The organism is Paeniglutamicibacter psychrophenolicus (genome assembly GCF_030812255.1).
GTDB classification, from domain to species: Bacteria; Actinomycetota; Actinomycetes; order Actinomycetales; family Micrococcaceae; genus Paeniglutamicibacter; species Paeniglutamicibacter psychrophenolicus_A.
The window spans coordinates 1-115,343 of the sequence record NZ_JAUSSH010000009.1; the positions used below are offsets into that span (position 1 = coordinate 1).

The following is a 115,343-nucleotide window of genomic DNA, read 5'->3' on the forward strand; positions in this document are numbered from 1 at the left end:
CCTACCCCCCCCGCCCATCTCTCCACCATTTGGCACACCGCCCCCACCGCTGGGGGGGCCCAAAAAAAAAAACCCCGGGCCCGGGGGGGGGGGGGGGGGCCCCCCGCCCCCCCCCCGCCTTGGCGGAGAATCCTGCGACTGCGTGGTTAAAGGGTGATTGAACCCTTTGGCGTTTCAAAGGTCACCGAGAGGATTCCCGGTGTCCCGTTGGGAGCCTGCCAATCGACAACGACCTCGCCGACGGGCAGCTGCTCGGGCTGTCCGAGCCAGTCGGCAACACGTTCGCTGGAACCGGCAATGCTGATCGAGGAGATCTTGCCCACCGGTTCCAGGGCCTTTGACGGATGCAGGTCCTCGGTTCCGTCATCCCAGCGCAAAAGGTAGGGAACCTGCGGATCGGCGATCAAGCCATTGATGCCGATCTGGCGCCAGGTCAGTTCCTGTCCATCGGGGAATTTCCGGTTGCCCGGAACCGAACCCCGGCCCAGGCGCTCTTCCGCCGGTGCCAGGTCGTCAACCGCAACGCACCAGCCCATCCATCCGCCACCAAGTTCGGATCGGGCGCGAACGGCCTGGCCAAACGGCGCCTTGTCCGACGACGGGTGGTTCAGGACTTCAACAACTTCCAGGTACTGGCCATTCTTCAGCGGGAAGATGACATTGCGCGTACCAAAACGTGGGTGTACACCGCCCTTTACAGATTCGAGTCCAAGGGCCTCGCCGATCCGAGCGGCAGTAGCCGCGAGGCCGTCGGGTCCACAAGCGTAAGTTACATGGTCCAACCTCATCATGTGCCTATCATGACACTTTGTGATCTGGCTCTCGACTTAGGATCGCCTAACTTGCATCTTGGCTGTCCGTTCGGGGTACGCGCAGGAGCGCTGTGCAGTCCAACCGGTTTGTCACAATTTGAGACGTGGTTGCGGACTTGCGGCGCCGTGGGCCAGACTTATTGCCAAGGTCATGAGTTTCAGCAGAAGGCCCCGGCTTGCTGAACGGCAACCCTCCACCGCGGTGGGGTGCCCCGGGTGAAGACCAGGCCCCGCGTCAAAAAGACGCGGGACAAGCGCGGGAGTGCCCAGCAAACCAACGACTCCATCACGGAGCCGGCCATGGGCATACCCCTGAATCCTTGAAGGGGAAGAAATGTCTAACGACTGGTCCTTTGAAACACGCCAGATCCACGCAGGGCAGGAACCCGACGCCACGACCGGCGCACGTGCACTGCCGATCTACCAGACCACCGCCTTCGTGTTCCCGAGCGCCGAGACCGCCGCGGCACGTTTCGCCCTGGGCGACCTGGGGCCCATCTACACGCGCATCGGCAACCCCACCCAGGACGCCGTCGAGCAGCGCATCGCCAGCCTCGAAGGCGGCGTGGGTGCGCTGCTGCTGGCCTCGGGCCAGGCGGCAACCACCTTCGCGATCCTGAACCTGGCCGAGGCCGGCGACCACATCGTGGCCAGCCCCAGCCTCTACGGCGGAACCCAGAACCTGTTCAAGCACTCGCTGCGCAAGCTCGGCATCGAGGTCACCTTCGTCTCGGAACCCGATGACCTCGAGGGTTGGAAGGCCGCCGTCAAGCCAAACACCAAGGCCTTCTTCGGCGAAGTGGTTTCCAACCCCCGCCAGGACGTGCTCGACATCGAAGCGGTCTCCGCAATTGCCCACGAGGCAGGCGTCCCGCTGATCGTCGACAACACCCTGTCCACCCCGTACCTGATCCGCCCCATCGAATGGGGAGCGGACATCGTCGTGCACTCGGCGACCAAGTACCTCGGCGGGCACGGCACCGCGATGGCCGGGGTCATCGTGGACTCGGGCAACTTCGACTTTGCCGCCGACCCGGAGAAATTCCCGGGTTTCAACACCCCCGACGAGTCGTACAACGGCCTGGTGTACGCCCGGGACCTGGGCGTCAACGGCGCCCTGGGTGCGAACCTGGCCTACGTGCTCAAGGCCCGCGTACAGCTGCTGCGCGACCTTGGCTCGGCAGTTGCCCCCTTCAACGCCTTCCTCATCGCCCAGGGGCTCGAGACCCTCTCGCTGCGCATCGAGCGACACGTCTCCAACGCCGTGGAAGTGGCCGAATGGCTCGAAGCCCAGCCGCAGGTGGAACGCGTCATTTACGCCGGCATTCCCTCCAGCCCGTGGTTCGAGCGCGGACGCAAGTACGGCCCCAAGGGAACCGGCGCCATCGTCTCCTTCGAGATCTCCGGCGGCCTCGAGGCCGGCCAGGGCTTTGTCGATGCGTTGAAGCTGCACTCCCACGTCGCGAACCTGGGTGATGTGCGGTCGCTGGTGGTCCACCCGGCCTCCACCACGCACGCCCAGCTCACCGAGGCCGAGCAGGTCGCCGCGGGTGTTTCCCCGGGCCTGGTCCGGTTGAGCGTGGGCATCGAAAACATTGCAGACATCATCGCCGACCTGCGCGGGGGCTTCGAGGCCGTGGCCTCGCTGGGCGATGTTGAACTGCAGGCCACCCGGTGAGTGTGGAGACCAACGTGGTGCTCCATGACGCAGAAACCGCCGCCGCGCTGGACCTTGCGTCCGATGGCATCCTCAGGCATCTGCACACCGGTCCGTACACCTTCGAAACCGGTGCGACCCTCCCGCAGATCGTGCTCGGGTACGAAACCTGGGGGACGCTGAATGCCGAGGCGACCAACGCCGTCTACATCGCCCATGCGCTGACCGGAGACAGCCACGTGGCCCGTGGCGCATCGACCGAGCCCGGCTGGTGGGACGGTTTCGTGGGCCCCGGCAAGACGGTGGACACCAACCGCTACTTCGTGGTGGCGGCCAACATGGTTGGCGGCTGCTCCGGGTCCACCGGTCCTGCCAGCCTCGACCCGGAGGGCGTGCCCTGGGGATCGCGCTTCCCCTTCACCACGATCAAGGATTCGGTGCGTCTGGAGGCGCGGCTCGCCGATGCCCTGGGCATCAAGGCCTGGCACACCGTGCTGGGCGGTTCCATGGGCGGGGCGCGGGCCCTGGAGTGGGCAGTGGAGTTCCCCGAACGGGTGAAGAACTGCGTGGTGGTGGCGGCCGCCGCCGAGTCCTCGGCCGAGCAGATCGCCTTCGCGCAGGCCCAGTCCGCGGCCATCCGGCTGGATCCGGACTTTGCCGGGGGCGACTACTACGCAAATGAACGCGTTCCTTCCGCAGGACTGGGCATCGCACGGCGCATTGCCCATATCACCTACCGCACGGCAGCCGAGCTGGATGTCCGGTTCGGCCGTGCCCCGCAGGGGTCCGAGCAGCCGGTGGCCGGCGCCGGCCTGGATCGGGGCCGATACCAGGTGGAGAGCTACCTGGACCACCAGGCCGACAAGTTGGTGGGTCGCTTCGACGCCAACAGCTACCTGGTGCTGACCGAGGCCTTGATGAGCCACGACGTCGGCCGCGGGCACGGATCGCTCCGGGATGCCCTGGGCCGGCTCGAAGAAGTGAATTTCCTGGTGGGTGCCGTCGACTCGGACCGCCTGTACTGGCCCGAGCAGTCCGAGCTTCTGGCCAGGATGTTGCCGAACCCGTGCGAGGTCAAGTACATCACCTCGCCGATCGGCCACGACGGGTTCCTGACCGACATCGAGCAGCTCAGCGAACCGCTCAAGCGGGAGATCTTCAGCTGACGCAACCTCGCCCGCACATCCGCGGTGGGGGCAGGCGGCCCGGGGCCCGAAGAAGTGAAACCTTCTTCGGGCCCCGGGCCGCCATTCTTGCCTTCAGTCCTCGGTCAGGATCTTCATCCGTGCCTGTTGGTGCTCCTCGGGCGTGATCACCCGGCGGGCCAGCAGGTCCTCGAGCTCGGCCAGGCGCTGTTCGCGGCTTTGCCTGGGTGCCAGCAGCTGCGACTTCGCGGCGCGGACCGCCAGTTCGGTTTGCAAGGTGAAGGGATCCAGGCCCGCGTTCTTGCTGGCCTTGTAGTTCCGGACGGCCACGAAGACGATGAATCCGATCACCGCCACAAAGGCGATCACGAAAACCACGCCGAAGACACCGAATCCAACCACCAGGTCGTTCATGGGGTTTGAGTCGCCGAAGGGGCCGGGTTGCACCGTGCCAAAGTCGACAAATCCCTGATCGTCCAGGGAATCCTCGGTGAAGTTCATGCGGCAGCCGCTCTTCTCGGGCCGGCCCGTGGGACCGGCGGACATCCTTGCTTTGCACCAGTAGATCACGGAGAAGCGATCCACGGCCCTCAAACCGGGAAACGTTTTCCTACCGTGACCTCACCTTTGACGGTTGGATGCCGTTCTGTTGTCGATCTTTCGGGGCCCTAGACCGCCGGGCCGTTTCCCAGCGAGTCGTTGGGCGGCTGCATGGTGAACGTCGTGGCCAGCGGGCGCTTGGCCGAGATTCCATCGCCCGAGGACTGGTGCCGGATGCGGCGCAGGACCCAGGGGGCCAGGTGCGTGCGTGCCCAGATGAAGTCGTCGCGCCGGGCTTCGCGCCAGTTCTTGACCTCGACCTCGCCGGGCTCGAGGTGCTGCAGGTCGTGTGGCACGTTCAGCGCGTCCAGGGCCATGGCCGCAATCGTGTGGTGGCCCAGGGGGGAGAAGTGCAGGCGGTCGTCGGCCCACATCCGCGTTTCGTGCAATTCGCGCAGGGACCACAAGTCGGCGACCACCGCGTCGTAGCGGGCGGCGATGGTGCGGACGTTTTCGTTGTAGATCGCGACCTTGCCCCGAATGCCCCCGAGCATCGGGGTGTCACGGATATCCGGTCCGGTGAAGAGCAGGATGGTGGCGTTCGAGGTGGCCAGGATGCGCATCAAGGCATCGAGTTTGTCGGCAATGGCATCCGGGTCCCCGCCGGGCCGGATGACGTCGTTGCCGCCGGCGCAGAGGCTGATGAGATCGGGCTTGAGCTCGAGGGCCGGGCCGGCCTGTTCGTCATAGATCTGGTTGATGAGACGGCCGCGGATGGCCAGGTTGGCGTAGGCAAAGTCCTCAATGCCGTGGCTGAGCTGTTCGGCCACGCGGTCCGCCCAGCCGCGGTACCCGCCGGGACTCCGTGGGTCGACATCGCCGATGCCCTCCGTGAAGGAATCGCCCAGGGCCACGTAGCGTCGCCAGGGATGAAGGGCGGAGCCGGGTGCGGTGGTTTCCGTCGAAGGGGTCTCGCTGATGTTGTTCACCATTTATTCCTACCAAAGAATACGTAAGTTACCAAGGCGTAGCTTTCTTCCGGATTCCCCGGGAAGGCGGATTTCTGCTTGACTGGTCGGGTGAGTGAAACAAGTTGGAACCCCACTGTCATTTGGTCCCGCCCGGAAGCCGAACGTGCCGGCACCCCGCTTTTGGTGCTTCTGCACGGTTACCTGTCCAATGAAGAAGACCTGATGGGCCTGGCTCCCATGCTGCCCGAGGAGTTCACCGTCGTATCGGTGAGGGCGCCCCAGGCCTTGGGCCCCGGGTACACCTGGTTCCCGCTGATGCAGGATCTCGACTACTCGTTCGATGCCGTCAAGAAGGCCATCGCCGACCTGTGGGAATGGCTCGAACCGGTCTCCAAGCAGCACTCCTCGGTGAGCCTGCTGGGCTTCTCCATGGGCATGGCCGTGGCCACCTCCCTGCTGCGCCACCAGCCCCAGGCGATTTCCACGGTCATTGGCCTGTCGGGATTCGCCGTGCCGGAGGAGGGTGAAGGCTTCTTCCAGGACGAGGTTCTCAAGGGCATGAAGAAGCCGGTGTTCTGGGGACGCGACCAGGCCGACCCGGTCATCACCCAGGACAAGATCGAATACACCCACGCCTGGGCAACCACCGACGTGCACGTCACCAAGGTTCTCTATGCGAACATGCTCCACTCGGTAAATGCGCAGGAAATGGCGCACGTCCATGAATTCCTGAGCCACGTCGTGCTGAAGGGCGCCTCGATCTAGCGCTTCCGGCGCCTGTCGGGCTGAAGACGTAAACAAAACCTCCTGCTTGCCGTGAACCATTGGTGCAAGCAGGAGGTTTTTGTGTTCGGCCCACGCCGTGGACAGCGCGCTCGATTGACCGATTGCCGTGCTGCCCTCATCGGTTTCGCGTCCGGGGCAACTCGCTGGTGCGTCCGCTGGAACGCCCGGGGCCGTTGGGACGCTGCCAGGGCAGTCAATGAACCCGAGCCCGCCGGACCGCTGTGCGCCGGGCGCACCACCGGAACCCGGGTGAACTCGGGCAAGGGTCTGGTCGCCGCGGCACGGGCGGCCGGCATGGGCCCGGAAGAAATGCAGGGGCCGGTGGCGGTCAGCCGGTAGGGCCGACGGCCGCCGCCGGTTCGATGCGAGGTGTTAGGCCGTCTCGACCGTGATGGATTCGCCGTTGACGCTCACGGTGTCGCCGTTGCGGATCTGGGCGCCGCGGCGGGTTTCGATTTCGCCGTTGACCTTCACCAGGCCGTCTTCGATCATCTGCTTTGCGTGGAATCCGTCTTCGGCGAATGAGGCAAGCTTCAACAGCTGGCCCAGTCGGATCGATTCGTCGCGGATTTGGAGGTGGAATGCTTCGGATTTTGCCATGTATCCATCATTGCGCATGCACGTCCAGGACCGTGCACCAAGGCGGGGTCAATGGCCCGCATTGTGCTGTGAACGACACAATGCCGGGCCCGCGGACGGTTAGACAGTAGGTTTCAGTAGTAGGAATTTTCCCCGTCCCCAAGGAGAATCGTGGCACGCCCGGAACCCCGCCCGCACTCAGCTCCCTTGGCGTTGGCAGGTTCGGCGGGCAAATTGATGCCCCTGCAGGCGCAGATCACCTCCAACGCGGCGGGTTTCCTGGGCGGCTACCTCGCCGCGGCGTTGCTCAGCGCCCTGACCTCCCTGGCCTGCCTGGCGGTGGCCTGCCTTGCGCTTCCCGGGACCCGGGCGGGCCGGCGGAAATTCGGTGCCGTGTGGCGCGAGCGCCCGATCCCGCGCTGGTTCCTGCTGGCCGGGCTGGTGGGGTCTTGCTGCATGGTGGCCCAGGCCATGAGCGTGGGCAGCATCGGTTTGGCACTCTTCGCCGTTGCCGTGGTCGGCGCCCGCACACTGACCAGCATCGTCATCGACGTGATCGGATTCAGCCCGGCCGGAAAGCAGCCCGTGACGCGCATCCGGATCCTCGGGGCGGCGCTGTTGGTGAGCTCCCAGCCATCGATGAACGGCCGCGCCGGACAGGCCCATGGGTCCACGACCACTGCCACGGCCATCAACCACCGGGCATCCACCGCCGGGTTGCCCATCGCCATGGCCGTCTTGGCCTCGCTGAAGATCGAGTCGTCCGGGTTCTCCTCCGCGCCGCTGTGGTGGATGTACTTTGCCGGGCCGCTGGGCATCCTGTTCGTGGTCACCGGGGGCAGCCTGGTGCCGCGGCTTGGCGCCTGGTGCCGGGAATCGGGTTGGTCACCGGACAGCTGGTCGGATCGCTGGCGATGGATTTGATCCCGGCGCCGGAGAAGGCCGGCGAAAGTGAAATCATTGGAACATTGGCAACCCTGCTGGCGGTCCTGGTGGCTTCCTGGCAACCCAATGGCCAGCCACGATGGAAAGCACGAAATACACCATGAGCCCAACAACAGCCACCCGGACCAACCAGCGTTCGCTGATGCCCCTGTACCTGGCGACGGCGGTGTTTGCCGGGCTCGCGATGCCGATCCAGAGCCGCATCAACGGAGCCCTGGGCGCCAAGCTGGGGGACCCGGTCGCCGCCTCGCTGGTCAGCTTCACCACCGGGCTCATCCTGTTGGTGATCGCCTCCCTGGTTCTGCCGGGGCCACGGGCCGGGGCACTGGCCATTCCGCGTGCCCTGCGGGAAAAGCGCTTCCCGCTCTGGTACCTGGCCGCCGGTTGCGTCGGCGCGTTCGTGGTTATTTCCCAGACGCTCACCGTGCCGCTGGTCGGTGTCGCCTTGTTCACGGTCTCCATCGTCACGGGCCAGACCCTGGGCTCCCTGCTGGTCGACAGCCTGGGCTTCGGACCCGGGGGCCGCCGGCGCATCAGCACCATCCGGGCGCTGGGTGCCATATTGACCATTGCCGGGGTCGTCTGGGCGGTCAGCCCGCGGATGGGGTCGGCCGGGGCCATCGCCACGTTGCTGGTGCCCATGGCCGTTCCCCTGGCGGTGGGTTTCCTCATGGGTTTCCAGGCCGCCATGAACGGCGTGCAGGCGCAGGCCTACGGAACGCCGGTGGCAGCGACACTGGTGAACTTCGTGGTCGGCGGGATCCTGCTGGCCATCCTGTTGCTGGTGCGCCTGCCGATCACGGGCCCTGCGGCGGCACTGCCCGGGCAGTGGTGGTACTACCTCGGTGGCCCGCTGGGCTGCGTATTCATCGGGCTTTCGGCGTTCCTGGTCAAGCACCTCGGGGTTCTCTTGACCGGGCTGGGAATGATCTGCGGGCAGCTTCTCGGTTCCCTGCTGATCGATGTGTTGGTGCCGGCCTCCGGCACCGTCATCGATGCCGCGACCATCGCCGGGACGCTGCTCACCCTGGCAGCGGTGTCGCTGGCCTCGATCCCCGGCAGCGCGTTCCGGCGCCTGCGGAAATAGCGTTGCGGCCGGCTTCCCGGCACGGAGGCAGCCTCCGCGCCCCGGCGGCGAAGATGGGGCATCTTCCCCATGCGCCGCGGTGTCCGGCTCTTCTACGCTTTGGATGGAACAGGAACATCCGAAGGACCAAGGAGCAGGACGCCATGGGCATTCTCCAGACCACCAGCGAGGCCGAAGCCGTCGGCGCAACCGCCGCAGCCTACGCCGCGGACCGCGCTGCGCTCGGCTACGTGCCGAGCCACACCAAGGTCCTGGCCCTGAACCCCGAGGCCTTCGAGGCCTGGAAGGCCCTGCAGTCCTCGATCGCCAAGTCCATGGGCATGCGCCGCTACGAACTGGTGACCCTGGCCGCGGCGCTGGGCATCGGGTCCCGGCATTGCCGGCTGGCCCACGGGAACAAGGCCCTGAAATACATCGACGAGCAGGAACTGCTCGGGATCGCCAGGGACTACCGTTCCGCCGCCCTCACCGAAGCAGAGGTCGCGATGATGGATTACGCCGTGAAGCTCAGCGGCGACTCGGCCGCGATGGACGAGTCGGACAGTCGGCGTTTGCGCGACCTGGGATTCCCGGACCGGGAGATCGTTGACATCACGCTCGCGGCGGCGGCCAGGAACTACCTCAGCCGGATCCTGCAGGCCTTGGCCGTGGACATCGACGTGCCCCCGCAACTCAGCGACGACATGCGCGGCGCCCTGCTCGACCCGATCGAGGCCCGGAAGGCAGCGGCCGGCTGACGGGCCCCCGCGGTGGCGCCGGTTGGTCAGTGCGGTCCCTCCGGGGAGGAATGTTCCGTGCCGTGGCGGGTTGCCAGGCGCGAGAGGTCAAGGCGGTTGGCGGTGCCGGTCTTGCGGAGCATGTTTGAGATGTGCGAGCTGACGGTCTTTTCGCTGATGACCAGGGACCGGGCGATTTCCCCGTAGGTGCGCCCGGCCACGACGTAGCCGAGGATCTCCCGTTCGCGCACCGTCAGCCCCGGCAATTCAACGGCTCCGCCCGATGCCTGCCCGATGCCCGGCTGGTAGGTGGCGATCCTGGCGCGGGCGGCGATCTCCAGCAGCGAATCCTGGATCGGACGCGCATTCAGTTCCTGGGCCAGGACGAGCCCGCGGCGAAGGAACGTAGCGGCCTGCCCGTGGCCGGAGTGGCCGTGACGCAGCAGCGCCTGCACCGCCCGCCAGCAGCAATAGGCCTCCTCCCAGCGCAGGGAACCCGATTGGCAGGCATTGGCGGCGGCGATCCACTGCGCCGCGTTTCCGGCCTCCGAGCGGGCCCGCCCGGTCTCCGCCCGGTAGAGCGACTCGAAGGCTTCCACCTGCGCCGAGTAGTACGGGGTGTCGTTGCCCGATTCCCGCAACACGGAGGGGAATCGTGCCTCCAGCTCGTCGGTGGACGCCAGCATGCCGGCCGTGTCGGCGCCCTCGTCGCGGGCACCCTGGATCATGTCCGCCAGGGCGCGGGCTGCCAGCGGAACCAGCCACTCGCACATGGTCGGGGGCTGGCCCTCCTTGCCGGCCCCGGCCATGGCCGCGAGGTAGGCCGCCGCGGGGTTGCCCCCGGCCAGGAGGACCTCCGAGCGGACCGCGTCGAAGTCGAGGTTGTTGTACCCGGACTTGTGAGCAAACAGTTCCTCGGCCCTGGCCAGGTGCGCCCGGGCTTCGTCCTGGCTGCCCTGCAGGGCAGCCAGGCGGGCGGCCGTCAGGCGGGCGGCAACATCGCCCAACGGGCCCGGATCCGCACCCAGGGCCACACGCAGTGCCTGCCCGCATTCGCGCCAGCGTCCGATCGAAAGGTAGCTGCTGGCCTCGTCGGCGGCCATCTTCGACAGGTACACGTGCGGGGCGCCGAGCAGCGCCAGCTGCTGCCTGCCCGAGCGCATCAGGTCGGCAAACACCTGGCTGGTCCAGGCCTCGGTCGCGTTGGCCTGCCAGGTCGTGGCGTGGAGCAGGGCCCAGAAATCCCGGGCCCGCGCGGCCGCCCTGGCCCCCTGGGCGGCCAGCAGGCGTGCCTCGCCGGGACGTTCCCCGAGCAGCGCGGCCATGGAATTGGCCGTCAGGGCGTAGGACAGGGCCTGCGGGTTTCCCGCCTCCCGGGCCACCTCCAGCGCCTGCGCTGCCTGCCTCGGTGCATCGGGATCGTCCTTCCACAGGCGCATATGGGCGAGCTCGGCCAAGGCATAGGCATATTGCCAGCTCTCGGGGGAGACCTGCGCCAACCGGACAGCCTGCAGCAAGGCCTCGGCCGAGAGGAATTCGAGCCCCGAGGAAAAACGAAGCAAGGCACGGCGCACCATCAACTCGGCGACGTCCAGTGACCGCTTGGCGGGGTCCAGCTCCGCCAACAGGGCCTCCAACGCACCGAGTTCATCCTCCATGGCCCCGGACGCCTCGGCAGCGGTGCGCAACCGATGCAATAGTTCCTCGCGGCTTTCATCGACCTGCGGCAGCTGTCCGTGCAGGGCCAGCGCCCGATGCAGCAGGCGAAGGATCTCGTTTGACCCGCCGGCCGAGCCCGCGGCCGCGGCGGCCCGCAGTGTCCAGCGGTATGCCTCGCCGGCGTTCCCGGCATCGTAGTGGTGTTGGGCCAGGGCCGCCATGAATTCGAAGTCCGGGGTGGTTCCCTGGGCCAGCAGCCGCGCCCCGTAGGCGGCGAACAGCGCGTGCCAGTCCCGGCGCTGCCCGCTTTCCAGTCCCTGTTCCAGGACCTCGGAGATCAACGGATGGTGGAACCACCAATGCGTCCCGTCCGGCCAGCACTCCGTGATCCCGGCCTCCGTCGTTTCCCGCAGGATGGCCGCGGCGTCGTGCCGGGTCCCGGCCTGCTGCGACAGGCCGGCCAGGTCCTGGGCGCGGATGGGCCGCCCGCCCACGGCCATGAGCTGGGTCAGCTGCCGCGCGCCAACGGACATGCCGCGCCAGGACCGCAGCACGGCCGACTTGAGGTCCTCGGGCAGCGTCGGGGGCAGATGGCGTGTCTCGGGGCGCAGGCCGCTGACCATGAGCCGGTTGAGATAGGCGTTGCCGGCGGTGTGTGAAAAGACCTCCTGCACCAGCGACTGGTGCGGCGCGGAACCCATGGCCTGGGCAATCTGGGCCCCGGTCGAGGTGCGGTCCAACGGCTCCAATGCCACCCAAGAGATCCGCGGCATGCGCCGGATGTCGGCCAGCCAGCGCTGCAGCGGGTGCAGTTCCCCCAGCTCGCCGCTGCGCAGCGTGGCGAGGATCGCCAGGCGCCGGTCCGCGGGCCCGGCGATGAGGTACATCAGCGCATCCAGGGTGCCCTGGTCCGCCCACTGCAGGTCATCGACGACCAAGACCACCGGCCGTACCAGGCAGAGCTCGGTCAACCAGTCATCGATTGCGACAACCACGTCGTTGGCCGCCCAGCCTCCCGGACCGAGACCGGGGTTCGGGATCCCCTCGAGAACCGGGCCACGCCGGAGGGCCGAGCGCAGCGGCAGGAACGGGACGGTCATCGAGGCCAGCGGCAGCGCGGCCCCGGCCAGGATCCACATCCCGGAGGAGACCGCCGCGCAGGCGTGCTGCACGAGAGCGGTTTTCCCGACACCGGGATCCCCGGAAACCACCAGGGTGCAGGCCGCACCGGATATCGCCGCATCCAAGGACGCGCCGATGTCGTCGAGCTCCGTCGCCCTCCCCATGAGTTCCGGGCCCATCACCCCAAGCTCCAGTGCCACAAAACCAGTTTCCCACCATCGGGCCCCGAGGGAGCCGTAATCTCAGGGTTTTGGCCGGTTTTTTAAGGGGCCGTTCCCGATGCCCCCGAGTGGGTCCAGCGAGCAAGGTTGAGGTATCGGAATCACTGCAAACGAAAGGCAAGTCCCATGTATTCCGCACGCAAGACAACACGGTTCGCCGGCCTGGTCTTCGCCTCGCTGGCAGTGGCCCTCGCTGCTTCCTCCCCGGCCTATGCCCGGCTGGATCCCGGAGGACCAATCGTCGATGAACAAACCACGGTCAGCACCGTCACCACCGACACCTCGGCGTGTTCGCTGACACGGATCGGAACGCAACTGGTCCACTGCGACAGCCTGACCGGGGCCGGCGTCGAGGCCCCGTCCTGGGTCCCCGAGCGTTAGGCATCAACGACACCGGCTTGCCGGCCGGGCTTCGGCCCGGCCGGCAAGCCCATGCCTGGTCCCGGACCCGAGGATGGCCACCCGGAAGGCGTCGCCTGTGGTCAGGTCAGGTCAGGGCTGGCCGGGGCGCGCTGTCGGTTCATCGCGCTGGCGGCTGGCCAATCGGGATAGATCCAGGCGGTTCGCGGTGGCTGTTTTGCGCAACATGTTTGAGACGTGCGTGCTGACGGTCTTCTCGCTGATGACCAAGTTCCGGGCAATCTCCGCATAAGTCAGGCCGGAGACGACATGGCCAAGGATCTCCCGTTCGCGCTCGGTGAGACCGGGCAATTCGACCACGCCGGCGGCAGTGGCCCCCGGGGCCGGGCGGAGTATGGCGATTCGGGCTTGGGCGGCAATTTGCTTCAGCGATGCCTGGATCGGACGAGCCTGGAGTTCCTCGGCAAGTTCGAGGCCGCGGTGAAGGATCTCGGTGGCCGGACCGCGTTGTGTGTTGGCGTGCAACAGCAGGGCTTCCACGGCCCGCCAGCAGCAATAGGCCTCTTCCCAGCGGAGGGTTGCATCCCGGCATTCATCCGCGGCCGCCACCCATTGTCGACCGTTCTCGGAGGAGGAGCGTGCACGGCCGACCTCGGCCCGAAAAAGCCCATTGAGGGCTTGCATCTGCGTTTTGAACAGCTCGGTGTCGAATTCGTCCTGAAGCACGCGGGGAAAAAGTTCCAACAGATCGTCGATGAGCGCGAGCAGATCTGCGGTGGGGTTTCCCTCGTCGCGTGCGCGTTGGATGCGATCTGCCAGCGAACGGGCAGCCAGCGGAACGCTTGCTTCAGTCATGTACTCGGCAGGGAGCTCGGCTTTGGCGTAGCGCATGATGGTCGTGTAGGCAGCCTCGGGGTTTCCGGCAGCCAGATAGACCTCGGCACGGATGTCGTCGAATTTATTATTCATGAACTTGGACGCTTGCGCGGATATTTCCTCGGCGCGGGCAAGATGTGCCTCGGCCTCACTTTGTTTGCCCTGCCGGACCGCCAGCTGGGCGGCCGTCAATCGAGCCAAGACATCACCCATGGCGCCGGGGTCCGAACCAAGAGCCACTCGAAGCGCCACGGCGCAATCCTTCCAACGACCGATGGCCAAGTAGGAGCCTGCCTCAAAACCGGCCAGCGTGGCGATATAAACATGCGGCGATCCCATGCTGGCCATGATGCCCCTCCCGGCGCGCATGAAATCGGCGTAGGTTTGGCTGGCAAATGATTCCGTGAGGTTCGCCTGCCACATGATGGCACCAAACAGCGCCCAGAAATCTCGCGTCCGTTTCGCTGCTTCGACCCCCAGCGCCGCCGCTTCGCGACCTCGGGTCAAATTTCCGCTATTGAGAGAGGCCATGGCATTGGCATAACAGGCATAGGTCAAGGCCCGTGGGTTACCCGCACGCCGGGCAGCGCGCAAGGCCTCCGATGCATGGACTTGCCCGTCGGGCTTCTCTACCCATAGTTCAGCAACCGCGAGTTCGGAAAGCGCCAAGGCGTATTGCCAACTCTGTCTATTCGCACTCGCAAGCTGCACTGCGCGGCGCATCCGGCTGATTGAAAGAAACTCCCGTCCGGTGCTAAACCTCAGTTGGGCTTCCCGCACCATCAGTTCGGAGGCCTCAAGCGGTCGATCAACGGCGTTGATCTCCGAAATCAGGGCCTCCACCGCTTCCAATTCATCTTCCATGGCACCGGCATCTGCGGCGGCGGCACGCATCCTGTTGAGCAGCCCTTCACGTTCCTCCGTCTCATAGCCAAGAATGTCATGCAACTCCAGTGCGCGGCGAAGCAACAGCAACATTTCACCAGTCCCGCTGGCCCCGTTGGTCGCGGTGGCAGCACGCAACGTCCATCGGTAGGCCTCGGCGAAGTTTCCGGCAGCATCATGGTGGTGTGCCAGTGCCGCCAATGACTCGAAATGAGCGGTAGCCCCCTCGCCGAGCCGCCTTTCCTCGTGGGCGGCGAAAACCGCGTGCCAACGGCGCCGTTTCTGCTCATCAAGCCTCTGCTCAAGGACTTCGGCGATGAGCGGATGGTGGAACCACCAAAGTGCCCCGTCAGCGTCGCATTCAGCGATACCTGCCGCCGCCGCCTCACGCAAGATAGCCAGGGCATCACACCGGAACGCGGATTGCTGCACCAATTCGTCCAGGGCCGCTGCCCGCAGGGGGCGACCACCAACGGCCATCAGCTCGGTGAGTTCACGCGCCTCCGCAGTTAGGCTGTGCCAAGACCGCAGGACCGCTGTCCGCAGGTCCGCCGGCAGCCGCGCTGGCAAATGTCGGGTGTCGGCTCGCAGCCCGCTGACGATGAGCCGGTTCAGGTAGGGGTTCCCGGCGGTGTGTGAAAAAACGTCCCCGATCAGCGACTGGTGCGGCTCCGTGCCCAGCACCTGGGCCAGTTGGGCCCCCGTCGCCCGATAGTCCAGTGGCCCCAGCTCCAGCCAGAAGACGCGGGGCATGCGCCGGATGTCCGCCAGCCAGCGCTGCAGCGGATGTCCTTCGCCAACTTCGCCGTTGCGTAGGGTGGCGAGGATGCACAAGGGCCTGTCACCAGGCCCCGCTATGAGATACATCAGGGCGTCGAGGGTGCTCGAGTCGGCCCAGTGCAGGTCATCAATCACGAGCACCACGGGCCTGGCTCGGCTGATCTCCGTCAGCCAGTTGTCGATGGCCACCATGGAATCATCGGATGCCTGGCCGCTGGTTCCGAACACGGGTTTGGGGATCCCCTCCAACGGGGGAGCACCATTGACGGCGGTGCGCAGGGGCAGAAAAGGGAAGCTGACCGAAGCCAAGGGCAGGCACCCGCCGGTGAGGATTAGCGCCGTGGAATCCACGTTCACACAGGCCTGATTGACCAGTGCCGTTTTCCCGACACCGGCGTCCCCGGAAACCACCAAAGTGACCGCAGTGTGGATGAGCCCGCTTTGCATGGTGTCGCCAATCTGACCTAGCTCCATAGTGCGTCCGACGAGATCCGGGCCGCTCCATTCACGATCGTGGGCCATGCAATCCAGTCTCGCACCTTGCTCCTCCATAGGCGAGAGCACCCGGAATCTCAGGTATTTGCGTGGCCTTCTGGGTGGTCACTCCCGATGCAGGGACACGGTGTCGAGAGCAGTGTTGAAGTATCGAATTCAGGAAATATGGAAGGTGGCATCATGTTTTTCCCACACAAGGCGTCGGGGTTCGCCGGCTTGGCCGCCAGCACACTGTTTTTGGCGGGGCTGGGCCCTCTATCCGCGATGGCAACGGAAGATCCGGGACCGACAGTGCCGACGATCCAAGAGACAACCAGTTACTTTTGCGTGTTGCCGGGGGTTGAGGGGCAAGTGGTTCGTTGTGTCTGTCCCGCCGGTGACGGGGCCGGTACTCCGCCGTGGCTGCGTAAGCCTGAACAGGGCCCGGCCCAATTCCCGGTCCTTCCGGGCCAGGGTGGAAAGACCCTGGTGTCCCGGATATGACTCGGTCCCTTGGGCGGGAGTCTGCCGGGTGGCGGCGTCCGAGCCCGGTGTACATTGCGTGCGGTTCCGTGGGCACACTGCTTTGCGGCGAACCGCGTGAACCCCCTGCCACTGTGCCATCCCACACAATTGACTCACCGTTTGTGGACCGGCCCGATCTGCCGCCGACCACGACACGTTTCTTCCCCTTGGACAAGAAGCACTGGGCGCTTGATCTCATGGTCGCCATCACAGTTGTCTCGAGCATTTCGGGGTGCACCGCGGTGGTCAATGACGTGGATGTGGCCACCACCGAGCTGTCGTCCCGCCACGCGCCCCGGCCATCCGTTGCCCTGCTTCCGCCGGCCGTCGCCACCCCCACCATGTCGGCTGCGCCGGACCCACAACAGGCATCGCGCAGCATCGAGGAGTTGCTGCGCTCCGGCGAACACCCGCTGGCTGGTGCCGTCCCGGGTTCCGAGCAGGTTCTGCTCAGTGTCGAGCGAAGCCGCGGCTTCTCCTTCGCCCTCCCTGCCCGGGCCAGGGGCGTGTACCTGTGGATCGCTGTGCGCTGCAGGCGTCCGGTTCCGCTGTCGCTGCTGGCCTTCGACGCCGCCGGCCGCACCACGCTCATGTACACGCCGGACAACTGCCCGGCGACCGACCTGGTGGCCGGGCCGCTGGACACCACGGAAACCAGGGGCATCCTCACCATCCCGAACGGCTCTCCGATGCATTTCACGCTGGTCTCCGGCCAGCTCGCGAACGCCGATGACCGGGCAGGCACCCGCTGGCCGCGAAAATTCCTTCGGTGAGGAACGGACATGAAGGATCACACCCACGAGTCCGGCCCGGCGCGGCGTTCCCGCCCCGGACCGCATCCCTTCCTTGCCCTGGCGGCCCGGCTGTGCTTGGTGTGCCTGGCCACCGGGTGCACCCCGCTCAACGTAGAGCCCCCGCCCCCTGACGAGCCCGGTCCACCGGTTACCGGGCCGTCCTTCATTCCCGAAACCCAGGTCTTCCCCGTGGCCCCTTCCCCGAACGAACCCGGCGTGGGCACCAGGCGCCCGACCCATGCCGAGCTCATTGCCCAAGGCAAGAGCCCGTTGCCCGGTGCACTGCCCGGCAGCGAAAAGGTCCTGATGCACTTCCACGGCAAGGGCGAAGCCAGGATCGTGCTGCCGGCCCAACGATCCGGCGCGCTGCTGTGGATCCTGGCCGGCTGCCGGAGCGAGGCGCCGTTGACCATCCGGTCGCTGAACCTCTACGGCGTCGTGGTTGCCCGCTACGATTTGGAGCCTTGCCGTGCCGCCGAGGGCGGTGGGGGGACCGAGGACGGCACTTCCACACTGGTGGAGATCTGGACCAGTCCAGACGTGGAGTACGACCTGAGTGTCATTTCCTCGGAGCCACGCACCGGCAGGGGCATGCCCGAGCGATGAAAGGGCTGCTGGGGATTCCTTGCGGATTGGCCATGCCCGGTGTGTTGCCGGCTGACGGCGATCGGCGCCCGGAGGGCATGCTGCGGTGGAACGGTCTGGGCGGTGTTCCCCCGTGGCGGATCAACGGCTGTCGCCGGAATGCCCAGGGAGGAGCCGGGCAGCATCCGGGCGCGCCTGCAGTGCAGGATGGTGCGCGGAGCGGCATTGCATTTAGCCGGTTTTTCCCGCTCTGAACCACCTGAAAGGTGCAAACAAGCCTATGATTTAGGCATGGACATGCTATCCATCGTGATCATCGCAGGGATCGTCCTGATCTGCCTGTTGTCCGCAATATTAGGGCTCACCCGGAGCCTGGACAAGCGTGCACGTGACCTACAGGGGAAGGACCCCGAAACGGCGCGGGCGCTGCGTGAAACCCGACGCAACATTGATCGGGGACAGAGCTTCGATCCCCGCCTGTGAATGCTCCTGACGTACGCGATTCTCCGCGGGCATGACGGCTGGAGCCACCATGCCCAGCAGCCCGGCCTGATCGACTGGGAGGATTCGGTGGACTCCACGGTGCACCGTGCCCGCCGGCAAGGCACCAACTTCCTGCGCCGCACAGGGCGACCTGGCGAATGACAAGTATCTTCGCCAAAGGCCTCCTGACCACCCGGTAGGCAAGTCCCGCGGCAAGCTGTCCACCAAGATCCACTCCCTGGCCGGTCGGAAACTGCGCCCCTGGTGATGCCGCCATCGTCGAGGACACGGTCCTGCGGGAGGGGGCCGACACAGTCCCCTCTAACCATTTCTCGCCCGACCTCAGCAGGACACGGCGGTTCGCCCGCTGGGTCGCGTGGAACATCGACGGCGGCAGCATCAAGAAGCTCAGCCGCTCGGGCATGAATTTCACCAAGGATCCCCGGCTTCCCGAGGCCGCACAGACGGGCAACGAGCTCTACGCCGGCAACCGCCTGGACCGCTGACACATCGCCCGCCGTGCCAATTTGCTCTGGGGCCGGCTGCCCGAGGCGAACCAGGCCAACTGGGACTCGTTCCGCTACACCAACACCACCCCGCAAATGGACGACTTCAACCAAAGCAGCCGGGACGGGCTCTGTGGACGACTCGAGGTTGCACTCCACGAGGACATCGACGTCAATGGCCTGCGCGTCAGCGTCTTCGGCGGGCCTGTCTTCCACGGGGATGACCGCATCCACCGCGGCACCGCGCTGCGCCGTGAATACTGGACGCTCGTGGCCTTCACCGATCGCGGCACCCCGAAGGCACGCGTCTTCCTGCCCACCCAGGACCTCGTCCAGCTTCGGGAGCTCCCGGACCTGAACGAGTTCCTGGTCTACCAGGCCACCCTGGCCGAACTCGAGGCACGCACGCGGAATCACTTCCCCGGCGCCCTGCACACCGCGGGCATCCCGGCCACCCGGGCCCCTGGGGAGAGGAAGCCCCAGGAAACGGCCGCCGGCTTCCGCTGGCAGGCCCGCCTGGACCACGGCCGTGCCGTCAGCGGCTTCGTGGCAGCATGGGTCGCGGGTCCGGGTATCCAGTCGGAGGTCGGCTGTTGAGGGGCGCTGTGGCTTGCCCCCGACAGTGTCCAAGGCCTCTCGCGCCTGCCGGTCCACCAAACCGGTGAACAGTTGTTGCGAGGCCCCGAAAATCACGGCCCACGCCAGGATCTGCGGTGAATTGTCCATCGCGGTCAGGCCGGGGATGAAGCCGCCGCGCAAGAGCATCAGACCCAGAACGGCCGTCAAGGCCCCGGCGGCAGCTTCATGACCGCCGGGGGCACGGCCAAGCCATGCGGGGTCGATGTGCCCTTGACCCGGCGAAGCGCGGATGCCTCCGGAAACCGTGGCGGCCACCAGGCCGATGAATTGGACCAGGATGATGTCACTGGGATTGGCCGCACCGTCGATGACATCATCGATCTCCGAACCCGGCGGCCTCCCCGTCGCCGGTGACAATCCAAACGGGCCCGGCAAAGCACAAACCTCCTGCTCGAGGCAGCAATCGGGAGGTTCGGACGCCGCCGGTGCGGCGTGGATGCAGGGTGCCGCGCATCATGCCCCGGGGCCGGGGCGGAAACTCGGACTTCACCTGGCAAACGCGTTAGGCTTGGCGAGTATGTTTTCGCCCAACGGACCGCAACCAGCGGCCTCGTGAACCATTGGAGTTGTTATGGCGCCTCAGTCCAAGCTCGATCAAGTCATCTCCCTCGCCAAACGGCGCGGCTTCGTCTTCCAGGCCGGTGAAATCTACGGTGGCTCCCGCTCGGCATGGGACTACGGACCCCTGGGCACCGAGCTCAAGGAAAACATCAAGCGCGAATGGTGGCAGACCTTTGTCCGCGGACGCGAGGACATGGTGGGACTGGATTCCTCCATCATCCTGCCCAAGGCCGTCTGGGAGGCCTCCGGCCACGTTGAGACATTCACCGACCCGCTGGTCGAGTGCACCTCCTGCCACAAGCGCCACCGCGCGGACCACCTCCTCGAGGCCTTTGAGGCCAAGAAGAAGCGCAAGCCGGTCGACGGCATGAGCGAAATCGCCTGCCCCGACTGCGGCACCAAGGGCCAGTTCACCGAACCGCAGATGTTCTCCGGGCTGATGAAGACCTTCCTGGGCCCGGTCGACACGGCCGCCGGCATGGCCTACATGCGCCCGGAAACCGCCCAGGGCATCTTCGTGAACTTCAACAACGTGCTCACCGCGTCCCGCAAGAAGCCGCCGTTCGGCATCGGCCAGATCGGCAAGGCCTTCCGCAACGAGATCACGCCGGGCAACTTCATCTTCCGCACCCGCGAGTTCGAGCAGATGGAAATCGAGTTCTTCACCGCACCCGAGGATGCCCCGGCCTTCTTCGACAAGTGGGTCGAGGACTGCTGGGCCTGGTTCCTGGATCTGGGCATCAACGAGGAAAACCTGCGCCGCTTCGACGTCCCGGACGGCGAGCGTGCCCACTACTCCGAGGCCACCATCGACTTCGAGTACCGCTTCGGCTTCCAGGGTTCGGAGTGGGGTGAGCTCATGGGCGTCGCCAACCGCACCGACTACGACCTGTCCAGCCACTCCAAGGCCTCGGGCACCGAGCTGTCCTACTTCAACCAGGCCACCGGCGAGCGTTTCACCCCGTACGTGATTGAGCCTTCCTTCGGCCTTACCCGTTCGATGATGGCCTTCCTGGTCGACGCCTACGTCGAGGACGAGGCCCCGAACGCCAAGGGCGGGGTGGACAAGCGCACCGTGCTCAAGCTCGACCCGCGACTGGCCCCGGTCAAGGCCGCGGTGCTGCCGCTCTCGCGCAACGAGGACCTGTCCCCGAAGGCCAAGGCACTGGCCGCCGAGCTGCGGAAGTCCTGGAACATCGACTTCGACGATGCCGGCGCCATCGGCCGCCGCTACCGCCGCCAGGACGAGATCGGCACGCCGTTCTGCATCACCGTGGACTTCGACACCCTCGAGGACCAGGCCGTGACCATCCGCGACCGCGACACCATGACCCAGGAACGCGTGGCACTGGACAAGGTGCGCACCTACCTGTCCGAGCGCCTCAACGGAGCCTAGGGACATGTCGACACTCGAGTACCGGCCCTGGGCGGACGGGGACGATTTGGCGTTGCTGGAGATCTTCGGCGACCCGGCCTCCCCGCACGCCCACCAGGACCGCACGATGTTCCGCAAGGATTCGGATGCGCCCTTCAGCCGCGCGCTGGTGGCCACCGACCAGGGCATCGCCGTGGCGGCCGGCGTGGTGTTCGCCTCGACGCTGCATCCGCAGCGGCTGTGGCTGTATGTGGAAGTTGCGCGGGAGCACCGCCGCACCGGTGTGGGCACCGAGCTGGTGGCGCGCCTTCGGGCGTTGGTCCCGGCCGGGCAAAGCACCGAGCTGAAGGCCCGCTACACCGTGACCGCGGGAACCGATGCAGCAGCGGCCGCGGGGTTCTGCGCGTCACTGGGCATGAAGCAGATCCAGGTCGCCCGCGACGTGGTTGTCGAGCCCGGCGGCCTGGCGCTGCCGCACTTCGACGACGACGGGCTGACCCTGGAGGACATCGGAACCGGCAGCGTCGAGCTGACCCGCCTGGTCATCGAGTTCTACAACTCGATCCACGCGTGGGATCCGGCGAACATGACCCTGGGCAGCGCGCAGAAAATGCTGCTCGATGACGCCACCGGTGCCCAGGGAGTGATCGTGTTCCGCGACAAGCCCAAGGCCCAAGGCGGGAAGATCCTGTCCTTTGCCATCAGCTACACCCCGGCGCGCGCCGATGCGCCCGCCGATGTGCTGCTGGGCTGGAACCCGGAACTCGGCCAGGACGAATCGGCCGAGCCGATCCGCGGGATGCTGGCCATGCTGGCGCACCAGTACCCGGTGAAGCTGGAGGTCGACGGCTCGATGGTCGTGCTCTCCTCGCTGATCGACGTGCTGGTCGCGGCCAAGCACGCAACGGTCACCGCCACCACGCACATCGTGGCGACCGCGTAGGTCCTGCCTGCAACGCCGATGGCGTCGGTCCGTTTCCCCGTGCGGGGGAGTGGACCGGCGCCATCGTTGTTTGATGGTGGTGCCTGCGAGCACGTGAACGTGGCGTCGGAAAGGTCCGCGTGGTCGGTGGCCCAAGTGCGCCCCCATCCATGTGGCCGGCAGGGTGGAATGCGCAGCAAGTCCCATTGGTATGGCTGTCGCCCGGCTTTTGATCAAAGGTGATCGGGTACGGGTAGTCATTTCCCCACCCGAAAGTATCACCGCCGCTGCAAGAAATGGTGCATCAGGATCGGATCCTTTTTCTCGTTTAGATTCTTTAGATTCCATGGCATCTCTCTTCGTGATGCTTGGGAGAACTGTGGCGGCAATTAGCGGACCGCGGCTGATCTCAGTACGCGCGGCGAATCGAGCAAACACCAGCTGGCCCAGGTTTTCGATCCCGGGCTCACCGACCGGAGACGCCAGATCCGGAAGCTCATGGGGCTGGACCCAGCCCGATCCATGTCAGGGGAAAGTGGCCCCGCCAATGGCCGGGATATCCGGCCCGGAAATGCGGAAAACGAGGCAAAAGAGTGTGGCCAAACGGGATACTCCCGGCCCTGTTCCGCCATCGGGGGAGCTGCCAGAGTAGTGCGGCGTCAATCTGCGATCTTGTATCAGACTGTTGACACAAGATCTCAATGGTGCTTGTATTGTTGCACTGGTACAAGTTGGGGAAGGGGGAATCGTGAACGAATCAACGGCGTCCGGCGGTTCTTCCCGTCCACCAGCACACTCGACACCGGAAGCCCTGGGCGCCGGATCGATCATCGTGGACCCGGCGCACCCGTCGGGTCCCGCCGAACAGGTCCGCAGCCAACTCGCCGCACTGATCCACGGCGGTGTGCTGCAGGCCAACGCCAAGCTGCCCACCGTGCGCCAACTCGCCGGGGACCTGCGCCTGGCCGCAGGCACGGTGGCCAAGGCCTACAGGGAACTGGAAGCCGCCGGGTTGGTCCGCACCGGCCGGGCCGCCGGAACCCGGGTCAACCCGGGCAGGGGCCTGGCCGAACCGGCACTTATCGAGGCGCAGGACTTTGCCCGTGCTGCCAAGGCCGCGGGCCTGAACCTCGAACAGGCCCAGGGATTGCTTGCCGTGGGGTGGGACCGCACGGGCACCTGAGAATCGCGCATCATCTCCGCCACCACCTGCCGGCGTCCGCACGCCAGGTGGCGGGGGCATCGACACAGCGTCGAGGTCTGCGGATGTTGGACCCGGCGGGTCCCGGCACAAGGTGGGATGAACGATGGAACTCTCAACGACGACGGTTCTTTTACTGGTCGCGGTAACAATATTGCTGGTGGCCCTTGTCTGGGTCCTGGTCCGGGCGGTGCCGCGCACCCGCGGGAAACTGAGGATCGAAACCTCGTTGCTCGATCCGCCTTCCCGGCGTGCCGCGGCAACGCTGCTGGCCGGATGGGGTGCCGCCGCAGGCTGGTCGCTGGCGGCCGGCGTGGCCGTCTACCTGGTGCTCCGCGTGGCCATGGAAGGGTGGGCCCGTGCGGTGGTCCAGGCGGCGAATGCGCCGTACGACGCGGAAGCAGACACGCACTTCCAGGGATTCATGGCCTGCCAGCTGCTGCCGGAGTCGAGCCCGGGGGCCACCCAGGAAGACGTGGACAGGTGCTACCAGGCCCTGGGGGAGTCGCCCTTGGCACCGCCGCAGGCCAACGACGCGTGGCCGCTCTTGCCGGGACTTCTGGTGCCCTTGGTTGCGGTGGCGGTGGCCCTGGGTTTGCTGGCCCTGTTGGTTGCCCGGCGGAAAAACCCCGCGGAGTCTGGTGCCGCGGTGCTTTCGGCGCAGCTGAAGCCCAGGGGATTCCTGAGCTTCGGACCGCGCTGGGCCCTGGTGATTCCCGCGGTCGCCGCCTTGTTGCTGTGTGGATGGCTGGTGGCCACGGGCCTTGCCTCGAGCAGGGACGCCTACGGCCGCTTTACCCGGCTTGTCGTCGTGCGCAACACGGCCGCGGATGACCCTGCGGTCGGCTATGCGCTGCCGCTGACCCCCGGAACCCAATCGGTGGATATCCACGGCTGGTTCTTCGGCGTTCCGATGATCACCGCGGCGCTGCTTGCGCTGGTGCTTGCCGTGCTGTTGCTGCGCTCGCTGGCCCGGGCCCCGCGGCCCGTGGATCCGGGCCTGCTCGGGGTCGATGACCTGGCCCGGACGCTGAAAGCAAAGTTCGTGGCGGGTGTTGCCGGTGCGGGCATGCTCGCGGCACTGGCCCCGGTGGCCATCCACACCGGCGGCGCGATGCTCACCGTCGCCGGCGACGTGCGCGTGGCCGGGGAGAACGCCGAATTCTTCTACCACGACACGATGCTCAGTGGCGTCTACAGCTATGTCGCCGGGTTGCTGTTCACTGGCCTGGCAATCCTGATGCTGGTGCTGGCCCTTGCCGCTGCCATTGAGTTGGTCGCGGCTCGAAAGCTTGCCGTGGCGGTCGCCCTGGACGAGGAGCGGCAGGGCTCGGGCCAGGATTTCCGGTAGGAGCCCGGGAACAGCAATGCCGTTGGTGTCCCGAGCACCCAAGAACGGGGGACAGGAGGCCAACGGCATGAGGGAAAGCTAGTTCTTCCAGCCGATTTTCCGGGCGATGTTCGCGATTTCCGTCATCACGTGCGCGTTGTAGTCCACGCCGAGCTGGTTCGGCAGGGCGAAGAGCACGTAGTCGGCCTCGCCGATCGCCTCGTCGGCCATGAACTGCGCCGCGACCTCCTCGGGGGAGCCCGAATAGGTGGGTCCCGAGAGGGCCACCGAGCCGTCCAGGATCCCCACAGAGTCCCCGCGTTCGCGGCGCCCGAAGTAGATATCATCCTTGTCGGTGGTGATCGGGAAGGCGCTGCGGGTCACCGCGGTCTTCCCGCCGGTGGTGCGCCCGCTGGCGGCGTATGCAGCCTTGTACCGGCGCAGTTGGTCGGCCTGCAGCACGTGGAAGGGCCGCCCGTCGTCTTCCAGAAGCAGCGTGGAGGAGAGCAGGTTCATGCCGACTTCGCCGGTCCACAAACCGGAACCGATGGTCGCCGCTCCCCACCAGATCCTGTTTTCCAGGCCTGGGGAGATCGGGTTGATCGGCAGCAGCTCGTCTTGCTCGTGGTGGTGGTGTCCGCCGGGTTCCGGGTGGGCGATGCCCGCCCCGGTGATGGCCTTGCGGAACAGGGCCGTGCGCTCGCGGGTCGCGTTGGCCCAGCTGTTGCCCGGTTCCAGGTGGTAGCCGAACTGGTGCTGCCCGTCGCGGGCGGGTTCGGGCGAGCCGCGGCTGACGCCCAGCTGCAACCGGCCGTTGCTGATCGCATCCACGGCCCCGGCCATTTCGGCCATGTAGAGCGGGTTTTCATAGCGCATGTCGATCACCCCGGTGCCGACCTCGAGCGTGGTGGTCTTTGCCGCCATGGCGGCCAGCAACGGGAACGGCGTGGAGAGCGAGTTGCCGAAGTGGTGCACCCGCATCCAGGCTCCGTCGAACCCGGACTCCTCGGCCGCGACCGCCAGGTCCATCATCTGCCGCACGGCGTCGGATCCGGTGGGCACCGGTGAATTGCTGGACCCACCCGAGTGGCCGAAAGTCAGGAACCCGATCTTTTTCACACGTCACCTTTTCCTGCAAGCTTATGTACCTTGGGTACAGCCGCGGCAAAACGTAATTTGTTCCCGGACGCAAGGCAACGGCCGCTCGCGCGCGTTGGGGGCATGGCGGGGGCAACGGATGCGCCCAGCCCAAGCTTTGGCCCGTCTTGCAAAATGGGCGAGTGGACGGTTCAGTCCGCCACGGCATCAATAGTGATAGCGAGCCTGCACGATCGTCACGTAGTGGTCGTTGACAAGGTAAACCAAGCGGTTGGCCTCGTCGATTCGCCTGGACCAAACACCGGCCAACGCATGCTTCAGTGGCTCCGGTTTTCCAATTCCGTCGAAAGGATCATCTCGGAAAATGTCTTCGATGAGGGTGTTGATCCGCTTGAGGGTTTTGCGATCCTGGGTTTGCCAGTACAGGTAGTCTTCCCAGCCTTCTGGCGCCCAAGCCAGGACGCGGCCGCTCAAGGCTCTATGAGCCCATGTTCGACGATGCGCCCTTCACGCGCGGACTCAAGCGCCGAAAGAAGGCGATGCGCGTTCTTGGGGGAGCGCAGCAAATAGCTGGTTTCCACGAGGGCGTCATATTCATCCTTGGACATCAGCACCGCAGATCCACGCTTTGATGTGATCTCAATTTCGGTTTGATCGAGGTTGACGCGCTCGATGAGGCCAAATAGGTCGCGCCGCGCTTCGCTTGTCGTAATTGCCATGAAAATCCTCCTACTTGTACTGGATATGGTACCACTTTGGGTTTGGGACCCTTTGTGGGGAAGCCGTGGTGGAGCCGACGCCAATGACATGGCGATGCAGAACTGACGAGGGTTGACGGCGGAGTGAGGGCCCTATGCACGCTGTACATGTTGCCGCTCATCCACTGCCCGTGAAAATTCCGGATGCCGGGTCCAGGCCGGCCAGGTGGCGCGTTGCCGACGGTGTGATCCACAAGGCTGCCCCGCGGTGACACGGATTTGCATCTATTTGAGAGAATGGGTTAGTGACTGCAATTGCCGATGTAACCGAAAACGCCGCGCCCACCCCGGCGAAGCTTGAGCTGCCCCCGCTGAAACTGGGCAAGCACACCATTGACACCCCGGTGATCCTTGCCCCCATGGCAGGCATCACCAACAAGGCCTTCCGCCGGCTCTGCCGCGAATACGGCGGCGGGGTGTATGTCACCGAGATGGTCACCTCCCGGGCATTGGTGGAACGCAACACCGAGTCGATGCGCATCATCTCCCACGATCCGGACGAGGAACTGCGCTCGGTCCAGCTCTACGGCGTGGATCCCAAGACCGTCGGCGCCGCCGTGCGCCTGATCGTCGAGGAAGACCGCGCCGACCACATCGACCTGAACTTCGGCTGCCCGGTCCCCAAGGTCACCCGCAAGGGCGGGGGAGCGGCGCTTCCGTGGAAGACCGACCTGTTCACCGCCATCATCAAGGCCGCCACCACCGAGGCCGCCCGCGGGGAGGTGCCCCTGACCATCAAGATGCGCAAGGGCATCAACGAGGACCACCTCACCTACATCGAATCGGGCAAGATCGCCCGCGACCACGGCGTCGCGGCCGTCGCGCTGCACGGGCGCACCGCCAGCCAGTACTACTCCGGCAAGGCCGACTGGGATTCGATCGCACGCCTGCGCGAAGCCCTGCCGGACATGCCGGTGCTGGGCAACGGGGACATCTGGAGCGCCGAGGACGCCGTGGCCATGGTCCAGCAGACCGGCGTCGACGGCATCGTCGTGGGGCGCGGCTGCATGGGCCGACCCTGGCTTTTCGGGGACCTGCAGGCGGCCTTCGAGGGGACCGACAAGCGCTACACGCCTGGCCTGGCAAAGGTCGCCGAGACCGTCTACCGCCACGCGGAACTGCTCACCGAGTACTTCGAGGACGAATTCAAGGGCCTGCGTGATATCCGCAAGCACATGGCCTGGTACTTCAAGGGCTATCCGGTCGGCGGGGACATCCGTTCCGCCCTGGCCCAGGTCCCCACCCTGGAAGTCTTGCGCGACCTGCTGGCGCAGCTCGACCTGGACATGCCGTACCCGGGCAAGGATGCCGAGGGCCAGCGCGGGCGCGCCGGATCCCCGAAGAAGACGCACCTGCCCGACGGCTGGCTTTCGACCCGTGAAATGAACGAGAGCCACAAGGCCATGATCGCCGCGGCCGAACTAGACATTTCCGGCGGCTAAGGAGCCCCATGTTGCAGATTCCCGGATACACCGAAGCGGATGCCGAACGCTGGGCCCCCGAACCGCCCAAGAAGGCCTACCGCACCGCGTTCGAACGCGACCGTGCCCGGGTGTTGCACTCCTCGGCGTTGCGCCGCCTGGGCGCCAAGACCCAGGTCGTGGCACCCTCGTCCGACGACTTCGTGCGCACCCGGCTGACCCACTCCCTGGAGGTCGCCCAGGTGGGCCGCGAGCTGGGTGCCACCCTGGGCTGCGACCCCGATGTGGTGGACACCGCTTGCCTGTCCCACGACCTGGGCCACCCGCCCTTCGGGCACAACGGCGAGACCGCCCTGAACGAGTTGGCCCGCGACATCGGCGGGTTCGAGGGCAACGCCCAGACCCTGCGCCTGCTGACCCGCATCGAAACCAAGACCTTCCGGCACAACGGCGCCTCGGCCGGGCTGAACCTCACCCGCGCCTCGCTGGATGCCGCGTGCAAGTACCCCTGGCTGCGCGCCGACGCCCCGGAAAAGAACGGGAAGAAGACTTCCAAGTTCGGCGTCTACGCCGACGACGCCCCGGTCTTCGACTGGCTGCGCTTCGGCTCGGGCGCCGAGGCCCGCCAGACCTGCATCGAGGCCCAGGTCATGGACCTGGCCGACGACATCTCCTACTCGGTGCACGACGTCGAGGACGCGATCAACGCCGGGCGCTTCCAGCTGCGCTGGATCAAGGACCCGGACCAGCGTGCCCGCGTCATCACCTTCACCCGCCAGTGGTACCTGCCGCACGTCGAGGACGCCGTGATCGACGCGGCGTTCAAGCGCCTGGAGGCCACCGCGGAATGGGTTCCGCACACCGACGGCTCGCGCCGCTCCATGGCCGCGCTGAAGGACATGACCAGCCAGTTCATCGGCCGCTTCTGCCAGTCCGCCATCGATGCGACCCGCGAACAGTTCGGCCACGGGGAACTGACCCGCTTCAACGCGGCGCTGATCGTCCCCGAATCCACCGAGCACGAGATCGCCGCCATGAAGGGCCTGGCTACCGCGTACGTGATGACCAGCGACGAGCGCAAGCCCATCTACGCACGGCAACGCGAGACCCTCATGGAACTGGTGACACTGCTCAACGAGACCGGGGACAGGTACCTGGAACCGCTCTTCGCCGCCGACTGGCGCGACGCCGCCGACGACGCCGACCGGTTGCGCACCGTCATCGACCAGGTGGCCTCGCTCACCGACGCCTCTGCCATCGAATGGCACGCCACCCTGGTGCTGGGCAAGAGCTTTTCCGAGCGGCTCTTCTAGGTCCGCCCCGCCCGATCCACAGCCCGGGACCCGGCGGCACCTGCCACCGGTGAATGGTCACTAGACTGGAGGGCATGGCAGGCCTGATTAAGCGTGAAGATATCGACGAAGTCCGCAACCGCACGGACATCAAGGAAGTCATCGACGGATACGTGACGCTGAAATCCGCCGGTGTCGGTTCCTGGAAGGGCCTGTGCCCTTTCCACGACGAGCGTTCCCCGTCCTTCCACGTGCGCCCGCAGGTCGGCTCCTTCCACTGCTTCGGCTGCGGGGAATCGGGCGACGTGATCGCCTTCCTGCAGAAGATCAACCACGGCACCTTCTCCGAGACCGTCGAGCAGCTGGCCGCCCGCGTCGGCATCGAGCTGCACTACGAGGACGGGGGCACCGGCCCGCGCCGCGAGGAGACCGGCCGCCGCCAGCGCCTGCTCGACGCCCACAAGATCTCCGAGGAGTTCTTCCGCGAACAGCTCACCACCCCCGGTGCGGCCGCCGGCCAGAAGTTCCTCTCCGAGCGCGACTTCGATGCAGAGGCCGCAGCGCACTTCGGCGTCGGCTATGCACCCCAGGGCTGGGACGCATTGCTCAAGCACCTGCGCGGCCGCGGCTTCCAGGACGAGGAACTCAAGCTCACCGGCATCTTCTCCGAGGGCAACCGCGGGATCTACGACAGGTTCCGCGGCCGGCTCATCTGGCCCATCCGCGACCTCACCGGGGCCACCATCGGCTTCGGGGCGCGCAAGCTCTACGAGGACGACCAGGGCCCCAAGTACCTGAACACCCCCGAGACCCAGCTCTACAAGAAGTCACAGGTCCTCTACGGGGTCGACCTGGCCAAGCGCGAGATCACCAAGACCCGCCAGCTGGTCGTCGTCGAGGGCTACACCGACGTCATGGCCTGCCATCTCTCGGGCATCGGCACCGCCGTGGCCACCTGCGGCACCGCCTTCGGCACCGACCACATCAAGATCGCCCGCCGGCTGCTGCGCGACGACGGATCCGGCGGCGAAGTGGTCTTCACCTTCGACGGCGACGCCGCCGGCCAGAAGGCCGCGCTGCGCGCCTTCGAGGAAGACCAGAAGTTCATCGCGCAGACCTACGTCGCGGTCGAGCCGACCGGTGCGGACCCGTGCGACCTGCGCCAGACCCGCGGCCCGGAGGCCGTGCGCGAGCTCATCGACTCCAAGCGACCGCTGTTCGAGTTCGCCATCAAGGCCGGGTTGAAGAACTTCAACCTCAACACCGTCGAGGGCCGCGTGCAGGCGCTGCGCGTCAGTGCCCCAATCGTCGCCGGGATCCGCGACTCGGCCATCCGCCCGGCCTACGCCCGCGAACTGGCCGGCTGGCTGGGCATGGACATGGAGGACGTGAACCGCGCCGTGGGCGCCTCGGTGCGGCGCAACCGGATGCCCAAGAACGCCGAGCCCCTCCACGGGAACGCGGGCCATGCGGCGCAGGAGCAACCCGCCGCGCCCGTCTACTCCCGCCCGGACCCGCGCGATCCCGTGTCCCGGATGGAACGCGAGGCCCTGGAAGTGGTGCTGCAGCAGCCGGCGCAGCTGACCCCCGAGCAGTGGCAGGCGTTCTACGACGCCCGGTTCATGGCCCCTGCCCATGCCGCTGTCCACGACGCCGTGCGTGCCGCCGGGCTGGCCGGGGCCACCCCCTCGCAGTGGGTCGAGGCGATCCGTCAGGAAGTTCCCGAACCGCTGCGCTCGTTCGTCTCCGAGCTGGCCGTCACCCCGTTGCCGGCGAGCACCACCGATGCCCTGCTGCGCTATTGCAACGACATCATCAACCGCCTCTTCGAGCTGCAGATCACGCACCTGAAGGCGGAGAAGATGGGCGAGCTCCAGCGCATGGATCCGGAAGGCGATCCGGAGGGATTCCAGCGCATCAACCGCGAGCTTTTGGAGCTGGAATTGCGGCGCCGGGCACTGCGCCAGGAGTAGTCGCCAACGGGCTCGGGAACGATTTTTGTTTTCCTGAAACCTTGTGTAGAGTATTCCTCGTTGCATTCCTCCGTAGCTCAATTGGCAGAGCATCCGACTGTTAATCGGAAGGTTACTGGTTCAAGTCCATTCGGGGGAGCCAGAGAAGGAAATCCCGGACCAATTGGTCCGGGATTTCCTGGTTTAACACCGTTTTCTGGCCGTTTCAGGCATGGCCGGGACCGCCGCGTGAATCTACGCTGGTGCCATGGAATGGCTGGCGGCGTACGACTACGGCATGGCCCGCGAAATCCTGCAACGCGGGGTCGCGCTGATCTACCTCATTGCCTTCGTTTCCACGCTGAACCAGTTCCCGGCACTGGCCGGCGAGCACGGATTGCTTCCGGTGCCCAGGCTGCTTGCCGGACCCGGTGCCCGGCGGCCTACGCTGTTCAGCCGGATCGGTTACTCGGACCGGAAACTGGTGGCCGTGTGCGCCGCCGGGATCGGAATCTCCGCGGTGCTGGTGGCCGGGCTTCCCCAGGCCGGGCCCCCGTGGCTGCCGCTGGCCGCCTTCCTGGCCCTGTGGGGCCTGTACATGTCGATCGTGAACGTGGGGCAGGTCTTCTACGGATTCGGCTGGGAAATGCTGCTGCTCGAGGCCGGGTTCACCGTGGGCCTGCTCGGTTCCCGGCAGGTCCCGCCACCGCTGACCATCCTGCTGCTGGTTGCCTGGCTGGTGTTCCGGCTGGAATTCGGTGCCGGAATGATCAAGTGGCGCCGGGACCCGGCCTGGCGAAACCTCACGGCCATGTACTACCACCACCAGACCCAGCCGATGCCCGGTCCGTTGAGCCGCCGGGCCCACCTGGCCCCGGAATGGTGGCACCGCATCGAGGCGGCGGGCAACCACGGCGCCCAGCTGCTGGTCCCGTTCCTGCTCTTTGCGCCCCAGCCGGTTGCCTCCGTCGCCGCCGGGGTCGTCATCGCCACGCAGTTGTGGCTGGTGCTCACCGGCAACTTCGCCTGGCTGAACTGGCTCACCATCGTGCTGGCCACCTGCCGGATCAGCGATCCGCTGGTGCGGAGGATTCTTCCGTGGCTGCCGCCGGAAACCGGGGTGCGCGCCGGGGCCCCGATCTGGTGGACCGTGCTGGTGCTGGCCGGCACGCTGTTGCTGGTGGTGCTCTCCATCCCGGCACTGCGCAACCTCGCCACCCCGGCCCAGCTCATGAATGCCGCGTTCAACAAGTGGCAGCTGGGCAACGCCTACGGTGCCTTTGGCACGGTCACCCGGGAACGGATCGAGGTCGTGATCGAGGGCACCGAGGACGAAGCGACCACCGCGGCGACCTGGCTGGAATACGGGTTCAAGGGCAAGCCCGGCGATCTGGCCAGGCGGCCGCGCCAGTTCGCGCCCTACCACCTGCGCCTTGACTGGATGATGTGGTTCCTGCCGCTGGGCTCGATCCACCAGCGCTGGTTCTACACGCTGCTGGCCCGGCTGCTGGAGGCCGATGCCAAGACCCTGGCGCTGCTGCGGCACGACCCGTTCTCCGGAAGGAAACCGCGCTTCATCCGGGTGCTGACGTACCGCTACCGTTTTGCCACCGCGGCCCAGCACCGGAGCACCGGTGACCTGTGGGTGCGTGACCGGCGCCGGGTGGCGATCGGTCCGATTGAACGGCAATGACCGGACCTCCGGTAGCTGGCGGATAGCTGCGGGTCCACCGGGCCGGGTGTCAGTAGGATGGGACGGTGGCTCATATCGACGTATCCGACATCCATTATTTCCTTTCCGACGGCACCCAGTTGCTCGGCGGCGTCACCTTCAAGGTGACCAGCGGCAGCAAGACCGCATTGATCGGCCCCAACGGCGCAGGGAAGACGACGCTGTTCAAGATCATCGCCGGCGACCTGAAATCCGATGAGGGCGTGGTCTCCCGCTCCGGCGGCATGGGCATCATGCGCCAGTTCGTGGGCCAGGTCCGCGACGAGTCCACGGTGCGCGACCTGCTGGTCTCCACCGCCTCGGCGGACCTTGCGGCGGCGGCCAAGGCCATCGACGAGACCGAGCTGCTGATGATGGAATCCGATGACGAGAAGGTCCAGATGCGCTACGCGCAGGCCATCATCGACTGGGGAGATGCCGGCGGCTACGAGCTGGAAACTGCGTGGGACAAGGTCTGCATGGCCGCCCTCGGGGTTCCCTTCGACCGCGCATCCCACCGCCTGGCCTCCACGCTCTCGGGCGGCGAGCAAAAGCGCCTCGTGCTCGAAGCGCTCTTCGAGGGCCCCGACGAGCTGTTGCTGCTCGACGAGCCGGACAACTACCTCGATGTCCCGGGCAAGCGGTGGCTCGAGGCAACACTGAACGAATCGCCCAAGACCGTGCTGTTCATCAGCCACGACCGCGAATTGCTCAACAACGCCGCCAACCGCATCGTCACCTTGGAACCGGGCCACTCGGGTGCCACCGCGTGGATCCACGGCGGCGCCTTCGGCTCCTACGTCGATGCGCGCCGGGAACGCAACGAACGCTTCGAGGAGCTGCGCAAGCGCTGGGACGAGGAACACGCCAAGCTCAAGGAGCTGGTGAACATGTACAAGAACAAGGCGGCGTTCCGCTCCGACATGGCCAACCGCTACCACGCGGCCCAAACGCGCCTGGCCAAGTTCCTCGAAGCCGGTCCGCCCCAGGCCATCCCGCTGGAACAAAACGTCAACATGAGGCTCAAGGGCGGGCGCACCGCCAAGCGGGCCATCGTCGCCGAAAAATTGGAGCTCACCGGGCTGATGAAGCCCTTCAGCAACGAGATCTGGTTCGGGGACCGCGTGGCGATCCTGGGCTCGAACGGTTCGGGAAAGTCCCACTTCCTGCGCCTGTTGGCCTCCGGCGGCACGGATCCCGAACGCGAGCACCTGCCGGTGGCCGACTTCGAGATCGCCGAGGTCCCGCACAACGGAACCGTGAAGCTCGGCGCACGGATCCGCCCCGGGTTCTTCGCCCAGACCCACAGCCGCCCGGACCTCATGGGCCGGTCCCTGCTGGACATCCTGCACCGCGGCGACGAACACCGCTCGGGCATGGCCCGGGAAGCGGCCTCGGGCGCGCTGGACGGCTACGGCCTGGCCGGCCAGGCCGAGCAGAAGTACGATTCGCTCTCCGGCGGCCAGCAGGCGCGTTTCCAGATCCTGCTGCTGCAACTTTCCGGCGCGACGCTGCTGCTGCTCGACGAACCGACCGACAACCTCGACCTGCACTCCGGGGAGGCGCTGGAACGGGCCATCGAATCATTCGAGGGAACCGTCCTGGCGGTGACCCACGACCGCTGGTTCGCCAGGTCGTTCGACCGATTCCTGGTGTTCGGTTCCAACGGGAAGGTCTACGAATCCACGGAGCCCGTTTGGGACGAGACCCGCGTGCAGCGGGACCGGTAGGAGCCGCTTTCCCGGCTGTGGCCAAGGACACGGCCGGAAAATCCGGACCCGGATTTGGGTTCCATTTGGGGCTCTGGTAACGTATAACTCGCTTCATTCCCCCGTAGCTCAATTGGCAGAGCGTCCGACTGTTAATCGGAAGGTTACTGGTTCAAGTCCATTCGGGGGAGCGCAATGTGGAATCCCCGCTCTCCTTGGGAGGGCGGGGATTTCTTGTGTCCGGGCAATCTCATACCCTGGGAGTACCCCTTCGGGTTGAGTCGTTTAAGCACGTCCGGGTGGTAGTTTTGGGTTGAGCGGACCGGGCCGGGGCCGCATGAAATGGAGACAGCATGTCTGGATCGGAATCGACTGGAAGCCAGTACCAGTCAGCGCCAACAACTTTAAAGGGACAAGTGAGCGGACTGAGCCGCCTGATCCCGAACCAACTGGCCGACGAAGCCCGCATCGCCGCCAACGTCCTGAAGTCAAAGGGCATCAACGTCGGCATTGCCGCAGGCGCCGGAATCCTGGCCCTCGCCTTGCTCGGGCTCATGGCGATCGCACTGGTCGTCGCGCTGGTCATGGGCATCGGCACCGTCATCTCGCCGTGGCTTGCCGCGCTGCTGGTGGCCGCCGGATTCCTGGTCCTCGCCGTTGTCCTGGGCTTGTTCGCATTCCTGAAGGTCAAGAAGGCCATGCCGTTGCTGCCGGACGAAGCAATCCGCGGATTCCGGCATGATCTGGGCGTGGTGAAGGAAGGCAGCGCCTTCGACGTCTCGACGCTTGACGAGCCACGGCCTTCGAAGAAGAAGGACGAGCATGATGCCGAGCAGGCCGGGGAAAACGAGCCCAAGGCCCCGAAGCCGACCCACAACGAATTGATCATCCGCACCCGCGAGCGCCGCGAGGAAATTGCCTTGCACCGCGACGGGCTGGGGCAGAAACTGGAAGTGCCCCTGCACCTGGGCGAGAAGATCTCCGACGCCGGACAAGCTGCCGGGGATGCCGTGAGCAAGGCCGCCGGCCGGGCCCGCCACCTCGCGGACACCGCATCGGAAAAGGTCACCGAAGGCATGGAGCGGGCCACGGAAAAGCTCGCTTCGCTCAGCGGCCTCGAAGGTGAGAACGCCAAGGAAGCCCTGCGTGAACGCTGGCGCCCGTTGGCCATCATGGCCGGCTCGTTGGCGATGTTCGCCGTCTTCCTGCGCAAGCTGCTGCGCAAGTAGCCAACGCCCCGCCCACCGCTTCCGCTTCACCCCCACCCCGGTGGACAGGAGCAGGAGGGCCGGGGCACCCCAACAACCGGAAAACCTGTCCAAGGATCACGCAGACCCACGAAGGAGGCGAGCATGCGCATCATTGGAGCGGGGACACGCGATAATTTCGAATATCGCTTGCTCACCACCTTCTGGACGGTCCCGAACCTGATCACCGTTGTCAGGTTCCTGCTGGTTCCGCTGTTTGTCTGGCAGACCCTGGACATGCACTACGGCTGGGCGACGCTCACCCTGGTGATCCTGGGTTCCTCGGACTGGATCGACGGCTTTGCGGCCCGCCGCCTGGACCAGATATCAACCGTTGGCAAGTGGCTGGATCCGGTCGCCGACAGGCTGGCCTTGATCGTCATCGCCACGACCTTCGTCGCCACCGGCATCGCCCCGGCCTGGCTGGTGTTCTCGATCGTGATTCCCGATATCGTCCTGATCGTCAACACATGGGTGCTCTTCCGCGGCAGCCCCAACCTCCCGGTGAGCAACCTGGGAAAGATCCGTACCGCATTGTTGTTGGTCGGGACCCCGTTGCTGCTCATGGGAAACACCGATTGGGGCAAGGGGACCATCCTGGGGGACATTGCAACGTGGAGCCTGGCCCTGGCCTGCGTCCTGCATGTCATCGCGGCGGTCCACTACTTCATACTGGCCCACCGCAAAGCCAAGGCACTGAACTCGGGAACTGAATGGTCTGGCTAGCGGTCACCGCCGCGATCGCCGGGGCGTTCTTTCTGGCCTTCGGCACCCAACGGCAATCCAGCGCGGTGCGTGCGAGCGCCGGCGGGTTGAACGTCACGGGTTTGGGACTGCTGCGGCTTTTCCGGACGCCCCGCTGGGTGTTCGGGTTGATCCTGCTGGGGCTGGGCATGAGCCTGAACGTGTATGCCCTGGCCAGTGCACCCCTGACGGTGGTCCAACCCATTGGCGCCATTGCGTTGGTGATCACCACGGTGGTCAACGCCAGGGAACACCACATCAAGATGAACCGACCCACGATCCTGGCGATCACCGCCTGCATGGTGGGCAGCGCGGCATTTGTGTTCCTGGCCATTGAGGTCAGCGCCAAGGAACACCAGATCACCAGCGGCCAGGAGCTGCTGACAATCATGATCCTGGCCATTGCCGTGGCAATCTTCGGCGGTGCCGTGCTGCTGTTCCCGCACCGGCTCAGCGCGTTCTTCTACATCCTCGGGGCCGGGGTCCTCTTTGGATTCGTGGCGGTCCTGGTCAGGACCATTTCGGTGGCTCTGCTAGATCCCAACGGCCGCTTCATCGCGAATGTTTCCTGGTACTCGATCCTGGCCGTGATCGTCGCGGGACTGCTGGGCTCCTATTTCGTGCAGAACGCGTATTCCAAGGGACCGCCCGACCTGGTGATTGCCGGTTTGACCGTGATCGATCCGATCGTGGGCATCTCCATCGGGATTGCGATCTTTGGTGAACTCGATCCCAATGTCCAACCCGCCGTGGCGTTGAGCATGGTCGGCGCCGGATGCATTGCTATCGTGGGGGTGATCGCCTTGTCCCGGCACCATCCTGACGTGCTTGAACGCAAGGCAGAAGCCAAGCGACGAACCAGGATCACCGATGGCAAGTAGCCGGCATCGAATTCCTGCGACAGCCCAACCAAGACAATGAAACGACAACCGTGGCCTCGAGTAGTGGTCATGTCAAGGAGTGAACACACCCCGTGACGGGCGAGAAACCATTGAAGATCCTGATTGCGGCCGATACCTACCATCCGGACGTGAACGGCGCCGCGGTCTTTTGCTATCGCCTGGCCACGGCGATGACCGAGCGTGGGCACGAGGTGCACGTCATGGCCACCCGCCCGGACAAGGGGCCGACGGTCACCGAGGTCCTGCCCGAGGCGACCGTCCACCGGCTGCGCTCGCATGGTGTGCCGACGCACGAGTACTTCCGCATTTGCTTCCCCTGGGAGGTCAACCCGGAGATCAAGGCGCTGATCAACGAGATCAAGCCGGACGTCGTCCACGCCCAATGCCACTACATGATCGGCCAGGGAGCCTTGGCCTACGCGGGCAAGCAGGGCATCCGGACCGTCGCCACCAACCACTTCATGCCGGAAAACCTGGACCCGTTCCTGCCGTTCCCCAAGTGGTTCAAGCGGATCGTCGCACGCAACTCCTGGCGCGACATGGGCAAGATCATGGGGAAGGCACATGTCGTCACCACGCCGACCCCGCTGGCCGCCCGGGCCATGACCCAGTACGCACGCCTGGGCAAGGTCCTCCCGCTGTCCAATGGCATCGAATCCAGCAATTACGAGCTCGGATCCGCCGAAGCGATCGACCTCAACCCGTATCCCACGATCCTGTTCGTGGGCCGGCTGGCGGTGGAGAAGAACGTCAACGAACTCATTGACGCCCTGACCCTGATGAAGCACGTCCCGGACGCGCACCTGGAGGTCATTGGCGGCGGCGAGCAGCGGGGCCCGCTGGAAAAGCTGGCACGCGAAAAAGGCGTGGCCAACCGCGTGCACTTCCTGGGGCACGTCGATGACGAGGAACTGCGCAGCGCCTACCTGCGCTGCGACGTGTTCTGCCAGCCGGGCACCGCGGAACTGCAATCGCTGGTGACGTTGGAGGCGCTCTCCGCTTCCAAGCCCGTGGTGTTGGCCAACGCGATGGCCCTGCCCCACCTGGTCGATGACGGCGTCAACGGCTACCTGTTCGAACCGGGGGACCGCGCAGACTTGGCCAGCAAGCTGGATGCGATCCTGGCCATGGCCCCCGAGGGCCTGGCCGTGATGGGCAAGGCGGGCCATGCCAAGGCCGCCCTGCACAGCCACAGCAAGACCATGGACACCTTCGAGGCGATCTATCGGGGCGCGAGCGCCGAGGACTTCCTGCCCTGATCTTCGCGCTGGCCAAGGGTTTTTGGATGAGGAAGATGAAAACCCCCGACGGAATCCATTAGGATGGCTGGGGATGTTTCAGTGATCGCCGTCCTTGGCGGAATGATTGCTGGTCCACCCGGTATTGGGGCGGTAGCTCAGTTGGTCAGAGCAGAGGACTCATAATCCTTTTGTCGTGGGTTCAAGCCCCACCCGCCCTACACATGGACGGCCTAGTCAGACCCTGCAGACAGGGATTCCGGCTAGGCCGTTTTTCGTACTTTTGGGTCATTTGGCGGGATTCCCGCTGAAACCAACCACCACGGGCAATCGGGCGGGCCGGGGCGCACCCTGCGGCCTTCCGCGGCGGCGGCTGCGGACTCCGTTAGGCTCGAAAGGCCTGGGGGAATCGATCCCGAGGCAGCGATTTCGCCCAGGCCGCGCCCGCAACACGTTAGTTCCAAGCATCACCGCCGAAAGGACGAGACCGGTCCATGCATTGCGTCATGTTCGTCGACCAACACCCCGACACCCTCGGGGGCATGCAAACCTCCGTGAGGCTGCAGCGACGCTTCCTTGAACTGGCCGGACACCGGGTCACCATCGTCTCCCCGCGGTATCGCGGCAAGCACCCATCCGACCCGGCGGTCATCGAGTTGCCCTCGATTCCTTTGGGTCCGGGGGAGTACTCGCTGTGCATCCCCGGGAAACGCAGCGACAAGGCCCTGGCACGGGCGATCTCCGGCCGCGGCCCGGTGGACGTGGTCCACATCCAGGCCGATTTCTGGCAGGCCATCATCGGCTACCGCTTCGCCAAGGAACAGAACCTGCCGGTGGTCCACACCATGCACAACCGCCTCGACGTCGGGATCGCGGCCACCATGCCGTTCCCGGGGCTCGTCCAACGCGGCTTCGGCCTGGCCCAGAAGGCCTTCCTGCGCACCGGCCGGGGCGTGGCGGCCACGGCGTGGACATATCTGGCACGCTTCACCGACCACGCACGGCGCGTGACGGCTCCCTCGGGCCACTTCGCCCGGCTGCTGGAACACGAGGGCGTCTTTGGCGCCGTGGACGTGGTGCCAAACGGCATGGACGATGGGATCGCCGCCGAACTCCTGGCCCAGCCCGCGGCGGCCCGCAATCCGCGCCCGCGCCTGGTGTGGGTGGGCCGGTTCAGCGCCGAAAAACGCCTGCTTCCCTTCCTGGACGCGGTGGCCCTGGCCAATCTCGACGCCGAGGTCCACGTCTTCGGGGACGGCGCGGACCGGGCCAAGGCCGAAGCCAAGGCCAATGCCATGGACAAGCCAACCGTGCTGATCCGCGGAAAGGTTCCCTACAGGCAAATGCTCGCCGAACTGCGCCGGGCCGATGTCCTGGTGCAGACCTCCCAGGGATTCGAGACCCAGGGCATGACGGTCTACGAGGCTGCCGCGCTGGGCACCCCGTCGCTGCTCAGCGACCGGGCCATCGCCGAGGACCTGCCCCCAGGCGTCTACTGGCTCACGGAAGACGACTCGATCGAGGCACTGGCCAGGGCCCTGGGCCAATGCGTTTCCCAGGTGCGGGACGGCAGCGGACCGCAGACGGGATCCTTCGACCCGGAGTCCTTCCTGCAAAGCCGGCAAACCCGGCTCATGGCCACGGTCTACGAAGAGGCCATCGCGGGCTTTGCCGCCGAGTCCCGCCCGGGCGCCTAGCCCGCCGAAGCACCTACCCCAGCGGCAGCAGGATCGAGGGACGGGTGTCACGGATCGTGAGCAGCGGGTCGATGTACTGCCCGTCCAGCCGCAGGCCCCAGTGCAGGCAGCGGGCATCGCAGTGGGCGCCGGTGGCGATCATCCCGATCTCGTCGCCGATCCCGACGATCGCACCGACCCCCAGGGTGCTGCGCACCGGTTCGAAGCTGGTGAGCAGGCCCGCGCCGTGGTCGATGACGATGACCGGCCGGTCCACGATGCGCCCCACGAAGGAAACGATTCCCGCGGCCGGGGCACTGACGGTGTCCCCGGGGGACCCGGCGAGGTCGACCCCGCGGTGTCCGCCGAGCCAGCGCTCGGCCGGCGGGTCGAAGGGCCGGAGCACCTCGGGCACCGGCGGCAGCGGCCAGTTCCAGGAACCGGCCGCTGCCGGCGCCGGGTTTGCACGGACGGGGGACAGCGGGGAGGCCCCGGCCGGGGCCAGCAGCACGGCCGCGCCAACCACGAGGCCGGCGAAGGCGGAAACGGTTTTCATGTCCACGAGCATGGGCCCGAACACGGCGCTTCGCAGCGGGTTGCCGCCGGGCTGTGGAGCGACTGCGGGGATGTGATGCACGTCCCGCTCTTCTGTGCGGATGGGTCAATTTCGCGGTCCTTGGCCTGTAGTACACTGGAACACGCGGTTCTCTGTGCCTTCTTCTCGCCTGCGCGAAAAGCGGAACACATGAAACCGACTTCGCGCATGAATGATCCATGCAGCCAAATTCCAACACATGTGTGGCGGATGGCAGCGTGCGATGGCCAGGCCCACGGTCCGATTCACTTCGGTTGAGGTTTGGCATGACGGTTCTTCCGTTGCCTTCATGCCAGGGGTTGCCTCCAATTCCGGATGCGCACCATCAACCGATAACAATGGCAGTTACCGCGGCCCAGCAATGGGCCGGCCAGCTACTGCCGGAAGGAGTTGCGACATGCCAGTCGTAACCATGCGCCAGCTGCTCGACAGCGGCGTTCACTTTGGACACCAGACCCGTCGTTGGAACCCGAAGATGAAGCGTTTCATCTTCACGGAGCGCAACGGCATCTACATCATTGACTTGCAGCAGTCGCTGTCGTACATCGACCGCGCCTACGAGTTCGTCAAGCAGACCGTTGCCCACGGCGGCTCGGTTCTGTTCGTCGGCACCAAGAAGCAGGCTCAGGAAGCAATTTCGGAGCAGGCAACCCGCGTTGGCCAGCCGTACGTCAACCAGCGCTGGCTCGGTGGCATGCTCACCAACTTCCAGACCGTTTCCAAGCGCATCTCGCGCATGAAGGAACTGGAAGAGATCAACTTCGAGGATGTTGCCGGTTCGGGCCACACCAAGAAGGAGCTGCTGCTGCTCAAGCGCGAGCTCACCAAGCTGCAAACCAACCTTGGCGGCATCCGCAACCTGACCAAGACCCCTTCGGTCATCTGGGTTGTTGACACCAAGAAGGAGCACTTGGCCATCGACGAGGCACACAAGCTGGGCATCCCGGTTGTTGCCATCCTCGACACCAACTGCGACCCGGACGAAGTCCAGTACCCGATCCCGGGCAACGACGACGCCATCCGCTCCGTCAACCTGCTCACCCGCGTTGTTGCAGACGCCGTTGCCGCTGGCCTGATCGCCCGCAACAACAAGGCTGCAGGCAACACCGAAGCCCCGGCCGAGCCGCTGGCCGAGTGGGAGCGCGAACTGCTCGAGGCCTCCAAGGCCGAGGCACCTGCCGCCGAGGCTGCTGTTGAAGCTGCCCCGGCAGCCGAAGAAGCACCTGTCGCAGAAGCTGCCCCGGCAGCCGAAGAGGCACCTGCCGCTGAAGCAGCCCCGGCTGCAGACGAGGCACCGGCCGCTTCGGCCGAGTAGTCACAAAACCAAGATTCCGGATGCCGGTGTTTCCCCGCACGGGGGAACGCCGGCATCGGGGACAAACCGCGGGACGGGCCACATTCGGCCCGTCCTTCGGCGAAAAAGCTCAAAACCACTTATGAATGGGGTTGCACGTGGCAAACTACACCGCTGCTGACATTAAGGCACTGCGCGAGCGCACCGGCGCTGGCATGATGGACGTCAAGAAGGCTCTCGACGAGGCCAACGGCGACGCCGAGAAGGCCATGGAGCTCATCCGCATCAAGGGCCTCAAGGGCGCCACCAAGCGCGAAGGCCGTTCGACCTCGGAAGGCCTCGTTGCCGCCAAGGTCATCGACGGCACCGTCGGCGTCATGATCGAGCTTTCCTGCGAGACCGACTTCGTTGCCAAGAACGACAAGTTCATCGCACTGGCCGCCCAGGTCCTGGACGTTGCAGTCTCCTCCGGCGCAGCCGACCTGGAAACCCTGTTGGCCGTCGACGTCAACGGCAAGGCTCTTGGCGACGTCGTCACCGAAGAGGGCGCAGTGCTGGGCGAGAAGGTCATCGTCCGCCGCCTGTCCCGTGTCGAGGGTGCAACTGTTGATGCATACCTGCACAAGACCTCCAAGGACCTCCCGGCCCAGGTTGGCGTCCTCGTGGCCGTCGACGGCGCCGGCGACGGCGCCTTCACCGTTGCACACGACGTGGCAGTGCACACCGCCGCTATGGCACCGACCGTGCTGTCCCGCGAAGAGATCGACCCGGAGGTCGTCGAGTCCGAGCGCCGCATCGCCATGGAGACCGCCGTGGCCGAGGGCAAGCCCGAAGCCGCACTGACCAAGATCGTTGAAGGACGCCTGACCGGCTTCTTCAAGGAGCAGGTGCTGGTTGACCAGGCATTCGCCAAGGATGCCAAGAAGACCGTGGGCAAGGTGCTGGAAGAAGCCGGCGTCAACGCCACTGCCTTCGCACGTTTCCGCGTTGGTGCATAGGTAGCTCCAACAGCAGGTAAATTGGTTCCCGGGCCATAGGCTCCGATAACCGATTGCTTCACACCAAGGTAAAGGGGGTGGCCACTTCACGGTGGCCGCCCCTTTTTCCTGCCAGCACCCAGGCCCCGCGCACGCGCGGCGGCCGCCCCCCAACAGCAACGACGTGGGCCGGCACCGACCCGCACGCAGGAGGAATCACACCCCCATGGACGCAACCCCTGAACCGATTGAACACACCCACGCCCCGCGTCGCCGCCGGGTCCTGCTGAAGCTTTCCGGAGAGGTCTTCGGCGGCGGCAAGCTGGGCGTCGACCCCATCACGGTGCGCGGAGTGGCCGAGCAGATCGCTGCCACCGTGGGCAAGGTCGAGGTCGCCATCGTCGTTGGCGGCGGCAACTTCTTCCGCGGCGCCGAGCTTTCGGCCTCCGGCATGGACCGCTCCCGCGCGGACTACATGGGCATGCTCGGCACCGTGATGAACTGCCTGGCCCTGCAGGACTTCCTGGAACAGGCCGGGGTCGACACCCGCGTGCAGTCCGCGATCTCCATGGCCCAGGTCGCCGAGACCTACATCCCGCGCCGCGCCATTCGCCACATGGAAAAGGACCGCGTGGTCATCTTCGGCGCCGGCGCCGGCCTGCCGTACTTCTCCACCGACACCGTGGCCGCCCAGCGCGCCCTCGAGGTCGACGCGGATGTGGTGCTGATGGCCAAGAGCGGGGTCGACGGCGTCTACACCGCGGACCCGAAGAAGGACCCCACGGCCACCAAGCTCGAGCACCTCACCTACGACGAGGCCCTCATCAAGGACATCCGCGTGATGGACCAGACCGCGATGACCATGTGCAAGGACAACAAGCTGGAGATGATGGTCTTCGGCATGGAGGGCGACGGAAACGTCACCCGCGCCATCCTTGGCGAAAAGATCGGCACCCGCGTCACCATCTAGGTGCCCCGTGCCACGGCCCTGCGTGGCATAGGATTGTTCACAAGCCCAGAAACTACCGGTCACAGTACGCATACCTGGCCGAACCCAAAGGAGTAGAACGTGATTGAGGAAATCCTCGTCGAGGCAGCCGAGAAGATGGACAGCACCATCGAGAACGCGAAGGAAGACTTCTCCGCAATCCGCACCGGCCGCGCCCACCCGGGAATGTACGCCAAGGTGATGGTCGACTACTACGGCACCCCGACCCCGCTGCAGCAGCTGGCATCGTTCGCGATCCCGGACGCACGGACCATCTTGATCAGCCCCTACGACGTCTCCGCCCTGCGCGAGATCGAAAAGGCCCTGGGCGACTCCGAGGTCGGGGCCAACCCGTCCAACGACGGCAAGACCATCCGCGTGATCATGCCGGTGCTGACCCAGGAACGCCGCAAGGAATACGTCAAGGTCGTGCGCGGCAAGGGCGAGGACGCCAAGGTCGCGCTGCGCAACGTGCGCCGCCGCGCCAAGGACGGCATCGACAAGCTGGTCAAGGACGGCGAGGTCGGCGAGGACGACGGCGCACGCGCCGAGAAGGAACTCGACGCCCTGACCAAGTCCCACACCGACGGCATCGATGATTTGCTCAAGCGCAAGGAAACCGAGCTGCTGGAAGTCTAATGTCCAACCCCACCGAGCCGAGCGAGGGAGCCGCAGGGTCCCTTCCGGAGCCGTCGCCGGATTCCGGCGGGCTTGAACCAAGGACGCGGCGAAGCAGCAAGGCCACCGCCAAGAAGGCCTCGCGGGCCGGCCGGGACCTCCCGGCGGCCATCGTCGTGGGCCTGTTGCTGCTGGCCGTGGTGCTCACCGGGCTGTTCTGGCTGCCGCTGGCATTCGTCGCCACGGTGGCGGCCTTCGGCGTCGTGGGCTGCTGGGAGGTTTCCCGTGCGCTGAACGGCACCGGTATCGACACCCCGCTGGTGCCGCTGGCCGTCGGCGGGATCGCCATGCCGTTCTCCGCATACTACGGGGGGCTCGAGGCCCTGGGCATGGCGTTCACTGCCAGTGCGCTGTTGGTGTTCCTCTGGCGGATCATCGAGGGCCCGGCCAAGTCCGTGGCCTCGATCACCGGCAGCCTGTTCGTGCTCTCCTGGGTTCCGCTGATGCTTTCATTCGCGGTGTTGCTGCTCAACGAACCGCGCGGGCACCTGCTGGTGACCACGATGCTGCTGCTGGTGGTCTCCAACGACACCTTCGGCTACCTCGTGGGCGTGCTCTTCGGCAAGCACCCGATGGCGCCGAAGATCAGCCCGAAGAAGTCCTGGGAGGGCTTCGCCGGCTCGGTCGCCGGTGCCACGATCGTGGGCGTTGCCGCAGCGGTGTTCCTGCTGGACCTTCCCTGGTGGGTCGGGATCCCGCTGGCCGTGGCCACGGTTGCCGCGGCCACGGCGGGGGACCTGGCCGAATCCATGGTCAAGCGCGAACTGGGCATCAAGGACATGAGCAACATCCTGCCCGGGCACGGCGGGGTCATGGACCGGCTCGATTCGGTGGTCTTCGCGATCCCCGTGACGTATATCCTCACCATTTTGCTGATCCCCGGCGCGCTTTAGTCCCGTGGCCGCCCGCGCCTCCCTAAGATGGATGTGCAGGCAGGTGCAGCCCCGTCCGGGGCCGCGCGTCACCCGCAGCACCACAGTGCCGGTTCACCGGTACGCATTACCGAGATCAAGGAAAGAATTGTGAGTCAGGAAAAGGCACAGCCGGTCCCCGCCCCTTTTGAGCGCGTGGGGGAGAAGGAATTCGGTTACAACACCAAACAGGTGGATGTGTTCCTCGCCCGCGCCCGCGCCACGTTCAACGGCGACGGGGACGACGATTCGATTGTCACCAGCCACATGGTGCGCCGCACCGTCTTCCCGGCCCAGCGCGGCGGCTACAGCGCCCGCGAGGTCGACGGCGCCCTGGACCGCCTGGAGGACGTCTTCGCCCAGCGCGAACGCGACGCCCTGATCCAGAGCAACGGAGAGGAAGCCTGGCTGCAGCAGGTCGGGCGGCTCTCGGCGATCCTGCGCGGGCGGCTGCACCGTTCCCCGGGCGAGCGTTTCCGCCGCCCCTCGCGAGCCAACGCGTCGAGCTACAACGTCCAGGACGTCGACAAGCTCTGCAGCCAGCTCATCGACTACTTCGAAAAAGACGTCCCGATGAGCGTGGATGCGGTGCGCCGGGCGGAGTTCCGCCGGGCCGAGGGCGAGCACGGCTACGAGGAGTCGCAGGTCGATGCGTTCCTGGACCGCGTCGTGGAGCTCATGGCTTCGATCGACTAGCCTCGGCGGACGCCGAAGGATTCAATGCGGTTGGCTTGGTGTCGAACACCGGGCCAGCCGCATTTTTTGTGCCCAGGGGAGCGCCGCACCGACTGGAACGGCATGCTGCGGTGGCAGCTGGTCTCCTGGGCGGCTTGCCGGCGCGCCCGTGGCGGGACTGGTGTCCGGCTTCGTGCTGCCCGGCGTTGCCTTCGCCACCAACGTCGCCGTCGTCCTGTGCTTCCCGGCGGCGGCATATGCGCATATCAGGTCACGGTTCCCCAAGCGGGAATTCTGGCTGGACTGCCTCGGAATGCTCGCGTTGTCGCGTGCCGCCTTGCTGCTTTCGCACGCCTGGCGGGCCCAACGGGCCCGGTTTCCAGGTTCGTGGCGCGGGCATGGAGCTGCGCCCGGGAGAACCGGATGCGTTCAGGGAAGCGGTTCCCCCAGCGCCTCGGGAACATGCAGCCGGGCCATGACCGCATTGATGCGCCCGGGCGCGCGGTGCCGGGTGAACAGGGACACCGTGATCATCACCAGGAAGGCCAGGGGCACGCACCAGGCGGCCGGCTGGGAGACCAGGGCGTGGAAGGAATCCGGTTCGTTGGGCAGCGCGGCCGCCAGCATCAGGGCCGACCCGCAGCCCAGGGCCCCGGCCACCATCCCGGAGATTGCCCCGGCCACGGTGAGGCCGCGCCACCAGATGCCCAGCAGCAGCAGCGGGCAGATGGTCGAGGCGGTGAACGCGAAGACCGACCCGATGGCCCCGGCCAGCGCGAAGCTGGAAGTGCCCAGGGCCAACAGCAGCGGGACCGCGGTGGCGATCAGCGTGGAGATCCTGAAACCCCGCACCGTGCCGCGGAACAGGTCCTGGGAGATGGTCCCGGCCAGCGAGACCACCAGCCCCGAGGAGGTGGAGAGGAACGCGGCGAACGCCCCGCCGATGATGATCGCGGTCAGTGCGTCCCCGGCCACCCCGCCCAGGATCCGACCGGGCAGCAGCAGCACCGTGGCGTCGGCGTTCCCGCTGGTGGCCAGCTCCGGGGTGTAGGCCCGGCCCAGGATGCCCAGCACCGTGGGGAAGAGGTAGAACATCGCCAGCAGGCCCAGCACGATCGCGGTGGTCTTGCGGGCCGAGGGCCCGTCGGGGTTGGTATAGAAGCGCACCAGCACGTGCGGCAGGCCCAGGGTGCCAAAGAGCAGGGCCACCAGCAACGAGATGTTGTAGTACAGCCCCCGGTTGGAGGAAGGGCCGGTGGCCGTATCGAAGACCGCCCCGTTGAGTGTGGCCGATTCCCCGTTCAGCCCCAGGTGCAGCAGCAGGAACACCGCCGGGATCGCCAGGGCGGCGAGCTTGAGCCAGTACTGGAAGGCCTGGACGAAGGTGATCGAGCGCATCCCGCCGGCCAGCACCGTGAGGCACACGATCCCCATGACCAGCAACGAGCCCAGCCAGCCCGGCAGCCCGGTGCTGATGCCCAGGGTCAGCGAGGCGCCGTGCAGCTGCGGGACGATGTAGAGCCAGCAAATGACCACCACCAGGAAGCTGGTGAGCCGGCGCAGCTTCATCGAGCCGAAGCGGATCTGCGCGAAATCGGGGATCGTGTAGGCGCGCGAGCGGCGCAGCGGGGCGGCCACGAAGAGCAGCAGCATCAGGTACCCGGCGGTGTACCCGATGGGGAACCAGAGCCCGTCCTGCCCGGAGACCACGATCAGCCCGGCAATGCCCAAAAACGATGCGGCCGAGAGGTATTCCCCGCCGATGGCGCTGGCGTTCCACCAGGGCTTGACTGTGCGCGAGGCCACGTAGAAGTCCCCGGTGGTCCGGGAGAGCCGCAGCCCGTTGACGGCGATGAGCACGGTGGCCAGTGACACGAGCAGCACCGAGAGCAGGGCGACGGCGGGATTGATCATGGCTTGGCGATGCTCCGGTACTTGGCCTCGTTGCGTGCGGCGGCCTTGTTGTAGAGGAACGCCGAGATCAGGATCAGCGGGTAGACGCCCACGCCCAGGATCCACCAGGGCAGCGGGATGGTGGCCAGCCGGATGTTGTTGATTTCGGGCCAGGTGAACACCATCACGGCCAGGCCCACGAGCAGCAGCAGGAAGCCCAGGGCCACGGAGACCGCCAGGCGCAATTGCGAGCGGATCAGCGAATGGACGTAGAAGGTGTCGGCCGCATCGGGCGCCGAGCGGCGGGCGATGTTCAGCATGGTTCCGGCCGGGGCGCTGACCCGCACGCGGGTCCCGGTGGGCGGGGGCAGCATCCCGTCCGTCGGCGCCGGGACCGGCCCGCCGGCGGGCGGGGGAGGGGCGCCGGGGCCCGGCGAGGTCACAGCGGCCGGACGCGGTTCGCGGCCAGGCGCTCGCGCAGGTAGGGCAGGGCGCGGCGGGAGACCGGAAGCTCGATCCCGCCGATGAGCACCGCGGCCTTGCCGGTGGCCAGCTTCACGGTGTCGATCTTGTCCATGGACACCAGATAGGAGCGGTGGATGCGGACGTACCCGGCCGAGGCCCATTGCTGTTCGAGGTCGTTGAGCGGGACCCGGATCAGGTAGCTGGCGTCCTTGGTGTGCAGCCGGGCGTAGTCGCCCTGGGCCTGCACATAGCGGATTTCGTCGCGGCGGATCATCTTGGTGATCCCGCCCTGGTCCACGGTGACCACCTCGGGCTTGGCGGTGTCCTCCTCGACCAGCTCGCAGATGCGGCGGATCGATTCGGCCAAGCGCTCGGGGCGCACGGGCTTGAGCACGTAGTCCAGGGCGGCCAGCTCGAACGCCTCCAGGGCCTGGTCCTCGTCGGCTGTGACGAAGACGACCGCCGGGGGACGGGTGAAGCGGGAGATGACCCGGGCGATGTCCAGGCCGGACAGGGCGGGCATGTGGATGTCCAGGAAGAGCGCGTCGACCTCGAACTCCTCCAGGGCCTTCAGTGCCTCGGCACCGGAGCTGGCGCGGTGGATGGTGCCCACCCTCGAGTCGAGCGACAGCAGATACGCCAGCTCCGCAACGGCAGGCAATTCGTCGTCGGCCACGACCACATTAATCATGGATGACATTTTACCCGGCCACGTGGACAAAGTGCTCTGGTGGCGCGCTAATGCGGGCTGAGGGCCGGGGCGCTGGGCTCCACGCCGGGACGGAACTTGGGGATGCGCATGGTGATCAACGTGCCGGCGCCCGGGGCGGTGTCGATGACCAGCCCGTGGGCGTCCCCGTAGACCTGGCGCAGCCGCACGTCCACGTTGCGCAGCCCCACGTGGATGGATTCGGTGGTCCCGGCCAGCACGGAGGCGAGCGCCTCGGGGTCGATGCCGACCCCGTCGTCCTCCACGGTGATCAGCGCGTACTCCCCGGAATCGGAGGCGCTGATGGTGATGCGCCCGCCGCCGGGCTTGGATTCCAGCCCGTGGCGCACCGCGTTTTCCACCAGCGGCTGCAGGGACAGGAACGGGATGGCGGTGGAAAGCACCTCCGGGGCAATGGCCAGGGAGACCTTGATGCGTTCGCCGAAGCGCGCCTTTTCCAGCAGCAGGTACCTGTCGATGGCGGTCAGTTCCTCGGCCAGCGTGGTGAAGTCCCCGTGCCGGCGGAAGGAGTAGCGGGTGAAGTCGGCGAACTCCACCACCAGCTCCCGGGCCCGGGCCGGATCGGTGATGATGAACGAGGCGATGGCGTTCAGCGAGTTGTAGATGAAGTGCGGGGAGATCTGGGCGCGCAGCGCGCGGACCTCGGCCTCCATGAGCAGCGCGCGGGAGGCATCCAGCTCGGCCAGGCCCACCTGGGCCGCGACCCAGGCGGCGACCTCGGCGACCGCGCGCACGAACCCGGCCCCGGCCCGCGGGATGTACGCGCACACCGTGCCCACCGGGGTTTCCCCGACCATGATCGGGGCGCAGACCATGTCGAAGCCCTCGCAGCGCTTGACCTGGGTGCGGGTGGCGGACAATGCCGCGGCGGCAAGTTCCAGTGCCGCGGCGCTGCCGCGCTCCTCGGTGTCCGGAAGCGTGCCGTCCAGCGCGAGCACCGCGGAGGTGTCGGTGATGACCAGCGCCCGGGCGGCCAGCAGCGCGCGCAGGTGCCTGGAAGCGGTGGCCGCGCCCTCCGGGGTCAAGCCCTGCGCCAGGTGCGGGGCGGCGACCGAGACCCGGTGCAGCGTCTCGAAGGTGGCTTTTTCCGCATCCGTGCCCAGGTCGCGGGTGGAGCGGGCGATCTTGAATCCCAGGTAGCCCACCAGGGCGGCGCCGACCACGACGGTGGCGACAATCAGGGTCATCTGCAGTGCGGTGGAGAGCATGGGCACAAGCCTACGCGGGCAGGAAACGGGCATGCCGCTCGTCGCTGCGCGGCACCGCTTGGCGCATCCGGATGACCGCTTGGCGGTAGTTCCAGCCAACCCCCTTCCCGCGCGGTGTCCGCATGGCACACAGTGATCTCAGTCACCATGCCAGGTGACGCGCCTCTCAGGCCGGGATGAGCCGGTCCACCAAGCAGAAGGTTCCGCGCCTGGCGTCTGGATCCCTTTGAGAAGGAGGAATCATGAGCACCACCGAAGAGTCTGATCTTGGAACCGGCATCGATTTCATGGCGGAACAGGACTCGCAAGAGTTCAGGGAGCTGCGCAAGACCCATCGCAGCTTTGTTTTCCCGATGGCCGTTGTCTTCCTGTTGTGGTACTTCGCCTACGTGCTGTTGGCGGACTACGCACACGAATTCATGTCCATCAAGGTGTGGGGCAACGTCAACGTCGGCATCCTGCTGGGCCTGCTGCAGTTCGTCTCCACCTTTGGCATCACCGCCGCCTACGTGTCCTACAGCAACAGGAAGCTCGACCCGAAGGCCACGGCGATCCGCCAGCGCCTCGAAGAACAGGAAGGGGAGTAGGCCATGAACATCCTTTCCTCAACGCTCCTCGCCGCTGCCGGCGAATCGACCAAGGTCGGCAACCCGTGGGTCAACATCGGGATCTTCGGCCTCTTCGTGGGCATTACCCTGGTGGTGGTGCTCAAGGCCTCGAGCAACAACAAGACCGCCGCGGACTACTACGCCGGCGGCAGGTCCTTCACCGGCACCCAGAACGGCACCGCGATCGCCGGTGACTACCTCTCGGCCGCATCGTTCCTGGGCATTGTCGGGGCCATCGCCATCAACGGATACGACGGCTTCCTCTACTCCATCGGCTTCCTGGTCGCCTGGCTGGTGGCCCTGCTGCTGGTCGCCGAGCTGCTGCGCAACACCGGCAAGTTCACCATGGCCGACGTGCTCTCCTTCCGCCTGAAGCAGCGCCCGGTGCGCATCGCCGCGGCGATCTCCACCCTCGCGGTCTGCGTCTTCTACCTGCTCGCGCAGATGGCCGGCGCCGGTGCACTGGTTTCCCTGCTCCTGGGCATCGACGGCAAGCTGGGGCAGTCCCTGGTCATCGTCGTGGTCGGCGCGCTGATGATCGTCTACGTGCTGATCGGCGGCATGAAGGGCACCACCTGGGTGCAGATCATCAAGGCCTGCCTGCTGATCGCCGGCGCCTTCATCATGACCATCATGGTGCTGGCCGCCTATGGCTTCAACTTCTCCACCCTGCTCGGTGCGGCGGTCGAGTCGGCCGGAACCCCTGACATCCTGAACCCGGGCCTGCAGTACGGCAAGTCCGAAACCTCGAAGATCGACTTCATCTCCCTGGCCCTGGCCCTGGTGCTCGGCACCGCCGGCCTGCCGCACGTGTTGATGCGCTTCTACACCGTTCCCACCGCCAAGGAGGCCCGCCGCTCGGTGGTCTGGGCGATCTGGCTCATCGGCGGCTTCTACCTCTTCACCCTGGTGCTGGGCTACGGCGCAGGTGCCATGATCGGTGCCGAGAAGATCAAGGCCGCCCCGGGCGGCGTGAACTCCGCGGCCCCGCTGCTGGCCTTCGAACTCGGTGGCCCGCTGCTGCTGGGGTTGATCTCCGCGGTCGCCTTCGCCACGATCCTTGCGGTGGTGGCCGGGTTGACCATCACCGCCGCGGCATCCTTCGCCCACGACGTGTACTCCTCGGTCATCGCCAAGGGCAAGAGCACCCCGGCGAAGGAAATGAAGGTGGCCCGCCGCACGGTGGTTGTCATCGGCATCTTCGCGATCGTCGGCGGCATCGGCGCCCAGGGGCAGAACGTCGCCTTCCTGGTGGCGCTGGCCTTCGCGGTCGCCGCCTCGGCCAACCTGCCCACCATCCTGTACTCGCTGTTCTGGAAGAAGTTCACCACCCAGGGCGCTGTCTGGTCCATGGTCGGCGGACTGGCCTCGGCCATCGTGCTGATCGTCTTCTCCCCGGTCATGTCGGGCCAGCCGACCTCCATGATCCCGGGTGCGGACTTCGCGCTCTTCCCGCTGGCCAACCCGGGCATCGTATCGATCCCGCTGGCCTTCGCACTGGGCTGGCTCGGCTCGGTCCTGGACAAGAACACCGAGGACCCGATCAAGTCCGCGGAAATGGAAGTACGCTCGCTCACCGGTGTCGGCGCCGAAAAGGCCGTCGACCACTAGCAGGCAGGCATTCCCCCGGGCGGGGGCGGGCAGCGGCCCGCCCCCGCCGAACCGCACAGGCGGTGTCGTTTCCTTCCACCATGGGGAACCGGCACCGCCTGTGTCGTGCCCGGGGACTGTGCCGGGGAAACCTGCCCGAAGGTCCTTGGCGGAAAGGTTCAGCCGGCCGCGGGGGATCCGGAGGCGGGGCCGGTGGCCCTGGAACCGTTGCCTGGGCCACTGGCCAGGCGCAGGTCCATCAGCGAGGTGGTGCGGTGCGGGATGAGCTCGGCCATCGACAGCGAGGTGTCCGCACGCTCGACCCCCTCGATGGCCAGGATCTGCCCGTTGACCCGGAAGAGTTCCTCGGCGCCGCCGGCGACCACGCGGGCGAGGATGTCCGCGGAGCCGGTCACCCCGTGCGCCTCGATGATCTCCGGGATCGCCTTGAGCTGCTCGACGATCTGACCCAGCAGCCGCTGCTGGAGGTGGATGTGCACGAAGCTGACCAGCCCGAAGCCGAGGGCGGCCGGGTTCACCCGTTGTTCGAAGGGCAGCAGGGCACCGTTGGATTCCAGGCGGACCAGGCGCGCCTGGACCGTGTTGCGGCTCAGCCCCAGGTCGGTGGCCAGCGCCACGGCGCTGGCCTTGGGGCGTTGGCACAGTGCGGAGAGGATCCGCAAGTCTGTCGCGTCAAGTTGTTGCATAATGCGCAAGATTAGCACCCTCTCCCCGCTCCGGATAGTGCAAGTTGCCCAGTTTTTAGACCAAGGATTGTGCGCACTGCATTGAGTGAGTAGCATCACATATAGGTGGGGCGATGAGGCCGCACCCGCAGGCACGGCACGTCCCACCGGAATGCCGGACCTGAATCCGCAATCGACGCAAAGGATGCTGACCGTGTCCATCACGTTTGACTCTTCGACCCCCGAGGGCGCCGAGGACTACCTCCAGATCCTGGCACCCGACGGCACCCGCCACCCCTGCCCCGAGCTTGACCATTGGGTGGAGGAGATCGATATCCCGGCCCTGGAAAACCTCTACATCGACATGGCCTGCATCCGCCGCCTCGACACGGAGGGCACCGCCCTGCAGCGCCAGGGCGAACTGGGACTCTGGGCACCGCTGCTCGGGCAGGAAGCCGCACAGATCGGCTCCGGCCGGGCGCTGGAACACGACGACTTCATCTTCCCCTCCTACCGCGAACACGGCGTGGCCTATTGCCGCGGCATCGACCCGCACGATTTGCTGCGCATGTGGCGCGGCGCGGCACCCAGTGGCTGGAACCCCTACGAGGTCAACATGGCCAACCAGCAGATCGTCATCGGGGCCCAGACCCTGCATGCCGCCGGCTACGCCATGGGACTGAAATTCGACGGCTCGGCCGCCGCTGCCATCACCTACTTCGGCGACGGGGCCACCAGCCAGGGGGATGTCAGCGAGGCGATGGTCTTCGCCGCCAGCTACCAGGCGCCGGTGGTGTTCTTCTGCCAGAACAACCACTGGGCCATCTCCGAACCGGTGACACGGCAAACCGCCGGCTACATCGCCGACCGGGCCAAGGGCTTCGGCCTGGCCACCTGGCGGGTGGACGGCAACGACGTCGTCGCCGTGCTGGCCGCCACCCGTGCGGCCCTGGCCCACGTGCGCACCGGCAGCGGCCCGGCATTCATCGAGGCCGTCACCTACCGGATGGGCGCACACACCACGGCGGACGACCCCACGCGCTACCGCGACGCCCTCGAACTCGAGGAATGGGCCGCGAAGGACCCGCTGGACCGGGTTGCCGCGCACCTGGACACCCTGGGTGCCGACCTGGCAGCACTAAGGGAACGGGCCAAGCAGGCCACCGACGACATGGCCGCCGGGCTGCGCGAGGCCATCACCACGATGCCCGACCCCGAGGTCGATGACCTCTTCGCCCACGTGTACAGCCATCCGCATCCCTGGCTTGAGGAACAACGCGAGAACTACGCCAACTACCTAGCCGGCTTTGCCGAGAATGTGCAGGCCTCCAAATGAAAACCCTCACCTTCTCCCAGGCCCTGAACACCTCGCTGCGCGATTCCATGGAACACGATGCGAAGGTCGTGCTCATGGGCGAGGACATCGGCAAGCTCGGCGGCGTCTTCCGCATCACCGACGGGCTGCAAAAGGACTTCGGCGAGCACCGGGTCATCGACACCCCGCTGGCGGAGTCCGGCATCGTGGGAGCAGCGATCGGGCTGGCCTTCCGCGGGTACCGCCCGGTGGTCGAGATCCAGTTCGACGGATTCGTCTACCCGGCCTTTGACCAGATCGTCTCGCAGTTGGCCAAGATGCACTTTCGCTCCCGCGGCAACGTCAAGCTCCCGGTGACCATCCGCATCCCCTTCGGCGGGGGCATCGGCTCCCCGGAGCACCACTCCGAATCGCCCGAGGCCTACTTCGCCCACACCGCCGGCTTGCGCGTGGTCTCCCCGTCGAACCCGCAGGACGCCTACACGATGTTGCAGCAAGCCATCGCGGACGACGACCCGGTGATCTTCCTGGAGCCCAAGCGTCGCTACCACGTGCGCGGGGAGGTGGACACGGACCTGGTTCCGGAGCCCGGGTCCCTCTACCGGGCCAAGGTGGCGCGCGAGGGTGCCGACCTTACCCTGATCGCCTACGGACCGCTGGTGAAGACCGCCCTGGATGCGGCCGACGCCGCCGCGGACGAGGGCATCGACATTGAGGTCATCGACCTGCGCAGCATCGAACCGGTGGACTTCGCCACGCTGAGCACCTCGGTGCGCAAGACCGGGCGGGTGGTCATCACCCACGAGGCCGGGAAATTCGCCGGCATCGGGGCCGAGCTTGCCGCAAGCCTCACCGAGCGCTGCTTCGACCACCTGGACCACGCCCCGGTGCGGGTCACGGGATTCGACATCCCCTACCCGCCGGCGAAGCTGGAGAACCACCACCTGCCCGATCTTGACCGGATCCTTGACGGGGTCGACCGGGCCATGAGGCGCAATGCGCCCCTGCTGGGAGAGGACGGATGAGCAACACCATGGAGAAACTATTCAACCTGCCGGACCTCGGCGAGGGCCTGACCGAATCCGAGATCCTGTCCTGGCACGTGGCCGAGGGCGACACCGTTGCGCTGAACCAGGTGATTGCCGAGGTGGAGACGGCCAAGGCCGTCGTGGAACTTCCTTCCCCGTTTTCGGGCGTGGTGAAAAAGCTCTACGAGCCGGTGGGTGCCGTGGTGAATGTCGGCAGCCCACTGATTTCCTTTGACGTGCCGGATCACTCCGGTGCCACCGCCGGTGACCCCAAGGAACCTGCGGGGGGCGCGGCCCGGGAACCATCCGGAGGCGCGGCCCAGCGCCAGCCGACCCTGGTCGGCTATGGAGCTGCGGCGGAACCCGGAGGACGTCCGGCCCGCCGGGCACGCGTGGGCGCCACGGCGCCCGTAGCGCCGGCGCCCGTGGCCGCGGCGGCACCCGATCCGGTGCCGGCCGGCCGGGATTCACAGGCGGGTGCCCCGGTTTCCGCTGATTCCGGCCCGGGCCTGCGCCTGGTCGAGCCGCACGACCCGGCCTCGCAAGGCATTGGCTACCTGCGGGCCACCCCTCCGGTGCGCAAGCTCGCCCGGGACCACAACATCGATCTGCGTTCGCTGCGTGGCACCGGCACCAATGGCTTGATCACCCGCCAGGATGTGGTGCAAGCACTCGAGGCAACGGCGCTCACGGAGGCATTGCCGCAGGGACCCGTCCCGCCTGCAGCGGCCGCAGGGGAGACGCGCACCCCGATCAGGGGCGTGCGCAAGGCCACCGCCGCGGCCATGGTCGCAAGCGCCTTCACCGCCCCGCACGTCACCGAGTTCCTGAGCGTGGACGTCACCGAGACCATGGCGCTGCTCGAGCGGCTGCGTGCCTCGAGGCGTTTTGCCGACGTGAAGATCACCGTGACCACCCTGGTGGCCAAGGTGGTCACCCTCGCCCTGGCCAAGCACCGCATGCTGAACTCCCATTGGGATGAGGAGCATGGCGAAATCGTCGAGTTCGGGCACGTGAACCTCGGCATCGCAGCGGCCACCGGGCGCGGGTTGATGGTCCCGGTCATCCACAACGCCCAGGACCTTGATCTGGCCCAGCTTGCCGCTGCCTCCGGGGAGTTGACCCGGGCGGCCCGCGAGGGGACGATCACCCCGGCCCAACTGGGCGGCGGGACCTTCACCATCAGCAACGTGGGTGTCTTTGGCATCGATGGCGGAACCCCGATCCTGTCGCCGGGCCAGGCCGGAATCCTGGCCGTGGGCCAGGTGCGGAAGATGCCGTGGGAACACCTTGACGAGATCGCGCTGCGGCAAGTCATGGTGCTTTCACTGTCCTTTGACCATCGGTTGGTTGACGGCGAACAGGGCGCCAGGTTCCTCTCGGAAGTCGGAGCGATCCTTGAGGATCCGGCCCTGGTCATGGGTTTGATTTAAGTGATGCGGACCGGGAGTCTCCCGGTCCGCATGTGCTTGTTGACAATGCACGATGTGGAATGTTGTCTGGTCATAAGTTGCAGGTTCATAAAGATTCTGCATCCGGGTAGTCGTTCATTAGTTGTTTCAGAGATTTATGAGTAGTCTCACCTATGAGTGATGAGACTCACCATGGTCCGGCGAGGTTGCAAAACCCGTTCCCGCCGGCCAACAAACTCGTTGAGGAGAAAGAATGCGTTACAACCGCACCTCGAAGGCACTTGTGCTTTCCGCAGCTCTGGCCCTGACACTGACTGCCTGTGGCGGCGGCGGCGGAGAAAACCCCAGCGCAAGCTCCGGTGGAGACGCGTCGAAAGTCATCACCGCGAACTCGACCGAACCGCAGAACGGACTGCTGCCGGCAAACACCAACGAAGTTGGTGGCGGACGCGTGATGGACCTGATCTTCACCGGTTTGGTCAGCTATGACGCCACCGGCAAGCCGGTCAACGAGCTGGCCGAGTCGATCGAGACCACCGACGCCAAGAACTACACCATCAAGATCAAGTCCGGCCAGAAGTTCACCAACGGCGAGCCCGTCACGGCCAAGTCCTTTGTGGATGCCTGGAACTTCGGTGCCGCGGCCAAGAACGCGCAGCTGAACTCGTACTTCTTCGAATCCATCAAGGGCTACGACAAGGTCAGCGCGGAGAAATCCACCCTGGACACCATGGAAGGCCTGAAGGTCGTCGACGACACCACCTTCACCGTCGAACTCAGCCGACCGGAGTCCGACTTCCCGCTGCGCCTGGGCTACACCGCCTTCTACCCGCTGCCGGAAGCCGCCTTCAAGGATCCGAAGTCATTCGGCGAGAACCCCGCAGGCAACGGCCCGTACAAGCTGGCCGAGAACGGCTGGAAGCACAACGTCGAGCTCGACCTCGTGCCGAACGCCGACTACTCCGGCCCACGCAAGCCGGCCAACGGTGGCGTGACGTTCAAGATCTACAACTCTTTCGATGCCGCCTACACCGACCTGCTGGCCAACAACCTGGACGTGCTGGACCAGGTTCCGCCAAGCGCCCTGCAGAACTACAAGACCGACCTGGGTGACCGCTGGGTCAACCAGGCCTATGCGGGCAACGCCACCATGACGATCCCGAGCTACCTGCCGGAGTTCAAGGGCGAGGCCGGCCAGCTGCGCCGCCAGGCGATCTCCATGGCGATCGACCGCCAGCAGATCATCGACAACATCTTCTTCGGTGCCAAGCAGGTTGCCAAGGACTTCACCTCTCCGGTCCTGGACGGCTACTCGGATTCCCTTCCGGGCAACGAGGTCCTGACCTTCAACGCCGACAAGGCCAAGGAACTCTGGGCCCAGGCCGACAAGATCGATCCATGGCCGGCCGACAAGGTCTTCACCATCACCTCGAACATCGATGGCGCGGGCAACAAGGAATACATCACGGCCATGGCCAACCAGATTTCCAACACCCTGGGAATCAAGGCCGAGCTGAACCCGATTCCGACGTTCAAGGAAATGCGTACGCTGGTCGGCGAGAAGAAGCTCACCGGCGCCTCGCGTGCCGGCTGGCAGGCCGACTACCCGTCGCTGTACAACTTCCTTGGCCCGCTGTACGGAACCGGTGCCGGATCCAACGACGGCGACTATTCGAACCCCGCGTTCGACCAGAAGCTGGCAGACGGTCTTGCCGCCACCTCCGTCGAGGAAGGCAACAAGATCTTCAACGAGTCCCAGGAAATCCTCCTCAAGGACCTGCCGGTCGTGCCCCTGTGGTACCAGGCAGTCCAGGGTGGTTGGAGCGAAAATGTCACCGACGTGAAGTTCGGTTGGAACGGTGTTCCGATCTACAACGCCATCACCGGCAAGTAGCCCAGACCACCGCTTGAACTGACACGTGAGAAAGGGGGGCCCGACCCGGGTCCCCCTTACTTGCGTGGAACCGCAAGCCAACGTTCCCCATCTCCCACAAAAACTTCCTTACAAGGAGTAGTTCCTTGATCGACTCGATCACAACCACAACACCCACGGTGGCAGCTCCATGATCACGTTCACCCTCAAACGGATCCTGCAGCTGATCCCGGTGTTCTTCGGGGCCACCCTGCTCGTCTATTTCCTCGTGTTTGCCACGCCGGGCGACCCCATCGCGGCATTGTCCGGCGGCAAGCCGATGAGCCCGGCCGTCGAGGCCGCCCTGCGTGCCCAGTACAACTTGGACCAACCCTTCTGGGTGCAGTACTTCCTGTACCTGAAGAACCTGGTCTCATTCGACCTCGGCCAGACCTTCTCCGGCCAGCCAGTATCCGATGTCATTGCCCGGGCCATGCCGGTGACCGCGCGCCTGGCCGTGATGGCCCTGGCAATTGAAGCCGTCTTCGGTGTCATCTTCGGCGTCTTCGCAGGGCTGAAGAAGGGCAAGATCTTCGATTCGACCGTGCTGGTCGCCTCGCTGCTGGTCATCGCCGTTCCCACCTTCGTGCTGGGCTTCGTGCTCCAGTTCGTCGTGGGCGTGAAGCTTTCCTGGGCCAAGCCAACGGTCAGTTCCGGCGCCCCCTGGGGGGATTTGATATTGCCGGCCGTGGTGCTGGGGCTTGTGTCCCTGGCCTACGTGCTGAGACTGACCCGCACCTCGATCATCGAGAACAAGAGTGCCGACTACGTGCGCACGGCAACGGCCAAGGGCCTGAGCCGCCGTCGCGTCGTGGTGGTCCACATCCTGCGCAACTCACTGATCCCCGTGGTCACCTTCCTGGGCGCCGACCTGGGTTCCTTGATGGGCGGCGCGATCGTCACCGAGGGCATCTTCAACGTCCCCGGCATCGGCAACCTGTTGTACCAAGCCATCCTGAAGGGCGAGAGCGCCACCGTGGTGGCCGTCGTCAGCGTGCTTGTGCTTGTATTTGTTATCGCCAACCTCGTCGTTGATTTGCTCTACGCGTGGCTCGACCCAAGGATCCGCCTTGTCTGAGAACCCAACACCCGAAATCATTGAACCGGTCGCACCCGCACCGAAGGTACGCGCCGGAAAGATCTCCAGCCGCCACATCGAGCACTACGTGGCCCCGCTGGCGGAAACCCCGCTGCAGTCCGTGGACAAGGTCGACGAGACAGCCGAACCGCTGAGCATGTGGGCACAGGCCTGGCGTTCCCTGCGGACCCAGCCGCTGTTCATCATTTCCACGCTGCTCATCATCCTGGTGGTCCTTGTGGCGGTCTTCCCCGGGTTGTTCTCGCGGACCAGCCCGACAGTGTGTGACTTGGCCTTTGCACGCCAGGGTCCTGCGCCGGGTCACCCACTGGGATTCACCTTCCAGGGCTGCGATATCTACTCGCGCATCATCCACGGCGCACAAGCCTCGGTGCTGGTCGGCCTGTTGACGACGATCGCGGTGCTCATTATCGGCGGCACCTTCGGTGCGCTGGCCGGCTACTACGGCGGCTGGCTTGACGCCATCCTGGCTCGCCTCACCGACATCTTCTTTGCCCTGCCGCTGATCCTTGGTGCGATCATCATCATGCAGCTGCCGGCATTCAGGGATTCAAAGACCATCTGGACGGTCGTCATCACCCTGGCGATATTCGGCTGGCCGCAGATGGCCCGCATCACCCGCGGTGCGGTCATCGAAGCCAAGAACTCGGACTACGTCATGGCATCGCGCTCACTGGGCCTGTCCAAGTTCAAGACGCTGGTCAAGCACGTGGTGCCCAACTCGCTGGCTCCGATCATCGTGATCGCCACGATTTCGCTGGGCATCTACATCGTCGCCGAGGCGACGCTCTCGTTCCTGGGCCTGGGCCTGCCGCAAGGGGTCATGAGCTGGGGCCGCGATATCTCGGACGCGCAGATCTCCGTGCGCAACAATCCGGCAATCCTGATGTGGCCGGCACTCGCGCTGTCCATCACGGTGTTGAGCTTCATCATGCTCGGCGATGCGGTCCGCGATGCGCTCGACCCGAAATCACGCAAGGGATAGCACCATGAGCCAACTATTGAAGGGACCATCCGTGAATCGGTCATCCGACGAAGACCGTCCACTGCTTGAAATCAGGGACCTGGCCATCACCTTCTCGACCCCCGAGGGGCCCGTCCATGCAGTGCGCAACGGCCGGCTGACCGTCATGCCCGGGGAAACCGTGGCGATCGTGGGGGAGTCGGGTTCCGGCAAATCCACCACGGCGCTTGCCGCCATCGGGCTGCTGCCGGGCAACGGCAAGGTCACCGGCGGGCAGATCATCTTTGACGGCGAAGACATCACCCATCCCACCGAGGCAAGGATCGTCGCGCTGCGCGGCAGCTCCATCGGCATGGTTCCGCAGGACCCCATGTCCAACCTCAACCCGGTGTGGAAGATCGGGTTCCAGGTCAAGGAGACGCTGAAGGCCAACGGCCTGGCGGGAAACAACTCCAAGGAACGTGTCGCCCAGGTCCTGGCCGAGGCGGGGCTTCCGGATGCCGCAACGCGTGCCGGGCAGTACCCGCACGAGTTCTCCGGCGGCATGCGCCAGCGTGCGCTCATCGCCATCGGACTGGCCTGCCGGCCGCGCCTGCTTATCGCCGACGAACCGACCAGCGCCCTGGACGTGACGGTGCAGCAGCAGATCCTGGACCACCTGGACACCATGACCAGCGAACTGGGCACCGCGGTGGTGCTGATCACCCACGACCTTGGTCTTGCGGCCGAGCGCGCCGAGAAGATCGTGGTGATGTACAAGGGGCAGGTGGTGGAATCCGGCCCGGCACTGGAGATCCTGCGCAACCCGGTCCACCCCTACACCCAGCGGCTCGTCGCCGCGGCGCCTTCGCTGGCCTCGAAGCGCCTGCAATCCCAGCCGACCGAGGTCGCCGAGGAAATCAACGCCGTGGTGAAGGTCGAGCATGAGATCGCCGACGAGGACATCTTGCAGATCAAGGACCTGACCAAGGTCTTCAAGATCCGTAGGGGCCTGGGCCGAAGCGACGACTTCACCGCGGTGGACAACGTGTCCTTCTCGGTCAAGCGCGGCACCACCACGGCCATCGTGGGGGAGTCCGGTTCGGGCAAATCCACCGTCGCACAGATGGTCTTGAGCCTGCTCAAGCCGACCAGTGGGACCATCACCTTCGACGGACAGGTAATGACCGACCGCACCGAGAACCAGTTGTTCAAGTTCCGCCGCCGCGTGCAGCCGATCTTCCAGGACCCCTACGGGTCGCTGGACCCGATGTACAGCATCTACCGCACCATCGAGGAGCCGCTGCGGATCCACGGCATCGGGGATGCCAAGTCCCGGCAGAACCGGGTCAAGGAGCTGCTCGAGCACGTTTCGATGCCATCCTCCACGATGCACCGGTTCCCCAACGAGCTCTCCGGCGGGCAGCGCCAGCGCATTGCGATAGCCAGGGCGTTGGCGCTCAAGCCCGAGGTGATCATTTGTGACGAGGCGGTATCCGCGCTGGATGTGTTGGTGCAGGCACAGATCCTTAACCTGCTCAACAAGTTGCAGGAAGAGCTCAACCTGACGTACCTGTTCATCACTCACGACCTTGCGGTGGTGCGCCAGATTGCAGACGATGTTTGCGTGATGGAGCATGGGCGGATCGTGGAGCATTCCACGACCGACGAGGTCTTCAACAACCCCCAGAGCGAGTACACCAAGAACCTGCTTCGGGCGATTCCCGGAGCCACGTTGATGCTTTAGGAAAGATCCGATCTCAATGACAATTGCGAATTGAGATGAAGTAAGTGGAGGGGGATGGCAAAAGGCTTGCCCCTCCACTTGCTTATCACAAATGATTTATTGGAAGGCAATCAGTGCCGGGTCGAACGTCATGTTGGGCGATGTTTCCAAACTGTTATAAATCCAGCCACGTCAGCCGAGCCTACTTGCGAGTAGTAATTGGCGAAGTTCAATGTGAAGCAGATCCTTGAGTTTTCGCGGCTGTAGCGTCCATCACGTTTGCGGGCGCCCCCGGGGTGGCGTCGGTCACCACGCCGTCACCCGAATGACACGCCAAATATGAAGCGGTGTTTTTATATCCAACCGGAGGAATCGCGGCTATGGTTCTAGATTGTGGGGCATCGCACACTGCATGGACCGCATTCGAGCGAAAGCTCGGTTACATGAAGCTCAAGCTAATTAGGAGGAGAAATGCGTGTTCAGCGTATTTCCAAGGCTGTTGCAGTTGGTGCTGCGCTCGCACTGGCACTGACTGCGTGCGCGCCGGGTGGCGGAAACGCCCCCAGCGAATCGGCAACGACGTCGGCATCCGGCAGCGGAACCAACACCGTCGAACCGGCGAACTCGGGTCGCGCCGATCTTGGCGAGGTCACGACCAAGGACGATGAAATCAAGGTCACTGTAGGTGCCCCCGAATTCATCGGCTACAACTCTTACACCCCACAGACCTACTCCACCTACAACTCGGCCATCACCGAGCGCGTGCTCTCAGGGTTCTCCTACTTCGGCACCGACGGCAAGATCTACGCGAACGACGACATGGTCACCTACGAGAAGGTCAGCGACGATCCGCTGACCATCAAGTACACGATCAACCCGGATGCCAAGTGGTCCGACGGAACCCAGATCACCACGGCCGACGCCGTCCTGGCCTGGTCCTTCCAGAACGCCAACCTGAAGAACGCCAAGGGCAAGCAGCTCTTCGACTCGGTCTCCGCCGACCTGGGAGACACCGTCCCCAAGGGCCCCGAGGGCGCCGCGGATTCCAAGGAATTCACCGTCACCTTCAAGAACCCCGACCCGGACTGGCAGATCCAGACCTGGATCGATACCCCCGCACATATCGTCGCCAAGCAAGGCGGGATGTCCACGGCGGAGTTCGTTGACGCGGCTCGCGCCGGCGACGCCGAGGCGCTCACGAAGGCCGCCGAGTTCTGGAACACCGGCTGGACCACGAAGCCTGGAACCCTTCCGGACGCCGAGCTGATCCCGTCCTCGGGACCGTACAAGCTCAAGAGCTGGGCAGCCGGGCAGTCGGTGACCCTGGAGGCCAACGAGAACTACTACGGCACTCCGCCCGCCACCAAGACGCTGACCTTCCGGTTCGTCGACGACGGAGCGATGGTCCAGGCCCTGCAGAACAAGGATCTCGACGTCATCAACCCGCAGCCGACGGTTGACACCCTGGCACAGCTCAAGGCTCTCGGCGACGCGGTGAACATCCAGCAGGGTGACACCATGACCTGGGAGCACCTGGACTTCAACTTCCGCGACAAGGCCGCCTTCAAGGATTCCCTGGAACTGCGCCAGGCATTCGCGATGTGCGTTCCGCGCCAGGAAATCGTTGACAACCTGATCGTGCCGCTGAACCCGGAGGCCAAGGTGCTCAACGCACGCGAGGTCTTCCCGTTCCAGGACTCCTATGACGAGGTCGTGGGTGCGTCCTATGACGGACGCTACGACGCCGTAGACATCGCCGGCGCCAAGAAGATCCTTGAGGAGCAGGACGCCGTGGGCACCAAGGTGCGCATCGGCTACTCGGCACCCAACCCGCGCCGCACCGACGAAGTCGCCATGATTAAGTCCTCCTGCGACCAGGCAGGCTTCGAAGTCGTCGACGCCGGCGACCCGAAGTTCTTCGCACCCGGCGGCACCCAGGAACGCGGCGACTACGACGTGGCCCTGTTCGCCTGGGCCGGTTCCGGCCAGATCACCTCGGGCCAGAACATCTACGCCTCGGGCAAGCCGCAGAACTACGGCCAGTACTCCAACAAGGACGTCGACGCCGCGTGGGAGCGCCTGGCAACCTCGATGGATCCGGCCGTGCACCTGACCGAGACCAAGAACATCGAGAAGCTGCTGTGGGATGACCTGTTCGGCATCCCGGTGTTCGCACACCCGGGTCTGTCCGCCTCCTCGGCTGACATCAAGAACGTGCGCCACACCGCCACCCAGTCGCAGATCGTCTGGAACGCCGAGCAGTGGGTCCGCGCTGAATAATTGCCCACCGGCAATATCAGCGTCTTAGTGTGGGGTCCGGCAATTCAGCCGGGCCCCACACGCCCTTGTTAGCACCACTTCCAAGGGCGGGCCAAGACGGAAAGGTTAGAACCCGCAGTGCTGAAATTTATTCTCAAGAGGCTTGGAGCCTCGATTGGCATCCTCTTTGCCGCGTCCCTCCTGCTGTACGTGCTGGTGATCAACTCCGGGGACCCCCTGTGGGACCTGCGCGAGTCCATCGCCGACAACCGCGACTACCTGATGCAGCAACGCAGCGATTACATGAACTTGGACATGCCCTGGTACCAGCGGTATTGGACCTGGCTGGTGGGCGTGGGCGGATGCTTTGCACTCAAATGCGACCTGGGCACCAATATCCAGGGCATTGAGGTTTCGGGCATATTGGCCTCGGCCGCCACCTCCACACTGCGCCTGGTTGTCTTGGCTACCGTGTTGGCTGCAGTGGTCGGCATCGCCATCGGCGTGCTGACCGCCATCCGCCAGTATTCGGGCCTTGACTACGGAGTCACCTTCCTGACCTTCTTGTTCTTCTCGCTGCCGGTTTTCTGGGCCGCGGTGATGCTCAAGGAATACATGGCCATCGGCTACAACGACTGGATGAAGGACCCTGCCTTCTCCACCACACAAATCATCATCGTGGCGCTGCTCTTCGGCTTCCTCATGCAGGTCTTCCTGGCCGGAAACATGCGCCGGCGCCTCATCACCTTCGCCGTCTCGGCGGCCTTTGTCGCCGTGGTGATCCCGTACCTGCTGTGGCTGAACTTCTTCCGCTATCCGCAGCTGGGCCCTGCCGCCATCGTCGTCTTGTCCCTGGCCGTCGCCCTGAGCGCCACGGCCATGAGCGTGGGCGTGCGCAACAAGCATGTGCTCTACCCGGCACTGATCACCGTCGGTCTGGGCCTGGTCATGTACTACGCGACCTTCTCGCTGCTCAGTGAACCGAACACCTGGATCCTGATCATCGGCGCCATCCTGGCCGTGCTCATCCCCGGCGCCATCGGCCACTTCATGGGCGGGCGCCAGCGCAAAGTCGCCGCAACAGTCAGCGCCGTCACCGGCTTGGTCTTTGCCGGCCTGACGGTCGTTGACCACATTTTCCGCGCTTGGCCGGGATTCCTGGCCCTGAAGCCGCGGCCTATCGGCACCATCGGTTCGCAGACCCCGAACTTCACCGGTGACTTCTGGGAGATCTTCCTGGACCGTGGTGCGCAGCTCTTGCTGCCAACCATCCTGTTGGCGGTCATCTCCCTGGCCTCATACTCCAGGTACACGCGTGCCTCAATGCTGGAAGTCGGGCAGCAGGACTACATCCGCACGGCCCGCTCCAAGGGCCTTTCCGAGCGCACCGTGATCTTCCGCCACGCCTTCCGCAACGCGCTGATCCCGATCGCCACCATTGCGGCCTTCGACTTCGCCGGCCTGATCGGCGGAGCGGTGATCACCGAGTCCGTGTTCGGTTGGAAGGGAATGGGAGACATGTTCATCGTCGGCCTCCGAAGCATCGACCCGGCACCAGTGATGGCCTTCTTCCTGATCACCGGGACCGCGGCCGTGCTGTTCAACATGCTGGCCGACATCTTCTACGCACTGCTTGACCCGAGGATCCGGGTATGAGCGGGGTCAAGGACAACGAGGAACTGCGAGGTCCCAGCAACATGAAATCCGATATCGAACCCGGCGAGCAGCAACTCGTCTCCCTGGTCGAGGTCGAGGATGCGGAGCTCGCCCGCAAGCAAGGCGAGTCCAGGTCCCAGGGCCAGCTGGTCCGCCGGCGCTTCTTCAACCACAAGGCCGCGATGATCTCCACGGTGATCTTGGTGTTCATTACGCTCATGGCCTTCAGCTCCATCGGTTTCGCCGGGATCCCCGGCTGGTGGGGCAAGAACTACATGATGTCCGGCACCGTCATCAACGGTGGTGCTCCCACGTTCAGCCTGTGGCCTGCCTGGCTTGGCGGCCCCGGATTCTCGATCGGCGAGCACCCGTTTGGCCAGGACAACACCGGCAAGGACTATTTCGCACTGGTGATGCGCGGGACGCAGAAATCCATCATCATTGCGGTGACCGTCGGTGCCGTGGCCACGTTCATCGGCGCCATCGTCGGTGCCCTGGCCGGATACTTCCGTGGCTGGGTCGACGAAGTGCTGATGCGCGTGACCGACCTGTTCATCGTCATCCCGCTGCTGGTGCTGGCCGCCGTGCTGGGCCAGATGGCCGGAGCCAAGTTGGGCAACTCCATCTTCGCGCTGGCCCTGGTGTTGGGACTGGTGACCTGGACGGGCCTGGCCCGGCTGGTGCGCGGGGAGATCCTGTCGCTGCGCGAACGCGAATACGTCGCCGCGGCCCAGGCCATGGGCTCAAGGACTTCCCGGGTGATCTTCAAGCACCTGCTGCCCAACACCATCGGGGTGATCGTGGTCAACGCGACCTTCGCAATCGCCGGGGCGATCCTTTTGGAGACCTCGTTGTCCTTCCTGGGCTTCGGTGTCAGGGCGCCCGAATCCTCATTGGGCTTGTTGATCAGCCAATACCAGAACGCCTTCACCAACAGGCCCTGGCTCTTCTGGTGGCCGGGCATGATCATCGTGACCATCGCGCTGAGCGTGAACTTCCTCGGTGACGGGCTGCGCGACGCGTTTGACCCGCGCCAGACCAAGAAGACAAGGCGCCGCACCAAGAAGGAAGAGGTATCCGAATGAGCATCCCCACGGCGCATGACGGCGAGACCGCCACGGCCCTGAGCTTCCAGAACCTTTCCGTTTCCTTTGAGACCGAATTCGCCGACGTGCACGCGGTCAAGGGCCTGTCCCTGGAGGTGTACCCCGGGGAGGTCGTGGCCCTGGTGGGCGAGTCGGGTTCCGGCAAGTCCGTGACCTCCACCGCGGCCATCGGACTGCTGCCGCCCAACGCCTACATCACCGGCAAGGCCACGGTTGGCGGAGTCAACGTGGTGGGCCTGGCCGAATCCAGGATGCGCAAGATGCGTGCCACGGACATCGCCATGGTCTTCCAGGAACCGATGACGGCACTGAACCCGGTGCTCACCATCGAACGCCAGCTCACCGAGTCCCTGGAACTGCACGGCCTGGCCTATGGCAAGGATGCCACGGCACGCGCCATCGAGCTCTTGGAAATGGTCGGCATCCCCGACCCGGCCAAGCGCATCAAGCAGTACCCGCACCAGTTCTCCGGTGGCCAGCGCCAGCGCATCGTGATCGCCATGGCGATCTCCTGCGACCCGAAGGTCATCATCGCCGACGAGCCGACCACGGCGCTGGACGTGACGGTGCAGGCCGAGATCCTCGATTTGCTGCGCGAGCTGAAGGACAAGCTGAACACCGGCATCCTGCTGATCACCCACAACATGGGCGTGGTCGCCGACCTGGCCGACCGCGTCGCGGTGATGTTCCGCGGCTCGCTGGTGGAAACCGGCACCGTGGACCAGGTGCTCAACCACCCCGAGCACCCCTACACGCAGAAGCTGCTGGCCTCCGTGCCGCGGCTCGAGGCCGTGGACGTCACCGGAACCTGGGAACCGGAGCCGGCGGACGTGCTGGACCCGGAGCGCAAGCTGGTGCTCGAGGCCAGGAACCTGGTGCTCGAATACGACATGCGCGGCTCCAAGTTCCGTGCCGTGGACGATGTTTCCTTCGAGCTGGCCCGCGGGGAGATCCTGGGCATCGTGGGCGAATCGGGATCCGGCAAGTCGACCGTTGCCAAGGCTGTTCTCGGGTTGTTGCCGGTGGCCTCCGGAGTGCTGGCGGTCCAGGGCACCAACCTAGCCGCGCTGCGGCCGAAGGCCGCCCGAGCGATCCGTGCCAAGATCGGGGTCATCTTCCAGGACCCCGCCGCGTCGCTGAACCCGCGCTTCCCGATCGGCGACTGCATCACCGAGCCGATGGTGGTGCACAAGGTCGGCAACCGGGGCGAGCGGATCAAGCGTGCCCAGGAATTGCTCGACGCGGTGCACCTGCCGCGCACCGTGATCAACCGCTACCCGCACGAGCTCTCCGGCGGCCAGCGCCAGCGCATCTGCATCGCCCGGGCGCTGACCCTTGACCCGGAACTGCTGATCGCCGACGAGCCGACCAGTGCGCTGGATGTCTCGGTGCAGGCCGCGGTGCTGGAAATGATCCAGGAGCTGCAGGAACGCTATGCGTTCGCTTGCCTGTTCGTCAGCCACGACCTGGCCGTGGTGGACCTGCTGGCGCACAGCGTGGTGGTCATGAAGGACGGCAAGTCGGTCGAGCAGGGGCGGGTCTCGGACGTGCTGCACGCCCCGCAGCACGACTACACCCGCCGGCTGCTGGCCGCCGCCCCGGTGCCCGAGCCGCGGGAACAGGCGGTGCGCCGCGAGGCACGCCGCCTGCTGATGGAACTGGAAAACCCGGACAGCTGATATCCGGCACACGACAAAGGCCGGGAAACCAAGCAACTTGGTTTCCCGGCCTTTGCCGTGCCCGCGAGGCGGGGCTTGGAATGAAACTTCGGGAGCCTAGGCAAGCTCCATGATGAATTCCTTCACGACCGCGGCGCGGGCGTTGGAGAAATCGGCTGCCTCGTCAATGACCTTGAAACCACGTCGTTCCAGGACCTTGATGGAGCCGATGTTGTCCTGCGGGACGCGGGCGCGCAAGGGCCGGGTCGTGTACTCGGCCAGGAACGCATCCACGGCGGAGGTGGTGATGCCCTGGCCCCAGAAGCGGCTTGCCGTCCAGAAGCTGATCTCCGGGATCGCTTCGTTCTCGAACACCAGGATGGAGCCGGCAACCTCGCCGTTGTGCTCGATGGTGCGCACGATGACCTTGGGGTCGCTGGTGATCAATCCCCAGTGGTGGTTGAAAACCCCGCGGTCGGCCGGGTTCCGGGCGGTGAAGGCGGCCATGAGGTTGGCTTCGGGGTCCTGCTGGTGTTCGAAGAACTGATCCAGGTCTTCGGGCTGCAAAGGCCGTAGATGCACGGTCACTGCCTCTCTAGTTGTGATGGTCGTCTATGTCCTAGCCTACCCGGGTGAACAAGGCGGATGCCGCCATCTGGTTCAGCAGTTTGCGCAAGCCCGCCTTGGAAGTGCGCGGGGAGTGCGCCGAATGTGCGGTGGAGTTCAGCAAGCCGAAGGCCGCGTGGGCGCGGAAGCGGATCACGGCGTTGGTTTCCTCGGGGTGGATCTGGTGCAGTTGGTCGGTCCACAGGGCGATGTAGGAGCGCTGGAGCTTGCGCACCAACTGCAGCTCCGCGGCCGGCAGTGTCACCAGGTGGCGGTCCTGGACCTGGATGATGTCGGGTCGGGCCAGGGCGAAATCGGTGTGGAAGGCGATCAGCCGCCTCAGGATGGCCTCGGCGCCTCCTCCGGCCGCGGTGACCTTCCGGCCGCCCTCAAGCATGTCCTCGCTGACGCCCACCAGCAGGGCGATGAGGACAGCGGGTTTGCCGGAGAAGTGCCGGTAGACCGCCGGGCCGCTGATTCCGCAGGCCGCCCCGAGGTCCTCGAGCGACACCCCGGCATAGCCGTGGATGGCAAAGAGCCGGGTGGCCTCGGCCAAAAGGTCTTCGCGTCGCTGTGCCTTGGCGCGGTCGCGGTCGGTCGCGGCCAGGTCCTTGCCGTTTGCCTTCAACTCTTCACCGCTCCTTCCTGCCAAGGTCCCGCAAGCCGGCGAATGCCGGGCGGTTCTTGGTGCTCCTGGGACACTGGACAAGTGTGCCGTACGCCACTAGCCTCGAACTCAGTTAATGATCACTAACAATACGTGGTCACCGGACAAAGCCCAAGCGGCCCGCAATCGCGGACCGGACGGGCCCGCAGGACCGGCCGGCCGGCACCCGCAACACGCGGTTCCGGACGGACAACCGGCAATCCCGCATCCATGCCTACCAGCGAAAGGGGCACCGGGGAAGATGATCAACCTGGAACTCAACGAGGACTACAAGGAACTGGCCAAGACGGTGCGCGAGTTCGCCACCGAGGTCGTCGCCCCGGTGTCGGCCAAGCACGACGCAGCCCATTCCTTCCCCTACGACGTCATGGCCCAGATGGGCCAGATGGGCCTGTTCGGGCTGCCGTTTTCCGAGGAATACGGCGGGATGGGCGGAGACTACTTCGCCCTGTCCCTGGCCATCGAGGAACTGGCGCGGGTTGACCAGTCGGTCGCGATCACCCTGGAGGCCGGGGTGAGCCTCGGTGCCATGCCGATCCACCGCTTCGGGACCGAGGCGCAGAAGGAACGCTGGCTCCCGGCACTGTGCTCCGGGTCCGAGCTGGCCGGGTTCGGCCTGACCGAATCCGGGGCGGGCTCCGATGCCGGCGGCACCGCGACCACCGCGGCCCTGGCGGACGGCACCTGGACGATCAACGGCTCCAAGGAATTCATCACCAACTCCGGCACCGACATCTCTACCCTGGTCACCGTCACCGCCGTCACCGGGACCCGGCGGAAATCCGACGGAACCACAGCCAAGGAAATCTCCACCATCTTGGTCCCGCGCGACACCCCCGGCTACACCGTGGAGAAGGCTTACGACAAGGTCGGCTGGCGCGCCTCGGACACCCACCCGCTGCGGTTCGATGACGCGCAGGTCCCCGAGGAGAACCTGCTGGGGGAACGCGGGCGCGGCTACGCGAACTTCCTGTCCATCCTCGACGAGGGGCGCATCGCCATTGCGGCGCTGGGCACCGGGGCCGCCCAGGGCTGCCTGGACGAGGCCACCGCCTATGCCAAGACCCGGACCACTTTCGGGAAGCCCATCGGATCGAACCAGGGCATCTCCTTCAAGATCGCCCGCATGGCCGCCCGGGTGCACACCTCGCGGCTCACCTACTATGCGGCGGCGGCCAAGATGCTTGCGGGCCAGGATTTCAAGACCGAGGCCGCGATCGCCAAGCTGGTGGCCGGGGAAGCGGCCATGGACAACGCCCGCGATGCCACGCAGATCTTCGGCGGCTACGGATTCATGAACGAGTCCCTGGTGGCCAGGCACTACCGGGACTCGAAGATCCTGGAAATCGGCGAGGGAACCACCGAGGTCCAACTGCTGCTGATCGCCCGGTCCCTGGGACTCTGAGGCGGGTCCGGGGCGCACGGGGTGAAAAGTTTGTAGGATACGAGAACAAGAGTCCTCCAGGGGTTGCCTCGGTCGGCCGGCGCAGCGGCGCGGTGCAGGCCGAAGTGAACCGCAATGAACCGATGGGATGCGTGATGGCCATGGCCGAGCAGGGCGATGTACACGAAATCCACCAGCGTGGCCTGTACTTCGAGGAACTGGAAGCCGACGCGGTTTACGTGCACTCGCCGGGGCGCACCATGACGGAGGCGGACAACGTCCTGTTCACCACCATGAGCATGAACACCCAGGCCCTGCACCTGGACGCCGCCTACGCGGCCACCCAGCCCTTCGGCAGGCGCGTCATGAACTCGATGTTCACCCTGGCCACCATGGTCGGCCAGTCGGTGGCACAGCTGACCCAGGGGACCCTGATGGGCCAGCTGGGGCTCACCGACGTGCGCTTCCCGCACCCGCTGTTCCCCGGGGACACCCTCTACACCCAGACGCATATCGTGGATTTGCGCCCCTCGAACTCCCGGCCCGGGCTCGGGGTGGCGACGTTCGCCCACGTCGGCAGGAACCAGGACGGCATCACTGTGGCCGAGGCCACCCGGGTGTGCCTGATGTTCACCCGCGAGGCCCACGAGAAGCTCCGCAACGGGTCCTTCGGCGCGGACGACTGGCTGTAGCGAGGACTCTGCTCGGCGCCCCGTGACCGGGTCAGGAAGCCGGGTTCAGGGTGTAGCGGTTTTCCGGCCTGCCGGCGTTCCCGTAGCGGGGCGTGCAGCGGGCCAGCCCGTCGGCGACCAGGAACTCGAGGTAGCGCCTGGCGCTGACCCGCGCCAGGCCCAGCTCCGCGGCGAGCTCGGAGGCCGAGTAGTCCCGGTTCGAGTTCCTCAGCTGCACCATGACGGCCTCAAGGGTCGCCCGCGAAAGCCCCTTGGGTGGTTCGGCCACGCGCGTGGACTCCGCCGAGCCCGCCCGCGTGGCGTCCGCTGCCGTGGGTTGTCCCTGGTCCGTGGCCTGCGGCAACCCGGAGCGCAGCAGGTCGATGCTGTGCTGGTCCAGGCCTTCCTCGGTGGCATGGTGGCCAAGAACGGCGGCCCGGTGGGCCACGTAGTGGTCCAGCCGGGCCTTGAATTCCGCCGAACCAAAGGGCTTGACGAGGTATTCGATGACCCCGCCGGCAAGGGCGCCGCGCACCGTGGAAAGTTCCCGGGCAGCAGTGATGGCAAAGACGTCAAGCAGACGGCCCTCGAGCCGGGCGCGCAACGCGGCGAGCACTTCCAGCCCGCCGATGTCTGGCAGGTGGATGTCCAGCAGCAGTAGTTCCGGGCGCAGCGAGGAGACAAGTTCGAGCCCCTGGGTGCCGGAGTGCGCGATGCCCACGACCTCGAAGGCGCCGTGGGCCATCAGAAAGCCGTGGTGCACCCCGGCCACGGAGGGGTCGTCGTCGATGATGACGGTGCGGATCGGGTTCATGATCTTCCTGCAGCTTGCTTCGTGGCGTTCGCGGGTGTGATGGCCGGGGGCGGGAGCAGGACCGTGAAGGCGGCCCCGCCCAGGTCCGATGCGGCCACGGAAATCGTGCCGCGGCGGCGGGTGACCACCCGGTGGACCAAGGCTAGCCCAATGCCGCGGGCCCCGTCATGATTGTTTCCCGCCTTGGTGCTGGTGCCAAGCTCCCACAGCGAATCGCGCATCGCCGGATCGATGCCGGGCCCGTCGTCGTGGATCTCGATCAGCACGCTGGAATCCGCCTCCTCGCAGACCAGCAGCTCGATGCGCCCCTGGTGGACCACCGCCTCGATGGCATTGTCGATGAGGTTGCCCAGGATCGTGATCAGGTCCCGGCCCAGCGAGGGTTCCGAAGGTGCCAGCACCGAGTCGCTGTCGATGACCAGCTCGATGCCCTTCTCCCGGCAGATGGCGCCCTTGGCTAGCAGCAGCGCGCCCAGCTCGGGGTCGGTGACCGAAGCAAGGGCCGAGGCCCCCGTGGGGGAGCCGGAGGTATCGATGGATCCGATGAACGCCGATGCGGCCTGGGCCTGTCCAAGCTCCAGCAGGCCGGAAATCACGTGCAGGCGGTTGGAGAATTCGTGGGCCTGGGCCCGCAGGGCCTGGGTCATGTCCCGCGCGCCGCTGAGGTCGCGCAGCACCGCATGAAGCTCGGTGCGGTCGCGCAGCACCAGCATGGCCCCGACGCTGGACCCGCCCACGGTGGCGCCGGAGACCTTTGCCAGCAGGATGCGCTCGCCGGCCAGGACCAGGCGCTCGTCCGCGGGCCGTTCCAGCAGCAATTGGGCGATCGGCTGTTCCAGCGCCTCAGCCGCGGGCAGGCCCAGGACGTCCTCGCGGATGCCCAGCAAGCGCTTGGCCTCGTCGTTGGCCAGTGTGATGTTCCCGAGGCGGTCGGTGGCCAGCAGGCCCTCGCCGACGCCATGCAGCAGGGCCTCGCGGGATTGCAGCAGCTCGGCGATCTGTTCCGGTTCCTGCCGGTGGATCCGCCTCCAGACCAAGCGCGAAATGCTGAATGCCCCGATGCTTCCCACGACCGCGGCGGCGATGAGCCATCCCACCAGGATGGGCAGTCGCTCGAGCAGGTCCGCGGTCAGTTCGCTTTCCAGCACTCCCACCGAGGCGGTGCCGATGACGTCCCCATTGCTCCACACCGGAACCTTGACCCGCCAGGAGGTGCCCAGGGTGCCCTGCTCGGTGCCCACGAAGGTCTCCCCGGACAGCGGCACCGAGGGGTCGGTGGAGACCTTTTCTCCGATGCGCTCGGGGTTGGGGTGGGAATAGCGGATCCCCTCGGCATCCGTCACCACCACGTAGGTCACGTCCGAGGCCTGCCGGATCAGCTCGGCAATGGGATCGATGGTCGCGGCGGGGTTTTCCTCGGCGAAGGCCTCGATGACCGAGGGCAGCCGGGCCACGGATTCGGCCACGCCCACCATCCGGGCCTGGTGGGCATCGCGGATGGAATCGGCCTGCAGGTACGCCGCCACCACGCCGGTCACCGAAATCACCAGGAACACAATGCCGACCTGAAGCAACAACAGGTGCGTTCGAAGCGAGGGGGTGCGGAACATCCAACCATTTTTGCACGATTCCCCGCGCCAGGGCGGGCCCGTGACCATAAAGACCAATACCACCACTACCACCACATGCTTCACGGGAACCGGGGGGCTTTGTAGTGTCGATCACGCACCCTGGTGATCGACAGCACATGCCGCGGTGCCCACTCATTCGCACATCCGGACAAGGAAGTTCCACTCGTGAAGATCAATCGCTCGTTGACCCGCCGCACCGCCCTGCTGGCCGCGGCCGCCGCCACCGCACTGACCATCACCGCCTGCGGCGGAGGCGGGGGCACCGACGCCGGGGCCGCAGACGAAATCAAGAAGCTGAACATCATCGTCCCGGCCAACCCGGGCGGCGGCTGGGACCAGACCGGTCGCTCCATGCAGGCGGACCTCACCGCCAACAAGCAGGTCGGCTCCGCCAGCGTGCAGAACATCGGCGGCGCCGGCGGCACCAACGGCCTGGCCAAGCTGGCCACCGAAAAGGACGCCAACACCCTGATGGTCATGGGCTACGTGATGGTCGGTTCGGTGGAGACCAACAAGTCCGCCTCGCGCATCGAAGACACCACCCCGATCGCCCGCCTCACCGAAGAGCCGCTGGTGCTCGTCGTCCCGGCCTCCAGCCCCTACCAGAGCACCGATGACCTGATCGCGGACATCAAGGCCAAGGGCAAGGGCGTTGCCATCACCGGCGGCTCGGCCGGCGGCGCCGACCACATCCTGATCGGCCAGATCCTCAAGGCCAAGGGCATCGCCCCCGACTCGCTGAACTACATCGGCTACTCCGGCGGCGGCGAATCCCTCGCCGCCCTGCTGGGCAACAAGGTCCAGGCCGGCATCTCGGGCGTGGGCGAATACGCCGAGCAGGTCAAGGCCGGCAAGGTCCGTGCCCTGGCGGTCTCCGGTCCCGCCGAGGCTCCGGCACTGCCGGGCGTCAAGCCGTTGAAGGACCAGGGCATCGACGTGGTGCTGACCAACTGGCGCGGCGTGGTCGCCCCGGGCTCCATCGACGAAGCCCAGGCCGCCAAGCTCACCGACTTGGTCACCAAGCTCAACGAGTCCGAGGCCTGGGCCAAGACGCTCAAGGACAACAACTGGGACAACGCGTTCCTGGCCGGGGATGAGTTCAAGACCTTCCTCGACGAGGACATCACCAAGGTCAAGACCACGCTGACCGAGATCGGCCTGGTCAAGTAACCATGCAGACCGCGCAGAAGAACCTCGGAGAAGTTCTCTTTGCGTTGGTCTTCGTAGTACTGGGTGTGGCGGGAGTGATCTTCGCCGGAACCATCGAGGTTCCGGACCTGGAGTTCGGCATGGGTCCCCGGGCCTTCCCCTACATCGTGAGCACACTGATGCTGGTCATCGGGGCGGGCCTGGTCTTCCAGGCGCTCCGGGGCCGGCTCGGTGCTGCCGAGGACGGCGAAGACATTGACGCAGAGGCCAGCACCGACTGGATCACCATCGGCAAGATCGCCCTCTTTGTCATCATCCACATCCTGCTCATCGAGCCCGCAGGCTGGCCGGTAGCCGCCGCGGCGCTGTTCACCGGCGCCTCCTGGTCCTTGGGGGCCAAGCCCCTGTGGCGCTCCATCATGATCTCGGTGATCCTGGCCCTGGTGCTGCAATACCTCTTCGGCGGGCTCCTGGGCGTATCCCTGCCGCGCGGACCGCTGCTGGAAGGCGTTGAGTTCCTCAATGGATAATTTCAATATGCTCATGGAGGGCTTCGCCACCGCGGCGCAACCCATCTACCTGCTTTACGCGCTCTTCGGGGTGTTCATCGGCACCGCCGTCGGCGTGCTGCCGGGCATCGGCCCGGCCATGACCGTGGCACTGCTGATGCCCATCACCTACTCGCTGGAACCCACCGCGGCCATGATCGTGTTTGCCGGCATCTACTACGGGGGCATGTACGGCGGCTCGACCACCTCGATCCTGCTGAACACCCCCGGGGAGTCGGCTTCCATCGTCACGGCGCTGGAGGGCAACAAGATGGCCAAGGCCGGGCGCGGGGCCGCGGCCCTGGCGACCGCGGCCATCGGCTCCTTTATCGCCGGCACCATCGCCACGGTGCTGTTGACCTTCCTGGCCCCGGTCATCGTGGATTTCGCGATCAACCTGGGACCGGTGGACTTCGTGGCCCTGATGGTGGTCGCGTTCCTGACCATCGGCGCCCTGCTGGGCGGCTCGATCCTGAGGGGCATGGCCTCCCTGGTGCTGGGCCTGTTCATTGGCCTGATCGGCGTGGACGACACCACTGCCCAGCAGCGCTACACCTTCGGATTCCCCGGTCTGACCGACGGCATCGACGTGGTGCTGGTGGCCGTGGGACTCTTCGCCGTGGGCGAGGCCCTCTACGTCGCGGCCCGCATGCGCAAGGGCCCGGTCGAGGTCATGTCCATGGGATCTTCCTCGGGCAACAGCGCCAAGTGGATGAGCAAGGACGACTGGAAGCGCTCCTGGAAGCCCTGGCTGCGCGGAACCTTCATCGGATTCCCGATCGGCACCGTCCCGGCCGGCGGCGCGGACGTTTCCACGTTCCTGTCCTACGCCACCGAACGCAAGCTGGCCAAGGGAAAGAACAAGAAGCAGTTCGGCCACGGCGCCATCGAGGGCGTTGCCGGCCCGGAGGCCGCCAACAACGCGGCGGCCGCCGGAGTGCTGGTCCCGCTGCTGACCCTGGGCATCCCCACGACCGCGACAGCGGCCATGATGCTCACGGCCTTCCAGCGCTACCAGATCCAGCCCGGCCCGCTGCTGATGGAAACCAACGGTGCACTGGTCTGGGCGTTGATCGCCAGCCTGTACATCGGCAACCTGATGCTGCTGATCCTGAACCTGCCGCTGGTGGGGCTCTGGGTGAAGATCCTGCAGATCCCGCGACCCTACCTGTACTCCGGGATCTTGGTCTTCGGTGCCCTGGGTGCCTACTCGCTGAACTTCGCCACGCTGGACGTGGTGATCCTGCTGGTCATCGGCATCCTGGGCTTCTTCATGCGGCAATACGGCTACCCCGTGGCTCCCATGGTGGTGGCCATGATCCTGGGCCCCATGTTCGAGGTGCAATTGCGCCGCGGCCTGCAGATCTCGCAAAACGACGTCTCGGCCCTGGTCTCCACCCCGTTCACCTGGGTGGTCTACGGTGCACTGGTCCTGATGTTCGTGGCCTCCTTCTTCATCAAGCGGGCACAGAAAAAGATGGAATCCGCACCCCTGGAACAGATCGAGGAAAACAGCCAATGAGCGAGGCAACCACCCGTCCGGTGATCGTGCTCGGATACGTGCCCGGAGCCCTGGGCGATGCGGCCCTGGCCGCGGCCGTGGACGAATGCGGCCGCCGCGACGCGAAGCTGCTGGTCATCAACTCCACCCGTGCCGATCGCACGGTGGATGTGCACTACGCCTTCGAGCCCGACATGGAGCGCTTGCGCACCTATCTGGAGGCCGGCGGGGTGGAACACGAGATCCGCCAGTTCACCTCGGACCAGCTGGCCAGCGACGACGTGCTTGAAGCCGCAGAGAAGGCGGATGCCGAACTCATCGTCATCGGGGTGCGCCGGCGCTCGCCGGTGGGCAAGATGCTGATGGGCTCCGACGCCCAGCGCATCTTGCTGCAGGCCGAATGCAACGTGCTGGCGGTCAAGGCGTAGTCAAAAGCATTAGTCATTGTTGCCAACGAAATGCGGCTCCTCGTTATGACCCACGGAAGAGGGCACAACGTGGAGCCGTGATTTTGCTGCAGCTATGGCGGCGTTGAACGGTGTCTATTGTGATGACACGCAGCGCGATTTTCCCTGAAACCTGGAATCTTGGTTGCTTGAAATGCAATCCATCCCAACTTTGATAGATTCAAGGTGGGTTCTTCGGTACAGAGCTGCGTTTGATGCTGGCCGAATCAATTGTGGAGAGAAGGTGGCGAACTGCTCAAGTCTAAGCGTGGGAAAGTTGGTGCACTGGCATTCGCGGCGTTCGCTTGCTCAGTATTGCTCGCCCTTCAAGCACAAGAGGTTTTCGCATCAGTGCTGTTAGTTTTACTTGGAACTGTTCTGCAGGTCGGGGCGCTACTCCTCGCGTCTTCAGACGGGAAGGCAGACCCGACGCTTGCAAGATCGCACGTACGGCACCTTTCAGCTGCAAGAAATCGGGTAAACCGCGCAAAGTCATTAGCTGAGCAAGCACGAGAATCCGAACTGGACATCCACGCCTGGCGCGATACCGTCGGAATGCTGAGTGTTCATTTGAGCTATGTTGAAGAAGACATGGTGCTAGCAATCGAAGATTGGTTTGATTTTTCTTCGGAGGCATTAAAAGAAGCGGTAGAAGAATCTAAAGAGGGAAAAGATGAGCAGAATTGAGGGCCGTGTTGCAACAGTTTTAAGTGACCGGCAGATAGCAATAAATCGTGGTTCCCAACATGGGGTCGAGATCGGGATGAAATTTGCTGTTCTAACTGACGAAGTGCCAGTTGTGACAGATCCTGAAACTGGAGAAGAAATTGGGAATGTAGAAGTTGCCAAAACTCTAGTCAAGATCGTAAGCATCCAAGAAAAAATGTCGATTGCGCGGACCTTTAGGACGAAAACTGTTGGCGGTGGCTCAATTTGGTCTTTAACGGGCGTCGGATCGACCCCAAAAAAGGTTGAAGAGAGTTTACGAAAAACAGAGTCTTCTGAAGTTTTCGAACTGGATGATGTTGAGAGAATCGTTGACAAAGGCGACAGAGTAGTACAGTTTGCCGGCGAAACTTTCGAAGGCGTCGTGGCGCACTTCTAGAAGTTGCAAACTTCTTGTGAATGCGAAGGTCATTAATCGTGACCGTGGAACGGCTTGCCGCGAGAACGAGTCATTGGTCAGATTTTTCTCGGATGTTATAGAAGCCGCACTGATGAGTGGATCCTGTTTTACTTGAAAAAGACAGCGGTAGCCCCAGCAATAAAGTTCTGCGAATGCCCGGTCTGTCTCAAATGCAGGCGCCCGATTGCAACTAGGAGTGTTCATTGGGTCGGCACAGGAACAGCGGCCATAATGGACAAGTGAACAACCTGCAGCCTTCCGCCTTCTTTGCCCAACCGGTGCCCGGAGCGATCCGGCGCATCACGCTGATCGGCTCCACCGGGTCCATCGGCACCCAGGGCCTTGAGGTCATTGCCTCGGCCCCCGACCGCTTCGCCGTCGCCGCGCTTTCGGGCGGGTACAACCTCGCGCTGCTGGCCGCCCAGGCCGTGGCCACCGGTGCCCCGGCGGTGGGCTGCGCACATCCCGAGATCGACGCGCTGGCCGCGGCCATCGCCGGGGCGTCCGCCGCCGCGGGCATGCACGGGTACGCCCCGCAGCTTTTCGCCGGCGAGCACGCGGCCACCGAGATCGCCCGCTTCCCCGACGCCGACGTGGTGCTCAACGGCATCACCGGGTCCATCGGGCTGGCCCCCACGCTGGCCGCACTGAAGGCCGGGCACCTGCTGGCCCTGGCCAACAAGGAATCGCTGATCGTCGGCGGGCAGCTGGTCAAGGCCGCGGCCGCACCCGGGCAGCTGGTCCCGGTGGACTCCGAGCATTCCGCGCTGGCCCAGGCGCTGCGCGCCGGCACCCCGGAGGAGGTCCACAAGCTCATCGTCACGGCCTCCGGAGGGCCCTTCCGCGGCTGGTCAGCCGAGGCACTGCGCTCGGTGACCCCGGCCCAGGCGCTGGCCCACCCCACCTGGGACATGGGCAAGGTGATCACCACCAACTCCGCGACCATGGTCAACAAGGCCCTGGAAGTCATCGAGGCGCACCTGCTCTTCGATGTGCCGCTGGAGCGCATCGAGGCCGTGGTGCACCCGCAGTCCATCGTGCACTCCATGGTCGAGTTCATCGACGGTTCCACCATCGCCCAGGCCTCCCCGCCGGACATGGCCCTGCCCATCGCCCTGGGCATCGGCTGGCCGCACCGGGTGCCGGGCTCGGCCACCGCCTGCGACTGGTCAACCGCCGCGTCCTGGACCTTCGAGCCGCTCGACGAGGAGGCCTTCGGCGCGATCCGCCTGGCCAAGGCCGCCGCCGCCGCCTCGCCCACGCACATGGCCGTCTACAACGCGGTGAACGAGGAGGCCGTCGAGGCCTTCCACGCCGGGGCCATCCGCTTCACCGACATCGTCGAGACCATCGAGGCGATCCTGCAGGGCTACACCCCCGAGGCCGGGGAGCCGGCACTCCAGACGGTGCTGGCCGCCGAGACCTGGGCACGAAAAGCCGCCGCCAAACGTTTGGAATCACTGTGAGCATCCTCCTTTTCATCCTCGGCGTGCTGGTCATGGTCGTCGCCGTCGGCGTGTCCATCGGCCTGCACGAGGTCGGGCACCTGATCCCGGCCAAGCGCTTCGGCGTGCGCGTGCCCCAGTACATGATCGGTTTCGGCAAGACGCTGTTCTCCGTCAAGCGCGGGGACACCGAATACGGGTTCAAGGCCATCCCGCTGGGCGGCTACATCTCCATGATCGGGATGTACCCGCCGGCCAGGAACAAGGGGGTGGTGGGGGCCACCGACGCCCCGATCCTGCGCAAGTCCTCCACCGGAATGTTCCAGCAGATGGCCGACGAGGCCAGGCACGCGGCGGCCGAGCAGCTGCAGCCCGGCGACGAGAACCGGCTGTTCTACAAGTTGCCGGTCTACAAGCGCATCATCATCATGCTCGGCGGCCCGGTGATGAACCTGCTGATCGGCATCGCGATGGTCGGCATCGTCACCGTCGGTTTCGGCATGCCCACCCAGACCAGCACCGTCGGCGAGGTCTTCCAATGCGTGGTGCCCCTGGGCCAGGAAACCACCCGGGACGCCGCGGTCAACAACGGCTGCCTGCCCGCCGACGCACCCGGCCCGGCCTACGCCGCGGGCCTGCGCCCGGGGGACAAGATCACCTCCTTCGACGGCAAGGCGGTCGGCAACACCGACTGGGTCCCGCTGACCCAGGCCATCCGCGGCCACGCGGGGGAGTCGGTCCCGCTGACCTACGAGCGCGACGGGGTGGAACACTCCTCCAGCATCAAGCCCTACAAGACCGAGCGCCCGCTGATCAACGACGAGGGCCAGATCGTCACCGACGCCTCGGGCAAGCCCGAGATCGTCGAGGTCGGGTACATCGGGATGGGCTCGAAGGTGCAAAACATTTCCCAGCCGATCTCCGCGGTGCTGCCCGCGGTGGGCACCCAGCTCAAGGGCGTGACCGCCGTGGTGCTCGATCTGCCGGCGCGGGTTGCCGCGGTCGGGAAGGCCGCCTTCTCCGATGCACCGCGCGACCCCAACGGCCCGATCTCCGTGGTCGGCGTGGGACGCATCGCCGGGGAAATCAGCGCCATGGAGCAGATCGGCGTGGCGGACAAGGTCGCCTCGTTGTTCTCGTTGATCGGCGGGCTGAACATCGCATTGTTCGTCTTCAACCTGATCCCGCTGCTGCCGCTGGACGGCGGGCACGTGGTCGGTGCGCTCTTCGAATCGGTGCGCCGGTTCTTCGCCAAGCTCTTCAAGCGCCCGGACCCGGGGCCGGTGGACATCGCCAAGATGCTACCGCTGACCTACGTGGTCGCGGTCGGCATGATGATCATGGGTGCCGTGCTGATCTACGCCGACATCGTCAAACCGGTGTCCATCTTCGGCTGACCCGACTGGCGTTGAAGCTGCCCCTTGGCCATCCCGAAAATGACGGCCAAGGGGCAGCTTCAGGTAGGCGCTGCCGCACGCATCGCCGACGGACGAGGAAGCCGCATAAGGAAACCACAGGATCACGACGTATGGTTGCGGCGATGACATGCACGACGGCACCTAGAGGTGGGCGTGGCCATGGGCCGACGTCGGCCGCCGAGCATCCGGTCGCAGGCGGATCTCCCTTGCAGCTCACTGTGCTCCGGCAAACGCCCCGGGAACCTTTCAAACCATCTCGCAAGCCTCAGGCAAGAGAACTCCGGCTCGGCCCTGGCCAAGCCGTTCGACTCCCTGGGCCCCGACACCATTAGCCCGTAAGGATTACTTCCCCATGCCACGTACTGAATCGTTCCTGAAGAAGCGCAAGCCGCTGGCCGCATACCTGGTGGCACCGCTCGCAGTTGGGGCCTTGGTGCTCACCGGGTGCACCGGCAACGCACCGGAAACCCAAACCGCCTCGACGCCTCCCGCGGCCGATTCCGCGGCATTCATGTCCGACCACAGACTCGCAGGACTCGATGCGCGCCAGGTGATCGACCGGCTGGACGCTCTGCCCGTGGCACAGCGCCCGCAGAACCTGATGGCCTCGGTGCGGCCCGACCAACTGCTGCTGGCCGACGACCAGCAACGCCAAGCAGTCCTGCCGCTCCCGGAGGACCAGTTCTACCTCTCGTTCGCCCCCTTCCGCACACAAACCCACGACTGCCACTTCCACAGCCTCACCACGTGCCTGGGGGAAATGCAGAACGAGGAGGTGAATGTGACCGTCACCGATGCCAAGAGCGGCGAGACCCTGGTTGACAAGACCATGGGCACCTTCGACAACGGTTTTGTGGGGCTGTGGCTGCCGCGGGGGATCGAGGCAACGTTGACCGTGGAATCCCGGGGCAAGAAGGCCAGCACGCCGATTTCAACGTCCTCGAGCGAGGACGCAACCTGCCTGACCACGCTTCAGCTCACCTGATACCCGGGTGTTCATGGCCGCGACCTCGATCCGAACCCATCCTTGGCAGGGTTGAGGCGCCGGCCATGCGGCCGCGGAGCGACGGTCCCGGACACCTACGCCGCGGCAACGGGCTGGCGCAGGATGGTGCGCAGCTTTTCTGGGGCGGCCTTGCGGAAATCACCGAGGTAGATCTCGTGGTGCTTGCCCTCGAGCCGGAGCCCCTGGCGGGGGATGAACTCGTGGTGCATCCGTTCCAGGACCGGCCCCTCGTCGTCGAAGGAGCCAACGTGCAGGATCTGCACGCAACGGCCCTCGGCCAGGGACCTGAGGCGGACATCGCCCAGGCGCACCGGCGGATTCTTCGCGCCCACCTTCCCGCAGGCGGCCTCGACCATGTCCAGCTCGATCCATTCGGGCACCATCAGCATCATCGTCCAGTCCCACCGCGACTTGTCGCGGGACACCGTGAACGAGTCCATGTCCCCGGCCCACCACAGGCCCTCCAGGGGCGGGACGACGTAGTCGCGGTCGAGCTCCAGCTTGCTGGCGAACTTCAGCTTGTACGCCACCGGGTACAGGGCTTCGAGCGCCTGGGCAAAGGCCGGGGAGGAGTTCGGGTCGCCGTGCCCGTCAACCATCAGGTACTGCATCTTGGGAATGTCCACAATCCGGAATTCACCGTGTTTCGCCCGGTAGCCGTCAAGCGTCTTCTTGAAGTCGATTTTCGCTGCCAAATGGATCCTAGTGTTCGGGAGACGGGCCTGGACCTATCCTTGGCTCAGGGACGCGGGGCCGAGATGAGCCAGCGGTGGCCATCGGGGTCGGTGATCGTGGCCGATCCCTGGTCCAGGGCGTTCCCCTGTCCGGCCTGCGTGCCTCCGCCGGCCACTGCGGCCGAAACGATCCGCTCCGCTTCGGCATGCGAGTCGGCATGGTGCGTGAGCGTTACCGATGAGGTGCCGACGTGCGGGTCTCCGGCGCCCACGTCCTTGGCGAGAACGGGCTCCTGCATCAGGCAGAGCCGGGAGGCGCCGTTGGCGGGCACGAAGTCGATGTACTTGTTGCCATAGTCCCTGTCCACGCTCATCCCCAGCGCGGTGTAGAAGGCCTTCGAGGCCTTGGGCTCCCTGACGCCGAGGATCACCGTGGTCTCGGTGGGCCGCGCGACACCTTCCGGGGAGGCGGTGTCCTTTCCTGCGGCTGCAAGTTTCCAGACGGTCCCGTCCGGTGCCATGAATGAGCCGGAGAAGGAGCCGAACAGTGCCTTCCGGGCGGGCTTGAAGATGTCGGCGCCGTGGGTGGCGGCGGCATCCATTCCGGCCCGGACATCGCTGGGCCCGGGAAGGATGTAGGTCAGCACGGAACGCTGGTAGGCGGCACCGGGAATGCCGGAGGCGGCGGACGGTTCGGCGGGTTGGGCCGGAATGAGCTCGAGGCGCCCGGTCCCGTGCAGGTCAATGGCGATGGATTCGCCGTCAGCCGTGGTCGGAGCGGAGAAAACGTTTCGGTAGAAGTCGGCGGCCGCGGGCACGTCGAGGCAGGAAACGGAGAGGGAATCCAGGGAGAAGGACATTGATGTTCCTTAGGAATCGGAGGGGCCGGTTGCCGCGCGAGCGATGAGTTCGGCCAGCTGGTCCCAGGCTTTCTCGGTGGCGTTGTGCAGTGCGTAGGAGGTCGGCCACAGTCCGTCGCTGGTATCCAGCTCGGCATGGGGACTGAATCCGAAGGTGGAGTAGCGCTGCTTGTCCATCTGCCCGCTGCGGAAGAAGCACACGACCTTCCCGTCCCTGGCATACCCCGGCTGGCCGTAGTAGAGCTTCGGGGCCAGGTCCGGGGCCACCTCGGCGACGAGCGAGTGGAGGCGCTCGGCCATCTGCCTGTCGCCCTCGGGCATCGCGGCGATCTTGGCCGACACGTCGGCGGCATCCGCTGCGGCCTTCTGGGCGGCACTGGCCCGCTTGGCCTCGGTCTTCAGTTCCTTGGCGCGGTCCTTCATGGCCTCGCGTTCCTGGGCGGAGAAGCTTCCGTCGGCGGCGCTCGAATCTGGGTCGGGCATGGTCTTGTTCCTCCGTGGGGTTGCCTGGATGTTCCTGCAACCCATCCTACGGAGGATGTGTCCCGGTGGCTTCTCGAATCCTGACCGGTTCGGATCCCACCCGTTCTGCCCGCCAGGGGGCGGGCCCCGGGACCCGGAAGGACACGTTTGGCGGCGCCACGGTTTAGGCTGGACCCCATGAGTGTTTTCGCAGTTGAATACGTGTACGCCGTCGGTTCCGAAGCCACGCGCGATGAGCATCGCCCCAAGCACCGTGAATTCCTGGCCGGTCTTGGCGCCAACGGAGACGGCCCCTCCATGATCGCCTCCGGCCCCTACGTCGATGGTTCCGGTGCCCTGTTGCTGATTTCCTCCCCGACCCAGGCCGCCCTGGCCGAGACCCTGGCCAACGACCCCTTCGCGATCCATGGCGCCATTGCGGTGCTGCGGATCACCGAATGGAGCCCCGTGACCGGTGAGCTCGCTCACCACGCCTGATCCTCCAAACCCCGCGTGATCACGGCCGTTTGGTGCCGTGCCGGCGCCGGGGGCTTCGCCCTGCGAGATTTGGGCCGCGCAAGCGGGCATGCAGGGGGATAATGGAAAAACCTTCCACACTCAACATCTCGGAGGAAATCTTGACCTCGATCCCGGTCAGCCTCGGCATGCCATCGGCACCGCCACCGATCCTTGCCCCGCGACGCAAGACCCGCCAAATCAAGGTGGGCTCCGTCGGCGTAGGCTCGGACAGCCCCATTTCCATCCAGTCGATGACCACGACTCCCACCACCGACATCAACGCCACGCTGCAGCAGATCGCCGAACTCACCGCAACCGGCTGTGACATCGTGCGCGTTGCCTGCCCCTCGGCCGACGACGCCCTGGCGCTGCCGATCATTGCGAAGAAGTCGCAGATCCCGGTGATCGCCGACATCCACTTCCAGCCCAAGTACGTCTTCGCCGCGATCGACGCCGGCTGCGCCGCCGTCCGCGTGAACCCGGGCAACATCCGCAAGTTCGACGACCAGGTCAAGGAGATCGCCGCCGCCGCCAAGGCCGCCGGCACCTCCATCCGCATCGGCGTCAACGCCGGCTCGCTGGATCCGCGCCTGATGGAGAAGTACGGCAAGGCAACCCCCGAGGCGCTGGTCGAGTCCGCCGTCTGGGAAGCCTCGCTCTTCGAGGAACACGACTTCCACGACTTCAAGATCTCCGTCAAGCACAACGACCCGGTCATCATGGTCCGCGCCTACGAGCTGCTGGCCGAACGCGGCGACTGGCCGCTGCACCTGGGCGTCACCGAGGCCGGACCGGCCTTCCAGGGCACCATCAAGTCGGCCACCGCCTTCGGCGCCCTGCTGTCCAAGGGCATCGGCGACACCATCCGCGTCTCGCTCTCGGCCCCTCCGGTCGAGGAGGTCAAGGTCGGTGCGCAGATCCTGCAGTCGCTGAACCTGCGACCGCGCAAGCTCGAAATCGTCTCCTGCCCCTCCTGCGGCCGCGCCCAGGTGGATGTCTACACGCTGGCCGACCAGGTCACCGCCGGGCTCGAGGGACTCGAGGTCCCGCTGCGCGTGGCCGTCATGGGCTGCGTCGTCAACGGGCCCGGCGAGGCCCGCGAGGCCGACCTCGGTGTGGCCTCCGGCAACGGCAAGGGCCAGATCTTTGTGAAGGGCCAGGTCATCAAGACCGTGCCGGAAGACCAGATTGTTGAGACACTGATTGAAGAGGCGATGCGCATCGCCGAGGAAATGGGGAACGCGGATGGAGAAAATCCTGTCCAAAGTGGCCCCGTGGTTACCGTCGGCTAGACGTAACCCGGGGGCAGGAGAGCCGCTGGCACCAGGTATCCGCGTCCTTGACGACGCGGACACCGCCTCTCTCCGTGCCCTCGTTTCGGCCGACCCGGTGGCGAACATCTTCATGGATGCACAGCTTTCCGTCACCGGTTCGGCCCGCCCCGGCCTGGGCGGCTCCCTGGTCATCGGCCGCTTCGAGGGGGCCCTGCTGGTCTCGGCCTGCTGGATCGGGGCCAACATCGTCCCGATCAACATCACCGCCGACGATGCCGGGGAATTCGGGCTGGCCGTCAGGTCGCTGAACCGCACCTTCGCCTCCTGCTTCGGCCCGGCCGAAGCGGTCATGGGGATGTGGAAGATGCTCGCCGAGGGCCCGCAACAGGCCTTCAGCGTCCGTCCCAGCCAGCCGCTGATGACCCTGACGGGCACCCCGGCGATCGAACCGAACCGGACGCTGCGCGCCAGCCATGCAGGGGAGTACGAGCTGGTCCTGCCCGCCTGCGCCAAGATGTTCGAGGAGGAACTCGGGTACTCCCCGCTGGCCAACGGCGGGTCGTTCTACCGCTCCCGGGTCCGCTCGCTGATCCATTCCGGGCATTCGCTCATCGACCTGGACGAGGGCGGGGCGATCCGCTTCAAGGCCGAGCTGGGCACCGTCACCACGCGGGCCACGCAGATCCAGGGCGTCTGGATGAGCCCGGAGCACCGCGGCAAGTCCATGGCGGCCGGCTACATGGCGGCCGTTGCCGACTACGCCCTGCGCCTGGCCCCGACCACCAGCCTCTATGTCAACGACTACAACGCCCCGGCCATTGCGACGTACCGCAAGGTCGGCTTCGAAGAGGTCGGCGAATTCGCCACCATCCTCTTCTGACCCGCCGGTCCCGGCATCCACCGACCACCGACACAACGCCCCGCACCGCGGGCAGCCGACCGGAAAGCCAGACGTGACGTCCCCACCAGCACGGACCAACGAATCCCGCCCCAGGACCATCACCGCCCTGGCCACCGCCTGCCTGCTGCTGGCGGTGGCCGGCTGCAGCAACGCCCCGGAAACGGCCACCCCGACGCTTCAGGCTCCGGTGACGGTCCCCGGACCCGGAAGCCCCCCGGGATCCAGCACCGGGGCGCCAAGCGGCACCACGGAGCTGGCGTACCTGGATGCCGCCGCGCTCAAGGGCGCCGTGCAGCAGTGGGCCGATGCCACCGCGGGCACGAAGGTCAACGACCAGGACGCCCTGCGCGGCCAGTTGCCGGCGGCCGAGAAATGGCTCGAGGGCATCACCGTGGTCCCGGCCAAGTGCGGGCTCTACGGCATCGGCAGCCTCAAGGACCAGCTGGACCAGGCCGCGATGGCTGCCGCGGTGCTTCCGCCCGAGGCCGGCGGGGACCTGACGGTGGCCTCCTACCGGGACCGTGACGCCCTGGTCGCCGACGTGGCCGCGCAACAGCACCTGGACGCGTCCTGCGGCAAGTACACCGTCTCGGCCGACGGCCAGAAGATCACCTCCACGCTGTCGCGCCTGGATGCCACCAGCTCGGCCACGTACACCTCGGCGAGCATGCTCGAAAGCGTCAACGGGAAGGCCAAGACCCGGAATGTCTCGGTGCGGGCCATTGACGGGCACATGATGATGACCGCCACCAGGACCGTGAAGGGCACCGTCGAGGAGGCCACCGCCCTGGCGCTGGCCGACGTCGAATCGATGCTGGGGATCCTGCGCGGCATCGAGCCCGCGGCGGCTGCGGCCCCGTAGAGGCATGCACCGCGGTTGCCACGCAGCAACCGCCGCTGGCGGCGCGCCCGGGCCCCGGCGCCGGTTCCCCAACCGTCGCACCCTTCTCCTAGGCTTGGAGTTTGGCCGACGGAGCATCCGCATCCTTCCCGCCGGCATTGCCCCGCACTTGATGAGGATTCTTCGTGAAAAAACGCGCCCTGATGTTCTTCCCGCTCGCCGCCGCACTGCTGCTCACCGGCTGCGCCGATGCCGGTTCCACCGCCGCGGCGGCCGGGCAACTGGACGCCCAGGCGCTCTCCGAGATCGCCAACGAGGTCGCCGGGGACAACGACAAGGCGGTCATCATCGACAAGGAATCGCTCAAGGCCCAGGTTCCGCTGGCCGAAAAGGCCCGCAAGGCCATGAAGGTCACCCCGGAATCCTGCACGGAATTCGTCGCCGGGGACATCGCCGAGGAACTGGAAAAGATGAACGTGGTTTCGGTGTCGCTGCCCGGGGCCACACCGCTCCAGGGGGTCCAGGTGGGCCTGGCCTCCTACGCAGACCCGGCCGATGCGGCGGCCAACATGGCCCAGGCCGAGGAGATCCTCAAGGACTGCGCCAACTTCTCCTTCTCGCTGCAGGGACAGGAAACCACGATGGGCGTCAAGCCGCTGGCGGCCAAGACCGCCGCGTCGAAGACCTCCGCCATCCAAACCAGCACCAGCGCCGGAGACACCACAATCACCACGGTGTCGGTCAACGCGCTGGAGGGGCAAAACGTCATCACGGTGGCCGTCATGGGCGGAACCGACACCCGGCAGGACATCGCCCAGACCCGGGAACTCGCCGACACCGTCCTCAAGCTCGTGGAAGAAAAGACCTCCTAGGCACCGGGCCCAACCTGCGGGGAAACCTTTGCCGAAGAATTCCTCTTTTGGCTGGTTTTCATGGGTATTGTGTTGCCCATGGCCGCACGCCAGGTGGCCGGCACCGTGCTTCATTCGCGCATCTTGGGGGAGAACAATGAAGAAAACGACATGGTGGGCCTTGCCCATTGCTGCAACGCTTGCCGTCACCGGGTGCGGGGGAGGTGCGGCTCCAGAAGAGGCAGCGAAGCCGGGCCAAACCGCCGGCGCCGAAGCACTGCCGAGCTCACCTGCACCATCCAATGAACCGGGAGCCACGGATCAGCCTTCCGTCTCACCTGCTACGCCAAGCAGCAGCGCCAGCGCCGAAACCACCCAGGGTTCCCAGGATTCGAAGGCAACCGCCGGCCGGCAATTCACGGCCAAGGAGCTGGGCAACGTGGCCAAGGCCATCCGCCAGGCGGGTGGACCGGACGGCACCAAGGTCCTCGAGGATGCCGAACTGCGGGCCAGCATGCCGACGATCGAGCAAATCCTCGCGGGCATGAAGGTCAAGCCGGCCGAGTGCGGTTCATTCGCCGTGGCCGGGGCGAGCGAGATGATGGACCGGGTCACCATGGCTGCCGTCGTCTTTCCCCCCGACGCCGACGACCTGTCCACCAGCGTGAACCTCGGTTCCTACGATTCGGCCGATGTCATCGATCAGGCGCTGGCCCAGGCCGATCAGGGCAGCACCAGATGCAGCGAATTCACCCTCTCCATGCAGGGCCAGGAAGTCTCCGCGGTCGTGGAGCCAGCCAAGGCCGACACCTCGGCGACCACCACCCTTGCCACCGTCACCAACGTGGAAATGATGGGCCAAAACATGCAGACGCTCACCGTCACCGGGTACAAGGGGCACAGCAACGTCTCGGTCAACATCTCCAACCCCACCAACCTTTCCAAGGCGGTCAAGGAGGCCGAGAAATACATCGACCTCGCACTGCTGCAGATGGAAGGCAAATAGGCACCGCCCGCAGAACGCGCCAGCGGCGGGCGGGCGCCGCCGGGGAAGCGGGCACGGGCACCGGGCCGCGCGGACTTCGATGCCAAGGCGCACCGGGTGGGCCACGTAAGATGGGACAAGTGCCTTGTGGCGCCATGCTTCGCCCGCGGCTTGCCGTGCGCGCAAGACATGGCCCGCCTTGCCGAAGCGCGGCCGGCCCCGAGTCGGCCGCCACGGCCTGTCGGTGCACCAAAGATTTGCACTCCCACCACTATGTTGTGGTCTGGAAACAGGCCGCGGAAATGGAAAGTTAGCGTGGTCCTCAAGCTCTCCACACTGTTCCTGCGCACGCTGCGCGAAGACCCGGTCGATGCCGAGGTCGCCAGCCACAAGCTGCTGATCCGCGCCGGATACATCCGCCGTGCCGCACCCGGGATCTACACCTGGCTGCCGCTGGGCCTGCGCGTGCTGGGCAAGGTGGAAGCCATCATCCGCGAGGAAATGAACGCCATCGGCGCCCAGGAAGTCCATTTCCCGGCCCTGCTGCCGCGCGAACCCTACGAGACGACCGGCCGCTGGACCGAGTACGGCGAGGGCCTGTTCCGCCTGCAGGACCGCAAGGGAGCCGACTACCTGTTGGCCCCCACCCACGAGGAAATGTTCACCCTCCTGGTCAAGGACCTGTACAACTCCTACAAGGACCTGCCGGCCTACCTGTACCAGATCCAGAACAAGTACCGCGACGAGGCACGTCCGCGCGCGGGCCTGCTGCGTGGCCGCGAATTCATCATGAAGGACTCCTACTCCTTCAACATCGACGACGAGGGACTCGAAGAGGCCTACCAGGCCCACCGCGCCGCCTACATCAAGATCTTCGCGCGCCTGGGCCTGGAGATCCTGCCGGTCTTCGCGACAGCCGGCGCCATGGGCGGGTCCAAGTCCGAGGAATTCCTGCACCCGACCCCGGTCGGCGAGGACACCTTCGTGCGCTCGGCCGGCGGCTACGCGGCGAATGTCGAGGCGGTGACCACGATCGTGCCCGAGGACATCGACTTCACCGATGCCCCAGCCTTCGACGTCAAGGACACCCCCGACACCCCGACCATCGAGACCCTGGTGGCCTGCGCCAACGAGGTCGCCCCGCGCGCCGAGGGCGCCTGGACCGCGGCCGACACCCTGAAGAACGTGGTGCTGGCGGCCAAGCTGCCCACCGGCGAACGCCGGCTGGTGGCCATCGGCCTGCCCGGGGACCGCAATGTGGACCTCAAGCGCGTCGAGGCCAACATCTCCTCCCACCTGGAAACCGGTGGCGAGGTCGAACTCGAGGCAGCGACCGAGGACGACCTGAAGAAGCACCCGACCCTCATCAAGGGCTACATCGGCCCGGCCCTGGGCCTGGACAACGCCGTGCTGGGCCTGGAGGGATCCTCCAAGATCCTGTTCCTGGTCGACCCGCGCGTGGTCTCCGGCACCAGCTGGGTCACCGGCGCCAACGAATCGGGCAAGCACGTCTTCGGCCTGGTGGCCGGGCGCGACTTCGCCTGGGACGGCACCATCGAATGCGTCGAGGTCCACGCGGGGGACCCGGCTCCGGACGGCTCCGGCCCGCTGGAAACCGCCCGCGGCATCGAGATGGGCCACATCTTCCAGCTCGGGCGCAAGTACGCCGAGTCGCTGGATTTGAAGGTGCTTGACCAGAACGGCAAGCTCAAGATCGTCACCATGGGCTCCTACGGCGTGGGCGTCACCCGCGCGGTCGCCGCCCTGGCCGAATCCAACCACGACGAGAACGGCCTGGTCTGGCCGCGCAACGTCGCCCCGGCCGACGTGCACCTGGTGGTCACCGGCAAGCAGGCCGAACTCTTCGAGGCCGCGCAGAAGATCGCCGACGAGCTGCACGCAGCAGGCGTCGAGGTCATTTACGACGACCGGCCGAAGGTTTCGGCCGGCGTGAAGTTCTCCGACGCGGAGCTCATCGGCGTGCCGACCATCGTGGTCATCGGCCGCGGCCTGGCCGACGGAGTGGTCGAGGTCAAGGACCGCGCCACGGGAGAGCGCACCGACGTGGCAGTGGACACCGTGGTGTCCGAGCTCATCGCGCTCGTCAAGGGCTAGACATGTTCGACGCGGCGGCGCTGCTTGATGGTTCCGGCCTGGAGGGACTCACGGCCGGAACCATTGCGCTTATCGTGCTCGCCGGCTTTGCCGCCGGCTGGATCGATGCGGTGGTCGGCGGCGGGGGACTGCTGCAGCTTCCCGCCCTGCTGCTGGTGCCGGGCATCTCCCCGGTGCAGGCGCTGGCCACCAACAAGATGGGTTCCATCTTCGGCACCACCACCAGCGCCATCACCTACTACCGCCGCGCCGCCCCGGATTTGCGCACCGCCATCCCGATGGCCGTGGTGGCGCTGGCCGGGTCCTTCGGCGGGGCGATCCTGGCCACGCTGCTGCCCCCGGAAGTGATCAAGCCGGTGATCATTGCCGCGCTGGTCGCGGTGGGGCTGTTCACGGTGTTCAAGCCAACCGCCGGTGAACTGACGGACCTGCGCTACACCGGGGGACGGCACTACGCGGTGGCCGGGGTGATCGGGCTGGTCATCGGCGGCTACGACGGGCTGATCGGCCCGGGCACCGGATCGTTCCTGGTCATCGCGATGGTCGCGTTCATGGGCTACAACTTCCTGGCCGCCAGCGCCAAGGCGAAGATCGTGAACATGGCCACCAACCTGGGCGCGCTGGCGTTCTTCCTGCCCACCGGGCACCTGCTCTGGGGGCTCGGGCTCGTCCTGGGCGTGGCCAACATGGCCGGCGGCTACCTGGGCGCGCGCATGGCCGTGACCAAGGGCAGCAGGTTCATCCGGATCGTGTTCCTGTCCGTGGTGGGAGCGCTGATCCTCAAGCTCGGCTACGACGTGCTGTTCCCGGGCTCGTAGGCCGGATTACACCCACGCACAAGTACGGCTCCCCAACCATCCAACCGGTGTACCGGTTCGATGGTCGGGGAGCCGTTCCTTTTTTGGACGGGGCCCGTTCGCGGCTAGCGCGCCGGCTTGAGCACCATGGCCGAGCCGCCGCCGCGGCGCGTCGGTTCGGCGGCCGCGGTCATCGTCCCGTCCGGGGCGAACTCGATGGCCTCCAGCGCACCGATCTCCGCCTGCGGCGTGAACGAATCGCCGGCAGGCACGAATTGGTGCCCGAGGGCCTCCAGCGCAGGCGCCTGGGACTCGATGAATTCCGGTTCGGCCGTGACCTTGGCCGTGTTGCGCTGCGAGGCGCGCGGTGCGGCAATGGCCTCGGGCAGGCTCATGCCCAGATCCACGCGGTTGACCAGGGTCTGCAGCACGGTGGTGATGATGGTTGAACCGCCCGGCGAGCCCAGGGCCAGCAGCGGCTTGCCCTCGGAGAGCACGATGGTCGGGGACATCGAGGACCTCGGGCGCTTGCCCGGATCTATCCGGTTGGGGTCGGTTGGGTTGTAGACGGTGGAGAAGTCGGTCAGCTCGTTGTTCAGCAGGAACCCGCGTCCCGGAACGACGATGCCCGAGCCGCCGGTCTGCTCGATGGTCAGGGTGTAGGACACCACGTTGCCCTTGGCGTCGGCCACGGCCAGGTGGGTCGTGGAGTAGTTTTCGGTGTCGGTTTCGTCGGCCGGGGCGGCGGTGGTCGCCGGGCAAAGCCCGTCGTAGTCGGCGACATCGCCCGGGGCCACGGGCTTGGCGGCCGCCTGGTCGGGATCAAGTGCGCAGGCGCGTTCGGCGCCGAACAGGGCATCGGTCAGGGTGCCGGTGGGCACGTCCACGAATGCCGGGTCTCCCACGTATTTGCCCCGGTCGGCAAAGGACAGCGCGCTGGCCTCGAGGTAGTGGTGCAGCGCGGCCGGGTTTTCCATGGAGGAGAGGTCGTAGTTTTCCAGGATGTTCAGGGCCTCGCCGATGGTGGTTCCCCCGCTGCTGGAGGGAGCCATGCCGTAGACCTCCAGTCCGCGGTAGTCGACCTTGGTGGGGGCCTGGGAGATGACCTCGTAGTCGGCCAGGTCCGCGGTGGAAAGGTGGCCGACCGGCACGGGAAGCTCGGTGTCCTCGGAGACAGGTGGGGCCTGGACAGCGGAGGCAATGTCCTGCGCCAACGCCCCGTGGTAGAAGGCCCTGACCCCGTCGCGGGCCAGCAGCCGGTAGGTCTTGGCCATGTCAGGGTTCTTCAGGATGCTGCCCACCTTTGGGGCATCGCCCCCGGGCAGGAAGAGCTCGGCGGTCGAGTCGAATGCGGCGAAGCGCTCTTGGTTGTCCAGGGTCTGTTCGCGGAAGGTCTCGTCCACGACGAAGCCGCGGGTGGCGGCCTTGATGGCAGGCTGCAGGGCCTGGCCGAGGCTGAGTGATCCCCAGTTTTCCAGGGCCCGCTGCCAGGTGGCCGCGGTGCCGGGCACGCCGACCGAGACGCCGCTGGTCACCAGCTCGGGGGTGAAGGGATAGGGGCTCCCTGTGGCGGGATCGATGAACGCGTCGTGCGGCATCGTGGCCGGGGCGGTTTCCCGTCCGTCCAGGGTGCTGACCTTTCCGGAGGCGGCGTCGTAGTACACGAAGTAGCCGCCCCCGCCGATGCCGGCGCTGTAGGGTTCGGTGACACCGAGGGTGGCCGCCGCGGCGACGGCGGCGTCCACCGCGTTGCCGCCCTTGCGCAGCACGGCGATTGCTGCCGCCGAGGCCTCGGGATCGACGGTGCTCACGGCCCCGCCGGTGCCGGTGGCGGTGGCCTGTTTGTCGGTTTGCCGCGGTTCGGCGGCGGCCGGTGCAGCGGTGATCGCCGACGCGATGAGGGTGAGGGCGGCGGCGCAGGTCGACGCTTGAATGAATCTGTGTGACACAGGGATCTCCTTGATGCGTGCGAGTGGGACACAGCCAACGTATTGCCCGGATGGCCAATGGGCCGAAGTGACACGCCTCACATGGTGGATTCGTGTGCCCGTGTCCTTGTGCTCGAGATGCTGGCCGAATGGCTCGGCGGGCCCCTGCCCACCACGGCCGCAGTGCCCGTCCGTGGTGGGCGCGGGGGTCCTGCTCCTCGGCTGTAACTTTCCGTTTTCGGCGGCCAGGCCGGGCCCCGAATGCTCGCCTCGACAGGCATACGCGCCGCTGGGAACCCCGGCCCTGAAACAGCCCGTGGCACCGGTCCTGCCGTGTTCGGCGGGGGCGGTGCCGCGGGCGGATGATGTTCCCGTGAAGCCCGGGAGTCTTCCGAACCAGGTCATTGATTGGCGTACCAATCGCCAGGCTTGGGACCGCTACAGGCCGGTCTTGCTCACCCCGAACTCTGCCTGCTTGCGGGTGTAGCCCTCGAAAATCAGCTGTTCAATCAGCCCGTTTCGGGAGAACGCCGTGTAGTCGAGGTAGTTTTCGGCGGCCTTCGCAGCCTGCTCGTTCCAATTCACTTTCACACGTTCCACTGCCCAGGTGGCGTCCTTGGTCGAGTAGTCCTCGAACTTCAATTGCGAGATCAGCCCCTTGCGGGAAAAAGCTGTGTAGTCGAGATAGTTTTCGGCGGCCCGAAGAGCGTTTTGCTGACTCACGGTGCCGGCTTCCGCCTCGGCCTTGGCGCTGGCGGCGGCCTCGGCCTTCGCTTCTTCTTTGGCCTTGGCGTTGGCTTCCGCCTCGGCTTTAGCGCTGGCCTCGGCTTCTGCCTTGGCCGCTGCCTTCGCATCGTCCTTCGCCTTGGCGCTGGCTTCCGCTTCCGCCTTTGCGCGGGCTTCGGCCTCGGCCTTGGCACTGGCCTCAGCCTCGGGGGACACCGCGTCGACCTCTGCGGCCTGGGTGGCGCTCGGCGACGCAACGGCAGCTGCAGTGGTTTCAGGTGCAGAGGACGACGGGTCGCCGATGCCACCACAGGAGCCCACGATGAATGAAAGGCCGACGAGGCCGACGACACCGATGCCAATCTTCTTTCCCCGGCTCAGCGGCTTCTTCGGTTTCTGCGGAGCGGGAGCCGAAAATCCGCTGACGGAAGGACCGAAGCCCGAGGAACCGGATGCAGGCGAAGGAATCGCACCGGGTGAGGGCGTTCCGGGCATCACCGACAGGTAAAGATACGGATTTGTCGAAAACTCGGCGGGCGGCATGGCCGGGTGGCCAGTGCCATTGTCCACCCACAGGGGCCAACCGGCGGGCGGAGCACCCCAAGTCGATTCCGGAATCCACGATGGAGTGGGAGTGAAATCGGCCGGAAGATACTGACGCCAGAGCGGCGGTGGATTGAAACGAACAGACATGGTTCCCCCTGATGACGGTTGCGAATCGGAGCTCCCATTTCCCCCGGCAGCTCCTATCGGTGATCGTAGCCCCGGACACAGACGATTTGGGGTCAGAGAACGAGTCGGATGCAGGTTCGTGGGCCACACGAGCTTGCGCGGTGGGGCTTTTCCCGCCAGTGGGAATTCGGGACGTTGCTTTCCACCGAAGCTGCGAGCCCGCCTTTGTGGGTGACCGACGCAGGGAAATAGCCAGATAGGCCATGGCGCGTAGGCAATACGTAGGGTCCCTGGAGCCGGAATCGGCTCTGGCCTGGGTGGCGCCGTTCTGGGCTGCTGCCAACCCGGCGGCTATCCGGAAGAGGCGCTTGCGTCCGTAGGCTTGGGTGTTCCGGCCACGGCGGTGAAGTCCGGAACCTTGCCGGTCACCTGGCGGGCCTGCAGGCCCTGGGCCCAGGCAGCGTTGAAGAGGTAGGCCCGGGGTTCCCCGACCTGGCCGGCGGCGGCGTCGCGCAACAGCAAGGCCAACTGGGCCTCGCCGCTGCGGGCCGCATCCATGGGGTTGGAGATGGCATCTGCCGGCAGTTGGTAGGCCGGCTGCCGGATCGGTTCGCAGTCGTGGGCTGCATCAAGTTGCTTCTCGAGGGATTTGGCGAATTCCACCAGCACCTCGGACCTGTTCCAGGCCGCGGTGCGCAGCCCGGCGCTGGTCCGTGCGCCGGCCACGTCGTAGGCGTATCCCATCCGGTAGGCCGCATCGATGACCTCGCCCAGCAGCTGCCCCGAATCCGTGGTCCCGGTGCCCTTGCCGTCGGACGGTGCAATGGCCGGGCAGGCGGAGAACGTGAACTCGGGCATCTTCGCCGCGGCGGCCCTGTCCACGGTGGGCGCCGCCGCGGGCACCGCGGCCGAGGACGAGGCAGAAGCGGAGGCGGCAGCCGAGGTGGTTTCCGCTGCCTGTGCGGCCAGTTCCGTGGCCGGGGTGGGCAGCGCATCGATGGCCGCCTGCGGGGCCCCGGCGGCGGAGAGCACGGTGCGGGCCTGCAGCACCAGCTCGAATCCGGCACCGGAGAGCCTGCGCGCATCCTGCCCGGGGGCGGTGAGCGCCTCGTGCAGCAGGCCGTTGCCCGCACTGGCCAATCGCTCGGAGAACTCGGCGGGCGTCAACGGGGGGACCGCCGAGGGCGGGGCGGTTGAGGCCTCGGCCCCGGTGCCCGCGGCTCCGCTCGCCGAGGCGGCAGCGGCCGCCAAGGCACCGGGTGTGAGTAATTCGACATGCTCCGCCAGCATCGACCTGGCACCCTGCAGCGCGGCGGTGGTTTTGGCACCCGTGGAGGTGGCCGGGTGCTCGAGCATGTTGCCGACGGAATCAAGCAGCACGGGCAGTTCGTCGGTGGCTTTCGGGGGCACCTCGAGGACCGGTTCGGTGCCGAGAATCCGTTGCCATGTAGGGGATTCCCGGTTCAGGTAGACCCCGGTGCCGAAGGTGCCCGCGGCCACGGCAACAACCGCCGCCGCGGCCAGCACGCGGAGCCTGGTGTGGGGCCTGCGGGGTGCGGGGGAAACGGGGTGCCTGGGGTCCATTGGGTGCTGATCCATCACCACCGATCATCCCATGGACCCGGGTCGCGGGGCGGCAGGCGGGAATCGGGCAGACGGATGGCCCCAAAAGTCGCTACCCTAGGATTCACAACATCGAATAATGTGGGAGGACTTTCATGACCGGCAAGCCGGCAGACATCCAGCTCGAGGCGGCCCGCCTCACCGAACTACTGGAGCCCACCGTTGCCTCCCACCAGTTGGTGCTCGAAGAAGTCCAGGTGCGCCGTGCCGGGGACCAGCGCATCGTGCACGTGGTGGTCGATTTGCCCGACGGCACCGACGGCATCGAACTCGACGCGGTGGCCGAGGTTTCCCGCTCGATTTCCGAGGCATTGGACAAGGACCCGCACGACACCGCGGATCCGTACGAACTTGAAGTATCTTCCCCCGGGACCTCGCGTCCGCTGACCTTGCCGCGCCACTGGCGCCGCAACGTCGGGCGCATGGTGAAGGTCAACGTCATCGGCGAGGACAACCTGCTGGGCAGGCTGACCGACGTGGACGAGGACGGCATCACCATCGTCCCGGAGATCGAGGTCAAGAAGGGCATGAAGCCCAAGCAGGGCGAGGCCCGCAGCATCGGCTTCTCCCTGATCCGCCGCGGCAACGTCGAGGTGGAGTTCACCCGGGCCGAGGCCGCGGCACTGCAGGAACTAGAGCTTGATCCAGAAGACGACGAAAACGCGGAGGCCTGAGTTGGACATTGATATGAGCGCGCTGCGCATGCTTGAAAAAGAGCGCGAAATCCCGATCGACGTGCTGATCCCCACCATTGAGCAGGCCCTGCTCATTGCCTACCAGAAGTCCCCGGGTGCGATGCCGCAGGCACGCGCCGAGGTCGACCGCCGCAACGGCCACGTGACGATCTTCGCCACCGAGACCGAGGAGGACGGCACCGTCGTGGGCGAGTTCGACGACACCCCCACCGGCTTCGGCCGCATTGCCGCCTCCACCGCACGCCAGATCATCCTGCAGCGCCTGCGCGACGCCGAGGACGACAACGTCGTGGGCGAGTTCAAGAACAAGATCGGCGAGATCGTCTCCGGGCAGATCCAGCAGGGCAACAACCCGATCATGGTCCAGGTCAACCTGGGCGTCGTCGAGGCCCTGCTGCCGCCGCCGGAGCAGGTGCCGGGGGAGAAGTACACCCACGGCAACCGCATCCGCTGCTACGTGGTCGACGTCAACCGCGGCCCCAAGGGCCCGGCCGTCACCCTGTCGCGTTCGCACCCGAACCTGGTCCGCCGGCTCTTCGAGCTCGAGGTCCCGGAGATCGCCGACGGCGCCGTGGAAATCATGGCGCTGGCCCGTGAAGCCGGCCACCGCACCAAGATCGCCGTGCAGGGCAACGTCCCGGGCCTGAACGCCAAGGGCGCCTGCATCGGTGAAATGGGTTCGCGCGTGCGCGCCGTGATGACCGAGCTGAACGACGAGAAGATCGACATCGTCGACTACAACGACGATCCGGCGAAGTTCATCGCCTCGGCGCTGTCCCCGTCCAAGGTCGTCTCGGTGACCATCACCGACGAGTCGACCCGTTCGGCCCGCGTCGTGGTGCCCGACTACCAGCTGTCGCTGGCCATCGGCAAGGAAGGGCAGAACGCCCGCCTGGCGGCCAAGCTCACCGGCTGGCGCATCGACATCATCTCGGACGCCGTCGCGGCCGAGTAGCAGCAGCCAGCCATCAGGCCGTCGCGCCCGCAGGCCGGTAGGCATCCCCAACGGGGAGCCAGCCGGCCGGGGGCCGGCGGTCTTTTGCCTGCCGGGCGCCGCCAGCGGCCCATCGGCCCCGAAGCGGGGGCCACGTGTCCCACGGCACGCTCCACGGATTCCGGAAACGCGCTAGACTTGTCTGTGGTCCACTATGCATAGTGGTAAATCGAATGCGGGAGAAGAACCAACGTGTCATTGCAGCAACAGCCGCAGCGCACGTGCATTGGTTGCCGCACCGTGGTGGACCAGAACCAGCTGACGCGCTGGGTCTTGAGGGCGAAGGACGGCAAGTCCGTCCTGGTGCCCGATCCGACCCGTAGTCTCGCCGGGCGGGGTGCTTGGCTGCACCCCAACCCGGAATGTGCCCAACGTGCCGTACAGCGCGGGGCATTCGCACGGTCCTTTCGGGCCAACGTGGATGTCTCCTCGCTTGTGGCGGAACGGCGGGCCAAGGAACGGACCCAACCAGGGAAACCGGCCTTCACAAACGTCCAACCTGAAAGCGGGTCAGAAATCTGATGGAAACCCGATGAGTTCCAAGCGATGAGCGCCTAACGATGATGAATCGGTTATGCGTCGCAGCGCCTGTGGCATCCGTTTTGGATGCTGGGCTAGACAGCAAACGTTGGTTCGTGCCAAAAACTTTGTAAGAAGAAGTGGTGCGGACCTTCAGACAGGAGAAATGTGGCTAAGGTCCGCGTACACGAGCTCGCCAAAGAGCTCGGAATCACTTCAAAGGATGCAGTTGCCAAACTGCAGGAAATGGGCGAGTTCGTCCGTTCCGCATCCTCAACCATCGAGGCACCGGTCGTGCGCAAGCTGCGCACCGCGTTCCCGAACGCTGCCCCGGCAGCACCCAAGGCAGCCCCGGCCGCCAAGGCCCCTGCAGCCCCGGTGACCCCGGGCGCAGCCGCACCGAAGCCGGCCGGCACCGTTCCGGCCCCGGCTCCGGCAGCAGCAGCACCGGCCGCAACCGAGGCGCCAGCCGCCCCGGCAGCACCGGCACCGGCCCCGGCCGCCGAAGCAGCAGCACCGTCGGCCGCCCCGCGTCCGGGTGCCAAGCCCGGCGCACCGCGTCCGGGCAACAATCCGTTCTCTTCCCAGCAGGGCATGCGCCCCACCGGTGAGAACGCGCGCCCCGAGCGCACCGAGCGTTCGGACCGCCCGGCTTCGGCCCCGCGTCCGGGTGCCAAGCCAGGTGGCCCGCGTCCGGGCAACAACCCGTTCGCTTCCCAGCAGGGCATGCGCTCCGGCGGCCCCGGTGCCGGTGGATCCCGTCCCGGCGGTCCCCGCCCGGGTGGACCGCGTCCCCCGGCCGGTGCCGGTGGTCCCCGTCCCGCAGCAGGCGCAGGCGGTCCCCGCCCGGCAGCCGGTGCAGGCGGCCCCCGTCCAGCCGGTGCCGGTGGACCGCGCCCCGCAGGCGCAGGTCCGCGCACCCCGGGAGGCGCTCGCGCCACTCCCGGCATGATGCCCAACCGCACCGAACGTCCGGCTCCGGCCGGTGCACGTCCGGGTGGTCCGGGCCGCGGCGGCCCGGCACGTCCGGGTGGCGCACCAGGCGCCGGCGGAGCTCCGGGAGCAGCCGGTGGCGGCGGCGGTTACAAGGGCGGCGGCGGTCCCAACCGCGGTCGCGGTGGAACCCAGGGTGCCTTCGGCAAGGGCGGCGCAGGCCGCGGCAAGCAGCGCAAGTCCAAGCGCGCCAAGCGCCAGGAACTTGAGCAGATGAGCGCTCCGAGCCTCGGCGGCGTCAGTGTGCCCCGCGGCAACGGCTCGACCGAGGTTCGCCTCCGTCGTGGCTCGTCGATCACCGACTTCGCCGACAAGATCAACGCCAACCCGGCAGCTCTTGTCACCGTGCTCTTCCACCTGGGAGAAATGGCCACCGCCACCCAGTCCCTGGACGAGGCAACCTTCGACGTCTTGGGTGCCGAGCTTGGCTACGTCGTCACCGTCGTGTCCCCCGAGGACGAAGAGCGCGAACTGCTCGCCTCGTTCTCGATCGACTTCGACGCCGAGCTTGAGGCCGAAACCGAGGACATGCTTGAGGCACGTCCGCCGGTGGTCACCATCATGGGTCACGTTGACCACGGTAAGACCCGCCTGCTGGATGCCATCCGCAAGTCCAACGTCATCGAGGGCGAAGCCGGCGGCATCACCCAGCACATCGGTGCCTACCAGATCCACCACATCCACGAAGAGATCGATCGTGCGATCACCTTCATTGACACCCCGGGCCACGAGGCGTTCACCGCCATGCGTGCACGTGGTGCCAAGGTCACCGACATCGCCGTGTTGGTTGTTGCAGCGGACGACGGCGTCATGCCGCAGACCGTTGAGGCACTCAACCACGCCAAGGCCGCCGGTGTTCCGATCGTCGTGGCAGTGAACAAGGTCGACAAGGAAGCCGCGAACCCTGACAAGGTCAAGGGCCAGCTGGCCGAATACGGCCTGGTTCCGGAGGAATACGGTGGCGACACCATGTTCATCCACGTCTCCGCCCTGCAGAAGCTCGGCATCGACGAGCTGCTCGATGCAGTGCTGCTGACGGCCGACGCCGCGTTGGACATGCGTGCCAACCCGGACAAGGACGCCCGCGGCATCGCGATCGAAGCGAACCTCGACAAGGGTCGCGGCGCCGTGGCAACCGTGCTGGTCCAGTCCGGTACCCTGGCCGTCGGCGACACCATCGTTGCCGGTACCGCACACGGCCGTGTGCGTGCCATGTTCGACGAGAACGGCGAGAACCTCGACGTCGCACTGCCCTCGCGCCCGGTCCAGGTCCTTGGCCTGTCCAGCGTGCCGCGTGCAGGTGACACCTTCCTGGTGACCGACGACGAGCGCACCGCCCGCCAGATCGCCGAGAAGCGCGAAGCCGCGGACCGCAATGCGGCCCTGGCCAAGCGTCGCAAGCGCATCACCCTGGAAGACTTCGACCAGGCCGTTGCCGACGGCAAGATCGACACCCTCAACCTCATCCTCAAGGGTGACGTGTCCGGTGCCGTGGAAGCCCTGGAAGATTCGCTGCTCAAGATCGACGTGGGCGAGGGCGTGCAGCTGCGCGTCATCCACCGCGGCGTGGGCGCAATCACCCAGAACGACGTCAACCTTGCAACCGTTGACAACGCGATCATCATTGGCTTCAACGTCAAGCCCGCTGAGCGCGTTGCCGAAATGGCCGACAAGGAAGGCGTCGACATGCGCTTCTACTCGGTCATCTACGGTGCAATCGATGACATCGAGCTGGCTCTCAAGGGCATGCTCAAGCCGGAGTACGAGGAAGCCCAGCTGGGCACCGCGGAGGTCCGCGAGGTCTTCCGTTCATCGAAGTTCGGCAACATTGCCGGCTCGATCGTTCGCTCGGGCACCATCCGCCGAAACACCAAGGCACGCGTCCTGCGCGATGGCAAGGTCATCGGCGAGGGCCTGACCGTGGACTCGCTCAAGCGGTTCAAGGACGACGCCACCGAGGTCCGCGAGGGCTTCGAATGTGGTATCGGCCTGGGCTCGTTCAACGACGTCAAGGACGGCGACACGATCGAGACCTACGAGATGCGCGAAAAGCCGCGCGCTTAGTCAATATCAAGCGCTGCTAGTCGACGGTGGGGCGCCGCAACCGCACAAGGTTGCGGCTCCCCGCCGTCGAAGCGCATTAACCGGCATCCGAGGATGCCGAGAAAAGGAGTGAACGTGGCTGACTCAGCTCGCGCCGCAAAACTGGCCCAACGCATCAAGGTGGTTGTAGCCCAGGCACTGGGCAAGGCCGTGAAGGATCCCCGCGTGGAGGCCATCACGGTCACCGACGCACGGGTGACCAACGACCTGCAGCACGCGACCATCTACTACACGGTCTTTGGCGACGACGAAGCCAAGGCCGATGCGGCAGCTGCCCTGGCGAAGTCCAAGGGCGTCCTGCGCAAGGAGGTCGGCAAGAACGTCACCGTGCGCCTGACCCCGACCCTGGAATTCGTTGCAGACGAAATCCCGGTCAACGCCTCGAACCTCGAGGCGCTGCTTCGGGTGGCCAAGGCCAAGGACGCCGAGGTTGCCGCGCTGGCGGCAGGCAAGACCTTCGCCGGCGACGCCGACCCGTACAAGCACGACGAAGAAGAAGAGGACGACGCCTAGGCGTTTGCCCCTTGCGCCCGGTTCCCCGGGCAGCACGAAACCCCGCAACGGGACCTGGAAAACCAGGATCCGGTTGCGGGGTTTCTGCGTTCGGCGCGCTGGGCCGCCGACATCGTGGCCACCTGACGAAGCGGCCCGCCGGCGTCACAGGCGGGAAGCGGCTTCGGCCGCGGCAGTGCTATCCGTTGTTGACCGCCTTCGGTGCCCCGATGCCCGGATTGATCTGGTGCGGACCGGATGCCGATGGCCTCACATCAAAGTCGAACATCGCCGTAGGCAGATAGACCGTTGAACACGAGTTCGGGATGTCAACCACACCGGACAGACGGCCCTCGATGGGCGCTGCACCGAGCAACAGGTAGGCCTGCTCCGGGGCATACCCGAATTTCGACAGGTAGTCGATGGCATGCAGGCAGGCACGCTGGTAGGAAAGGTGCGAATCCAGGTACTTCTGTTCCCCGTCCAGGGTCACCGAGGTGCCGGAAAACGCCAACCACTCGCTGAACTGCGGCTCCACGCGGCCCGGCATGAAGATCGCGTGCTCGGACACGCCGTAGGTGTCCATCCCGCCCTTGATGATGTCCACGCGCAGGTCGATGAACCCGCCCATTTCGATCGCGCCACAGAAGGTGATCTCGCCGTCGCCCTGCGAGAAGTGAAGGTCGCCGACCGAGAGGTTCGCACCGTCGACAAACACCGGGTAGAAGATCCGGGACCCCTTGGACAGGTTCTTGATGTCCTGGTTTCCACCGTTTTCCCGTGGCGGTGCGGTCCGACCTGCCTCGCTGCCCACACGGGCCCACTGATCGCGGGGCAGCCCTCCAAGTACGGCGTGTTCGGCTTCCGGCGGCAGGGCCAGCGGCGGCACGCGGTGCGGGTCGGTGGCAATCAGGTCGCCTTCGCGCTTGTTCCACTTGGCTAGCAGTTCCGCAGAGGGCGCGGTGCCCATGAGCCCTGGGTGGATGATGCCCTCGAACTTGACCTCGGGGACGTGCCGGGAGGTGGCTACCTGTCCGGTGAAGTCCCAGATGGCCTTGTAGGCATCGGGGAACTGGTCGACCAGGAAGCTGCCTCCGTTGTTCTTGGAGAAAATGCCGGTGTAGCCCCAGCCTTGTCCGGCCAGCGGGCCGGAGTCTTCCTGCGGGATCGGACCCACATCAAGGATGTCAACGACCAGCAGGTCTCCGGGCTTGGCCCCTTCAACGCCGAAGGGACCGGAGAGCTTGTGGACCGTCAACAGCGGGGCATCGAGGATGTCCTGGGCGGAGTCGTCGTTCTTGATGGCACCGTCGAACCATTCTCGGCAGTCCACGCGGAAGACGTCGCCGGGTTTGACCACTGCCACCGGCGGGATCTCCGGGTGCCAACGGTTGTGTCCGAGTTTCTCCTGGTCCTCGAACTTTTTGGACGAATCGAGAGGGAACAATACTTCGGGCATTGCATTTCTCCTAACGAACTCTTCACGAACTTTTCGTGGTGTGTATTTTCTTCGCGGCTCAGGGCCGGGGAAGCTTTTGGTGCAGCGGGTTGTGCGTGTACCGGGAGCCCGATGCCTTGCCACCGGCAGGCAGGCGGTTGGAAACCACTTCGGGCTCATGGGCGCTGCGCTTGGTTGAATCGATGAGCTTGAACTCCGCCGAGCCGGAAAGCGAGAGCTTGGGCGCACTGATCCGACGTCGCGACGCCTGCCCACATGCAGGACAATCCAGCACTTGCGGGGCCTGGCTCATGGAGAACGAGGCCTCGAACTGGGTGCCTTCGGGACAACGGAACTCGTACAACGGCATGGGTGGACCTCCTGGTGTGGACGCGGCTGGGGTGGGCAGGAAGAAACAGGTGTGTGGTGGTGGCCGAATGGAATCAACCGGCCCGAGGCGTAGGGATGAACGGCTCGGCGGGCGTGTTGTTGGATGCGCGGCGGCCCATGAAAAACGAGAAACCCAGTGCGGCGAGCCCCGCGGCGGCCATCCACAGGGCATTGGGAACGGTGGACCTAAAGGCCCCGGTCAGCAGCAACAGTGCGGGAATTGTGGCGGAAATATGTGCCACGGTCAATGTGAACCAGCCGGTCGCAATGGTTAAGTTGTCCATGTGTAGCCCCAGCACGAGGAAGAACATAAACCACAACACCGCCCACAGGTACCACATCACGGCCGTAACCGGATCTTGGAAGTGCACGGCCAAAACCGTGCCGAAGACGGCGGCGCACACCGTGACGAAGAGCGAGAACCAGCCCAGCCCGTCACCGGGCAGGTCGTACAGCTGGTTGAGGCCCACATACAAGTAGGTGAAGGAAAAGAGGTAGAGTCCCGACGCGCCGAAGATGACGGCAGGGTCCTCGTTGGCCTGGGCAATGATGATGGTGGGGAAGATCGTCTGCATGCCTCCGACGAAGAGGTTCATCAGTGCGCCGGACTTCCCGGGCACCTTGCCAATGAGCATCAGTCCGTTGATGAAAAGGACCGCTCCGACGTATAGCAAACCGACGTTACTCAAGTGAACATCCTTCAAACGCTTATGTGGGTTGAGGGGTGGACCGCCGGCCGATATAAAAACCAAACTTTGCCGGGTATATTACGAGCTGCCCCCAATGTATCCACATGGCTTGAACAAGGTCAATGGGTGCTCCATGAAGCCCCTGTGGCTGATGGCGACGCAGGACATTGGCCAAGCATGCCCGTTCGCATGGAGCAATCCTTGAGCAACCAACCAATGCCGCCGAGGAATAGGGGTAACAATTACCGCACCATCCCGAACCCACCTGATGGGTGGAAACTGCCTGGATGAGGTCGTTTAATGCTGAATCACTGCAAGCGTCGCATCAGCGCAAACACCGTGATGCGGCTCGGACCGTACGTCGCCGGGAACGCGCAGAGCGGTGTCAACCTGCATGCGCACTACGACAAGATAATCGGTCCGGTGGCCCTGGGTTGTGCCGCCGATGCCGTTCATCCACTGAAAGGGCGACGACTTGCGCGATGCGGGGTTGCTTGGGCTACGCGGCAAGGAGCGGTCGCTGGAAATTTGCCGGGGCATTCCCTAGACAGGGTCCCAGTGGTGTGCGCGGATATCGTGCCGACGGGATTGCGAATCATCATGCGACTGGTCGATCTGTCCACGTCATGGCAAGACCACTCCGTGCACCGGGGTTTCCTGCCAGGGTGCATTTCGGGCGTCGAAAGGCCCCGAAAGCGGTTTCTGGCCTCAAATCCGCTTTCGAGGTCCTTCGGATGCGGCCTCAGCCGTTTGCCTGCACCGTGGTGCTACCTGATATGGGCCGTCACCAGCTTCCCGGAGGGTGTCAGGGCCTCGGTGCTGGCAATCAGCTTTTGGTTGTGGATGGCGACATCGCTGGCCAGCAGTGCCGGAAGCACCGTCACGGCCTTGCCCTTGACGATCTTCGCGACGCCACTCCCGAAGAGCTCGGCCACGTAGACACTGTCCTTGTGGTCAAGGGCGATGCCGGTAGGCGCATTGAGCCCGGTGGCGACGGTGTAGGTCTTCTTCGAATGCAGGTTCATCTTGTAGACCTTGCCCACGGACATGGATTCGCCCGGTACCCCCGGAAGCACGGTGTAGTAGAGCCAGTTGCCCTTGATCGTGATGTCGGTGGGAACCGGCTGGGCCCAGTACTTGTGGCCGAGCATGCAATCGGGGACGACCATGCCCATCTCGGCGCTGGCGGCCTGCACGGCCTTGGTGATGAGGATGGGTTCGGCCGGAACCTTCTTGACCAGTGAGACCTTGCCGTGGTTGTTCACGTGCAGGATGGCGTTGGCGCCGGAGTCTCCGACGTACAGGCCGTTGCGGGCCGGGACGCTGGAGTACGGGTGCGAGTACAGCTCGCCGATGGAACGCAGGTACGGGGCCTGGGCCAGGCACGCCTTGGAGACGTCACGGACCCCGTAAACGGTCTTGCCGTCGGGATCGTGCTTCTTTTCGAAGGCGGCCATGTCGGTGACGGTGCGGGTCTTGCCCTTGTGGTTGATGGTCTTCAGCAGTGCGGGAGTGAGACCGGCCGGCGGTTCTGAACCGTCGGATCCCGCGTTTTCAAAGTAGTACGTGGTGCCTCGGGCGTAGGAAAGTCCGACGATTTCCTTGCCCGGGGCGGAGACAAGCGTGCTCTTCTTGCCGGACGGCGAAACTGAGGTGACCATGCCGGCCATCGATTCGGCAACCAGGATGTTGCCGTGCGGCCCGAAGGCGACCTTGAGCGGGCCGCCGAGCCCGGTGGCCAGGGTCTTGACGTTGGTGATGGCCGGTGCCGGCGGATGGTGCTTGTTGTTGTGGGCCTGGGCGGGGGCGACACTAAGTGTCACCGTCATGGCCGAGGCGGCGGCTACTGCCGCGAATGCGCGAAACTTCATGATGGGGTGTCCTAGTCAAGAGAACGGGGCGCGCCGCTTGGTTGCGGTGCGTGAACTATTGAACTGGCTCGTTTCATCACGCGACGGGGCCCAAGGCAACGGACAGATGGCCGCTGCCGGAATTTGGCGGTGCAAGGCAACATCAATGGCGGGCGAGCGACGCCGATGAAAAATCTTACGAGGGGATGCCGTGAAAACGGGACGAGGGTGTTGGCGCCCCCAGCTGCACCTTGCCCGACACATGTGATCCGGCCATGGCCAGATAGTCAGAAGGGTAGGGCGAGGATGCAAGGAAGTCAATGGAAAGCGTGCGCTATTCGTTTTTGCCCGTGACTCGGTGTCGTTGCAGCGGCATTCCGGACTTTTGGGCATCAAGGCCGCCCGGATGCCGGAGGTGGTGCAGTGTCGAGCAGGGCATGCACCGAACGGCAATATCACGTCGGCTGGAGACCCCTCCCGGGTCCGTCGGGCACGATGCGGTCGTGGCATGCGGCGGTGGCCTCGGGCGGGATGGGCGGTGCACCGACGTGCAGCTTGTTGCTGATGCCCAGAGCCGAGACGATGCCGGAAACCACCATGAGCCCTGCGGTCACCAGCACCACCCGGTGGAAGGCGGCGGTGTCCAGCACCGGCCCGGTGACCAACCCCACTGCAGCAATCGCGAGCAGCCCGGCCACCCGGGACACCGCGTTGTTGATGGCCGAGGCGATGCCGCTCTGCGCCGGATCTATGGCACCGAGGATCGCAGCGGTCAGCGGCGCAACGGTCACCGCCAGGCCCAGGCCGAACACCACAACGCCCGGCAGGATCTGCCACCAGTAGTCCAACGGGTCCTCGGCGAAGAGCATCAGCGCGAAGCCCGTGCCTGCCAGCACCGGTCCCACCGACATGAACAGCCTCGGTCCGTATTTGCCCGCCAGCGTCCCGAAGAGCGCTGAAAGCAACAGGGACATGAGCGTCAGCGGGATCGTTGCCAACCCGGCGGCAAAGGCGGTGAAGCCCGCGGCTTCCTGCAGGAAAACCGGGATGATGAATGTCCCCAGCGAGATGCCGGCATAGAAGGCAGCGGTGGCCAGGTTCCCGATGCCGAAGTTCCGTTCGCGGAACAGATGCAGCGGCATCATCGGATCCTTGGCCCGCGACTCGCGCCGGATGAAGGCGGCCAGGCACAACAATCCCAGCGCGAACGGCAGGTAGACCATGGGGTCTGCCCAACCGGGCCCGGCCTGGAAGATCAGGGCAAAGACCGTCCCGGCGAGCCCGAAGGCCACCAGCACGGCACCGGGAAAATCGATCGGCGTCCGGGCTTCGGTCCGCACAGGGTCGTGCAGCCGGGCCAACAGCACCAGCGTGGTGGCGATGGGAATGACGTTGATGGCAAAGACCAGCCGCCAGGAGACGGTGTCCACCAGCAGGCCGCCGAGCAGGGGGCCGGCAACGAACGCCGTGCCGGTCCACCCGGTCCAGGTGCCGATGGCGCCCGCCCGGGGGCCCTTCTCGAAGGTGGAGGTGATCAGGGCCAGGGAACTGGGGACCAGCAACGCCGCCGCGGCGCCCTGCAGCAGGCGGGCGGCGACCAGCACGGCTCCGGTCGGTGCCGCGGCGCACAAGAGCGAGGCGATGCCGAAAAGGATGAGCCCGGTGCGCAGGATCCGCACCCGCCCGAAGATGTCCGACAGGCTTCCGGCGACCATGATCAGGGACCCGAGCGTGAGCAGGTAGCCGTCAAGCACCCACTGCTGGGTGGTGATGCCGCCGCCCAGTTCCCGGGCAATGGCCGGCAGCGCCACGTTGACGATCGAGCCGTCCAGGAAGGCCACGAAGGAGGAGAGGATAGCCACCAAGAGCACGATTCGTTCATGCCGGCTCATGATCTTCATCCCCTTTGGCCTTGGCACACCTTGCCCCGACCGTAGGAGCCGGGCCCCAGGCAAGTCAATGGCTTGTCGACCGATCGCCGGATGGGGCCGGGCATGCAGCAACGGACCGCTCTTGCCCGAAGGCCGGAAACCCGAGGCGCGCGGAAGAACCGGGGGAAAAAGCCCCCGGCGAACCGGCCTATACTGGAGGGCGTGAAAACTGCCCCGGAGAACCCCACCCAAGCCATCGGCTCAGGCCTGGTCATCGTCGACAAACCGCAGGGTTGGACGAGCCATGACGTGGTCGGGCGCACGCGCCGGCTGGCGGGGACCCGCAAGGTCGGGCACGCGGGCACCTTGGACCCGATGGCCACCGGCGTGCTGGTGCTGGGCATCAACAAGGCCACTCGCCTGCTGACCTACATCGTGGGCGCCAACAAGACCTACACGGCCACCATCCGCCTGGGCGAATCGACGATCACCGACGACGCCGAGGGCGAGATCGTGCAGACCCGGATCGCCGCCGCGCTCACCGAGGAGCAGATCCGCGCCTCCATCGCCAAGCTCACCGGCCCGATCGAGCAGGTGCCCTCCTCCGTCAGCGCCATCAAGGTCAACGGAGAGCGAGCCTACGCCCGCGTGCGCGCCGGGGAAGACGTGAAGCTGGCCTCCCGCCCGGTGACCATCCACCGCTTCGAGGTGCACGACATCCGCCGTGAACGCGGCGGCAAGGTCCAGGACATCGACGTGACCGTGGAGTGCTCCTCGGGCACCTACATCCGGGCGCTGGCCCGCGACCTGGGCGAGGACCTGGCCGTGGGCGGGCACCTGACCGCGCTGCGCCGCACCGAGGTCGGGCCCTACACGCTGGACCGTGCCCGCACGCTGGAGCAGCTGGCCAAGGACTTCGAGTACCTGCCGCTGGAACTTGCAGCCGACGCGCTGTTCACCCGCCGGGACTTGAGCGAGCACGAACGCTCCGAGCTTTCATTCGGCCGGCGGATCAGCGCGAACGAGACCGGGGAAATGACGGCGGCCTTTGCCCCCGACGGGACCCTGGTGGCCTTGCTGAAGAACAAGGGCAAGGAAGCCAAGCCCGAGCTCGTGTTCGCCACCGCTTCCTAGCCTGGCTGCGTGCCCGTGTGTGAACGAATGACTTTTAAGGGGTAACTTCCGCCGTGATCGTTGACGGATTCTTCATTGCCGGTGCCATCCTGTGCGCCGTGGCCGTGCTGCTGGGTGTGCTGGCCACCATCATCCGCACCTATCCGGATGACTTCGCGTTGGTCGCGGTCGCGCTGCTGGAGGTGTTCCTGGTGGTCTACGGGATCGCCGCGGCGATCCGGCAGGCCGGGGGACAGGCGATCAGCGGGGAGCCCTGGGAGTTCTGGGGCTACCTGCTCACCGCGCTGCTGATCCCGGTGCTGGCCTTCGTGTGGGCGGTGACCGACAAGTCGCGGTGGTCCAACACCGTGTTGGCGGTCTCCGGGGCCATAGTCTTTGTCATGTTGTACAGGATGGAACAGATTTGGGACGGGGCGTTGCCGGCATGAGCGAGCACGGAAGAAACCAGGTGAGGCGTTCGCGCATCGTGGATGCGGCGAACCGCAAGGACAGCAACAAGCCGGTGCGCTCCAACGGCGGGCGCAGCTCGGGCCTGGGCCGGATCATCATCGCCGTGTACGGGGTGCTGGCGCTTTCGGCCACGGTCCGTGCCGTCTACCAGATCCTGCTGGACTTCGATGCGGCTCCGCTGGCCTACCTGCTCAGCGCGCTGGCGGGTGCCGTGTACATCGTGGCGACCCTCGCGCTGGCCTCGAAGAAGCCCGGCAGCTGGAGGCTCTCCTGGTACGCGGTGCTCTTCGAGCTGGTCGGCGTGCTGGTGGTGGGCACGCTCAGCTTCGCGCTGCCGGCGCTCTTTGCCCACCCGGCAGTGTGGTCGCACTTCGGTTCCGGCTACGGCTACGTGCCGCTGGTGCTGCCGCTGATCGGCCTGTGGTGGCTGGCCAGGCACAAGATGCCCGAGACCCGGGAACAAGGCGCGGGGAAGTAGCTTCCCGGCAGGACGAATCCCCGGCAAGCAGAAGCACGGATACACCACGAGCCGGGTTTCCCCGCCAATTCGCCAGTGGCGAAAAGGCCAGGGAAACCCGGCTCGCTTGGTATTGCGGGAAGGGGCGTTACTTCTTGCCGAAGAGCCCGCCGAGGATGCCGCCCAGATCCGGGCCGCCGGCACCCTGGCCCTGCTGCTGGCCGGCGCCGTCCCCGCCGCCAAGGATCCCGCCCAGGATTCCGCCGAGGTCCAGCCCGCCGGGAGCCTGGCCGTTGCCGGCACCCTGGCCGCCCAGTAGCCCGCCGAGCATGCCGCCCAGCCCGCCCTGCGAGGAGGACAGCTTCTTGGCCAGGAACGCCATGACCAGCGGGGCCAGGATCGGCAGCGCCTTTTGCACCAGCGCGCCGAGATCCACCCCGCCCCCGGCCGCGCCGCTGAGCTGGGAGGCAAGGGCCGACTGGTTCTCTCCCAGGGCGTGCTGCACGATCTTTTGCCCGTCAGCGGTGTCCACCGCGTCGATGTCGACCCCGCCGTCCAGGAACGTCGCATCGTGCTGTGCGATGGCCGCGGACAGGGCGTCGGCGCCGTCGGGGGAGGCCGCGTTGTTTTGCAGGCCCGCCAGCAGCGACGGAAGGGCCGTGGCGGCGGCGGCGCGTGCCGTGTCGGCATCGACCCCCAGCTTCGCCCCGAGCTGGTCCAGCGGGATCATGTTCAGCAGTTCGTTCAGGTCGGCCATCGAGAGCTCCTTTGTGATTGGGGGACCCGTGGATTCGGGTCCTGGGCCCCATCCTATGGCGCGCGCCACCTCGATGGGTCGCACGGCGGACAAGAATCGGCACTTGGAGTATTTGTCGTCCATAATGGTTATGGCCGTGCTCGAATCGGCCGCCCGGATCACCAGCGAAGGAGCAACGTGCACTATTGGAAAGGCCTTGAAGCCGTACCCCCCGGCATCGGCCCGTCGGTAGTGACCATTGGCAACTTCGACGGCGTCCACCGCGGCCACCGGGAGGTGCTCGCCGCCGTGGTTGCCACGGCCAGGGAGCGCCACGCCAGGGCCGTGGCCATTTCCTTCGACCCGCACCCGGCACAGGTCCACCGCCCCGACGATGCCCCCGAACTGATCATGGGGATCGAGGACCGCATCGAGACGCTCGCCGAGGAGGGCCTCGACGGGTTGCTGATGATCCGCTACACCCTGGACTTCGCCCGGGCCAGTGCCGAGGAATTTGTTGCCAAGGTCATCGTGGGCGCGCTGAACGCCTGCGCCGTGGTCGTGGGCCACGACGTGCGCTTCGGCCGCGAGAACTCCGGGGACTTCAACGTGATGGTCGCCTTGGGCAAGCAATACGGTTTTGACGTCATTGGCGTCCAGGACGTGGGGGAGCACCGCCGCTGGTCCTCGACCTGGGTGCGCGAGGCGCTGAACCGCGGCGAAGTGGCCACCGCCGCCCAGATCCTGGGCCGCCCGCACCGCATGCGCGGCGAGGTCGTGCACGGGGCAGCACGCGGCCGCGAACTGGGCTTCCCCACCGCAAACCTCGACCCCGCCGCCTCCGGCATCATCCCGGCCGACGGCGTGTACGCCGGCTGGCTGGTGGACGAGGCGCAGGTGCGCTGGCCCGCCGCCATTTCCGTGGGCTCCAACCCGACCTTCGAGGGCGTCAGCCGCCAGGTCGAGGCCCACGTGATCGACCGGCCCGCCGAGGGCGTGGAGGACTTCGACCTCTACGGCCAGCAGATCATCGTGGAGTTCGTCGAGCACCTGCGCCCGATGGTGGCCTACCGCGGCATCGAGGCGCTCATCGAACAGATGCGCGAGGACGTTGCGCGTACCCGGACCGTCTTGCTAGATGCCTGATTCGACCCCGAAAACCGGTGAGCAGGCCCCGCGGCCGGTTCCCGGTTTGC

General features: G+C 65.9%; 103 protein-coding genes, 3 tRNA genes, 1 pseudogene and 1 riboswitch (1 of these 108 running past the window's edge). Of the genes and pseudogenes, 76 read left to right on the forward strand and 31 right to left on the reverse strand.

The genetic code is table 11. The features are described from left to right. Nucleotides 1–146 precede the first annotated feature (146 nt). The gene (locus J2T21_RS12940; RefSeq protein ID WP_307581744.1) at nucleotides 147–791 is read right to left on the reverse strand and encodes a VOC family protein; all 645 of its coding nucleotides are present in this window, start codon (nucleotides 789–791) and stop codon (nucleotides 147–149) included. Between the two features lie 168 nt (nucleotides 792–959). Beyond that, nucleotides 960–1,075, forward strand: a riboswitch (SAM riboswitch). 71 nt (nucleotides 1,076–1,146) lie between these two features. Between J2T21_RS12940 and J2T21_RS12945 the strand changes: the two genes are divergently transcribed. Further along, nucleotides 1,147–2,490: a bifunctional o-acetylhomoserine/o-acetylserine sulfhydrylase gene (locus J2T21_RS12945; RefSeq protein ID WP_307581745.1), complete on the forward strand. Its 1,344-nt coding sequence runs from the start codon at nucleotides 1,147–1,149 to the stop codon at nucleotides 2,488–2,490. After that, on the forward strand, nucleotides 2,487–3,635 hold the full coding sequence (metX, locus tag J2T21_RS12950; protein ID WP_373457930.1) for a homoserine O-acetyltransferase MetX: 1,149 nt from the start codon (nucleotides 2,487–2,489) through the stop codon (nucleotides 3,633–3,635). Before J2T21_RS12945 ends, metX begins: the two co-directional genes overlap by 4 nt. A 93-nt stretch (nucleotides 3,636–3,728) precedes the next feature. Here metX and J2T21_RS12955 read toward each other — a convergent pair whose 3' ends face one another. Further along, nucleotides 3,729–4,115 carry an SHOCT domain-containing protein gene (locus J2T21_RS12955; protein ID WP_307581746.1) on the reverse strand — a complete coding sequence of 129 codons (387 nt, stop codon included), beginning with the start codon at nucleotides 4,113–4,115 and terminating at the stop codon, nucleotides 3,729–3,731. A 167-nt stretch (nucleotides 4,116–4,282) separates the two neighbouring features. After that, complete coding sequence (locus J2T21_RS12960) at nucleotides 4,283–5,146, reverse strand: SGNH/GDSL hydrolase family protein (RefSeq protein ID WP_373457931.1); 864 nt, start codon at nucleotides 5,144–5,146, stop codon at nucleotides 4,283–4,285. An 87-nt stretch (nucleotides 5,147–5,233) separates the two neighbouring features. Between J2T21_RS12960 and J2T21_RS12965 the strand changes: the two genes are divergently transcribed. After that, entirely contained in the window at nucleotides 5,234–5,890 is a 657-nt protein-coding gene (locus J2T21_RS12965) for an alpha/beta hydrolase (protein WP_307581748.1), read from the forward strand. A gap of 393 nt (nucleotides 5,891–6,283) precedes the next feature. Here the strand turns inward: J2T21_RS12965 and J2T21_RS12970 are convergent, their stop codons facing one another. Then, nucleotides 6,284–6,511: an RNA-binding S4 domain-containing protein gene (locus tag J2T21_RS12970; RefSeq protein ID WP_071215594.1), complete on the reverse strand. Its 228-nt coding sequence runs from the start codon at nucleotides 6,509–6,511 to the stop codon at nucleotides 6,284–6,286. A 150-nt stretch (nucleotides 6,512–6,661) separates the two neighbouring features. Between J2T21_RS12970 and J2T21_RS12975 the strand changes: the two genes are divergently transcribed. The 3 genes from J2T21_RS12975 (at nucleotide 6,662) to J2T21_RS12985 (ending at nucleotide 9,259) form a co-directional block, all read left to right on the forward strand. Next, on the forward strand, nucleotides 6,662–7,414 hold the full coding sequence (locus J2T21_RS12975) for a DMT family transporter (protein WP_307581749.1): 753 nt from the start codon (nucleotides 6,662–6,664) through the stop codon (nucleotides 7,412–7,414). 121 nt (nucleotides 7,415–7,535) lie between these two features. Then, complete coding sequence (locus tag J2T21_RS12980) at nucleotides 7,536–8,522, forward strand: DMT family transporter (protein ID WP_307581750.1); 987 nt, start codon at nucleotides 7,536–7,538, stop codon at nucleotides 8,520–8,522. A gap of 143 nt (nucleotides 8,523–8,665) precedes the next feature. Further along, nucleotides 8,666–9,259: a carboxymuconolactone decarboxylase family protein gene (locus J2T21_RS12985; RefSeq protein WP_307581751.1), complete on the forward strand. Its 594-nt coding sequence runs from the start codon at nucleotides 8,666–8,668 to the stop codon at nucleotides 9,257–9,259. A gap of 26 nt (nucleotides 9,260–9,285) precedes the next feature. On the opposite strand, the gene J2T21_RS12990 is transcribed toward J2T21_RS12985, so the two are convergent. Continuing rightward, complete coding sequence (locus J2T21_RS12990) at nucleotides 9,286–12,219, reverse strand: helix-turn-helix transcriptional regulator (RefSeq protein WP_307581752.1); 2,934 nt, start codon at nucleotides 12,217–12,219, stop codon at nucleotides 9,286–9,288. Between the two features lie 147 nt (nucleotides 12,220–12,366). On the opposite strand from J2T21_RS12990, the gene J2T21_RS12995 reads away from it, so the two are divergent. Continuing rightward, the gene (locus tag J2T21_RS12995) at nucleotides 12,367–12,621 is read left to right on the forward strand and encodes a hypothetical protein (RefSeq protein WP_307581753.1); all 255 of its coding nucleotides are present in this window, start codon (nucleotides 12,367–12,369) and stop codon (nucleotides 12,619–12,621) included. 111 nt (nucleotides 12,622–12,732) lie between these two features. Here the strand turns inward: J2T21_RS12995 and J2T21_RS13000 are convergent, their stop codons facing one another. After that, nucleotides 12,733–15,663 (reverse strand): helix-turn-helix transcriptional regulator, encoded by a 2,931-nt coding sequence (locus J2T21_RS13000; protein WP_307581754.1) that lies wholly within the window; start codon nucleotides 15,661–15,663, stop codon nucleotides 12,733–12,735. Between the two features lie 599 nt (nucleotides 15,664–16,262). Here J2T21_RS13000 and J2T21_RS13005 point away from each other — a divergent pair. The 8 genes and pseudogenes from J2T21_RS13005 (at nucleotide 16,263) to J2T21_RS13040 (ending at nucleotide 24,557) form a co-directional block, all read left to right on the forward strand. After that, on the forward strand, nucleotides 16,263–16,913 hold the full coding sequence (locus J2T21_RS13005) for a hypothetical protein (protein WP_307581755.1): 651 nt from the start codon (nucleotides 16,263–16,265) through the stop codon (nucleotides 16,911–16,913). 9 nt (nucleotides 16,914–16,922) lie between these two features. Further along, nucleotides 16,923–17,540 (forward strand): hypothetical protein, encoded by a 618-nt coding sequence (locus J2T21_RS13010; protein WP_307581756.1) that lies wholly within the window; start codon nucleotides 16,923–16,925, stop codon nucleotides 17,538–17,540. A 270-nt stretch (nucleotides 17,541–17,810) separates the two neighbouring features. Next, nucleotides 17,811–18,002 carry a hypothetical protein gene (locus J2T21_RS13015; protein ID WP_307581757.1) on the forward strand — a complete coding sequence of 64 codons (192 nt, stop codon included), beginning with the start codon at nucleotides 17,811–17,813 and terminating at the stop codon, nucleotides 18,000–18,002. Between the two features lie 293 nt (nucleotides 18,003–18,295). Then, nucleotides 18,296–19,105, forward strand: a pseudogene (locus tag J2T21_RS13020) (DNA/RNA non-specific endonuclease). 613 nt (nucleotides 19,106–19,718) lie between these two features. Then, nucleotides 19,719–21,104 carry a glycine--tRNA ligase gene (locus tag J2T21_RS13025; RefSeq protein ID WP_071215602.1) on the forward strand — a complete coding sequence of 462 codons (1,386 nt, stop codon included), beginning with the start codon at nucleotides 19,719–19,721 and terminating at the stop codon, nucleotides 21,102–21,104. 4 nt (nucleotides 21,105–21,108) lie between these two features. Further along, the gene (locus J2T21_RS13030) at nucleotides 21,109–22,026 is read left to right on the forward strand and encodes a GNAT family N-acetyltransferase (protein WP_307581758.1); all 918 of its coding nucleotides are present in this window, start codon (nucleotides 21,109–21,111) and stop codon (nucleotides 22,024–22,026) included. A gap of 727 nt (nucleotides 22,027–22,753) precedes the next feature. Next, complete coding sequence (locus J2T21_RS13035; protein WP_307581759.1) at nucleotides 22,754–23,188, forward strand: GntR family transcriptional regulator; 435 nt, start codon at nucleotides 22,754–22,756, stop codon at nucleotides 23,186–23,188. A 124-nt stretch (nucleotides 23,189–23,312) separates the two neighbouring features. Then, on the forward strand, nucleotides 23,313–24,557 hold the full coding sequence (locus tag J2T21_RS13040; protein WP_307581760.1) for a hypothetical protein: 1,245 nt from the start codon (nucleotides 23,313–23,315) through the stop codon (nucleotides 24,555–24,557). Between the two features lie 78 nt (nucleotides 24,558–24,635). Here the strand turns inward: J2T21_RS13040 and J2T21_RS13045 are convergent, their stop codons facing one another. From J2T21_RS13045 to J2T21_RS13055, 3 genes are all read right to left on the reverse strand, one after another. Further along, nucleotides 24,636–25,655 (reverse strand): LLM class flavin-dependent oxidoreductase, encoded by a 1,020-nt coding sequence (locus J2T21_RS13045; RefSeq protein WP_307581761.1) that lies wholly within the window; start codon nucleotides 25,653–25,655, stop codon nucleotides 24,636–24,638. Between the two features lie 186 nt (nucleotides 25,656–25,841). Beyond that, on the reverse strand, nucleotides 25,842–26,108 hold the full coding sequence (locus J2T21_RS13050) for a Txe/YoeB family addiction module toxin (RefSeq protein ID WP_307581762.1): 267 nt from the start codon (nucleotides 26,106–26,108) through the stop codon (nucleotides 25,842–25,844). Next, nucleotides 26,105–26,353, reverse strand: a complete 249-nt coding sequence (locus J2T21_RS13055; protein ID WP_307581763.1) for a type II toxin-antitoxin system Phd/YefM family antitoxin — start codon at nucleotides 26,351–26,353, stop codon at nucleotides 26,105–26,107. The genes J2T21_RS13050 and J2T21_RS13055 overlap by 4 nt, the downstream gene beginning before the upstream one ends. A 284-nt stretch (nucleotides 26,354–26,637) precedes the next feature. Here J2T21_RS13055 and dusB point away from each other — a divergent pair, with 284 nt between their 5' ends. The 13 genes from dusB (at nucleotide 26,638) to J2T21_RS13120 (ending at nucleotide 40,305) form a co-directional block, all read left to right on the forward strand. After that, the gene (gene dusB, locus J2T21_RS13060; RefSeq protein ID WP_307581764.1) at nucleotides 26,638–27,834 is read left to right on the forward strand and encodes a tRNA dihydrouridine synthase DusB; all 1,197 of its coding nucleotides are present in this window, start codon (nucleotides 26,638–26,640) and stop codon (nucleotides 27,832–27,834) included. Nucleotides 27,835–27,842: 8 nt separating this feature from the next. Next, the gene (locus J2T21_RS13065; protein ID WP_307581765.1) at nucleotides 27,843–29,126 is read left to right on the forward strand and encodes a deoxyguanosinetriphosphate triphosphohydrolase; all 1,284 of its coding nucleotides are present in this window, start codon (nucleotides 27,843–27,845) and stop codon (nucleotides 29,124–29,126) included. A 74-nt stretch (nucleotides 29,127–29,200) separates the two neighbouring features. Further along, complete coding sequence (dnaG, locus tag J2T21_RS13070; protein ID WP_307581766.1) at nucleotides 29,201–31,078, forward strand: DNA primase; 1,878 nt, start codon at nucleotides 29,201–29,203, stop codon at nucleotides 31,076–31,078. 66 nt (nucleotides 31,079–31,144) lie between these two features. Next, nucleotides 31,145–31,220: transfer RNA gene (locus J2T21_RS13075), tRNA-Asn, on the forward strand. Between the two features lie 105 nt (nucleotides 31,221–31,325). Beyond that, on the forward strand, nucleotides 31,326–32,750 hold the full coding sequence (locus tag J2T21_RS13080; protein ID WP_307581767.1) for a lipase maturation factor family protein: 1,425 nt from the start codon (nucleotides 31,326–31,328) through the stop codon (nucleotides 32,748–32,750). Nucleotides 32,751–32,815: 65 nt separating this feature from the next. Continuing rightward, nucleotides 32,816–34,498 carry an ABC-F family ATP-binding cassette domain-containing protein gene (locus J2T21_RS13085; RefSeq protein ID WP_307581768.1) on the forward strand — a complete coding sequence of 561 codons (1,683 nt, stop codon included), beginning with the start codon at nucleotides 32,816–32,818 and terminating at the stop codon, nucleotides 34,496–34,498. A 97-nt stretch (nucleotides 34,499–34,595) separates the two neighbouring features. Next, a tRNA-Asn gene (locus tag J2T21_RS13090) sits at nucleotides 34,596–34,668 on the forward strand. 225 nt (nucleotides 34,669–34,893) lie between these two features. Further along, the gene (locus tag J2T21_RS13095; protein ID WP_307581769.1) at nucleotides 34,894–35,706 is read left to right on the forward strand and encodes a phage holin family protein; all 813 of its coding nucleotides are present in this window, start codon (nucleotides 34,894–34,896) and stop codon (nucleotides 35,704–35,706) included. Nucleotides 35,707–35,829: 123 nt separating this feature from the next. Continuing rightward, a complete protein-coding gene (locus tag J2T21_RS13100; RefSeq protein ID WP_307581770.1) occupies nucleotides 35,830–36,450 on the forward strand; it encodes a CDP-alcohol phosphatidyltransferase family protein in 621 nt (206 codons plus the stop codon). Continuing rightward, a complete protein-coding gene (locus J2T21_RS13105; protein ID WP_307581771.1) occupies nucleotides 36,438–37,349 on the forward strand; it encodes a DMT family transporter in 912 nt (303 codons plus the stop codon). The genes J2T21_RS13100 and J2T21_RS13105 overlap by 13 nt, the downstream gene beginning before the upstream one ends. Nucleotides 37,350–37,441: 92 nt before the next feature. Next, complete coding sequence (locus tag J2T21_RS13110) at nucleotides 37,442–38,629, forward strand: glycosyltransferase (protein WP_307581772.1); 1,188 nt, start codon at nucleotides 37,442–37,444, stop codon at nucleotides 38,627–38,629. Between the two features lie 126 nt (nucleotides 38,630–38,755). Then, nucleotides 38,756–38,829, forward strand: a tRNA-Ile gene (locus J2T21_RS13115). 285 nt (nucleotides 38,830–39,114) lie between these two features. Then, the gene (locus J2T21_RS13120; RefSeq protein WP_307581773.1) at nucleotides 39,115–40,305 is read left to right on the forward strand and encodes a glycosyltransferase; all 1,191 of its coding nucleotides are present in this window, start codon (nucleotides 39,115–39,117) and stop codon (nucleotides 40,303–40,305) included. A gap of 13 nt (nucleotides 40,306–40,318) precedes the next feature. Here J2T21_RS13120 and J2T21_RS13125 read toward each other — a convergent pair whose 3' ends face one another. Next, the gene (locus J2T21_RS13125; protein ID WP_307581774.1) at nucleotides 40,319–40,840 is read right to left on the reverse strand and encodes a M23 family metallopeptidase; all 522 of its coding nucleotides are present in this window, start codon (nucleotides 40,838–40,840) and stop codon (nucleotides 40,319–40,321) included. Nucleotides 40,841–41,276: 436 nt separating this feature from the next. Between J2T21_RS13125 and rpsB the strand changes: the two genes are divergently transcribed. The 6 genes from rpsB to J2T21_RS13155 all read left to right on the forward strand — a co-directional run bounded on the left by rpsB (nucleotide 41,277) and on the right by J2T21_RS13155 (nucleotide 46,423). Continuing rightward, the gene (rpsB, locus tag J2T21_RS13130) at nucleotides 41,277–42,194 is read left to right on the forward strand and encodes a 30S ribosomal protein S2 (RefSeq protein ID WP_307581775.1); all 918 of its coding nucleotides are present in this window, start codon (nucleotides 41,277–41,279) and stop codon (nucleotides 42,192–42,194) included. A 137-nt stretch (nucleotides 42,195–42,331) separates the two neighbouring features. Then, a complete protein-coding gene (gene tsf, locus J2T21_RS13135; RefSeq protein ID WP_071215756.1) occupies nucleotides 42,332–43,171 on the forward strand; it encodes a translation elongation factor Ts in 840 nt (279 codons plus the stop codon). A 205-nt stretch (nucleotides 43,172–43,376) separates the two neighbouring features. Beyond that, nucleotides 43,377–44,120, forward strand: coding sequence for a UMP kinase (pyrH, locus tag J2T21_RS13140; protein ID WP_307581776.1), 744 nt, complete (start codon nucleotides 43,377–43,379; stop codon nucleotides 44,118–44,120). Nucleotides 44,121–44,219: 99 nt separating this feature from the next. After that, on the forward strand, nucleotides 44,220–44,777 hold the full coding sequence (gene frr, locus J2T21_RS13145) for a ribosome recycling factor (RefSeq protein WP_307581777.1): 558 nt from the start codon (nucleotides 44,220–44,222) through the stop codon (nucleotides 44,775–44,777). After that, the gene (locus J2T21_RS13150; RefSeq protein ID WP_307581778.1) at nucleotides 44,777–45,709 is read left to right on the forward strand and encodes a phosphatidate cytidylyltransferase; all 933 of its coding nucleotides are present in this window, start codon (nucleotides 44,777–44,779) and stop codon (nucleotides 45,707–45,709) included. Before frr ends, J2T21_RS13150 begins: the two co-directional genes overlap by 1 nt. A 129-nt stretch (nucleotides 45,710–45,838) precedes the next feature. Continuing rightward, a complete protein-coding gene (locus J2T21_RS13155) occupies nucleotides 45,839–46,423 on the forward strand; it encodes a DivIVA domain-containing protein (protein WP_307581779.1) in 585 nt (194 codons plus the stop codon). Between the two features lie 408 nt (nucleotides 46,424–46,831). Here the strand turns inward: J2T21_RS13155 and J2T21_RS13160 are convergent, their stop codons facing one another. The 4 genes from J2T21_RS13160 to J2T21_RS13175 form a co-directional block, all read right to left on the reverse strand. Further along, nucleotides 46,832–48,313 (reverse strand): sodium/solute symporter, encoded by a 1,482-nt coding sequence (locus J2T21_RS13160; RefSeq protein WP_307581894.1) that lies wholly within the window; start codon nucleotides 48,311–48,313, stop codon nucleotides 46,832–46,834. Beyond that, nucleotides 48,313–48,669 carry a hypothetical protein gene (locus J2T21_RS13165; protein ID WP_071215621.1) on the reverse strand — a complete coding sequence of 119 codons (357 nt, stop codon included), beginning with the start codon at nucleotides 48,667–48,669 and terminating at the stop codon, nucleotides 48,313–48,315. The genes J2T21_RS13160 and J2T21_RS13165 overlap by 1 nt, the downstream gene beginning before the upstream one ends. 65 nt (nucleotides 48,670–48,734) lie before the next feature. Continuing rightward, nucleotides 48,735–49,451, reverse strand: coding sequence for a LytR/AlgR family response regulator transcription factor (locus tag J2T21_RS13170; protein WP_307581780.1), 717 nt, complete (start codon nucleotides 49,449–49,451; stop codon nucleotides 48,735–48,737). A 47-nt stretch (nucleotides 49,452–49,498) separates the two neighbouring features. Then, nucleotides 49,499–50,698, reverse strand: a complete 1,200-nt coding sequence (locus J2T21_RS13175) for a sensor histidine kinase (RefSeq protein WP_307581781.1) — start codon at nucleotides 50,696–50,698, stop codon at nucleotides 49,499–49,501. A gap of 287 nt (nucleotides 50,699–50,985) precedes the next feature. On the opposite strand from J2T21_RS13175, the gene J2T21_RS13180 reads away from it, so the two are divergent. Beyond that, nucleotides 50,986–51,285, forward strand: a complete 300-nt coding sequence (locus J2T21_RS13180; protein WP_307581896.1) for a DUF485 domain-containing protein — start codon at nucleotides 50,986–50,988, stop codon at nucleotides 51,283–51,285. A gap of 3 nt (nucleotides 51,286–51,288) precedes the next feature. Continuing rightward, on the forward strand, nucleotides 51,289–52,917 hold the full coding sequence (locus J2T21_RS13185; RefSeq protein WP_307581782.1) for a solute symporter family protein: 1,629 nt from the start codon (nucleotides 51,289–51,291) through the stop codon (nucleotides 52,915–52,917). Nucleotides 52,918–53,075: 158 nt separating this feature from the next. On the opposite strand, the gene J2T21_RS13190 is transcribed toward J2T21_RS13185, so the two are convergent. Beyond that, the gene (locus J2T21_RS13190; protein WP_307581783.1) at nucleotides 53,076–53,603 is read right to left on the reverse strand and encodes an Lrp/AsnC family transcriptional regulator; all 528 of its coding nucleotides are present in this window, start codon (nucleotides 53,601–53,603) and stop codon (nucleotides 53,076–53,078) included. Between the two features lie 184 nt (nucleotides 53,604–53,787). Here J2T21_RS13190 and pdhA point away from each other — a divergent pair, with 184 nt between their 5' ends. From pdhA to J2T21_RS13245, 11 genes are all read left to right on the forward strand, one after another. Further along, nucleotides 53,788–54,918, forward strand: a complete 1,131-nt coding sequence (gene pdhA / locus J2T21_RS13195; protein WP_307581898.1) for a pyruvate dehydrogenase (acetyl-transferring) E1 component subunit alpha — start codon at nucleotides 53,788–53,790, stop codon at nucleotides 54,916–54,918. Then, nucleotides 54,915–55,922 carry an alpha-ketoacid dehydrogenase subunit beta gene (locus J2T21_RS13200; protein ID WP_307581784.1) on the forward strand — a complete coding sequence of 336 codons (1,008 nt, stop codon included), beginning with the start codon at nucleotides 54,915–54,917 and terminating at the stop codon, nucleotides 55,920–55,922. The genes pdhA and J2T21_RS13200 overlap by 4 nt, the downstream gene beginning before the upstream one ends. Further along, nucleotides 55,919–57,358 (forward strand): dihydrolipoamide acetyltransferase family protein, encoded by a 1,440-nt coding sequence (locus J2T21_RS13205; RefSeq protein ID WP_307581785.1) that lies wholly within the window; start codon nucleotides 55,919–55,921, stop codon nucleotides 57,356–57,358. Before J2T21_RS13200 ends, J2T21_RS13205 begins: the two co-directional genes overlap by 4 nt. A 232-nt stretch (nucleotides 57,359–57,590) precedes the next feature. Then, nucleotides 57,591–59,231: a peptide ABC transporter substrate-binding protein gene (locus J2T21_RS13210; protein WP_307581786.1), complete on the forward strand. Its 1,641-nt coding sequence runs from the start codon at nucleotides 57,591–57,593 to the stop codon at nucleotides 59,229–59,231. A gap of 169 nt (nucleotides 59,232–59,400) precedes the next feature. Next, nucleotides 59,401–60,327, forward strand: a complete 927-nt coding sequence (locus J2T21_RS13215; RefSeq protein WP_307581788.1) for an ABC transporter permease — start codon at nucleotides 59,401–59,403, stop codon at nucleotides 60,325–60,327. A gap of 19 nt (nucleotides 60,328–60,346) precedes the next feature. Further along, complete coding sequence (locus J2T21_RS13220) at nucleotides 60,347–61,333, forward strand: ABC transporter permease (RefSeq protein ID WP_307581900.1); 987 nt, start codon at nucleotides 60,347–60,349, stop codon at nucleotides 61,331–61,333. A gap of 4 nt (nucleotides 61,334–61,337) precedes the next feature. After that, a complete protein-coding gene (locus tag J2T21_RS13225) occupies nucleotides 61,338–63,038 on the forward strand; it encodes a dipeptide ABC transporter ATP-binding protein (RefSeq protein WP_307581789.1) in 1,701 nt (566 codons plus the stop codon). Nucleotides 63,039–63,488: 450 nt separating this feature from the next. After that, a complete protein-coding gene (locus J2T21_RS13230) occupies nucleotides 63,489–65,297 on the forward strand; it encodes an ABC transporter family substrate-binding protein (protein WP_307581790.1) in 1,809 nt (602 codons plus the stop codon). A gap of 117 nt (nucleotides 65,298–65,414) precedes the next feature. Beyond that, nucleotides 65,415–66,932 (forward strand): ABC transporter permease, encoded by a 1,518-nt coding sequence (locus J2T21_RS13235; protein ID WP_307581791.1) that lies wholly within the window; start codon nucleotides 65,415–65,417, stop codon nucleotides 66,930–66,932. Continuing rightward, complete coding sequence (locus J2T21_RS13240; RefSeq protein WP_373457932.1) at nucleotides 66,929–68,017, forward strand: ABC transporter permease; 1,089 nt, start codon at nucleotides 66,929–66,931, stop codon at nucleotides 68,015–68,017. Before J2T21_RS13235 ends, J2T21_RS13240 begins: the two co-directional genes overlap by 4 nt. Beyond that, the gene (locus tag J2T21_RS13245; protein ID WP_307581792.1) at nucleotides 68,014–69,717 is read left to right on the forward strand and encodes an ABC transporter ATP-binding protein; all 1,704 of its coding nucleotides are present in this window, start codon (nucleotides 68,014–68,016) and stop codon (nucleotides 69,715–69,717) included. The genes J2T21_RS13240 and J2T21_RS13245 overlap by 4 nt, the downstream gene beginning before the upstream one ends. Before the next feature lie 96 nt (nucleotides 69,718–69,813). Here J2T21_RS13245 and J2T21_RS13250 read toward each other — a convergent pair whose 3' ends face one another. Together J2T21_RS13250 and J2T21_RS13255 are read right to left on the reverse strand one after the other, a co-directional pair. Next, complete coding sequence (locus J2T21_RS13250; protein ID WP_307581793.1) at nucleotides 69,814–70,278, reverse strand: GNAT family N-acetyltransferase; 465 nt, start codon at nucleotides 70,276–70,278, stop codon at nucleotides 69,814–69,816. Nucleotides 70,279–70,315: 37 nt separating this feature from the next. Beyond that, nucleotides 70,316–70,930, reverse strand: coding sequence for a TetR/AcrR family transcriptional regulator (locus J2T21_RS13255; RefSeq protein ID WP_307581794.1), 615 nt, complete (start codon nucleotides 70,928–70,930; stop codon nucleotides 70,316–70,318). A 280-nt stretch (nucleotides 70,931–71,210) separates the two neighbouring features. Here J2T21_RS13255 and J2T21_RS13260 point away from each other — a divergent pair, with 280 nt between their 5' ends. Together J2T21_RS13260 and J2T21_RS13265 are read left to right on the forward strand one after the other, a co-directional pair. Next, nucleotides 71,211–72,374 (forward strand): acyl-CoA dehydrogenase family protein, encoded by a 1,164-nt coding sequence (locus J2T21_RS13260; RefSeq protein ID WP_307581795.1) that lies wholly within the window; start codon nucleotides 71,211–71,213, stop codon nucleotides 72,372–72,374. 140 nt (nucleotides 72,375–72,514) lie between these two features. Next, a complete protein-coding gene (locus J2T21_RS13265) occupies nucleotides 72,515–73,045 on the forward strand; it encodes a MaoC family dehydratase (RefSeq protein ID WP_071215761.1) in 531 nt (176 codons plus the stop codon). A gap of 31 nt (nucleotides 73,046–73,076) precedes the next feature. On the opposite strand, the gene J2T21_RS13270 is transcribed toward J2T21_RS13265, so the two are convergent. Beyond that, nucleotides 73,077–73,838 (reverse strand): response regulator, encoded by a 762-nt coding sequence (locus J2T21_RS13270; protein WP_307581796.1) that lies wholly within the window; start codon nucleotides 73,836–73,838, stop codon nucleotides 73,077–73,079. Then, nucleotides 73,835–75,448, reverse strand: coding sequence for an ATP-binding protein (locus J2T21_RS13275; RefSeq protein ID WP_307581797.1), 1,614 nt, complete (start codon nucleotides 75,446–75,448; stop codon nucleotides 73,835–73,837). Before J2T21_RS13275 ends, J2T21_RS13270 begins: the two co-directional genes overlap by 4 nt. Nucleotides 75,449–75,634: 186 nt before the next feature. On the opposite strand from J2T21_RS13275, the gene J2T21_RS13280 reads away from it, so the two are divergent. The 9 genes from J2T21_RS13280 (at nucleotide 75,635) to J2T21_RS13320 (ending at nucleotide 84,087) form a co-directional block, all read left to right on the forward strand. After that, nucleotides 75,635–76,639 (forward strand): Bug family tripartite tricarboxylate transporter substrate binding protein, encoded by a 1,005-nt coding sequence (locus tag J2T21_RS13280; RefSeq protein ID WP_307581798.1) that lies wholly within the window; start codon nucleotides 75,635–75,637, stop codon nucleotides 76,637–76,639. Between the two features lie 2 nt (nucleotides 76,640–76,641). Beyond that, complete coding sequence (locus J2T21_RS13285; protein WP_307581799.1) at nucleotides 76,642–77,148, forward strand: tripartite tricarboxylate transporter TctB family protein; 507 nt, start codon at nucleotides 76,642–76,644, stop codon at nucleotides 77,146–77,148. After that, entirely contained in the window at nucleotides 77,141–78,688 is a 1,548-nt protein-coding gene (locus J2T21_RS13290; protein WP_307581800.1) for a tripartite tricarboxylate transporter permease, read from the forward strand. Before J2T21_RS13285 ends, J2T21_RS13290 begins: the two co-directional genes overlap by 8 nt. After that, nucleotides 78,685–79,095: a universal stress protein gene (locus J2T21_RS13295; protein ID WP_307581801.1), complete on the forward strand. Its 411-nt coding sequence runs from the start codon at nucleotides 78,685–78,687 to the stop codon at nucleotides 79,093–79,095. The genes J2T21_RS13290 and J2T21_RS13295 overlap by 4 nt, the downstream gene beginning before the upstream one ends. Before the next feature lie 369 nt (nucleotides 79,096–79,464). After that, nucleotides 79,465–79,800 carry a hypothetical protein gene (locus J2T21_RS13300; RefSeq protein WP_307581802.1) on the forward strand — a complete coding sequence of 112 codons (336 nt, stop codon included), beginning with the start codon at nucleotides 79,465–79,467 and terminating at the stop codon, nucleotides 79,798–79,800. Then, a complete protein-coding gene (locus J2T21_RS13305) occupies nucleotides 79,787–80,218 on the forward strand; it encodes a hypothetical protein (protein WP_307581803.1) in 432 nt (143 codons plus the stop codon). The genes J2T21_RS13300 and J2T21_RS13305 overlap by 14 nt, the downstream gene beginning before the upstream one ends. A 269-nt stretch (nucleotides 80,219–80,487) precedes the next feature. Beyond that, the gene (gene dxr, locus J2T21_RS13310; protein WP_307581904.1) at nucleotides 80,488–81,705 is read left to right on the forward strand and encodes a 1-deoxy-D-xylulose-5-phosphate reductoisomerase; all 1,218 of its coding nucleotides are present in this window, start codon (nucleotides 80,488–80,490) and stop codon (nucleotides 81,703–81,705) included. After that, nucleotides 81,702–83,081, forward strand: a complete 1,380-nt coding sequence (locus tag J2T21_RS13315) for a M50 family metallopeptidase (protein ID WP_307581804.1) — start codon at nucleotides 81,702–81,704, stop codon at nucleotides 83,079–83,081. The genes dxr and J2T21_RS13315 overlap by 4 nt, the downstream gene beginning before the upstream one ends. A 373-nt stretch (nucleotides 83,082–83,454) precedes the next feature. Further along, nucleotides 83,455–84,087 carry a CueP family metal-binding protein gene (locus J2T21_RS13320; protein ID WP_307581805.1) on the forward strand — a complete coding sequence of 211 codons (633 nt, stop codon included), beginning with the start codon at nucleotides 83,455–83,457 and terminating at the stop codon, nucleotides 84,085–84,087. 95 nt (nucleotides 84,088–84,182) lie between these two features. On the opposite strand, the gene J2T21_RS13325 is transcribed toward J2T21_RS13320, so the two are convergent. From J2T21_RS13325 to J2T21_RS13335, 3 genes are read right to left on the reverse strand one after another with little or no spacing between them, the layout of a single operon-like run. Further along, nucleotides 84,183–84,803 (reverse strand): GyrI-like domain-containing protein, encoded by a 621-nt coding sequence (locus J2T21_RS13325; RefSeq protein ID WP_307581806.1) that lies wholly within the window; start codon nucleotides 84,801–84,803, stop codon nucleotides 84,183–84,185. A gap of 44 nt (nucleotides 84,804–84,847) precedes the next feature. After that, on the reverse strand, nucleotides 84,848–85,642 hold the full coding sequence (locus tag J2T21_RS13330) for a VOC family protein (protein WP_307581807.1): 795 nt from the start codon (nucleotides 85,640–85,642) through the stop codon (nucleotides 84,848–84,850). A gap of 9 nt (nucleotides 85,643–85,651) precedes the next feature. Next, complete coding sequence (locus J2T21_RS13335) at nucleotides 85,652–86,125, reverse strand: DUF1801 domain-containing protein (protein ID WP_307581808.1); 474 nt, start codon at nucleotides 86,123–86,125, stop codon at nucleotides 85,652–85,654. A gap of 177 nt (nucleotides 86,126–86,302) precedes the next feature. Here J2T21_RS13335 and J2T21_RS13340 point away from each other — a divergent pair, with 177 nt between their 5' ends. The 8 genes from J2T21_RS13340 to J2T21_RS13375 all read left to right on the forward strand — a co-directional run bounded on the left by J2T21_RS13340 (nucleotide 86,303) and on the right by J2T21_RS13375 (nucleotide 94,408). After that, complete coding sequence (locus J2T21_RS13340) at nucleotides 86,303–86,602, forward strand: YciI family protein (protein WP_307581810.1); 300 nt, start codon at nucleotides 86,303–86,305, stop codon at nucleotides 86,600–86,602. Nucleotides 86,603–86,769: 167 nt separating this feature from the next. Beyond that, entirely contained in the window at nucleotides 86,770–87,915 is a 1,146-nt protein-coding gene (gene ispG / locus J2T21_RS13345) for a flavodoxin-dependent (E)-4-hydroxy-3-methylbut-2-enyl-diphosphate synthase (RefSeq protein ID WP_373457933.1), read from the forward strand. A 112-nt stretch (nucleotides 87,916–88,027) separates the two neighbouring features. Continuing rightward, complete coding sequence (locus tag J2T21_RS13350; protein WP_307581811.1) at nucleotides 88,028–88,777, forward strand: GNAT family N-acetyltransferase; 750 nt, start codon at nucleotides 88,028–88,030, stop codon at nucleotides 88,775–88,777. 73 nt (nucleotides 88,778–88,850) lie between these two features. After that, nucleotides 88,851–89,660, forward strand: coding sequence for a hypothetical protein (locus J2T21_RS13355; protein ID WP_307581812.1), 810 nt, complete (start codon nucleotides 88,851–88,853; stop codon nucleotides 89,658–89,660). A gap of 164 nt (nucleotides 89,661–89,824) precedes the next feature. Next, the gene (locus J2T21_RS13360) at nucleotides 89,825–90,511 is read left to right on the forward strand and encodes a sensor domain-containing protein (RefSeq protein WP_307581813.1); all 687 of its coding nucleotides are present in this window, start codon (nucleotides 89,825–89,827) and stop codon (nucleotides 90,509–90,511) included. A gap of 136 nt (nucleotides 90,512–90,647) precedes the next feature. Beyond that, nucleotides 90,648–91,496, forward strand: coding sequence for a hypothetical protein (locus tag J2T21_RS13365; RefSeq protein WP_307581814.1), 849 nt, complete (start codon nucleotides 90,648–90,650; stop codon nucleotides 91,494–91,496). A 294-nt stretch (nucleotides 91,497–91,790) separates the two neighbouring features. Then, entirely contained in the window at nucleotides 91,791–93,590 is a 1,800-nt protein-coding gene (locus J2T21_RS13370; protein WP_307581815.1) for a proline--tRNA ligase, read from the forward strand. A gap of 2 nt (nucleotides 93,591–93,592) precedes the next feature. Then, nucleotides 93,593–94,408, forward strand: a complete 816-nt coding sequence (locus J2T21_RS13375; RefSeq protein WP_307581816.1) for a sulfite exporter TauE/SafE family protein — start codon at nucleotides 93,593–93,595, stop codon at nucleotides 94,406–94,408. A 104-nt stretch (nucleotides 94,409–94,512) separates the two neighbouring features. Here J2T21_RS13375 and ggt read toward each other — a convergent pair whose 3' ends face one another. From ggt to J2T21_RS13390, 3 genes are all read right to left on the reverse strand, one after another. Beyond that, nucleotides 94,513–96,342, reverse strand: coding sequence for a gamma-glutamyltransferase (gene ggt / locus J2T21_RS13380; protein WP_373457934.1), 1,830 nt, complete (start codon nucleotides 96,340–96,342; stop codon nucleotides 94,513–94,515). Between the two features lie 411 nt (nucleotides 96,343–96,753). Then, nucleotides 96,754–97,734 (reverse strand): Ltp family lipoprotein, encoded by a 981-nt coding sequence (locus J2T21_RS13385; RefSeq protein WP_307581818.1) that lies wholly within the window; start codon nucleotides 97,732–97,734, stop codon nucleotides 96,754–96,756. Between the two features lie 330 nt (nucleotides 97,735–98,064). Continuing rightward, complete coding sequence (locus J2T21_RS13390) at nucleotides 98,065–99,312, reverse strand: hypothetical protein (RefSeq protein WP_307581819.1); 1,248 nt, start codon at nucleotides 99,310–99,312, stop codon at nucleotides 98,065–98,067. 119 nt (nucleotides 99,313–99,431) lie between these two features. Here J2T21_RS13390 and rimP point away from each other — a divergent pair, with 119 nt between their 5' ends. The 5 genes from rimP (at nucleotide 99,432) to rbfA (ending at nucleotide 105,153) form a co-directional block, all read left to right on the forward strand. Beyond that, on the forward strand, nucleotides 99,432–100,010 hold the full coding sequence (gene rimP / locus J2T21_RS13395) for a ribosome maturation factor RimP (protein WP_307581820.1): 579 nt from the start codon (nucleotides 99,432–99,434) through the stop codon (nucleotides 100,008–100,010). 1 nt (nucleotide 100,011) lies between these two features. Continuing rightward, on the forward strand, nucleotides 100,012–100,986 hold the full coding sequence (gene nusA / locus J2T21_RS13400; RefSeq protein WP_071215661.1) for a transcription termination factor NusA: 975 nt from the start codon (nucleotides 100,012–100,014) through the stop codon (nucleotides 100,984–100,986). 231 nt (nucleotides 100,987–101,217) lie between these two features. After that, entirely contained in the window at nucleotides 101,218–101,547 is a 330-nt protein-coding gene (locus J2T21_RS13405; protein ID WP_307581821.1) for a YlxR family protein, read from the forward strand. Nucleotides 101,548–101,712: 165 nt separating this feature from the next. Further along, the gene (gene infB, locus J2T21_RS13410; protein WP_307581822.1) at nucleotides 101,713–104,601 is read left to right on the forward strand and encodes a translation initiation factor IF-2; all 2,889 of its coding nucleotides are present in this window, start codon (nucleotides 101,713–101,715) and stop codon (nucleotides 104,599–104,601) included. A 114-nt stretch (nucleotides 104,602–104,715) separates the two neighbouring features. Beyond that, nucleotides 104,716–105,153 (forward strand): 30S ribosome-binding factor RbfA, encoded by a 438-nt coding sequence (rbfA, locus tag J2T21_RS13415; RefSeq protein WP_307581823.1) that lies wholly within the window; start codon nucleotides 104,716–104,718, stop codon nucleotides 105,151–105,153. A gap of 178 nt (nucleotides 105,154–105,331) precedes the next feature. On the opposite strand, the gene fmdA is transcribed toward rbfA, so the two are convergent. From fmdA to J2T21_RS13440, 5 genes are all read right to left on the reverse strand, one after another. Further along, entirely contained in the window at nucleotides 105,332–106,591 is a 1,260-nt protein-coding gene (gene fmdA, locus J2T21_RS13420; RefSeq protein WP_307581824.1) for a formamidase, read from the reverse strand. 58 nt (nucleotides 106,592–106,649) lie between these two features. Next, the gene (locus tag J2T21_RS13425) at nucleotides 106,650–106,940 is read right to left on the reverse strand and encodes an FmdB family zinc ribbon protein (protein WP_307581825.1); all 291 of its coding nucleotides are present in this window, start codon (nucleotides 106,938–106,940) and stop codon (nucleotides 106,650–106,652) included. Nucleotides 106,941–107,013: 73 nt separating this feature from the next. Next, complete coding sequence (locus J2T21_RS13430; RefSeq protein ID WP_307581826.1) at nucleotides 107,014–107,649, reverse strand: AmiS/UreI family transporter; 636 nt, start codon at nucleotides 107,647–107,649, stop codon at nucleotides 107,014–107,016. Nucleotides 107,650–108,416: 767 nt separating this feature from the next. Continuing rightward, nucleotides 108,417–109,520 carry a ScyD/ScyE family protein gene (locus J2T21_RS13435; RefSeq protein WP_307581827.1) on the reverse strand — a complete coding sequence of 368 codons (1,104 nt, stop codon included), beginning with the start codon at nucleotides 109,518–109,520 and terminating at the stop codon, nucleotides 108,417–108,419. Between the two features lie 434 nt (nucleotides 109,521–109,954). Further along, entirely contained in the window at nucleotides 109,955–111,391 is a 1,437-nt protein-coding gene (locus J2T21_RS13440; protein WP_307581828.1) for an MFS transporter, read from the reverse strand. A 234-nt stretch (nucleotides 111,392–111,625) separates the two neighbouring features. Here J2T21_RS13440 and truB point away from each other — a divergent pair, with 234 nt between their 5' ends. Genes truB through J2T21_RS13455 form a run of 3 tightly spaced genes read left to right on the forward strand, consistent with a single transcriptional unit; the run spans nucleotide 111,626 to nucleotide 113,432 of the window. Next, entirely contained in the window at nucleotides 111,626–112,504 is an 879-nt protein-coding gene (gene truB / locus J2T21_RS13445; protein ID WP_307581907.1) for a tRNA pseudouridine(55) synthase TruB, read from the forward strand. Nucleotides 112,505–112,557: 53 nt separating this feature from the next. Next, nucleotides 112,558–112,932 (forward strand): hypothetical protein, encoded by a 375-nt coding sequence (locus J2T21_RS13450; protein ID WP_071215666.1) that lies wholly within the window; start codon nucleotides 112,558–112,560, stop codon nucleotides 112,930–112,932. Beyond that, a complete protein-coding gene (locus tag J2T21_RS13455; RefSeq protein ID WP_307581829.1) occupies nucleotides 112,929–113,432 on the forward strand; it encodes a hypothetical protein in 504 nt (167 codons plus the stop codon). Before J2T21_RS13450 ends, J2T21_RS13455 begins: the two co-directional genes overlap by 4 nt. A gap of 127 nt (nucleotides 113,433–113,559) precedes the next feature. Here J2T21_RS13455 and J2T21_RS13460 read toward each other — a convergent pair whose 3' ends face one another. Then, a complete protein-coding gene (locus J2T21_RS13460; protein ID WP_307581830.1) occupies nucleotides 113,560–114,168 on the reverse strand; it encodes a DUF937 domain-containing protein in 609 nt (202 codons plus the stop codon). A gap of 177 nt (nucleotides 114,169–114,345) precedes the next feature. Here J2T21_RS13460 and J2T21_RS13465 point away from each other — a divergent pair, with 177 nt between their 5' ends. Together J2T21_RS13465 and J2T21_RS13470 are read left to right on the forward strand one after the other, a co-directional pair. Beyond that, a complete protein-coding gene (locus J2T21_RS13465) occupies nucleotides 114,346–115,293 on the forward strand; it encodes a bifunctional riboflavin kinase/FAD synthetase (protein ID WP_307581831.1) in 948 nt (315 codons plus the stop codon). Continuing rightward, nucleotides 115,286–115,343: the 5' portion of a class I SAM-dependent methyltransferase gene (locus tag J2T21_RS13470; protein WP_307581833.1), read on the forward strand. It continues 758 nt past the right edge of the window; 58 of the gene's 816 nt are visible here — the first part of the coding sequence; its start codon is at nucleotides 115,286–115,288; its stop codon lies beyond the right edge, outside the window. The genes J2T21_RS13465 and J2T21_RS13470 overlap by 8 nt, the downstream gene beginning before the upstream one ends.

Bases quoted from the DNA above. Each gene is read 5' to 3' on its own strand.
- J2T21_RS13190 (WP_307581783.1), bottom strand. From the start codon at position 53,603: ATGCAACAACTTGACGCGACAGACTTGCGGATCCTCTCCGCACTGTGC.
- J2T21_RS13435 (WP_307581827.1), bottom strand. From the start codon at position 109,520: ATGAAGTTTCGCGCATTCGCGGCAGTAGCCGCCGCCTCGGCCATGACG.
- J2T21_RS13390 (WP_307581819.1), bottom strand. From the start codon at position 99,312: ATGGATCAGCACCCAATGGACCCCAGGCACCCCGTTTCCCCCGCACCC.
- J2T21_RS13185 (WP_307581782.1), top strand. From the start codon at position 51,289: ATGAACATCCTTTCCTCAACGCTCCTCGCCGCTGCCGGCGAATCGACC.
- J2T21_RS13165 (WP_071215621.1), bottom strand. From the start codon at position 48,669: ATGCTGCCCCCGCCCACCGGGACCCGCGTGCGGGTCAGCGCCCCGGCC.
- J2T21_RS13455 (WP_307581829.1), top strand. From the start codon at position 112,929: ATGAGCGAGCACGGAAGAAACCAGGTGAGGCGTTCGCGCATCGTGGAT.
- J2T21_RS13040 (WP_307581760.1), top strand. From the start codon at position 23,313: ATGGAACTCTCAACGACGACGGTTCTTTTACTGGTCGCGGTAACAATA.
- J2T21_RS13385 (WP_307581818.1), bottom strand. From the start codon at position 97,734: ATGTCTGTTCGTTTCAATCCACCGCCGCTCTGGCGTCAGTATCTTCCG.
- J2T21_RS13460 (WP_307581830.1), bottom strand. From the start codon at position 114,168: ATGGCCGACCTGAACGAACTGCTGAACATGATCCCGCTGGACCAGCTC.
- dnaG (WP_307581766.1), top strand. From the start codon at position 29,201: ATGGCAGGCCTGATTAAGCGTGAAGATATCGACGAAGTCCGCAACCGC.
- J2T21_RS13150 (WP_307581778.1), top strand. From the start codon at position 44,777: ATGTCCAACCCCACCGAGCCGAGCGAGGGAGCCGCAGGGTCCCTTCCG.
- J2T21_RS13010 (WP_307581756.1), top strand. From the start codon at position 16,923: ATGAAGGATCACACCCACGAGTCCGGCCCGGCGCGGCGTTCCCGCCCC.
- J2T21_RS13365 (WP_307581814.1), top strand. From the start codon at position 90,648: ATGAAGAAAACGACATGGTGGGCCTTGCCCATTGCTGCAACGCTTGCC.
- J2T21_RS13275 (WP_307581797.1), bottom strand. From the start codon at position 75,448: ATGTTCCGCACCCCCTCGCTTCGAACGCACCTGTTGTTGCTTCAGGTC.
- J2T21_RS13000 (WP_307581754.1), bottom strand. From the start codon at position 15,663: ATGGCCCACGATCGTGAATGGAGCGGCCCGGATCTCGTCGGACGCACT.
- J2T21_RS13230 (WP_307581790.1), top strand. From the start codon at position 63,489: ATGCGTGTTCAGCGTATTTCCAAGGCTGTTGCAGTTGGTGCTGCGCTC.
- J2T21_RS13170 (WP_307581780.1), bottom strand. From the start codon at position 49,451: ATGATTAATGTGGTCGTGGCCGACGACGAATTGCCTGCCGTTGCGGAG.
- J2T21_RS12955 (WP_307581746.1), bottom strand. From the start codon at position 4,115: ATGAACTTCACCGAGGATTCCCTGGACGATCAGGGATTTGTCGACTTT.
- J2T21_RS13305 (WP_307581803.1), top strand. From the start codon at position 79,787: ATGAGCAGAATTGAGGGCCGTGTTGCAACAGTTTTAAGTGACCGGCAG.
- J2T21_RS12985 (WP_307581751.1), top strand. From the start codon at position 8,666: ATGGGCATTCTCCAGACCACCAGCGAGGCCGAAGCCGTCGGCGCAACC.
- J2T21_RS13295 (WP_307581801.1), top strand. From the start codon at position 78,685: ATGAGCGAGGCAACCACCCGTCCGGTGATCGTGCTCGGATACGTGCCC.
- J2T21_RS13425 (WP_307581825.1), bottom strand. From the start codon at position 106,940: ATGCCGTTGTACGAGTTCCGTTGTCCCGAAGGCACCCAGTTCGAGGCC.
- J2T21_RS13030 (WP_307581758.1), top strand. From the start codon at position 21,109: ATGTCGACACTCGAGTACCGGCCCTGGGCGGACGGGGACGATTTGGCG.
- pyrH (WP_307581776.1), top strand. From the start codon at position 43,377: ATGGACGCAACCCCTGAACCGATTGAACACACCCACGCCCCGCGTCGC.
- J2T21_RS13440 (WP_307581828.1), bottom strand. From the start codon at position 111,391: ATGAGCCGGCATGAACGAATCGTGCTCTTGGTGGCTATCCTCTCCTCC.
- J2T21_RS12995 (WP_307581753.1), top strand. From the start codon at position 12,367: ATGTATTCCGCACGCAAGACAACACGGTTCGCCGGCCTGGTCTTCGCC.
- J2T21_RS12970 (WP_071215594.1), bottom strand. From the start codon at position 6,511: ATGGCAAAATCCGAAGCATTCCACCTCCAAATCCGCGACGAATCGATC.
- J2T21_RS13100 (WP_307581770.1), top strand. From the start codon at position 35,830: ATGCGCATCATTGGAGCGGGGACACGCGATAATTTCGAATATCGCTTG.
- J2T21_RS13120 (WP_307581773.1), top strand. From the start codon at position 39,115: ATGTTCGTCGACCAACACCCCGACACCCTCGGGGGCATGCAAACCTCC.
- J2T21_RS13065 (WP_307581765.1), top strand. From the start codon at position 27,843: ATGTTGCAGATTCCCGGATACACCGAAGCGGATGCCGAACGCTGGGCC.
- J2T21_RS13340 (WP_307581810.1), top strand. From the start codon at position 86,303: ATGAGTGTTTTCGCAGTTGAATACGTGTACGCCGTCGGTTCCGAAGCC.
- J2T21_RS13080 (WP_307581767.1), top strand. From the start codon at position 31,326: ATGGAATGGCTGGCGGCGTACGACTACGGCATGGCCCGCGAAATCCTG.
- J2T21_RS13270 (WP_307581796.1), bottom strand. From the start codon at position 73,838: ATGAACCCGATCCGCACCGTCATCATCGACGACGACCCCTCCGTGGCC.
- J2T21_RS13375 (WP_307581816.1), top strand. From the start codon at position 93,593: ATGTTCGACGCGGCGGCGCTGCTTGATGGTTCCGGCCTGGAGGGACTC.
- J2T21_RS13265 (WP_071215761.1), top strand. From the start codon at position 72,515: ATGGCCGAGCAGGGCGATGTACACGAAATCCACCAGCGTGGCCTGTAC.
- J2T21_RS13180 (WP_307581896.1), top strand. From the start codon at position 50,986: ATGGCGGAACAGGACTCGCAAGAGTTCAGGGAGCTGCGCAAGACCCAT.
- rimP (WP_307581820.1), top strand. From the start codon at position 99,432: ATGACCGGCAAGCCGGCAGACATCCAGCTCGAGGCGGCCCGCCTCACC.
- J2T21_RS13105 (WP_307581771.1), top strand. From the start codon at position 36,438: ATGGTCTGGCTAGCGGTCACCGCCGCGATCGCCGGGGCGTTCTTTCTG.
- J2T21_RS12960 (WP_373457931.1), bottom strand. From the start codon at position 5,146: ATGGTGAACAACATCAGCGAGACCCCTTCGACGGAAACCACCGCACCC.
- J2T21_RS13125 (WP_307581774.1), bottom strand. From the start codon at position 40,840: ATGAAAACCGTTTCCGCCTTCGCCGGCCTCGTGGTTGGCGCGGCCGTG.
- J2T21_RS12980 (WP_307581750.1), top strand. From the start codon at position 7,536: ATGAGCCCAACAACAGCCACCCGGACCAACCAGCGTTCGCTGATGCCC.
- fmdA (WP_307581824.1), bottom strand. From the start codon at position 106,591: ATGCCCGAAGTATTGTTCCCTCTCGATTCGTCCAAAAAGTTCGAGGAC.
- J2T21_RS13330 (WP_307581807.1), bottom strand. From the start codon at position 85,642: ATGTCCTTCTCCCTGGATTCCCTCTCCGTTTCCTGCCTCGACGTGCCC.
- J2T21_RS13245 (WP_307581792.1), top strand. From the start codon at position 68,014: ATGAGCATCCCCACGGCGCATGACGGCGAGACCGCCACGGCCCTGAGC.
- ispG (WP_373457933.1), top strand. From the start codon at position 86,770: ATGCCATCGGCACCGCCACCGATCCTTGCCCCGCGACGCAAGACCCGC.
- J2T21_RS13290 (WP_307581800.1), top strand. From the start codon at position 77,141: ATGGATAATTTCAATATGCTCATGGAGGGCTTCGCCACCGCGGCGCAA.
- J2T21_RS13320 (WP_307581805.1), top strand. From the start codon at position 83,455: ATGCCACGTACTGAATCGTTCCTGAAGAAGCGCAAGCCGCTGGCCGCA.
- J2T21_RS13205 (WP_307581785.1), top strand. From the start codon at position 55,919: ATGAGCAACACCATGGAGAAACTATTCAACCTGCCGGACCTCGGCGAG.
- J2T21_RS13025 (WP_071215602.1), top strand. From the start codon at position 19,719: ATGGCGCCTCAGTCCAAGCTCGATCAAGTCATCTCCCTCGCCAAACGG.
- J2T21_RS12940 (WP_307581744.1), bottom strand. From the start codon at position 791: ATGATGAGGTTGGACCATGTAACTTACGCTTGTGGACCCGACGGCCTC.
- J2T21_RS13015 (WP_307581757.1), top strand. From the start codon at position 17,811: ATGGACATGCTATCCATCGTGATCATCGCAGGGATCGTCCTGATCTGC.
- J2T21_RS13200 (WP_307581784.1), top strand. From the start codon at position 54,915: ATGAAAACCCTCACCTTCTCCCAGGCCCTGAACACCTCGCTGCGCGAT.
- J2T21_RS13210 (WP_307581786.1), top strand. From the start codon at position 57,591: ATGCGTTACAACCGCACCTCGAAGGCACTTGTGCTTTCCGCAGCTCTG.
- J2T21_RS13055 (WP_307581763.1), bottom strand. From the start codon at position 26,353: ATGGCAATTACGACAAGCGAAGCGCGGCGCGACCTATTTGGCCTCATC.
- J2T21_RS13240 (WP_373457932.1), top strand. From the start codon at position 66,929: ATGAGCGGGGTCAAGGACAACGAGGAACTGCGAGGTCCCAGCAACATG.
- J2T21_RS12945 (WP_307581745.1), top strand. From the start codon at position 1,147: ATGTCTAACGACTGGTCCTTTGAAACACGCCAGATCCACGCAGGGCAG.
- J2T21_RS13260 (WP_307581795.1), top strand. From the start codon at position 71,211: ATGATCAACCTGGAACTCAACGAGGACTACAAGGAACTGGCCAAGACG.
- pdhA (WP_307581898.1), top strand. From the start codon at position 53,788: ATGCTGACCGTGTCCATCACGTTTGACTCTTCGACCCCCGAGGGCGCC.
- J2T21_RS13215 (WP_307581788.1), top strand. From the start codon at position 59,401: ATGATCACGTTCACCCTCAAACGGATCCTGCAGCTGATCCCGGTGTTC.
- J2T21_RS13225 (WP_307581789.1), top strand. From the start codon at position 61,338: ATGAGCCAACTATTGAAGGGACCATCCGTGAATCGGTCATCCGACGAA.
- J2T21_RS13335 (WP_307581808.1), bottom strand. From the start codon at position 86,125: ATGCCCGACCCAGATTCGAGCGCCGCCGACGGAAGCTTCTCCGCCCAG.
- J2T21_RS13175 (WP_307581781.1), bottom strand. From the start codon at position 50,698: ATGCTCTCCACCGCACTGCAGATGACCCTGATTGTCGCCACCGTCGTG.
- rpsB (WP_307581775.1), top strand. From the start codon at position 41,277: ATGCCAGTCGTAACCATGCGCCAGCTGCTCGACAGCGGCGTTCACTTT.
- J2T21_RS13285 (WP_307581799.1), top strand. From the start codon at position 76,642: ATGCAGACCGCGCAGAAGAACCTCGGAGAAGTTCTCTTTGCGTTGGTC.
- J2T21_RS13350 (WP_307581811.1), top strand. From the start codon at position 88,028: ATGGATGCACAGCTTTCCGTCACCGGTTCGGCCCGCCCCGGCCTGGGC.